Genomic DNA, 98,708 nt, shown 5'->3' with positions numbered 1-98,708 from the left:
GTTGCAGATGATGACGAGTCGGCCGTGTTCGGTGGCGACGCGTTGGAGGCCGCGGGTGATTTCGGCGAAGTAGGGGTCGGAGACGTCGTGGACGACGACGCCGACGGCGGAGCGGTGGTTGCGGGCGAGTAGTTGGGCGTGGGCGTTGGGGACGTACTGGAGTTCCTCGACCGCCGCCAACACCCGCTCCCGCAACTCCGGCGCCACCCGCCGGGCACTGCGACTGACGATCCGGGAGACGGTCGCCGGGGAGACCCCGGCCAGCCGGGCGACGTCGGCGAGTGTGGTCATCGGCGGCCTCCGTCCGGACCAGCCCCGACAGGCGTACGCGTTGACGGTCGTCAACGCCGGAGACTAGCGTCGAACGGGCCGCAGGAAAACCCTTTCCCATGAACGGTGGTCCGCATGACCGGCCAGTCCGAACCGTTTCCCCTGCCCCTGCCCGGTGGCGTCGGCGTCTCCCGGCTCTGCGTCTACGACACGGTCGCACCCGACGGCACCGTCGGCGGTACGCCGCACCTGCACCTCTGCTGCGCCGAGGCGTACGTGGTGGCGGCCGGCACCGGCCAGGTGCAGACCCTCACCCTGTCCGGCTACCGGGAGACCCCGCTGCGCCCGGGTGCGGTGGTCTGGTTCGCCCCGGGCACGATCCACCGCCTGGTCAACCACGGCGGGCTGGAGATCGTCGTGCTGATGCAGAACAGCGGCCTGCCCGAGGCCGGCGACGCGGTGCTCACCCTGCCGCCCGAACTCCTCGCCGACCCGACCCGGTACGCCGCCGCGGTGGCCCTGCCCGGCGGCGGTGCCCCCGGCGGCGACCCGGCCGCCGCGTACGCCCGACGTGACCTTGCCGTACGCGGCTTCGAGCGGCTCCGGGACCGGGCCGTCGACGGCGACCTCGCCCCGTTGCGGGAGTTCCACGCCGCCGCGATCCGACTGGTACGACCGCAACTCGACGCGTGGCGGGACCGGTGGCGCGCGGGCGCGCTGCGGGCGGCCGAGCAGACCGGCGAGCACCTGGACGCGCTCGCCCGGGGCGAGGCGCCGCACCTGGCCGACGCGGCGGTGCGTGAGTTCGCCGAGCCCCGGGAGCGGGCCCGGCAGGGCATGTGCGGGCTGCTGGACACCTACCCCGTGCACTGACGGGCGTGGTTCCCACCCCGCCCTTGCCGGGGAGCGGGGTGGGAACACACGTTCAGGCTGGGCGCCGCCGTCGCGCGGCCAGCGTCGAGGCCGGCACCCAGCCGAAGAAGCGCAGGTCCAGTTCCCGGGTCGAGAGCGCGGGCAGGTCGACCGCGGCCCGGTCCCGGAAGTGCCGCACGTACGTCACCAGCCGCGCGGGTTCGCGCCGGTAGAGCACCAGCAGTCGCCGCCGGGCCACCCGGCACGGCCACTCGGCCAGGCAGTCCACACACCGCCACCGCTCGTCGTTGCGGTGCACCGCGCTCAGGTCGTCGGTGTCGTCGCGGGTACCGGACATGTCCATCGTCGACGCAACGGCCATCTCGCGTCACCTCCTGCCGTACATACCAACACCGCTGTCGCCCGACGGAACGGACCCGTGGTGCGTCGAGGGTGGCGTACCCGTGACCGTGATCGGCGTTGCAGGATCACGCAAAGCCGTCAGCAACCGGGTAAAGGCGCGGATGGTACGTGCAACACTGTGGACAAACCTTCGGAGAAGCTTGAATTGCCTGTTCAAGCGGGGGAAGCGAGCGGGGCGACGGTGGCGGTGGAATTCGGACTGCTGGGAAACGTCGAAGCGCACCTCGCCGGTGACGCGGTCGAACTCGGCCACGCCCGGCAACGCAGCGTGCTGGCGGCACTACTGGTCGACGTCAACAAGGTCGTACAGGTCGAGCAGTTGGTCGAGCGGGTGTGGGCGGACCGGCGGCCACAGCGGGCCCAGAACGCGGTCTACGGATACCTGTCCCGCCTGCGCCGCTGCCTCTCCGGCGCGGACGAGGTCGGCCTCGGACGACGGGCCGGCGGTTACCTCCTGACCGCCGACCCGATGGTGGTGGACCTGCACCGCTTCCACCACCTGGTGTCGAAGGCGCGCGGCGCCGAGCGGGACGACGACGCCCTGCGCCGGTTCGACCAGGCGACCGCGTTGTGGCGCGGCGACCCGTTCGCCGGCCTGGACACCCCGTGGTTCAACAGCCTGCGCGAGTCGCTGGAGCAGGAACGGCTGGCCGTGGCGCACGACCGGGTCGACGCCGCGTTGCGCTGTGGCCAGCACGCCACGCTGCTCCCTCAGCTCACCCACCGCTCCGCCGAGCAGCCACTCGACGAACGCCTCGCCGGGCAACTCATGCTCGCCCTCTACCGCAGCGGCCGGCAGGCCGAGGCGCTCGGTCAGTACCAGCGGGTCCGGCACCAGTTGTCCGAGACGCTGGGCGTCGACCCCGGACCGGACCTGCGGGACCTGCACCTGCGCATACTCAACGCCGACCCCGCTCTCGCCGGCCGTGCCGAGTCGAGGGCGGTTGCCGCACCGGCGGTGGGCCCGGCCATCCGGCAGTTGCCCACCCCGCCGCCGATGTTCAGCGGCCGTACGCGGGAGCTGTCGGCGCTGACCGAGAGCTGCGACGGCCGGGCCGGCGAGCCCAGCGTCACCGTGCTGGCCATCAGCGGACCGGGTGGGGTGGGCAAGACCTGGCTGGCCCTGCGCTGGGCGCACGACAACACCGACCGGTTCCCCGACGGCCAGCTCTACGTCAACCTGCGCGGCTTCGACCCGTCCGCCGCGCCGATGTCGCCGCTGGTCGCGCTCCGCGGTTTCCTCGACGCACTCGGCGTGGCACCCTCGTCCGTGCCGGCCGACCTGGACGCGCAGGCCGGGCTCTACCGCAGCCTGGTCGCGGACCGGCGGCTGCTGGTCGTGCTCGACAACGCGCACGACACCGCGCAGGTGGTGCCGCTGCTGCCGGGCAGCCCGAGCTGCACCGTGCTGCTGACCAGCCGGCGTCGGCTCGCCGGGCTGGTCACCGCCCACGGGGCCCAGCCGCTCGCGCTGGACGTGCTGAGCCGGGACGAGTCGCAGGCGTTGCTCGCCCGGCTGCTCGGCCCGGCCCGGACGACGGCCGAGCCGGCGAGCGTGGACGCGATTCTCGACCGCTGCGCCGGGCTGCCGCTGGCGCTGGGCATCGTGGCGGCGCAGGCGGCGACGCATCCCGGATTCCCGCTCCAGGCCCTGGCCGACGAGCTGACCGAGTCGGGCACCCGGCTCGACGTACTGACCGGCGGGGATCTGAGCACCGACCTGCGTACGGTCTTCGCCGCCTCGTACCGGTCGCTGGGCCCGGAGACGGCGACCGTCTTCGGGTTGCTCGGTCTCGCCTCCGGGCCGGACATCGGTCTGCCGGCCGCGGCCAGCCTGACCGGGCTGCCACTCGGCCGGACCAGGGTCCGGTTGCAGGAGCTGCACGAGGCGCACCTGGTGCAGCAGGACTCCCCCGGCCGTTACCGGCTGCACGACCTGGTTCGCCTGTACGCGGCCGAGGTGGCCGAGCGGGACCACCCCGCCGGCGTACGCGAACAGGCGCTGCACCGGCTGCTCGACCACTACCTGCGCGGGGCCGGGAACGCGGCCCGGCTGCTCGACCCGGACCGGTATCCGGCCCCGGCCGACCCGCCCCCGCCACCGGCCACGGCTCCGGAACGGTTGGGCGGCCGGGCCGAGGCGCTCTCCTGGTTCCAGCGGGAGCACCTGGTGCTGCTGGGGGTGGTCGACTCGGCGGTGGACGCCGGTTTCGACTCCGACGCGTGGGACCTGGCGCGGGCCCTGGAGGGCTTCCTCGACGACCACGGGCACTGGCACGACTGGGCGGGGACCCAGCGGACCGCGCTCGGCGCGGCGCACCGGCTCGCCGACCGCACCCGGCAGGCGCACAGCTACCGCAGCCTCGGTCTGGCCTACACCCTGATGGGCCGGCTCGACGACGCCCACCTGCACCACCGCCAGGCGCTCGAGCTGTACGAGGAGCTCGGTGACCGGGCGCTCCAGGCGCACACCCACCGTGGGCTGGGCTGGGTCTGTGACCAGCAGGACCGGCCGAGGGACGGTCTGGCCCACAACCGGCGGGCGCTGACGCTCTACCGGGAGATCGGGGATCGCGCCGGGGAGGCCGTGACCCTGAACAACCTGGGCTGGTTGCACGTGATGCTGGCCGACTACACGGCGGCGTTGACGTACTGCACCGAGGCGGTGGCGCTGAACCGGGAGATCGGGGACCCGCACGCCGAGGCGGGTGCCTGGGACAGCCTGGGTTACGCCCACCACCACCTCGGCGAGTACGACCAGGCGGTCGACTGCTACCAACGCGCCCTGGACCTGGTCCGCGGCTTCCGCGACCAGTACAACGAGGCGGAGATCCTGGCCCATCTCGGCGAGACGCTGCGCGACCGGGGCGAGATCGAGGCCGCCCGGACGGCCCTGCGGGACGCGTTGGAGATCCTCACCCGGCTCGGGCACCCGAACGCCGAGCAGGTCGGCCTGCGCCTCGCCGCCCTGGGCCAGGGGGCGACCACCGGTTCGTAGTACGGCTCGTCGTGCGGACCACCGGCCGACCGATCCCGGTCATCGATCTCGGTGGTATCGATGATCGTTATGGGAAAGGCCTTGCCCAAAGTGGAGCATTCCTTCTACTGTCCCGAGAAAGCGCTTGCCCGAACCCCGAGCGCTCCACCGCCACCACCCCTGCGGGACTTCCGACCACCGAGGAGGAGACCCCGTGTCCGACCGCACCGACGAGGCCGTCGACCTGGCCACCCCGGTCGCGCCGCCCGATCCCGTGGCCCCGGCCGCCGGTGACCCCGGTTCGCGTACGCCGGTCGGGCGAACCGCCCCACCGACCCGGCCGATTATCGGCGGTCGCCTGGTCCGACTGGCCGAGGCGACCTGGCGCCCGGCGCTGCTGCTCGCCGCGCTGGTCGGCGTCTGGTGGTTCGTCGCGGCCCGCGAGTACGTGCCCAACTACCTGGTGCCGACGCCCGGTCAGGTCTGGACCACGATGGTCGACCAGTGGTCGTTCCTGCTCCGCAACACCTACGTCACGCTCTACGAGACGGTCATCGGCTTTGTCCTCGCCGCCCTGCTCGGCCTCGGTACGGCCATCCTGATCGCCTACTCCCCCACGATGGAGAAGGCGATCTACCCGATCGTGCTCTTCGCCCAGGTGATCCCGAAGATCGCGATCGCCCCGCTGCTGGTCGTCTGGTTCGGGGTCGGCTTCACGCCGAAGATCGTGCTGGCCGTGCTGATCGCGTTCTTCCCCGTGGTCATCTCCGGGGTGGCCGGGCTGCGCTCGACCGACCCGGAGCTGATCGACCTCGCCGCGACCATGGGCGCCGGCCCGTGGAAGACCTTCCGCCGGATCCGCTTCCCCAACGCCCTGCCGCACCTGATGTCCGGCCTCAAGGTGGCCGTGACGCTGGCCGTGGTCGGTGCCGTGGTCGGCGAGTTCGTCGGTGCCGACGAGGGCCTCGGGTACGTGCTGCTGCTGGCCAACGGCAACCTCGACGCCGCGCTGCTCTTCGCCGACCTGTTCCTGATGTCGCTGATCGGCATCGTGCTCTTCGTGGTCGTAGAGGTGGCCGAGGCGCTGCTCATCCCCTGGCACGCGAGCCGTCGCTCGGGCGTACCGCTGACCACGTCCTGAGGCCGACCGGAGCACGAACCGGAAGGCAGCACTTCCCGCCCGTACCGTCCCGACCGCACAGGAGGCGCACCGCCATGAGACGTCTCGCGTTCACCGCCACCACGCTGCTCCTGCTCGCCTCGGTCGCCGCCTGCGGCGGTGCCGAGGAGCAGCCGACCAACGCCGAGGGCCAGAAGAAGGTCACCCTCACCCTGAACTGGGTGCCGTACGGCGAGCACGCGCCGTTCTACTACGGCGTGCAGAAGGGCTACTACGAGGCCGAGGGGATCGAGCTGGAGATCAAGCCGGGCGGCGGCTCGGGCAAGACCATCCAGGCCGTGGCCCAGCAGCAGACCGACTTCGGCTGGGCCGACACCCCGCCGATGCTCAAGGCGATCGCCACCGGCATGAAGGTCAAGAGCGTCGGGGTGTTCCTCCAGAAGGGACCGACGTCGATCGAGTTCCTGGCCGACAAGGGCATCAGCAAGCCCGCCGACCTCAAGGGCAAGACCGTCGGCGGCACCCCCGGTGACGCCATCTACGCCACCTTCCCGGCCTGGTTGAAGGCGAACGGGCTGGCCGAGAGCGACGTCAAGGTGGTCAACCTGGACGCCGCCGGCAAGGTCGCCGCGCTGGCCGAGGGTCGGGTCGACGCGATCCAGGGCTTCTTCCACGACCAGGCGCCGACGATCGAGGCGAAAACCGGCAAGAAGGTCGACTACCTGCTCTACGCCGACTGGGGCATGAACATGCTCGGCACCGGGATCGTGGCCAACGAGGCCACCCTGAGCAAGGACCCCGAGCTGGTCAGGGCGTTCGTCCGGGCGACCCAGAAGTCGTGGGCCGAGGCGGCCAAGGACATCCCCGGGGCCACCGACGCGATGGTCGAGCTGGCCGAGAACGAGCCGGCCAAGGAGGTGCTGGTCAAGCAGCTCACGCTGGCCGTACCACTGCTCGACGTGGCGCCCGGCGCGGCGCCCGGGGTGAACCCGCCGACCAAGTGGACCGAGACCATCGACCTGATGAGCCGGTACGCCGAGCTCAAGGACGCGGGCGGACCGGAGAAGTACTGGGACAGCGCTTACACCAGCCAGGGATGAGTCGACGATGACCAGCGCCACCACCACCGGCACCGCGGTCGACCTGACCGACCTGACCGTACGTTTCCGGTCCAAGCGGTCGCAGACCACGGCGGTCGAGAACGTGACCCTGCGGGCCGAGCCCGGTGAGTTCGTCACCATCGTGGGTCCGTCGGGCTGTGGCAAGTCCACCCTGCTGAAGATCGTGGCGGGGCTGGTCCGGCCGACCAGCGGCTCGGTCTCGCTGCTCGGCCAGCCGGTCACCAGGCCGCAGCGGGAGATCGGCTTCGTGTTCCAGCGGGCCGCGTTGCTGGAGTGGCGTGGCGCCCGCCGCAACATCCTGTTGCAGGCGGAGATGCGCGGGCTGGACCGGAAGCTGGCCGCCCGGCGGGCCGACGAGCTGATCGAACTGACCGGGCTGACCGGTTTCGAGCAGGCGCTGCCGCACGAACTCTCCGGCGGGATGCAGCAGCGGGTGGCGCTCTGCCGGGCGCTGCTGCACCAGCCCCGGGTGCTGCTGATGGACGAGCCGTTCGGCGCGCTCGACGCGCTGACCCGGGAGCAGCTCAACACCGAGCTGAACCGGATCTGGCGGGAGACCGGCACCACCATCCTGCTGGTCACCCACTCCATCGCCGAGGCGGTCTTCCTCGGCACCCGGGTGGAGGTGATGAGCCCCCGACCCGGCCGGATCGTCCGTACGCTGCCGGTCGACCTGCCGCCCGAGCGGGCGTACGCGAAGGTGATGTCCGATCCCCGGTTCGACCGGCTGTCGGCGCAGATCAGGGAGCTGCTCGGGGCCGGGGCCAACCACTGATCGCCCCGCTGGGCGGGCACTCCGCCGACCTCGACCCGCCCCGGCGGTGGACCGCCGCCGCCGGGGCCTGGCTGGGGCTGGGCGCCGCCCCGGCGGCGCTGATCCTGGGCGCTGGCATGGCCGACCGGCACCACGGCGCGGTGCCCGTACTCGCGTTTGCCGGCGGGGCCGCGCTGATGGCGCTGCTCCTGCTCGGCCAGGGTGCGCTCGGGGTCCGCCCGCCGTACGGGGAGGGCGGCACGCTGACCGAGGTGGCGCCCCGCTACCTCGGCCGGAGCGGGCGGGCGGTGCTGAGTGTGGTGCTCGGGGTCGCGATGATCGGCTGGTTCGGTTTCAACGTCGGGCTGGGCGGGGCGTCGCTGGCCAGCGTGACCGGGCTGCCCGGCCCGGCCGGCGCGCTGCTGCTCTCCGGGGCGGTGCTCGCCGTCTCGTACGCCTCGCCCCGGCTCGGCAACCGGATCGCGGTCGGCACCACGCTGGCCGCGCTCGGGTTGGTGGCGGTCTGCGTGGCCCGGTTGCGGCCGGCGACCGCCCCGGTGACCCTGGAGCCGGGCGGCTGGAACACGGCGGCCGACATCGCCGCGATGGCCGGCTACGTCTCGGTGTTCGCGTTGCGCGCCCCGGACTTCAGCCGGGGCCTGGCCAGCCGGCGTGACCTGGGCTGGTGCGTACTGCTGCTGGTCGCACCGGCGGTGGCGGTCGGCGTCGCCGGGGCCGGGGTGTGGCTGCGTACCGGCTCCACCGACGTGGTCGCGGTGCTGGCCGGTACGCCCGGCGTCGCCGCGTACGGCAACCTCTTTGTCGCCGCGGCGGTCTTCGCGCCGGCACTGACCACGACGTACTCCGGGGCGTTGGCGCTGCGCGGCGGCTGGCCGGCGCTCTCGTCGACGGCCGCCATGCTGGTTGTCGCGGTGCCCGGCGCGCTGCTCGCCGTGGCCCGCTTCGACCGGCTGCTGCTGCCCTGGTTGGCGGTGCTCGCCGCGACGTTGCCGCCGCTGATCGTGCCGATGGCCACCGAGGCGTGGCGCCGCCGACGCGGCCGCCCGGCCAGACCGCTTCCGGTCTGGACCTGGCTGCCGGCGGGACTGGTGGCGACCGCGATGACCGCCGCCGGGCTCGCCGTTGCCGCGGTGACCGGGCTGGCCATCGCGACCCTGGCCACCGCCGCCCACATCGGACTCGCCACCCGGGTACGCGACGCCGACCCCACATGATCGATTACGGCAATGTCAGAAAAGCCTTTCCCGCTCTTTCACCGATCCGCGAATACGACTCCGGACCGGCCCCGAGCTTTACATATTGACCATTTCGGATTGGTTACGTAGGCTTGATCCGTCGGCGGCAGGAAAGCGCTTTCCATTTATCCGTCCCTATTACCGGGAGCGCCTGCATGAGACGCTTACGTTCCATCCCGGTCGCCCTGCTGGCGATCGCGGCCCTCGTCCTGACCATCGCCCCGGCGCCGGCCTCCGCATCGGCAGCGGCCCGGTTCCGGGTGCTGGTCTTCTCGAAGACCACGAACTTCTACCACGACTCGATCCCGGCCGGCGTCGCCGCGATCCAACAACTCGGGCTCGACCACGACTTCGAGGTCGAGGCGACCACCGACGCGGCCGCGTTCACCGATGCCAACCTGGCCCGGTTCGACGCCCTGGTCTTCAACAACACCAACTCGATCCCCGGCTCGGGTGACCTGCTCAACGCCGCCCAGCGGACCGCCTTCCAGAACTTCATCAGGCAGGGCGGGGGCTGGGTCGGGCTGCACGCGGCGACCGCCAGCGAACGGGACTGGACCTGGTACGAGGGACTGGTCGGCACGATCTTCGACCACCACCCCGACTTCAGCTCCACCGGCGGCGTCTTCCCGGGACGGATCAAGGTGCTGGACCGGGCCCACCCCTCCACCCAGACGCTGCCGGAGCTCTGGGAGCGCAGCGAGGAGTGGTACAACTGGCGCACCAACCCCACCAACAAGGTGCACACGCTCGCCCAGATCAAGGTCCGTGACGGGATCAACGGGCTGGACGAGGGCGTGGACCACGCGTACTCCTGGTGCCAGAACTTCGAGGGCGGCCGGTCCTGGTACACCGCCGGTGGGCACGCCTCCTCCTCGTTCAGCGAACCGCACTTCCTCAACCACCTGCGCGGCGGCATCGAGTGGGCGGCCGGCGCGGTCCCGGGCGACTGCGGGGCGACCAAGAGCAGCAACTTCCAGCGCGTACCGCTGGTCAGCGCCGACCTGGCCGACCCGTTCGAGCTGGCCGTGGCGCCGGACCGGCGGGTCTTCTACATCCAGCGCACCGGCGCGGTGAAGGTGATCGACCAGAGCAACCTGAGCCTCACCACCCTGGTCGACTTCGCCTACACCCCCGCCCAGACCAGCCAGTCCGACGGGTTGATCGGCATGACGCTGGACAACAACTTCGCCACCAACAACTGGATCTACCTGCTCTGGTCGGACAAGACGCTGAACCAGTTGAACCTCTCCAGGTTCACGGTCACCGGCAACTCCATCGCCCTGACCAGTGAGCGGCGGCTGCTGACCATCCCCACCTATCGCGGCGAGGGTCGGGCGAACTCGCACATGGGCGGCTCGCTCGCCATGGACAAGCAGGGCAACCTGTACGCGGCCATCGGCGACAACACCGACCCGTTCGACTCCAGCGGCTTCACCCCGATCGACGAGCGCAGCGGTCGGCGGGCCTGGGACGCGCAGGCCACCTCGGGCAACACCAACGACCTGCGGGGCAAGATCCTGCGGATCCGGCCACAGAGCGACGGCACCTACACCGTGCCGAGCGGCAACCTGTTCGCCCCCGGCACCGCCCAGACCCGCGCGGAGATCTACGCGATGGGCATGCGCAACCCGTTCCGGATCACCGTCGACCCGATCACCAACGCGGTACTGGTCGCCGACTACGGACCGGACGCGACGGCGGCGAACCCGAACCGGGGTCCGGAGGGAACGGTCGAGTTCAACCGGATCACCAGCGCCGGAAACTACGGCTGGCCGTACTGCATCGGCAACAACATCCCGTTCAACGACTACAACTTCGCCACCTCGACCTCCGGGGCGAAGTTCAACTGCTCGGCGCTGGTCAACAACTCGCCGAACAACACCGGGCTGACCAACCTGCCGGCCGCCCGCTCCGCCCTGGTCTGGTACGCGTACTCGGCCTCGGCCCAGTTCCCCGAGGTGGGCACCGGCGGTGGTGGCCCGATGGGCGGACCCTCGTACGACTTCGACCCGGCCAACCCCCGGCTGACCAAGTTCCCCCAGTACTACGAGGGCAAGTGGCTCGTCTACGAACTGACCCGCAAGTGGTTCAAGACGATCTCCACCCACAGCACCGCGCAGAGCTTCACCACCCCCCGGTTCGGCCCGACCGCCGTCGGTGACCTCCAGTCGATCAACGGTGTGCTCGGTGACTTCTCCTGGATCCAGCCCTTCGAGGCGGAGTTCGGGCCGGACGGCTCGCTCTACGTCATCGACTTCGGCGCCGGCACCGGCAGCGGCCGGGGCGGCACCAACGAGGGCGCCGGCATCTACCGGATCGACTACGTGGCCAACGGTCGACCGCCGGTGGCGAAGGTGGGCGTCAACCGGGACAGCGGCCCGGCGCCGTTGACCGTCAACTTCTCCAGCGCCGGCTCCGCCTCCGGCGACGGCGCCCCGATCAGCTACGCCTGGGACTTCGACGGCAACGGCAGCACCGACTCGACCGCCGTGAACCCGACGTACACCTACACCAACCGGGGCCGGTTCACCGCCCGGCTCACGGTGACCGGCACCGGCGGCGCCAACGCGGTGGCGACCACCGAGATCACCGTCGGCAACACCAGGCCGACGGTGACGCTGAGCGTGCCCAACGGCGGCTTCTTCGAGTTCGGCAACCGGGTGCCGTACACGGTGACGGTGACCGACCCGGAGGAGGGCACGATCGACTGCTCCCGGGTGATCGTGCAGACCCAGCTCGGACACGACTCGCACGCCCACCCGCTGGACAACTACACCGGTTGCTCCGGGGTCGCGGTGACCGACAGCAGCGCCGGTGACGGGCACGGGCCGGGCCAGAACCTCTTCACCCTGCTCACCGCCCAGTACACCGACGGCGGTGGCACCGGCGGCGTACCGGCGCTGGTCGGCTCGACCCTGGTGGAGTTGCAGGTGAAGAACAAGGAGGCCGAGCACTTCGACGGGGCGCACTCCGGCATCCAGGTGCTCGACCGGGCGACCGCCCGCGCCGGCAAGCGGCTCGGCGACATCGACCACAACGAGTGGGTGAGCTACAGCCCGGTCAACCTGCGGAGCATCAGCTCGGTCACGGTCGGGGCGAGTTCGGGCAGCACCGGCGGGAACATCGAGTTCCGGGCCGGCTCGCCGACCGGGCAACTGCTCGGCACCGCCACCATCCCGAGCAGCGGTGGCTGGGACAACGTCATCTCGCCGACGGTCAACCTGACCAATCCCGGCGGCACGTTCACGCTCTACGCCGTCTTCGTCAACCCCGCCCAGGTCGGCGGCACGCCGGACCTGATGTCGCTGGACTGGTTGCGGTTCAACGGCGCCGGCGTCAAACAGGAGAGCGGTACGACGGTGAGCATCACCGCCACCCCGACCTCCGGTACGGCACCACGGGCGGTCAGCTTCACGAGCAACGCGGTCGTCGCCCCCGGCCGGACGATCACCGACTACTCGTGGGACTTCGGCAACAACGCCGCGATCGTGCACGGCGCTTCGACGAGTCACACGTACACCCGGCGGGGCTCGTACACCGCCCGGTTGACCGTCACCGACAGCAGCGGGGCGACCACCTCGGCCCAGGTGGTCATCACGGTCACCTGACCGGCACTCGGTTGCCGTGGTGGCGCCGGATCTCGACGGTTCGCCCCGTCCGCGGTCCGGCGCCACCACGGGCGTACGGATGATCGGGTTCGCGCGCCGGGCATGACTCGCTCATCTCGTACACGAAAGAACGTGTACGTACACGTTCTTTGATGTAGCACCGATCCGAGTGACGGCTTCCCAGCCGGACGCCGATGGCCCGGGTCACAACCACTCCCGCTGGGTTCGAGGGGTTGGCGTCCGGCGACCTAGCCTGAACCGGCAAGTGCCATCAGGACGGGCAAGACGGGTGAGACGCCAATGATCAAGCTGAAGGTGCTCCGCATCCGCCCCGACAAGGTCGGCCGGCTCAGGGCATGGTTGGCCGAGGCCGGCGGTCGCGCGGACGAGATCCGGGAGACCTTCGTCAATGAGGGTGTCACCCACGAGCAGGGATTCATCCTCTCGACGGTGGACGGGCCGGTGCTCGTCTACGCGGTGGAATCGGCCGACTACGAGGCGGCGCTACGAGCCTTCGCGGAGTCGCCCTTCCCGATCGACGCCGAACACAAGACGGTGATGGCCGAGGTGACCGACGGCGAGCTGCCGGTGCCGCTCCTCCTCGACATCCACGTCTGACCCGGCACCGCGGCAGCACGACGCCCCCTGTCCCGGCCTGAACCGGACCGACGACCTGAACCGGACCGACGACCGGGCTACAGCGGTTCGACGCCGGGCGGGAGTGCGCCCTGTTCGGCGGCGGTGCGCACGTAGTTGAGCAGGATCCCGCGCAGCGCCCGGGCGGCGTGCGTCGGTACGGCTTCGCGGCGGCGGGCCAGCGCGATGGTCCGCCGTACGCCGGGCGGGGCCAGTTGGGTGACCCGGATCCTGGGTCGTCGGGCCACCACGATGCCGGGCACCAGGGCCACGCCGAGTCCCGCCTCGACAAAGCTGAGCACGGCGTCCATCTCGCCGCCGTCGACCGCCAGCGCGGGTTCGAAACCGGCGTCCCGGCACGCCGCGAGGGTGACGTCGCGCAGGTCGTACCCTTCGCGGAACATGACCATCGGCTGGTCGCGCAGGTCGACCAGGCGCAGGGTGCCCATCGGGGTGGCCTGCGGCAACGGGTCGAGCGAGGCGACCACCAGGCTCTCCCGGAGGATCGGCTCGACCCGCAGCGCGGGATCGGGGCCGGGCGCCGGCTGGATGATCAGGGCCAGGTCGAGTTCGCCCCGGAGCAGGTCCCGGACCAGGTCTTGTGAGCCGCCCTCCTCCACCCGCAGGTCGACGTTCGGGTGGGCGTCGCGGAACCGGCGCAACACCTGCGGGGCGAGCGAGGTGACCAGGCTCGGCGTGGCGCCGAGCCGAACCCGACCCCGCCGTACGCCGACCAGCTCCTGCACCTCGCCCCGGGCCGCCTCGACGTCGGCGAGGATCCGTTTGGCCAGGGGTAGCAGGACCTCTCCGGCGGCGGTGAGGGTGATGTTTCCCCGGATCCGGTCGAAGAGCGGGGCGCCGAGATCAACTTCCAGGGCGTGAATTTGCTTACTCAGCGAGGGCTGGGTGATGCCGACAATATCGGCCGCCTGGGTGAAATGCCGGTTTTCTGCGACCGCTACGAAGTACCGCAACTGGTGGAGCTGCACTTGTATAGCCTACAGCTATCGACACTGCGGCTTCGATGCATTGGACGACTAATCACAGCTCTCCTAGCGTCGGTCAGGTGGCAGTAGAAACGCGTTCGCCGGTCCGCTCATCGGTCGGCAAGAAGGCAGTGATGGCGGTGACGGGCATCCTGCTGGTGCTCTTCCTCATCGCGCACATGATCGGCAACCTCAAGATCTTCTTCGGCGCGCACTCGTTCGACCACTACGCGCACTGGCTGCGGACCATCGGTACGCCGCTGCTGCCCGAGGTCTGGTACCTCTGGCTCCAGCGCGGCGCGCTCACCATCGCCCTGCTGCTGCACATCTGGGCGGCGACCTCGCTCGCCGTGGCGGCCCGGAAGGCCCGCCCGGTCCGGTACGTCCACCGCAAGCCCGTACAGGCCAGCTACGCGGCCCGGACCATGCGCTGGGGCGGGGTGATCATCCTGCTCTTCGTGGTCTACCACCTGCTCGATCTGACCACCGGAACGCTCAACCCGGTCGGCGACCCGCGCCGCCCGTACGCGAACGTGGTCGCCGACTTCGCCCCGGAACGCTGGTACGTGACCCTGGTCTACACCCTGGCCATCGTCGCGCTCGGCTTCCACCTGCGGCACGGTTTGTTCAGTGCCTTCCGCAGCCTCGGCCAGCAGTCACCGAAGGGCGAGCGCCGGGCCCGTGCCACCGCACTCGCCTTCGCCGTCGTGCTCTGCGGCGGCTACCTGCTGGTTCCCTTCGCCGTACTAGCCGGATGGGTGGCATGACCATGGAGATGTTCAGCATCGGCGAGCCCATCGCCGACACGTTGGCGCCGGACGGGCCGATCGAGACCCGCTGGGAACGTCGTCGCTTCGAGGCCAAGCTGGTCAACCCGGCGAACCGGCGCAAGCTCACGGTGCTGGTCGTCGGCACCGGGCTGGCCGGCGGGTCGGCCGCCGCCACGCTGGCCGAACTCGGCTACCGGGTGAAGTCCTACTGCTACCAGGACAGCCCGCGCCGGGCCCACTCGATCGCCGCCCAGGGCGGCATCAACGCGGCGAAGAACTACCGCAACGACGGTGACTCCGTACACCGGTTGTTCTACGACACGGTCAAGGGCGGCGACTTCCGCGCCCGCGAGTCGAACGTGCACCGGCTCGCCGAGGTCTCGGTGAACATCATCGACCAGGCGGTGGCCCAGGGGGTGCCGTTCGCCCGCGAGTACGGCGGGCTGCTCGACACCCGTTCGTTCGGCGGTGCGCAGGTGCAGCGCACCTTCTACGCCCGGGGCCAGACGGGTCAGCAGCTCCTGCTCGGGGCGTACCAGGCGCTGGAACGGCAGGTGGCGCTCGGCCGGGTCGAGATGCACACCCGGCACGAGATGCTGGAGCTGATCGTGGTCGACGGCCGGGCCCGGGGCATCGTCGTACGCGACCTGCTCACCGGCGAGATCAGCACCGAGTACGCGGACGCCGTGGTGCTCGCCTCCGGCGGGTACGGCAACGTCTTCTACCTCTCCACCAACGCCAAGGGCTGCAACGTCACCGCGACCTGGCGGGCGCACCGCAAGGGCGCGTACTTCGCCAATCCCTGCTACACCCAGATCCACCCGACCTGCATCCCGGTCTCCGGCGACCACCAGTCGAAGCTGACCCTGATGAGCGAGTCACTGCGCAACGACGGCCGGGTCTGGGTGCCGAAGCAGGCGCGCGACGACCGCAACCCGGCCGACATCCCGGAGGACGAGCGGGACTACTTCCTGGAGCGGATGTACCCCGCCTTCGGCAACCTGGTCCCCCGGGACATCGCCTCCCGGGCGGCGAAGAACGTCTGCGACTCGGGGCACGGGGTCGGCCCGACCGGGCTCGGCGTCTACCTCGACTTCGCCGACGCGATCAACCGGCTCGGCCGGCACACCGTCGAGGAGCGGTACGGCAACCTCTTCGAGATGTACGAACGGATCACCGGCGAGAACCCGTACCAGGTGCCGATGCGGATCTATCCCGCCGTGCACTACACCATGGGCGGGCTCTGGGTCGACTACGACCTCCAGGCCACCATCCCCGGCCTGTTCGTCATCGGTGAGGCGAACTTCTCCGACCACGGCGCCAACCGGCTCGGCGCCTCCGCGCTGATGCAGGGCCTGGCCGACGGCTACTTCGTGCTGCCGAACACCATTGCGAACTACCTCTCCGCCGGACCGTTCGAGCCGATCGACGACAACCACCCCGAGGTGGTCGCCGCGCGGGGCGACGTCGAGGACCGGCTGGCCCGGCTGCTCGCGGTCAACGGAGACCGTACGGTCGACTCGTTCCACCGCGAGCTGGGTCAGATCATGTGGGAACACTGCGGGATGGAACGTACCGACGCCGGGCTGCGCAAGGCGATCGAGCAGATCCGGGCCCTGCGCGAGCAGTACTGGCGCCGGGTCAAGGTCTCGGGTGACGCCGAGGGCATCAACCAGTCGCTGGAGAAGGCCGGTCGGGTGGCCGACTTCTTCGAGTTGGCCGAGCTGATGTGCGTCGACGCGCTGCACCGTACCGAGTCCTGCGGCGGGCACTTCCGGGCCGAGAGCCAGACCCCGGAGGGCGAGGCGCAGCGCGACGACGAGCACTTCAGCTACGTCGCGGCCTGGGAGTTCAACGGCGCCGACCGCCCACCGGTGCTGCACCGGGAAGACCTCAACTTCGAGTACGTCCACCCCAGCCAGCGGAGTTACAAGTGAATCTGACCCTGCGCATCTGGCGACAGTCCGGACCGGCCGATCCCGGCCGGATGGTCTCCTACCAGGTCGACGACGTCTCCCCCGACATGTCGTTCCTGGAGATGCTCGACGTGCTCAACGAGCGCCTGATCCTCGACGGGGCGGAACCGGTGGCGTTCGACCACGACTGCCGGGAGGGCATCTGCGGTGCCTGCGGCATGGTGGTCAACGGCGTACCGCACGGTCCGGAGCCGGCGACGACCGTCTGTCAACTGCACATGCGGCACTTCTCCGACGGGCAGACCATCGACATCGAGCCGTGGCGGGCCCGTGCCTTCCCGGTGGTGAAGGACCTGGTGGTCGACCGGAGCGCGTTCGACCGGATCATCGCGGCCGGCGGTTACATCTCGGTGCCGACCGGCAGCGCGCCGGAGGCGCACAGCCAGCCGGTGCCGAAGTCGGACGCCGACGCGGCGTTCGAGTCGGCCGCCTGCATCGGCTGCGGCGCCTGCGTCGCGGCCTGCCCTAACGGCTCCTCGATGCTGTTCACGGCGGCCAAGGTGACCCACCTGAGCCTGCTTCCGCAGGGACAGCCGGAGCGCAACGGCCGGGTGCTCGGCATGGTGACGCAGCAGGATCTGGAGGGCTTCGGCGGCTGCACCAACATGGGCGAGTGCACCGCGGTCTGTCCCAAGGGCATCCCGCTCTCCACCATCGGCCGGCTCAACCGCGACTACCTCAAGGCGGCCAGCCGGCGCGGCGGCGAACCCGGCACCGACTGAGGTGTAAGGAAGGGCCCCTTATTAACGCATAGCGTTAATAAGGGGCCCTTCCTTACGCTCAAACGGCGAGGCCGGACCAGCGTTGTACGAAGACCTCGGGCGGGACCGGGCCGTCCCAGAGCCGCCCCTGGCCGTACAGCACACCCAGGGTCTCCAGCACCTGGCGCTGGGTCGGGGTCTCCACCCCCTCGGCGACCACGCTGAGCCGCAGGGCGCTGCTCATGGCTACCACGGCCCGGACGATCTCCTCGTCCTCCGGGTTGCCGCCGAGCCCGTCGACAAACGCCCGGTCGACCTTGACCCCGGTGACCGGGTGACGTCGCAGGTAGCCGAGCGCGGAGTAGCCGGTGCCGAAGTCGTCGACCACCACCCGTACGCCCATCCGGCGCAGTTGCGCCAGAACCTGGTCGGTCACGGTGGCGGTGTCGACCATCACCGACTCGGTTATCTCCAGCACCACCACCCGGGCCGGCAGATCGTGGCGGGTCAGCGCGTCGGCCAACAGCCTCGGCAGGGCGGCGTCACGCAGTTGCCGGGGCGAGACGTTGACCGAGAGCCAGAACTGGTCGTCCACCACACCGGCGTCGCGCCAGCCGGCGAGTTGCCGCAGCGACTCGTCGAGCACCCAGCCGCCGATCTCGGCGATCAGGCCGGTGTCCTCGGCGATGGAGATGAAGTCGACCGGGGAGACCGCGCCCCGTACCGGGTGGTCCCAGCGGATCAGCGCCTCCGCGCCGACCAGGCGCCCGTCGCTGAGCTCGACGATCGGTTGGTAGACCAGGTGGAGCTGGTGCCTGGCCAGGGCGTGGCGGAGGGCGAACTCGATCTCGACCCGTTCGCGTACCCGGTCGCGCATTGAGGTGTCGAACAGCGCCCAGTTGCCCGGCCCCTCGGCCTTCGCGTGGTACATCGCCACGTCCGCGTCCCGCATCAGCGACTCGGCGGTCACCGGGGCCGCCTCGTGCTGGGCCGGGGTTGCCGCGGTGGGCAGGCCGCCGGTGCTGCCACCCCTGCGTTGGGCCACCCGGCCGGCCGCGCCGCCCGCCGCGCCGACGGTGACGCCGGCCAGGCCGACCGAGGTGTTCACCACCACCTCCACGCCGCCCACCTGGAGCGGTACGGCGAACGAGGCGAGGATCCGTTCGGCCAGCGCGACCGCCTCGTCGCGGTCGGCGCCGAGCACGATCACGAACTCGTCCCCGCCGACCCGGGCCACCGTGGCCGGGGCCGGTACCAGCGCCCGTAGCCGCCGGCCGACCTCGACGATGAGCTGGTCCCCGGTGTCGTGCCCCCACGAGTCGTTGACCATCTTGAAACCGTCGAGGTCGAGGAAATAGACCCAGATCGCGTCGTACGTGGCCGAGGTCCCGCCGAGCAGCCGGCTGACCTTGCGGGAGAGCGCGAGCCGGTTGGGCAGCCCGGTGAGCGGGTCGTGGGTGGCGTGGTGCTCGTACCGGCGCTGGGCGGTGGCGTAGCCCTGCACGGCGGAGACCGCGCGGGTCAGCAGCAACGCCACCATCGCCGCCCCGGCCAGCGCCGGCACCAGCCGTTCGGCCAGCGTCGGCTCGCGCAGCAGCGCGGTCAGCACGAACGGCGCGGCCAGGGCCGGGCAGATCAGCACCAGTCTCGGCCAGGACCAGGCCTGCACCGGCGGCGGCGTGGCCCGGCCGAGGTAGACCACCGAGGGGTGCAACGCGGCGGCACCGGCCAGCGCGAACGCGAGGAGGAAGGGCAGGTCGACGATCGGCGCCGCGGGCAGGGTGGCCACCAGCCCGACGATCGCGTACGCCAGGTCGCCGACGAGCAGCGCGGTCATCATGCCGACCAGCAGCCAGAAGCTGGGCCGCCGGGCGGCCGTGGTGAAGGCCAGGTTGACCAGCAGGAGCAGCAGCACCACGTCGAAGATCGGGTACGCCCCGGCGAGCGCCGACACCATCGCCGGGCGGCCCTGCATCGAGGCGGCCGGCATGCTCAGCAGCAGCACCGAGGCGCAGGCGGCACCGAGACAGACGATCAGACCGTCGATCACGGCGTGACGTTGCAGTCCGCCCCTGGCCCGCAGCAGGCCGCCGATGCCGGCGATCAGGACGAGGTAACCGGGCACGGTGAACGCGTCGGCGGTCAGCACCGACAGGCCGGTCCGGTCGGTGGCCCAGGGGCGGATCAGCACGCCGACCAGGAACAGGACGCTGGCCGCGCTGAGCAGGTGCCAGGGGTGTCGCGGGGCGGCCCGGTGCCAACGCGGCCCCATCACCAGAGCGACGGCCGTACCGCTTCCCACCAGGGCGAGCAGCACGACGGAGAGCCACTCGGCGAGGTCGGCCACGTAGAGCGCGGCGAGGGCGGTCCCGGCGGCGAGGTACGTCAGCGAGCCGAACGCCGGTGTCCGTGCGGAACGGGCACGCGGAGCCGAGCGTCGCATCGAGATCGCCCCCCGCGTGGATCCTTCCGTCGCCTGGTCGACAAGCAGGCGCATCACGCTACCAACCGGATCATCCTAGGTACCGTAGATGATCGACTGGAGTTCGCCAGCCGATCGGACGGCTACTTCCCCTACCGGGAGGTCGACCGGCACCGGCCGCATGCCGCCGGTCACGACAAGCGAGGATGTCCGAGTGACGCGTGGGCGGGGTGGAGACGTACTGGGCCGGGTCGGGACCGGTCGGGTGGCAGCGCGGCGCCGCTGGCGGCGACGGGCCGGGGCGGCGCTCGCCCTGACCGCGGTCGGAGCCGCGGTCTGGGCGGTCCGGGACATCCCGTTGGCGCTCGGCGCCGGCGCCAGCGGCGACCGGGCGGCCCGGCTGCGCGCGTCCCCGCAGTTCGAGGGCGACGGGTTCCGCAACCAGGCGACCACCCGGGCCGTGATGGCCGAATCCGGGCGCAACGTGCTGTTCCAGTTCCTCTTCGGTGGTCACCGGCGCAAGCCCGCCGACCCGGTCCCGCTGGTCGCCGCGGGACCGGCCGACCGGGCTGACGCGTCGCCCGGAGAACTCGGCGTGATCTGGTACGGCCACGCCTCCGCCCTGCTGGAGATCGAGGGGCGGCGGGTGCTGGTCGACCCGATGTGGAGCGAGCGGTGCTCCCCGTCGAGGCTGGTGGGGCCGCGCCGCCTGCACCCCGCCCCGGTCGGCCTGGACACACTACCCACGGTCGACGCCATCCTCATCTCCCACGACCACTACGACCACCTCGACCTGGTCACCGTACGCGGGTTGCTGCGGCTCCAGACGGCCCCGTTCCTGGTCCCGCTCGGCGTCGGTGCCCACCTCGCCCGGTGGGGCGTACCGGACTCGCGGATCATCGAGCTGGACTGGTCGGAGAGCGTCGAACTGGCCGGGCTGCGCTTCACCGCCACGGCGGCCCAGCACTTCTCCGGGCGGGCGTTCACCCGCAACCGGACCCTGTGGGGGTCGTGGGTGGTCGCCGGGCCGACCCGCCGGGTCTTCTACTCCGGCGACTCCGGCTACTTCTCCGGCTACGCCGAGATCGGGCGCCAACACGGTCCGTTCGACGTCACGCTCATCCAGGTCGGCGCGTACGCCCCGGCCTGGCCCGAGATCCACATGTTCCCGGAGGAGGCGGTCACCGCCCACCTGGACCTCCGTGGGGACCTGCTGATCCCGGTGCACTGGGCGACGTTCAACCTGGCCGTGCACTCGTGGGCCGAACCGGTCGACCGGTTGTGGCGGGAGGCGAAGGCGCGGGGCGTCCGGCTGGCCGTGCCTCGCCCCGGCGAGCGGGTGGTGGTCGACCTGCCGCCGCCGGTGGACGGCTGGTGGCAGGAGATCGTCTGAGCCGGCTCGGCGTGGCTCGGGCCGGCTCGGCGCGCGGACCCCCGCTGGCCCGGCGCGACGACCCCGACCGGCTCGGCTCAGAGCACGAACGCGTCGGTCCAGAGCTGCCCCGACCGGCCGGAGAGGGCATCCAGCAACGCCACCGCCTGACCGTCGGTCAGCGAGGCGACGAAGTCGACGATCGCCCGGCCGCGCGCCTTGGCCGCCCGGTCGGCCGTACGCGGGTGCAGCTCGGCCTCGGCCAGCTCGATCAGGTCGTGCAGTCGGCGTGGCAGGCGGGCCACCTCCCGGGGGTCGAGAATCCAGTCGAGCAGGGCCTCCACCAGGGTGTCCAGCAGCCGGGCCTGACCACGCTGGTGCAGCGCGAGGTCGGGCCGGGCGAGCACGAACTGGTGGTGGACGAACTTGAGCACCTGCACCTCGTGCCACTGCGGCCGGGCCAACAGCACGTGTCCGGACCGCATCGGCGGGTCGGGCACCACCGTGATCGCGTCCACCAGCCGTCGGGTCCACCGGGCGGAGAACCGGGAGACGCCCTGCTCGGCCTCGATCGAACCGTCGAAGGGCGCGGAGAGCAGGCCGTCGACCAGTTCCAGGCGTACGTGTTCGACCGCGTCCGCGAAGGCCCGGTCGTCGCTGACCCAGGCGTCCTTGCGGTGCAGTTGCCGGCGCAGCCGTTCGATCGAGGCGCCCGGGCGGCGTGACCCGTGCTCGAGGATCGCGTCGGTCATCGACCGGAACTGGGCGCTTTCCCGCTGCCAGCCGAGCAACTCGGCGGCGACCGCGCCCTGGCGCAGCACGCCCACCCGGTGGAAGTCCTCCACGTCGTGGATCGCGTACGCGATGTCGTCGGCGGTGTCCATCACCGACGCCTCGACGGTCTGCTGCCAGTCGGCGATCCGCCCGGCGAACGGCGCCCGTGCCTGCCGCAGGTCCTCGACCTCGGTGCTGTACGCGCCGAACTTGGCCGAACCGCTCTCCGGCTCCTCCGGTGGCGGGGTCGCCCCGCGCGGCGGCGGGTCGAACTGTCGGGGATGCGGGTCCGGGTAACCCGACCGGGTCCACGGGTATTTCAGGATGGCGGCCCGGACGGCGGCGGTGAGGTCCAGGCCGATGGTCGCCATGCCCCGGATCTCCGTGCTGGTGACGATCCGGTACGACTGCGCGTTGCCCTCGAACCCGTCGGCCAGGCCGAGCCGTTGCCGGGCGACCCGGTCGAGCACCTGTTCGCCCAGGTGCCCGAACGGCGGGTGCCCCAGGTCGTGGGCGAGCGCCGCCGCCTCCACCACGTCCGGGTCACAGCCGCCGAGCTTGTCGAGCAGGTCCCGGTAGCGCTCGTCACCGACCAGCCGCTCGGCGATCGCCCGACCGACCTGGGCGACCTTGAGGCTGTGCGTCAGCCGGTTGTGTACGAGCAGGCCGGAGCCGCCCGGACTGATCACCTGGGTGACCCCGCCGAGCCGGGCGAGGAAGGGCGAGCTGACGATCCGGTCCCGGTCGGCCCGGAACGGGCTGGCGGCGAGGTCGCCCAGTTCGGCGGCGCTGCCCCCGAACAGCCGCCGGGCCCGCGGATCGACCGAAGACTCCATGATCCGACGCTAGCCCAGCCCGGGCCGCGCGGTGTGCGCAGCCCCGACGAAGCCCGTACCGGTCAGGTCGACGCGGCGGCTCGGCGGGTGCCGCCGGCCGGCACCGGGGCCGGGGCCGGTTCGAGCGCACCGCCACCGACCCGGGCGTAGATCTCCGGCTGCGACGACCGGAGCGCGAGCCCCCAGAACAGACCGGCCAACGCGACCAGCGCCACCAGACCGGGCAGCAGACCACGCAGGTAGGCCGGTGTGCCGGGGGCGAGCAACGCCCCGAAGTCGGCCAGCAGCAGGACCAGCAGGACGCTCAGCCCCATGGTGGCGAGCGTCGGCGCGACCAGCCGCTGCCACCGGGCCCGTGCGCTGTCCGGCCGGCTGTTGAAGAAGTGGAGTACGGCCACCGAGGTCAGGGTCAGCAGCAGCAGTACGCCGACCGCGCCCACCCCGCCGAGCCAGGTGAACAGTTCGGTGACCGGATCCCGCCCGGTGACGGCGAAGACGAGCAGCACCACCAGGGCCAGGCCGGTCTGGACCAGCGAGGCGGCGACCGGGGCGCCGGTACGGACGCCGACCCGACCGAGTCGGGCGGGCAGCACCCGCTCGAACCCCAGCCCGTAGAGCTGGCGGGCCACCGCGTGGTGCCCGGCGAGCAGGGCGGCCAGTACGGCGGTGCCGAGCAGGGCCTGGGCGACGACGGCCAGCACCGCCCCACCGTGCCGGGCGAGAATGTCGGCGACCAGTCCCGGCCCGGCGACGGCGGCCACCGTCGAGGTGTTCTCCGGCCCGGTGGCAACGGTGAACGCCCAGGCGCAGAGCGCGTAGCAGGTGCCGGTCGCGACAACCGACAGGTAGGTGGCGCGGGCGACGGTGCGCCTGGGGTCGGTCACCTCGGCGCGGTGGGCCGGCGCCGACTCGACGCCGACGAACGAGATCGTGCCCAGGGCCAGCACCGCGCCGAGACCGGCCACCGAGAGGCTGCCCGGGTCGAGGCCGGTGGCACTCGTCCGGCCACCGGCCGGATTGGCGATCGCGAACACCACGAGGGTGGCCAGCACGAGCAATTCCAGGACCAGGAATACGGTGACAACCGTCCCGGAGAGCTCCCACCGGAGTACGCCGAGCAGACCGACCACCGCCCAGGCCACCAACGCCCAGATCCACCAGTCGAGTACGAGTGAAAATTCCACGCCGGCGAAGTCCGCGAGAATCGCACCGGCGAGTCCGTACAGACCGATCTGGATCGCGTTGTACGCCAGCAGGCCGACAAAAGCGGCGGAGACCGCACCGGCCCGGCCGAGCCCTTTCGCGACGTACGAGGAGAAGGCACCCGGGTTCGGCACGTACCGGCTCATCGCGGTGTAGCCGACGGCGAAGACGGCGAGCACGATCGTCAGCACCAGGAAGCAGAACGCGGCGCCGGTGTTGCCGCTGACCGCGTACATGATGGGCATGACGCCACCGACCGCCGTCAGCGGCGCGGCGGCGGCGGTGGCGTAGGTCGCGAGCCGTCCGGCCCCCAGTCGGCCGGGGCGGGGCGGGTTACCGGGGACGGGCGGCTCGGTTGGCATGTGCGGTCGCTCCTGGCCGGTCAAAACATTGTCGATCGACAATCAGCAGAGGTTATGGCCGTTTTCGCCGGGCGACAAGTTTGTACGGGCATCCGACAGTTTCCGGCCCGCTGGGTCCATTGCCCGACGCAACTACCACGAACGGGTTGAGCGCCGTCATTCCTTGCCGTAGCGTCCTGCATCAACACGCGGAGCTACCGAAGCGTCACGACGGTACCGGGCGGGGCCGGAGACGAGCCATGAACAAGTTCCTGGGCGATACCGAACGACTCGCCGATGAGCTGTTCCTCATCGGACACGACGACTACAACGGGCGTCCTCTGGCCGCCGCGAACCTGCTCGACGCCGCCCTGGCCGGTGCGATCCTCGCCGAACTCGCCCTGGCCGGGCGGATCACCATCACCCGGGGCGAGGTCTTCGTCGCCGACAACCGGGCCTGGCAGGATCCGGTCGCGGACCGGGCGCTGGGCGAGATGGTCCGGTACGGCGACGGATACGACGCCCGGGGCTGGCTGGAGTTCATCCTCCCCCAGGTCCGGGAACAGGTCGGCCTCCGGCTGGTCAGCGCGGGCGCGCTGCGCCGGGAGAGCAGACGCGGCCTGACCCTGCGGATGACCGTACGCTGGCCCGGCCGGGACCCGAACCGGGTGGCCGCGCCCCGGGTCCGGCTCGCCGCCGTGTTGGAGCGCTCGGACCAGCCGTTGGACATCCGCAACGCGACCCTGGCCGCGTTGGTCCGGGCCGGCGGCATGCTCCGGGTGCTGGGCCTGCCCGAGCACGCGGTGGCACAACGGATCTCGGCCGCCCGGCGGCTGCTGCCGCCCGCGCTGGCCGACCTGCTCGCCGCGGTGGACGCGACCGTCGCCACCACCACCCTCCGCCCCCGCCGGTAAGGAAGGGCCCCTTATTAACGCTATAGCGTTAATAAGGGGCCCTTCCTTACCCCTCGGGCGGGTGGTGCGGCGCGGACGGGGGGTGCGCGGCACAATGCGTACGTAACCCACCCGGAGAAGGCGGACCAGGATCGTGACGACGTCTGTTCATCAGCGGATCGCCGAGGAGCTCGGTGTACGTGAGCGGCAGGTAGCCGCCGCCGTCGAGCTACTCGACGGCGGGGCGACCGTGCCCTTCATCGCCCGCTACCGCAAGGAAGTCACCGAGATGCTCGACGACGCGCAGTTGCGCACGCTCGAGGAGCGGCTGCGCTACCTGCGGGAGTTGGAGGAACGGCGGTCGGCCATCCTGGAGTCGATCCGGACCCAGGGCAAGCTGGACGAGGCGCTCGAAGCGCAGATCATGGCGGCCGACTCGAAGGCCCGGCTGGAGGACATCTACCTGCCGTACAAGCCGAAGCGCCGGACCCGGGCCCAGATCGCCCGGGAGGCCGGGCTGGAGCCGCTGGCCGACCAGCTTCTCGCCGACCCGGGACTCGACCCGCGTACCACCGCGACCGCCTTCGTCGACGCCGAGAAGGGCGTGGCCGACCCGACCGCCGCGCTCGACGGCGCGCGGGCGATCCTGGTCGAGCGGTTCGCCGAGGACGCCGACCTGATCGGCTCGCTGCGTGAGCAGATGTGGTCGCGGGGGCGGCTGGCCGCCAAGGTACGCGACGGGCAGCAGGACGCCGGGGCCAAGTTCTCCGACTACTTCGACTTCACCGAGCCGTACACCCGGGTCGCCTCGCACCGGCTGCTGGCTATGTTCCGGGGTGAGAAGGAGGGCGTGCTCGACCTGAGCATGGAGCCCGAGGAGGTTCCGGAGGACGAGACCGCCCCGGTCGGCCCGACCCGGTACGAGTTGGAGATCGGCGCCCGGTTCGGGGTCGCCGACCGGGGTCGCCCGGCCGACCGGTGGCTGACCGACACGGTGCGCTGGGCGTGGCGCACCCGGATCCTCATCCACCTCGGCGCCGACCTGCGGATGCGGCTCTGGCAGGCGGCCGAGGACGAGTCCGTACGCGTCTTCGCCACCAACCTGCGCGACCTGCTGCTCGCCGCGCCGGCCGGCAGCCGTACCACGATGGGCCTGGACCCCGGGGTGCGTACCGGTGTGAAGGTGGCCGTGGTCGACGCGACCGGCAAGGTGCTGGCGACCGACACGGTCTACCCGCACGAGCCGCGCCGCCAGTGGGACCAGTCGATCGACACGCTGGCCCGGCTGGCCCGCGCCCACGCGGTGGAGTTGGTCGCGATCGGCAACGGCACCGCGTCCCGGGAGACGGACAAGCTCGCCGGTGACCTGATCAAGCTGCACCCGGGGCTGAACCTGACCAAGGTGATGGTCTCCGAGGCCGGCGCGTCGGTCTACTCCGCGTCCGCGTACGCCTCGCAGGAACTGCCCGGGTTGGACGTCTCGCTGCGCGGCGCGGTCTCGATCGCCCGCCGGCTCCAGGACCCGTTGGCCGAGCTGGTCAAGATCGAACCGCGCTCGATCGGCGTCGGGCAGTACCAGCACGACCTCTCCGAGGTGAAGCTCTCCCGATCGCTGGACGCGGTGGTGGAGGACTGCGTGAACGGCGTCGGGGTCGACGTGAACACCGCCTCCGCGCCGCTGCTCGCCCGGGTCTCCGGAATCGGCACCGGGCTGGCGGAGAACATCGTGCTGCACCGGGACACCAACGGCCCGTTCCGCACCCGCCGGGCGCTCAAGGAGGTCCCCCGGCTCGGGCCGAAGGCGTTCGAGCAGTGCGCCGGCTTCCTGCGCATCCCCGGCGGCGACGACCCGCTGGACGCCTCGGCGGTGCACCCGGAGTCGTACCCGGTGGTCCGGCGGATCCTGGCCAGCACCGGCGGCGACGTCGGCTCGCTGATCGGCAGGAGCGCGGTGCTGCGGGCGCTCAAGCCGACCGACTTCGTCGACGAGAACTTCGGGCTGCCGACCGTCACCGACATCATCGGCGAGTTGGAGAAGCCCGGTCGCGACCCCCGGCCGGCGTTCCGGACCGCGACCTTCGCCGAGGGGATCGAGAAGATCGGCGACCTGACCCCCGGCCTGCTGCTGGAGGGCGTGGTCACCAACGTCGCCGCGTTCGGCGCCTTTGTCGACATCGGTGTGCACCAGGACGGGCTGGTGCACGTCTCGGCGATGTCGAACACGTTTGTCAAGGACCCCCGGGACGTGGTCAAGTCCGGTGACGTGGTCCGGGTCAAGGTGCTCGACGTGGACGTACCACGCAAGCGGATCTCGCTCACCCTGCGGCTGGAGGACGAGACCACGCCGGGCGCTCCGCGTACCGGTGGCGGTGACCGCCGGGACCGTCCGGCGGGTGACCGCCGGGACCGGGGCGGCGCCGACCGGGGCGGTTCCCGTGGCGGCGGCCAGTCCCGGCAGGGTCGCGGCGGTTCCGCGCCGGCACCCGGTGGTGCGATGGCGGACGCGTTGCGCCGGGCCGGACTCGACAAGGGCCTGGGCGGCTCCGGCCGCTGACCCGCCCGAACCAGTCGAACCCGCCCACCGCGACGCGTCGCGGTGGGCGGGCCTCGTTCCACCCCCTGGCGTACGGTCCGCCAATGGTCGACGGCGGGCGTGCCGCCTGGCGGGCGGAGCACCGCGGCTACGGCGCGGTGAGCGGTTCGGCGCGGTGGGCCTCGTGCAGCAGATCCACGAAGGACGGTGCTTCGGGCAGGGGTACGGCGCCGATCCGGCGTACCGCGACACCCGGCGTCCACGAGTTCATCACCACGGCACCGGCCAACGTCGGCAGTTCGGCGAGCGTGATCTCCGCGACGCGCTGGGGAACGCCGAGCCGGTCGAGTTGCCGCCGTACGATGCCCATCGTGGTCCCGACCAGCATCTCGGCCTCCGGCCAGACCACCGCGCCGCCGTCCCAGAAGGCCAGATTCCAGATCGACCCCTCGCTGAGCCGGCCCCGCCGGTCGACGAACGCGGCATCGTCGAAACCCTCTTCGACGGCCCGCCGGAGGAAGTACGTCTTCGCCACCTCGCCGACGTGTTTCACCTCCGGCAGAACCCGTTCGTGCTCGACCACCGCCAGTGCCAACGGGCCCGCCGGACCGGTCGCCGCCGGGCCGGTACGGACCAGCACCTCGGGTTCGACGGCGGCGCCGTCCGGGGTGAACTCGCCGACCGGCGAGTAGACCGTGGCCAGCAGCGACAGGTCGGCCGGGCCGGACTCGACCGCCGCCCGCAAATAGGAGCGCACCCGGTCGTCGGGCAGCGCCCGACCGAACATCGCCACCGAGGCGACCCGCAACCGGTCGAGGTGCAGGTCGAGCCCTCGGATCCGACCCCCGCGCACCTGCGCGGCGGTGAAGTGGGCGTATCCGGCAAAGGCGAGTGGCGTCAGGTCCGAGACGGTTGCGGCCCGGCCGTTACGTCGGACAACGAAGGAGGTCATGCCTCCAACGTAGGGTCTGATACCGATGTGAACCTCAAGCACGGATGAGAGAGATCACACGAGGAGCTACGAACCCGCCACCTGAAGATCACCCGTCAGACGGCAGGTTCGGACGACAGCGCGTACGCGTCGTCGGGTGTCGCCGAGCGGCGGTCACCGGCGGCCGCCTCGGCCCGACGGACCGCCAGCGTTACCCCGATCCGGCGCCGGGCAGCTCGCCGCCAGCGCTCATCGTGGCTGGTCACGTGGCCTGTGCCAGGGCTGCCCGGTGGCTGAGGTACCGACATGCCGGATACCGTAGGGAGCCGGATGTGAAGAACCGATCAAGAAGCGGTTGTCTCGTCGTGCGTCGAATCGGACGCCGGGTGCCATACGGCTTCCGCATCCCGTCTTCACGAGTACTTAACGGGTCACGGGTTGAATTCCTCCGACCGCTACCCGTCAGGATGAGGAGTCATGGGCGCACGGATCCTGGTCGCCGAGGACGACCGTAAGCAGGCGAACCTCGTTCGGATCTACCTCGAACGGGAGGGACACAGCGTCCTGCTGGTCGGCGACGGCCGGGCGGCGATCGAGCAGGTCCGGGCCCGCCGACCCGACCTGGTCGTGCTCGACGTGATGATGCCGGTGGTCGACGGGCTGGACGTGTGCCGGGTGCTCCGGGCCGAGTCCGACCTGCCGATCCTGCTGCTCACCGCCCGTACCACCGAGGACGACATCCTGCTCGGGCTCGACCTGGGCGCCGACGACTACCTGACCAAGCCGTACAGCCCACGGGAACTCGCCGCCCGGGTACGGGCACTGCTGCGCCGGGCCGGGGTGGTCAGCGCGGGCGGCCAGGCGGTGCTCCGGGTGGGCGGGCTGGAGATCGACGCGGGCCGGTTCGAGGTACGGATCGACGGTCGGCCGGTCACGCTCACCGCCAAGGAGTTCGGCATCCTGGAGGTGTTGGCCAGTGAGCCGGGTCGGGCGTTCACCCGGGCACAGATCATCGACCGGGCCTTTGGTTTCGACCACTACGTACTGGAACGCACGGTTGACGTACACGTGATGAACCTGCGGCGCAAGATCGAAACCGACGCGACCGAACCCCGGTACGTCCAGACCGTCTTCGGCCGTGGCTACCGCCTCTCGGACCAGGAGACAACACCGGCGCCGGCCGCCACGGCGACGGCCGTACCGTGAGCTTCCGGTTCCGGGTGCTGGGACTGGTCATGCTCGTCGCGCTGAGCGCGACCGCCGCGACCGCCTGGCTGACCCTGCGCCAGGCCCGGGAACAGGTGACCGCCTCGGCCAGCGCCGACCAGGTCCAGATCGACACGATCAGCTCCGCGCTCACGGAGTACGCCAGCAAGCAGGGCACCTGGGAGTTGGTGGCCGACCTGGTCGGGCGGTTGCACCGGGACACCGGGCAACGGATCCACCTGGAGTCGGACCTCGGTGTGCTGGTGGACACCGACACCCAACTGAACCCCGACCGGGCCTTCCGGCCGTTGGGACCACTCACCGCCGTGATCAACCCCCGGCCGACCCTCTCCCTCGAAGGTCGGGTGGCCGACCCGGTCGCCGCCACCACGCAGGCGATCGGTACCTACCGTTCCGGTGTGCTGCTCGCCGCCTGCCTGACCCGCAACGGCCTGGGCGTGGCGAGCACCACCGGCCCGTACGGGGTGCCGAACTTCGTGGCGACCCCGGATGCCGCGAAGCTGGGCGGGCCGACGGTGAAGAACTGCTACACCGCCGCCGAGGAGGGCACCCGGAACTTCGAGGTCGACCGGGGGCGGGCCGAGAGCTGCGTGGCCACGGAGGCATCGGGGCTGCCCCGCCTTCCCGACGGCGTCCGTCCGTCGACTCCCATCGATCCCAAGAAGCTCGGTCCGGAGACCGGGGACGGCTCCGGGACGGCCGCGCCCACCATGGTTTCGGAGACCACCCTCACCTGCCTCACCCAGGTCTTCAACCTCCAGATCAACGACGTCGCGCCGCAGCCGGTCCGGCTGTACCTCGGCGCGAAGAGCGACCCGGCGGCGGCGGTGAGCACCGCTCCGATCCTGGCCGGGGTCGCCGGGGTGGCCGGGATCGCGATCCTCTGCACCGCGCTGCTCAGCCACCGGGTGCTCCGCCCGATCGGCCGGCTCACCTCGGCCGCCCAGCGGCTCGGCCGGGGTGACCTCTCCGGCCGGGTGCCGATCGAGGGCCGGGACGAGCTGGCCGAGTTGGGGCGCTCGTTCAACCAGATGGCCGACTCGCTGCAACGCGGTGAGGAACGTCAGCGCCGGCTGGTGGCCGACGTCGCGCACGAACTGCGCAGCCCGCTGGCCAACCTGCGGGGTTACCTGGAGGCGCTCAAGGACGGGGTGATCACACCGGACCCGGAGTTGTTCGCCTCCCTGCACGAGGAGGCGGTGCTGCAACAGCGGATCGTCGACGACCTGCAGGAACTGGCCCTGGCCGAGGCCGGCACGCTGGCGTACCACCGGGTCCACATCGATCTCGCCGACCTGCTGGAGACCTGCCGTACCGCCCACCTGGCGCTGGCCGAGTCGGCCGGGATCAGCCTCCAGGTCTTCGCCGAACCGGTCGTGGTCCACGCCGACCCGGACCGCCTGCGCCAGGTGCTGGGCAATCTCATCACCAACGCGCTGCGGGCCACCGCCGCCGGGGGCCACCTCAACCTGTACGCGGCGCGTTCCGCGTCGGGTGCGCTGGTCCGGGTGGCCGACGACGGGTCGGGGATCGCCGCCGACGCGCTGCCACACGTCTTCGACCGGTTCTGGCGGGCGGACTCGGCCCGGGGGCGCGGCACCGGCGGCAGCGGGCTCGGCCTCGCCATCACCAAGCAGATCGTCACCGACCACGGTGGCACGATCAGCGTGGCCAGCGAACTCGGCGTCGGTACGACGTTCACCATCGTGCTGCCCATCCCGGTCGACAGCACCCCGCGCTGACCTACCGGAGCACCCGCAGGTCGGTTCGCGCGTGCGCACCCCGACCCGGTCGCCGGAAACCCGGGCCGGTCGCCGCCGACCGTTTCACCGCCAGCGCGAGCAGCACCACCGATGCCAGCGGCACGAACCGCCCGAGCAGGAAGACCACGATGTTGTCCAGGTCACTGCTGAGCACCAGTACGGTGGCCACGCCGAGCGCCGGGGCGAGCAGCTTCGGCACCAGGTCCGGTTGGTCCCGGGCCCGCCGGTAGAACCGCCGGGACCAGCGTACGAGCAGCCCGAGCGGGATGAACGACAGCGGCGCGCCGAGCACCCCGAAGTTCAGCATCGCCTCACCGCCGATGCCGTAGATCCGGGTGGCCCACTGGCCGGTGTCCCGGTCGTAACTGCCCGGCCCGAGCAGCACCTCGGTGCCGACCACCAGCTTGCTGTCGGGCCGCTCGGGCAGCAGCCAACCCGGTGCCAGCAGCGTGACCGCGCCGAGGTACGTGACGCCGTAGCCGAGGTCGCCCTCCCCGTGCCGCTTGCGTTCCAGCAGCACCGCCTGCATGTCCGCCCGGGCGAGGTCGTTGAGCAGGACCTTCGGCAGGTCCCGCCCGGTCTCCGAGGAGAGCTCCTCGATGCTGCGGTCACCGCGTACGACGTCGACGACCTCGACCCCGGCGCTCTTGTAGAGGCCGTAGACGTACATGAAGAGCACGAAGATCACGCCGCAGACCAGTAGCGCCCTGCGGGAGATGGCGAAGACAACCAGGTGGACCAGGATCAGCGCGAGCAGGACCGGCCAGACGGTGTTGCTCCGGCTTCCGCGCAAGCCCCCGACCAGGAACTGGACCACGGCGAGGGAGACCAGCAGCCACACCACCAGGGAACGCCGCCGGGCCAGTGTCTCCCGCCACCGGACCAGCACCAGCGCGAAGGCGATCAACGGGAACGACTCGGCGAGCATGAGCAGCCAGCCCATGCCGGTGAGCGCCTCCCGGTCCTGCGTCATCACCGCGAGGAAGCCGCTCAGGCCGCCGAACATGATGATCTCCACCCCGAACGCCAGCACGCCGGCCGCGACGGCGATCGAGCCGACCAGGTAGAACCGGGATACGTTGAGCTGCCCGCCCCAGGCGCTGTGCCGCCCGCGTACGGGAAACGACAGCAACCACCGGTAGACCAGCAGCCCGACCATGTTCATGATGGCCATCACGCCGAGCGCGTCGCGCCACTCCTCGGGCGGGCTGACGAAGAGTCCCCAGTGGTCCAGCGTGACGTGCAGGATCGGGGCCAGGTAGAAGAAGTGCAGCCCGAGCAGGCCGAGCAACGCCTGCGGGTCGAAGATGTCGAACTGCCGGCGGATCCAGCCGACCACGTCGAGCCCGATCAGCACCCCGCAGCCGGCGACCGGGAGCATGAACCAGTGCTGCAACCGGGCGTCGAACACCACCAGCACCAGGCTGACCGCCGCCACGGCGCCACCGGCCAGGGCCCAGGTGAGGGTGTCCGGCCCGATCCGGCCCGCCGCACGGCGGTTGCCCCGCCGGCCCGCGACGGACCGGCTGCCCGGCAGGGCCGGACGGGGGGTCCCCGGCGCCCGCACGGCGTCGACCGTCGGGCTGGCCCGACCGCCCGCTCCCGCCTGTCGCAACCTCATCGCCGGCCCACCGTCCAGAGCGCTCGCCACCGCGCGACGGCGTTGTCCAGCAGGAACGGCGAGTTGCGCAGGCTGGCCCGGATCTCGTCGCGGGCCACCGGTCCGAGTTGGATCTGGGTCACCACCGAGTCGGCCCACCGGTGCGGTCCGTCGGCGAGCGGCAGCAGGGCCAGCCCGCGTACGAGCGGTTCGACCTCGCGCAGGCACGGCAGGTCGGTCGCGACCACCGGAACCCCGGCGGCGAGTGCCTCCAGCACCACTCCCGGCAGTCCCTCGCGCCGGGACGGCAGCAGGAGCACGTCGGTCGCGGCCAGCACCGAGGCGATCTCGTCGGTCTCACCGGCGAGCACCACCAGTGGGTCGTCGACGATCTCCGGGTGTGCCCCGAGCAGGTCGTCGGCACCGCCCGGCCCGACCACGAAGAGCCGGGCGTCCGGCCACCGGGCCCGGACCGCGCGGTGCACCTCGACCAGGAAGGGACGGTTCTTCTCCGGCGACGACCGCCCCAGGTACGCGAGCACCGGTACGTCCGTCGGCAACTGCCAGTGCGACCTGGCCGCCGCCCGCTCCCAGCCACCGACCCGGTTCGGGTTCACACTGTTGTAGAGCACCCGGTAGCGCTCGTCCCCGGACGGCGGGCCGGCGAGCCGCAGCGCGGCGGCGGTCACGCCCACCACGTCCGTGGCGACCCGGCGCAGCAGCCACCGCAGCACCGACCGGCGCAGCCGCCGGGCCCGGCTGTCCCGGCGGCCGTCGCCCTCGCTCCACATCCGGGCTATCCGCACCGGCACCCCGGCGAGCCTGGCCACCAGCAGGATCACCGCGCTGGTCAGGCTGACGTGCGAGACCACCGCGTCCGGGCGCAGCTCGCGCAGCCGACGCCAGAGCCTGGTCCCGAACGTACGCAGCGGAGCGACGGGGCACTGCTCCACCCGGGCCCCGCTGACCCGGAACTCGGCGGCCAGGCTCCCCTCCCGCCCGTTGAGCGTGATGAAGATCTGCTCCACCTCGGTCGGCGGGATCGCCCGGCACAGGTCGAGCGAGACGGTCTCCGCACCGCCCCGGTCGAGCCAGCCGATCACGTGCGCCACCCGTACCGGGTGCTCGGTGGTCGGTTGTGGGCGCTGGTCGGGGACGGGCTTGCCGGCACCGCCACGGGCGTCGTCGCGTCGGGTGGGTGAGCTGGTCACGTGCGACCTCCGACCGGCGTACGGCGGGCGGCGGTGTCCCGGACCGTACGGTAGAACCGATCCCGGCGCGGGCGCAGCGAGTCGACCGAGTAGTCCCGGGCCCGGTCCAGGTTCCGGGCGGACGCGGCGCCCAGCCGCGCCGGGTCGGCGAGGAACCGCCGGATCGCGGCGGCCAGGGCGAACGGGTCGTCCGGCGGCACCAGGTCCTCCCTCACGAGTAGTTCCGGGATGCCACCGACGGTGGTGCCGATCGCGGGCAGACCACGCGCCATGCCCTCGATCAGCACCCGGGGCAGCCCTTCGGTACGCGACGGCACCACCATCAGGTCCGCCGCGTCGAGGCGTCGACGTACGGCCGGGCCGGCGGGGACGGTGCCGGTGAAGGTGACCCGGTCGGCCAGCCCCGCCTCGGCCGCCAGCCGCTCCAGCCGGGGCCGGAAGCGACCGTCGCCGACGTGGAGCAGGCGAGGTGCCTCGCCGTCGGCGGCGAGCCGGGCCAGCGCCTCGATCAGCGTGTCGATGCCCTTGTAGAGCTGGTCCAGCGAGCCGATCGAGATCAACGTGCCGGGTCGGGGCGGCTGGTCGATCCACCGTGGTTCGGGGACAAACGCCTCCTCGGGAAGGTCCACGCTGGAGTACGCGGTGCTGACCGCGCCGGGCCGGCTCGGGTAACGGGCCTGGAGGTGCCGCTCGGTCACGTACGCGACCGCGCCGGCGGAGCGGCACAGGTGGCGCAACCGGGTGGTGCCCCAGTGGCGCAGGAACGGGCGCAACGGGTGCTCCACCACCCCGGGGGCGAAGACGTCGTACGGGTCGCCGACCACCTCGATCGCGTACGGCAGCCGCTGCCGCTCGCGCCAGCCGGCGAGCATCAGACCGGTGGGCGACGGCACCCGCAGGATGACCGCGTCACCGGGCTGGGCGGCGGCGCGTACCGCCTGCCGGATCGAACGCCAGCGGGCGAGGTACTGCCGTGGCCCCACGTAGTGCGGCACCGGCCAGAGTTCGACCCCGGGGCCGTCGACCCGGTACGCACCGGCCGGCGGCTGGTCCACCCGGTGCAGCCGGGCCACCACCCGTACGGTGTCGAACGCGGCCAGGTAACGGCTGAAGAACGGGTACGCCGGACCGTCCGGGGTCCAGACCGAACCGTCGGGGGCGCGGGAGAACCGGGTCTCGGTGGTCACCACCACTCTCATCGCGTACGCACCCCCGCCGCCGTACGCTCCACGATGTCCGCGATCGTCTCGGCCGCCGGCCCGTGGTCGAAGAACTTGACCATGCGGTCCCGGGCTGCCTCGCCCCGCCGGGCCAGCTCACCGGCCTCGAACTCGCGGTACGCCGCCGCCAGCGCCGCCTCCAGTGGCGCCACCTCGCCGGCCGGCACCACCCAACCGCTGGCCGGGTCGACCACCTCGGGCAGCCCACCGGCGTCGCTGACGATGCTCGGCAGTCCCATCGCGCCCGCCTCGACCGGGGCGCCGTGCCCCTCCGACAGCGACGGGCTGACGCTGAGGTCGGCCGCGTTGTAGTACGGGCGTACCTCGGTCACCGACTCCAGCCAGGTCACGCTCGGGTCGGTGTCGACCCCGAACCGGCGGATCAGCTCGCGCCGGTGCGTCTCGCCGACCGGGGAGAACCCGGCGCCGATCAGCAGCAGGTGGGCGCGGGGATGCCGGGCCTGGAACGCCTGCCAGGCCGGCAACAGGACGTCGTGCCCCTTGATCCCCCGCCCGTTGTACGTCAGCCGCTTCGGCGCGTACACGTAGGCGACCATGACCACGAGGAACGTCTCCTGCGCCAGCCCGAGTTCGGTGCGGATCGCGGCGCGCAGCTCGGCCGAGGTCGGCCCCGCCGGTTCGGGCTCGGCCGGGTGGCCGGGCTTCACCCCGGAGCGCTGCCGCGCCGCCTGACGCTGCTGGGCGGCGTAGTGCCGCCGGCTGAAGTGCGCGGTGTCGATGCCGGGGGTGGTCGCCGGCCGGCGCGACGGCGGCACGCCGAGCGCGGCGTACTGCCCGGAGGTGTACTCGGTGCCGCAGATGATCACGTCGTCCGCGCGCCAGAGCCAGCGTTCGACCGTCCGGATCACCCGGGACTCCAGGAACAGCGGTCCGACGACCATGTGCACCCGGCCGAGGCGGAGCCCGACCGAGGCGAACCGGGCGGCGAGCGCCGGGGCGTATAGGTGGTACTTCACGATGTCCAGGCGCAGGTCGCGCAGGAGCCGCCGCAGCCGCCAGAGGTCACGCAGGGTCGCCGGACCGGGCCGGAACCGGAAGTCGAACGGCGACTCGACCACCTCGAAACCTCGTCGGGTGAGTTCGGTCGGAAGCGGTCCCGGTCCCGGCGGGAGCACCACCACCACGTAATGGCCACGGCGGCGGAGCTCCTCCACCTGGGGGAGCATCCACCGGCCGCTCTGGCGGTGTTTGAACAGGATGGCTATGCGCAGTCCTGCCACTGGCTGTCCTCTCTGGGCTGGACCGGGTGGCGGCGTCCACCCGGTCGGTCCGCGCCGCGTCTCGGGCACCGGGTCGAGAAGTCGGTCAGACCCGGGCCGGGTCCAGGTGTCGGGCCGGGTGGTCCTGGGTCGGGTCCAGGTGTCGGGCCGGGTGCTCCCGGATCGGCGGGACCGGAGGTGCCGGGATGGTGCCGCAGACCCGCTCGACGTACTCGGCGGCGTCCGGGCCGGCGTCGAACTCCGGTCGCAGGATCGCCACCCGGATCAGGTCGTGCCACCGGCCGCCACGGAAGACCGCCTCCCGCTCCCGGCCCTCCACCTGCCAGCCACAGCGGCGTACGTAGGCGCCGAGACTGGCCGCGTTGAAGTCGAGGATGCCGCTGTGCAGTCGGCGCAGCCCCACCTCGTAGAAGCTCCACGCCATGGTGAGCATGATCGAGTCGGTGCCGGCGCCCTTGGGCGTACTGCCCGGCATCAGCTTGACCGCGGTGAGGGCCGACTGGTTGTGCCAGTCGATCTCCCAGAGCCCGGTCATGCCCACCGGCTCGCCGGTGACCCGGTCGACCACGGTCAACCGGCGGTTGCGCGGGTCGCGGGACGCCCCGGCGAACCACTCCCGCTGGCCGTCCCGGGCCACCGGCCAGTCCCAGCCGACCACGTGGCTGCGGACCTGTGGCGTGTTGGCCAGGTCCGCCATGAACTCGAGGTCGTCGGCCTGCATCGGGCGCAGGCCGACCAGTCGGCCGGTCAGCATGTTTCTCCTCTCGGGACCAACACCGGTCCGTCGGTCGGCGGTGTGGCGGGCGATGACGATCCGGTGCCGGGGAGCGTGCCGGTCTCCCCGTCGTCGTCGGGCTGCCCGTGGTCTGGGTGCCCGTCGTCGTCGGGGTGCACGTGGTCGGGGTGCCCGTGGTCGGGGTGCAGCGCGCGGACCAGTTCCGCGACCCGGGCCATGTCCGACCCGCCCCAGCGGTGGTCGGTGTGCAGGAAGAGCATCCGGCGCGAATAGTCGACGTGCTCGTCCACGGCGTCGGGAGCGGCCGGGTCGGAGCCGGCCGAATCGGCGGCAGCGCCGGCCGGATCGGAAGCAGCGGAGGCCGGATCGGCGGCGAGCCGCCAGAGCACCGCCGGGTAGACGGAACGCTCGATCAGGCCACGCCGTAACGTCTCGCGCCGCTCGGGCGAGGCGCACTCCAGCACCACCCCCAGCGGGTGTGCCCGGACCTTCAGCCCCGGTACGCCGGCCAGGTCGGCGGCGAGCAGCGCGGCGTTCTCGATCCGACGGTCGCGTAGCCGGTCGACCGGCAGGGCGTGCAGCGTCTCCCGGGAGAACTCCGAGATGCCGCTGATCCCGATGATGCCGTTCACCGGGCGGTGCAGCAGTTCCTCGGCGGCGGCGTACCGGGCCAGGTAACGCTGCTTGTCCAGGGGTGCGCCGGCCAGGTAGGCGGCCTTGAGCGACATCGCGGCCAGCACCCGGTCGACCACGGCCAGGTGCCGGGCGCTCGGTGGACCGGCCGCCGGCAGTGGTCTCCCGGTCAGCGACCAGAGTCCGCCGCCGTCCGGTAGTGGCATCGTCTTGCGCAGCGAGGCGAAGACGTAGTCCGCCCCGAACCCGGGCAGCCAGGGCGCGCGGGGATCGTGGGTGGCGTCGACCACCAGGGTCGCGCCGGCCGGTGCCGGCACCACCGGCGGTTCGCCGAAGTACGAGACCAGCAGCACCACCTCGCCGGGTCCGGCCACCGGTGGCGCCCCACCGGTCGGCCCGGCCGGGTAGCGTCGCACCGGCAGCACGTCGGCCACCGCCTCGACCACCTCGTCGCAGTAGTAGGTGGGCAGGTGCAGGGCGGTCCAGCCGTACTCGCGCCGGCCGAAGCCGACCAGGGCGCGGAGCGCCTGGCGACCCGAGCCGAAGAGTTCGCCGTACGGTGGCGCGGCCGGTGCCGGCACGGCGGTCCGGTCCGGTGTGGTCCGGTGCAGCGCGAAGTTGGAGCCGACCTCCCAGCGGGAGGCGACCGGCGTCGAGGTGGTGTCGATGCGTCCGTCGGCCACCGCTCAGCCCCGCCCCAGCCGGTAACCCGGGAAGTAACCGGAGTCGCGCAGCTCGTCGACGGTGCGGCCGAGCGTACGGGCGTGTGCGGCGAGCAGGCTCGCGTAGCGAGCGTCGTCGAGCACCACGGCGCCGGTCCAGAACGGGGTCCGGATGCCGCCGAAGGAGCGCTTGAACTGGAACAACCCGTCGTCGGCGCGGACCCCGCCGCCGAGGTGCACCACGCTCGCGCCGCTCCGGGCGGCCCAGTCGAGGATGGTCCAGAGCAGCAGGTTGTTCGCCCCGTCGCGGACGGCTCGCTGGTCCGACCCGGCGAGGTGGTAGTGCACCCGGTCCCGGTGGTGCAGGACCAGCGAGGAGGCGACCACCGTGCCGGCGGGGTCGCGTACCTCGGCGATCAGCAACGCCTTGCCCAGCCCGTCGCGCAGCCTGCGGTAGTACCCGTCGGGGAAGTGGTAGCCGGGGGCGCTGCCGACCCGGTTCATCGTCTGCTCGTACAGCTCGCGGAACGGGGAGCCGGCGACCAGGTCGTCCAGGTCGGCGGCGCGGATGCCGCCTTCGAGGCCGGCGTTGCGCGCCTTGCGCACGGCCGTACGCGAGCGCCCCTCCATACCGGCCCAGATCGCCGTGCCGCCCTGGTTGACCGGGACCGTGATGGTGTCCGCGCGACGGGTCAGCTCGACCGTGCCGAGTTGGCGGACGGCGGCCACCGAGGCCGGGTCCAGCGGGGAGAACCGGAGGAAGAGCGTGACCAGGCCCTGGTCGCGCCAGTGGGCGACGGCCCGGTCCCAGAACCGGGCGAGTTCGCCGGGTGCGGTGGCCGGGTCGACGTGGATGCCGGAGTAGCCGTACGGGCTGACCGCGTCGGCCGCCCCGGTGCCGTCATCGAGCCGCCGGACCACGTACGGCAGCAGGATCCGGTCGGCGACGTACGCCAACTGCCAGGTGCCGGGCTCGGTGCTGGCGGCGGCGGTGCCGTACCCGGAGGTGTGGTAGACGTCCGGGCAGTACGGGTCGACCAGTGGTCGGGCGGTGTCCGCGCCGACCACGGCCGGGTCGCCGTTCACCGCTGCGCCAGGAACTGCTCGACGGCGTGGAAGACCCTGCCCGTCTGGGTCTCGTCCAGCGCCGACCCGCTCGGCAGGGTGAGGCCGTTCTCGAACAGCCGCTGGGCCGCGCCGGTGAGCACGGCGTGCGCCTGGCCGAAGACCGGTTGCAGGTGCATCGGCTTCCAGACCGGCCGGGTCTCGATGTTGTCGGTGGCGAGGTGGGCGCCGAGTTCCTCGGCCCGCCAGCCGGCCCGTTCCGGGTCCACCACGATCGTGGTGAGCCAGCAGTTCGAACCCCGGACGCCCGCGAGGTCGGGTGCGATCCGCACCCCGGGGACGCCAGCGTCGGCGCCGGGTCCGTCGTCGGCCTCTCCGAGCAGCCGTACGCCGGGCCGCCCGGTGAAGAGTTTCGCGTAGCGTTCCCGCAGTTCACGGCGGCGGCCGAGCATCTCGTCCAGCCGGCTGAGCTGGGCCCGTCCGAGCGCCGCGAGCAGGTTGCTGAGCCGGTAGTTGTAGCCGATGTCCAGGTGTTCGTAGTGCGGCACCGGCTGCCGGGCCTGGGTGGAGAGGTAGCGGGCGCGGGCGATCAGCCCGGCGTCGTCGGAGACGAGCATGCCGCCACCGGAGGTGGTAATGATCTTGTTGCCGTTGAACGAGAGCGCGGATAGCCGCCCGAACGAGCCGGCCGGACGCCCCCGGTAGGTGGCGCCGAGCGACTCGGCCGCGTCCACCAGCACCGGCACCCGCGCCGCCGCGCAGACCGGCTCGATCTCGTCGTAGTCGGCGCACGCGCCGAACATGTCCACCGGCACCACCGCGGCGACCCGGCGGCCGGCGACGCGCAGCCGGTGCAGCAGGTCGGCCAGGAGGGCGACGTCGATGTTGCCGGTGGTCGGGTCGCAGTCGACAAAGACCGGTTCCGCCCCGGTGTAGACCACCGCGTTGGCGGTGGCGACGAAGGTCAGCGTGGGCACCACCACGACCTGGCCCGGACCGGCGCCGAGGGTGAGCAGGGCCAGGTGCAGCGCGGCGGTGCCGGAGCTGACCGCGAGCGCGTGTGCCACGCCGACCCGCTCGGCGACCTCGCGCTCGAACGCGTCCACCTCGGGCCCGAGCGGTGCCACCCAGCCCGAGCGCAACGCGCGGACCAGGTAGGACTCCTCCAGGCCGCCGACGTCCGGGGGTGAGAGGTAGATCCGGGAGTTGTCAGCACGAAGCTTCACAGGCGCGGCCTCCGACCCCAAACACTCCGAAAGTATCCAAAGGGTTTGTATCAGTTCGAGCCACGCGCGAGGGTGCGTTTTGGCTATTCTGGTCGAATTCAATAATCTGCCCGACCAAGGCGGTACAGCATGGAGAACGCGGGAACGGGCCGGAAGGTCGCGGGTGCACGCCGACGATCTCCGGTGGCTTTCCTGACCGGATCCAGCCTGGCCCAGTCGGCCAGCTACGCGCTGAGCGCGGTGCTGGCCAGCACCCTGCTCGGTCCGCACCAACGGGGACTGATGGTGCTGGGCATCACCACCGGCAGCATCGCCGGACTCCTCTCCGGGCTGGGCACCGGATCCGCACTCCGCTCACGTCTGCCCGGCGTCGCCGGCACCCCGGCCGGGGTGCGCCTGCTTTCGTCGTACACCTGGTGGTCGGTGGTGTCGGTGGTCGCCGGGGGCGGGCTCGCCGTACTGCTGTCGGTCCTCTCCGCGCCACTGATCGACCCGGGGCTGGGCGAGCCGTCGTTCCTCTTCGCGGTCCTGGTCGTCACCACCGGGTACGTGGCCCTGACCCAGTTCCCCGACGTCTGGTACGCCGCCGGGCGGTTCCGCGCCGGCAGCGGCTGGGCCGCCGTGGTCGCCTTCGGCGGCCTGGTCGGCATCCTGATCGGCGCCAGGCTCGACCGCTCCGCGTCGTCGCTGCTGCTGGCCCAGGGACTCGGCATGGTCGCGCTGGCCGTGGTGCAGGGCGTCCGGCTGCACGCGGTCGGGCTGGTGCCGTTCCACTCCCCCGGTGGCCGTGAACTCACCGAACTGCTCCGGCACGGCTGCCGCGCGCTCGGCCTGACCATGGGGCTGGCACTAGCCCTGCGAGCCGACCGGTACGTGCTCGGCGCGGTGGCCGGTGCCGCGACGGTCGGCATCTACTCGGTCGCGGCGACCCTCAGCGAGGGACCGAGGGTGGTGCCGGCCGCCCTGGGGCAGATCGTCAACCGGGAGGTCGCGCTCGGCTGCGGGGTCCCCCGGGTGATCCGGGCCCGACGTACGGCACTGCTGGCCGCGATCGCGATGAGCCTGCTGGTGGCGGTCGGCGGCTGGTTCCTGATCGTCCCGGTGTTCGGCGCGGAGTTCGCCGACGCCCGCCCGCTGCTGCTGGTGCTGCTGCTCGCCGAGATCGCCTTCGCGCCGTTCGCGGTCGCCAGCCGGGGCCTGCTCGGCGGCGGCTGGATGACCACCGCCGGGCTGCTCGGTGCGGGCGGCAGTGTCGCCGCGCTGATCCTCTTCGCGATCGCGATCCCGCTCTGGGGCGGGTACGGCGCCGCCATCGCCTGCGTGCTGACGTACGCCGGACTCTCGGTTGTCTCCTGGCGCCTGCTCCGGCCCAGGCTGATCGGCAACACCGCGCCCCGCCCACGCGAGACGGCCCCACCACCGATCCGGGTCTGAGGCGGCCCGGCACCGACGACCGGCGACGCTGTCGGTGGGTCGGGTTAACCTTCGCGGCGTGACGACGACGGATGGCCGCCGGTTACCGACGGCGGCGGAGGAAGCCCGGTTCTGGTCCATGCTCGAAACGGCGTGGGCGCCGCTCGGCGACGAGGTCAACGAGGCCCGCCGGGCGCTCTCGGCCCGTGAGCCCGGCACCGACGCGGACGTCACGCCGATCGAGCGCGCGTTCGACGAGATGCTGGAGAACCTGGCCCGAGACTGCCACCACCTGTCCGACGTGGAGCTGGTCGACCTCGACCGGGTGGTCGAGCGCAAGCTCCACGACATCGACCGGGCCGACGTGCACGCGGTCACCGACGGCTCCGACGACGGCTTCCTCTACGCCCGGGGCTTCATCGTCGGGATGGGACACGACTTCTACCACTCGGTGCTGCGTGACCCACGGATGGCGATCGAGGACGCCGAGGGCGGGATGCTCTGCTACTTCTTCGCGCGGCTCCACTCCGACCGGCACAACGAGGGGACTTATCCCGCCACTGGTTCGGGGATCAGCCGCGAGGGCGGCAACCTGGCCGGCTGGCCCGGGTAGCCGCGCCCTCGGGGCCGACGTCCTTGACACGGAGTTCGCCACAGCCGGCCGAACTCTCCGCGATCACGGGACTACCCGAGGGCGGTCCGGTCGGGCAGACTCCCGATAGAGGCGAATCTATTGTCGGATCGGGGTGGCGGTCGGGACATGGACTGGGTCGAGGACTTCTACTCGCGTACCGGGCACTGGTGGGGCGGGGCCGAGGCGCGGATCACCGAACGGGACCACCACCGGGTCGCGCTCCTGCACCAGCACTGCGGCGACGGACCGTGGCGGGTGCTGGAACTGGGCGCGGGTTACGGCAGCACCGCCGTGGTGACGGCACGGGCCGGACACGCCGTCACCGCGGTCGACCTCAGCGACCGGCTCGACTACGGCGCCGACCTGGCCCGGGACGTCGCCCCGGGGACGTTGACCGTGTTCCGGGACGACTTCTACACCGTACGGCTGGACGGGTTCTTCGACGTGGTCTGCTACTGGAACGGCTTCGGCGTGGGCTCGGACGCCGACCAGCACCGGTTGCTGGAACGGATCGCGGTCGACTGGTTGCGTCCCGGCGGTGTCGCCCTGGTCGACGTCAGCAACCCGTTTGTCTGGGCCCGCTGGGACGGCGCCGAGGAGCACCTGTTGCCGGACCCGGACCGGGGCTACCACCACGAGTTGTACGAGCGGACCGCCTTCGACCCGCTCGGCTGCGTGGCGAGCGACACCTGGTGGGAGGCGTCGAGGCCGCACGAGCCGATCACCCAGTACCTGCGCTGCTACACCCCGGCCGACCTGGCGCTGCTGCTCACCGGCAGCGGGCTCGGACTGAGCGCGATCACGGTCGGCGCCCGTACCCTGACCGGCGGGCCGGAGCCCGGCCTGCGCGAGTTGCTGCACGACCACCACGAGTATCTGGCGGTACTGCGGCACACCCCGGGCGGCGCGATCGGCCGCCCCTGAGCAGCGGGGGCGGGGCTACCGGCGGGACGCGTACACGTAGTAGCGGACCCAGGGGCGGGGGTCCTGGGGCCGGGTCCGGACGGTGTAGCCGGCGGCCCGCAACAGGTCGCTGACCGGGGCGAAGGTACGTTGCCACGCCCGGTCCGTGCCGTCGGCGTACGGCGGCTCGGCGAGAAAGTCGTGGCAGGAGACGACCAGGTTCTCCACCATCGCGAGCTGGTCGAACGACCGCTCCAGGACCGGCAGTTCGGCGCCCTCGATGTTCATCTTGAGCAGGTCGATCCGGTCCACCCCGAGCGACCAGGTGATTTCGGCGAGGGTACGCCCGGCCACCTCGACCCCGCCGGAGGCATTGGTGGTCAGCCCGTTGCGGATGTGGTCGACCTGGTCGTCGGAGAGGTGGACCGGGCCGGGCTCGCCGACCACCGCGCACTCCAGTGTGGTCACGTTCGGAAGCTGGTTCAACTCGACCGTACGCCGCAGGCAGGCGAACGTACGCGGGTGCGCCTCGATGCTGACCACCCGACCGGCGGCCCCGACCAGGCGGGAGAGCAACCGGACCTCACTGCCCACACCGGCACCGATGTCGAACACGGTGTCGCCGGGTTGGGGCTGGTAGTCGTGGAGGAAGACGTCCTGGGTGGCCTGGTCCTGGGCGCGCGCCGAGAGCCCGCCGAGGGTGGTGTTGACCACGATCCCGGTGGGGTAGCGGTGCACCCAGTGCCCCTCCGCGTACCGCACCCGGCAGCGGGACTGGGACCGGGCGGAGAGGAAGAGCGAGCCCAACCCGGCGACCACCCGCCGGTCGACCCGCTCGTCCAGGGTGTCGAAAAGACGCTTCCGGAGACTCGTCGTCATCGTGGTCCGATCCGATCTCTCGCTCAGCGGGCCGGTTCGCCCTGAGGCGCCGGCTGTCGGGGCAGGTTCTCCGTGCCGTCGGGCTCGGCGGCGACGCCGGGCTCCACGGTGACCCGGGGCTCGGCGGCGACGCCGGGGCGTTCCCGCTCCCAGCGGTCGCGGTACCACTCGAAGGTGCGGCGCACCCCGTCGGCCAGGGTGACGGTGGGCTCGAAGCCGGTCAGCCGGCGCAGCTTGCCCAGGTCGGGGCAGCGTCGGGTGACCGAGCCGGGCGGGGCCGGGAGCCGGAGCAGCGACGGGCTGACCCCGGCCGTCTCCAGCACCAACTCGGCCAGGTCGGCGATGTTGGTCTCGGCCTGGTCGTTGCCGATGTGCACGATCTCGCCGGCCGCCGCCGGGCAGTCCATCAGCCGCAGCATCGCCTCGACCGCGTCGTCTACGTGGCAGAAGGCGCGGTACTGGTCGGCACCCCAGACCCGGAACGGGTCCTCGCCGCCCAGCGCCCGCAGCGACATCTCGGGAATGACGTGGTCGGTGCCCATTCTCGGGCCGTAGACGTTGTGGAACCGGCCGACGACCGCGGTGCACTCCCTGGCCCTGGCGCCGTGCAGGAAGGCCGCCTCGCCGAGCAGTTTGCTGATCGCGTACGCGAACCGGGGCGAGGTCACGTCGGCCACCATCACCGGCACGTCCTCGGCCGTCGGTACGGGCACGATGCCGGCGTCGACGCCTCCGGCGTACACCTCGCTGGTGGAGCTGAAGAAGATCCGCTCGCCCGGGATGAGCCAGTCCAGCAGGTGCAGGGCGGTGAGCGTGTTGACCCGGATCACCCGCGCCGGGTCGGCCTCCACGTTGCGTACCCCGACCACGGCGGCGAGCAGGTAGATCTGGTCGTACCCCCGGGGTAGCTCGGCCCACGCCCGCGGCGTGGTGAGGTCGGCGGAGCGAACGTCGACGGCGGGGTGCGCGCGCAGCGCGTCGACCCGCTCGTCGTCCCGGCCCCGGGAGAAGTCGTCCACGATGGTCACGGTGTGTCCGTCGGCGACCAGCCGGTCGGCGAGGTGCAGCCCGACAAAGCCGGCGCCGCCGAGTATCAGCGCGTGCATCAGGCCCCCACCCTCGATCCGGCCGGCGTACTCGACCCGCCACCGCCGGCCGGCTCGGCACCGTCGAACGGCTGCACGGGCTCCATCTGCTGGGCCGGCACAGTGGTGCCGGGCCGGGGCATGGGCAGGTAGCCGATGCCGGCGTAGCGGATGCCGGCCGCGGTGATCGCCGCCTCGTCCAGGATTCGCCACGAGTCGTAGACCAGGGCCGGCCGGTGGCCGCCGGTGAGCACGGTGTCCAGCGGGATCGCCCGGTAGTCGGGATGGTCGTTGATCACCAGGACCGCGTCGGCCTCACCGAACGCCTTGTCGATGCTGGTCGGCTCGCCGCCGTACCGGTGGATCACCTCGGCCGGGACCATCGGGTCGTGGCCGACCACGGTCAGTCCGGCCGCCCGGAACACCGGCATCATGGTCGCGATCGGGGTGCCGCGCATGTCGTCGGTGGGCGGCCAGCCCTTGTACGCCCAGCCGAGCACCGCCAGCGTCCGCCCGACCGTGCCGCCCCGGGTCTGCCGGAGCAGTTCGACCACCCGGTTGGCGACGTGCACCGGCAGGTACTCGTTGAGTCGGCGGGCCGCGCCGACCAGGAACGGCCCGGGTTCGCCCCCGGCACTGTCGATCATGATGTACGGGTCCTTGGAGAGGCACCCGCCGCCGACGTACCCGGGGCGGCTCAGGTCGGGGCGGGGGTAGTCCAGGTTGGCCGCACCGATCACCTCCAGCGGGTCCAGCCCGTGCCGCTCGGCGATCAGCGCCAGCTCGTTGCCGAACGAGTAGATCAGGTCGGTGTGGCAGTTGTTGGAGAGCTTGACCAGCTCGGCCGCCTCCAGGCTGGAGACCGGCACGACCTGGGTGGCCAGCCCGGCGAAGAACTCCGTGCCGGCCCGGCGGCTCTCCTCGTCCAGCCCGCCGACCACCTGCGGCAGCTCGACCAGCTCCCGCAACGCCTGGCCCTGGATGGTCCGCTCCGGCGCCATCACCAGCTTGGCCCGCCCCCAGGCGGCGAGCAGCGGCGGCAGCACCACCCGGCGGCTGGTGCCGACCGGTACGGTGCTGCGGACCACCACCAGCGTCTCCGGTCCGCACCAGCGCGCGACCTGCTCGGCCGCTGCGGCGAGGTTGGTCAGGTCGGGCTGACGGGTACGGTCGTCGACCGGGGTGGAGACCGAGATGACCGCCACGTCCACCTCGGCCGGAAGGCTGGTGCCGACGAAGACGGACCGGCCGACGGTGTCGGCGAACACCTCCTCGATGCCCGGTTCGAAGATGTGGACCCGGCCCTGGTCGAGCGCGTCCCGTACGGCTGGGGAGGTGTCGACGCCGTACACCTGGTAGCCCTTGCGGGCCAGTGCGGCGGCCAGGGTCAGGCCGACGTAGCCGAGTCCGACGACCCCGATCTTTGCGTACAACTCCGGCCTCCTTGTGAGACGTGTGCGTGGACGTGGAACGTGTGTGTGGATGGGACAGAGATCCGGTGGCGCGGGTCCGTCAGGCGCGTGCCCCACTGGCCAGCGGCGTCCGGGCCGGGACCGGGGCAACCGCCGCGTCCCACAGGTCCCGGACCGAGTCGAGCAGGTCGTAGGCGGGGCTCCAGCCGAGCACCCGCAGCGCGAGGCTGTTGTCGCCGCACATCCAGGGCACGTTCGCGGTCCGGGAAGCCGCCGGGTTGGGGGCCTCCTCGCGTACGTTGCCGGCGAACTCGGCGGCGCGGGCGAGCAACCGGACGGCGTGCCGGGTGGCGACCGCGTGCCCGCTGGAGATGTTGAAGACCAGGTGCGGTGAGTCGGGCGCGTGCAGGACCGCCCGGACCGCGAACGCCACGTCGCGTACGTCGACGAAGTCCCGGTACGCGCCCAGTGGCCCCAACCCGATCTCCGGTACGCCGCTCTCCCGGGCGGCCAGCAGCAGCGCCGCCGCGCGGCCGAGCACGTTCTCGGTGGAGAGTCCGGGGCCGATCGGGTTGAACACCCGCAGCACCACGGCGTCGACCCGCCCGGTGGCGCGGGCCAGTGCGACCAGTTGGGTGGCGGCGAGGTGGCTGAGCCCGTACTCGCTGACCGGCGCGGCGGGTTCGTCCTCGGCGATCGGGACGCCGAACGGAACCGTGCCGTACTCGCCGGCCGAGCCGAGTCGGACCAGCCGGGCCCGCGGTGCGCCGGCCGCGACCGCCTCGACCAGTTTCGCGGTGACCAGGGTGTGCGCGCGGACCATCGCGTACCCGCCGCCGGTGAGCTGACCGGTGCAGTTGACCACCGCGTCCGGTCGGGCCGCGTGGACCAGTTCGGTCAGTTCGGCCACCTCGGTGGTGAGCAGGTCGCAGTCGGCCCGTCCCGGACAGACCAACTCGCTGTCGGGTTCGAGTACGGCGCGTACCCGCGAGCCGACGAAGCCGGACGCGCCGAAGAGCAGCACCCGGCTCACACCGCCTCCCGTACCCCGAGGGGGAGCAGGGTCGGCCGGAGTTCGTCGAACGTACGGTTCGCCTCGTCGTAGTCCTCGGGGCGGCCGATGTCGAGCCAGTAGCCGTCGAACGGGTAGTTGGCCGGCTGCCGCCCCTGGTCGAGCAGGTCGATCATGAGCTGGTCGAAGCCGAACGACAGCCCGTCCGGGTAGGCCGCGACGGTGCTCCGGGACAGCCCGTAGACACCCATGCTGACCTCGTAGTCGAGGGTCGGCTTCTCGGTGAACTCGACCACCCGCTCGCCCCGGGTGACCAGCACCCCAAAATCGATCTTGACGCTGCGGCGGAAGGTCGCCACGGTCAGCGGGGCGCCGGATTCGGTGTGCGCCATCAGCAGGTCGGCGTAGTTGAGGTCGGTGAGAATGTCGCCGTTCATCACCAGGAAGTGCTCGGGCAGCCGGTCCCGCAGCCCGAAGAGCGGGCCGACGGTGGAGAGCGGCACCCGCTCCTCCACGTACTCCACGTGCAGGCCGTAGCGGGAACCGTCACCGACAAAGGCGCGGATCAACGCACCGAGGTGGTTGATCGCGAGCGTCACGTGGGTGAAGCCGTAACTCGCCAACTGGTGCAGGACGATTTCCAGGATGGCGTAGCTGTCGCCGATCGGGACCAACGGTTTCGGCAGCGAGGTGGTGTACGGGCGCAGGCGGACTCCCTTACCGCCAGCCATGATCACCACGTGCATCTCGTCCTCCTCCGCCCCTTCCCACCAGCCGGGACAGGTCCTCTGTCGTCAACGACGGCGGCAGCGGGGAGTCACGCAAAAAGCCTGAGCACACAAATAAAGTGAAACAGTCCACCTAAAGCGAAAAGAGCGACTAAGAGTTGGTTACCTGACAGCAGCCACCCGCTCCCGCGACGCCGGGGCGAGGCCGACGAGAAACGGATCAGGGAGCCATCCCATGCCATTCGCCGCAGCCCCCCCGACGACGCATGCCCGTACGGTCCACCGTCGGCCGGGGGCCCGTCGCCGTACCGCCGCCCTGCTCGCGGTCGACACGATCGCCTGGATCGGCGGGTTCCTCACCGCCGCCTGGACCCGGTTCGAGTTCGAACTCAGCGGCCAGGTACTGGCCCGGGTGCTGGTCGCCGGCCTGATCGCGAGCGCCGTCTTCACCTGCCTGACCGCCGTACACCGGCACTACCAGGGTCGGCACCCGCTCGGCAGCCGGTTGGAGGCACGCGCGCTGACCGTAGCGGTCGCCGGCACCGCCCTCCTGCTGGTGATGGGCGTGCTGCCGCTGGCCACCCACCCCGTCCCGGCCAGTACGCCACCGGTCGGCGGGGCCATCGCGCTGCTGCTGATGGCCGCCGTCCGTTCGGTGCACCGGCACCGGCGCAGCCGCTCGCTGCGGCCGAGCACCGGCTCGGCCGTACCGGTGCTGATCTTCGGACTCGGTTCGGCCGGACAGTCGCTGCTCAAGGCGATGGTCAGCGATCCCCGGGGCAAGTACCTGCCGGTCGGGCTGCTCGACGACGATCCGGAGAAGCGACGCCTGCGCCTGGACGGCGTACCGGTGCTCGGCGGACGCCGGGAGATCGCGGCGGCGCTCGCCCAGACCGGGGCGACCACCCTGATCCTCGCCATCGCCAGCGCCGAACCCGAACTGATCCGCCAGGTGCGCACCGCCACCCTGGAGACCGGCGCCGAGTTCAAGGTCCTCCCCCCGGTACGCGAACTCGTCGACCACCGGATCAGCGTCGCGGACGTACGCGACCTGAAGATCACCGACCTGTTGGGACGCCCGCACGCCGTCGCCGACCTCGGCACCCGGGGCGCCGAGGTGACCGGCCGACGGGTGCTGGTCACCGGTGCCGGCGGTTCGATCGGCTCCGAACTCTGCCGGCAGATCATGCGGGCCAACCCGGGCGAGCTGATGATGCTCGACCGGGACGAGTCGGCGCTGCACGCGTTGCAGCTCTCGCTGACCGGGCGGGCCCTGCTCGACGGGCCGGAGCTCATCCTCGCCGACATCCGCGACGCCGAGGGCATCGCCCGGGTGGTCGCCGACCGCAAGCCGGACATCGTCTTTCACGCCGCCGCGCTCAAGCACCTCACGCTGCTGCAACGCCACCCCGGCGAGGCGATCAAGACCAACGTGTGGGGCACCCTGTCGGTGCTCAGCGCCTGCCGCGACGTGGCCCGGTTCGTCAACATCTCCACCGACAAGGCGGCGAACCCGATCAGCGTGCTCGGCTACTCGAAGCGGATCACCGAACGGCTGACCGCGCACACCGCCGCCGCCACCGACGGCACCTTCCTCAGCGTGCGTTTCGGCAACGTACTGAGCAGTCGGGGGTCGGTGGTGACCGCGTTCCAGGCCCAGATCGACGCCGGACTGCCGATCACCGTCACCGACCCTGAGGTGACCCGCTACCTGATGACCGTGCAGGAGGCGGTGCAACTGGTCCTCCAGGCCGCCGCGATCGGCCGGGACGGGGAGGCGCTGGTGCTGGACATGGGCGACCCGGTACGCATCGACGACATCGCCCGGCAGCTCGCCGCCCAGGCCCCCGGCTCCCACCAGATCGTCTACACCGGTCTGCGACCGGGCGAGAAGCTGCACGAGGACCTGCTCGGCAGCGGGGAACCGGACCTCCGCCCGCTGCACCCGCTGATCTCGCACGTGACCGTACCGGCGCTGGACCCGATCGAGGCGAGCGCGCTGGACCCGTTCGACGACCCGGCCAAGGTGATCGACCGGTTGGCCTGGCTCTGCGAGCAGCCGGCCAGCTTCGATCCACCGGTCCTGTTGGTCCCGAACACCAGGGACGACCACGCGGTCACCATCCCCACGCCACCGAAGTGAAGGCCGTCGGACCACTGGGCGGGCGCTTCGTCAGCGACCCCGACCACCTGGCGCTGACCCGGTTGGTGACCGAAGCCGCCTGGCGGGTCGACCTCGGCAAGGCGGGCACGCTCTACGAGTTGTTCACCCCGGAGGGCGAGCTGAACCTCGGCAGCTCGACGCTGAGCGGGCACGACGCCATCCGGCAGTGGGGAGAGGCGTACGACGCCGACAATCCGCGCCAACGCATCCGTCACGTCTGCGGCAACATGCGCTTCGTCACCGATGGCGACGACCGGGCGGTCGGCGCCACGATCCTCACCGTGTTCATGGACGAGGGCGAGGGGCCGGGCAGGACGCTGCCCTGGACCGTCGGCGAGGACCACGACCGGTTCCGGCGTACGGACGACGGCTGGCGGATCACCTCACGCGAGTGGGTGACCCTCTTTCTCCGGCCGGGGGGCGGCTGAGGCACGCGGCGGACAACGGTCAGGCGGTCCTCTCCGCCGCCCCGAGCCAGGGACGGATCACGGCGAAGGGGTCGGAGTCGTAGTCGACGCTGACGTCGTGCGCGAGGTCGGCGATCGTCACGGCGCGCAGCGCACCGCGCCAGGCGGCGTCGGCGGCGGTCATCGCGCGAGAAATCGCGCACGGTACGACACACGCCTCGGCCGGGACCGCCAGTGGTCCCCGCTGCCGGATCTCGGTGCAGACAAACGCGGGGCGGGTGCCGTCCACCGCCTCGACCACGTCGAGCACGGTGATCAGCTCCGGTGCCCGGGTGAGCAGGTAGCCGCCCGACTGCCCCTGAATGGATTGCACCAGACCGGCGCGGGAAAGCCCCTGTAGCTGCTTGGCCAGGTAACTGGCCGAGACGTCGTGCAGCTCGGCCAGCCGCGCGGCGGGCACCGGCTGGTCGGCGGCGGTCAGCACCACGCAACAGTGCAACGCCCACTCGACCCCGCCTGACATCTTCATCACCCCATCCTACTTGACTCGGACAGAAGTTGTCCGAGTAGTATCTCGGACAGAAGTTATCCGAGTTCCAGACGATCGCCCGCTGGCGGCGGGTGACGAAGGAGAGACCGATCATGAAGATCGTGGTTATCGGCGGCAGCGGACTGATCGGCAGCAGGCTGGTGGAGAACCTGCGGGCACGGGGTCACGAGGCGGTCGCGGCGTCGCCCTCCTCCGGCGTCAACACCCTCACCGGCGAAGGTCTGGCCGAGGTCCTCGACGGCGCCCAGGTCGTCGTCGACGTGGCCAACTCGCCCTCGTTCGAGGACGAGGCGGTGCTGGACTTCTTCCGTACCTCCGGGACAAACCTGCTCGCCGCCGAGGCCGCCGCCGGGGTGGGACACCACGTCGCCCTCTCGGTCGTCGGCGCGGACGAGTTGCCGGAGAGCGGCTACCTCCGGGCGAAGGTGGCCCAGGAGGAGCTGATCAAGGCGAGCCCGGTGCCGTACACGATCGTCCGGGCGACCCAGTTCTTCGAGTTCGTCAAGGCCATCGCTCTGACCAGCATGGACGGCGACACGATCCGGCTGCCGCACGCCCTGTTCCAGCCGATCGCCGCCGAGGACGTCTCCGCCGCGCTGACCGACCTCACCCTCGAACCGCCGACGAACGGCATCGTCGAGATCGCCGGCCCGGAGCAGATCCCGATGGACGACGCCGCCCGCCGGGTGCTGAGCGCGACCGGCGACAGCCACGAGGTGACCACGGACGACAGTGCCCGCTACTTCGGCACCACGATCGACGACCAGTCCCTGAACCCGCGCGGCAAGGCCCACCTCGGTGCCACCCGATTCGAGAACTGGCTGACCCACTCCACCCACCCCTGACCCCCACTGCCTCCCCTCGGGAGATCGTCGCGCTCGCGGCTGTCGTGACAGCGGTCCGTGCGACAGCCAACGGCGCGTGGATCATCACCGCCTCACCTGCCGCCCGCTCCCTGGGTTCCCCGCTCACACTCGGGCGCCCATGTGCGTCGCCAGGTCGGCGACCAGCGCGGGCGCCGCCCCCTTCGTACGCCGCAGGATGTCGGCCATCAACTCGTGCGCCACCGGTCGTCCCCGGATCTCCCAGGGCGCCACCCGGTCGGCCTCGACCAACGCTTCCCCGGCCGAGCCGGTCTCACCGACGAGCAGGTAACCCCGGGCGATGTCGAGCAGGTGGTGCGCCCGCCGCTCGGGCAGCAGTCCGGCGAGCCGGCGGTGGTCGAGCTGGTGCTCGTGGATGGCGACCGCCTCCCGCCCCTCCCCCAGCTCGATCGCCGCCGCGGCCCGGTGCAACTGCACGTTGGTGGGACCGAAACTGGTCCAGTACTCGTTCCGGTCCGCCCCGAGGGCGGTCGCCGCCACCTCGGCCTCGCGCAGCAACTCGCGTACGCCGGGGTTGTCGCCGAGCCGGGCGGCTGCCATCGCGGCCTGCAACAGCATCGATCCGTACACCGAGAGCCGGGCCGGGTCGGTGGTGGTCGGGTCGCTCGGGGCGAGCCGCTGCGCCATCACCATGTTCGCCTCGAACGCGGCCCGTGCCCGACCGGTCGCCAACAGGGCGTTCGCCATCCTGCTCGTCGCCACGCCGGCCAACAGCTCGTCCTCGGCGCGCAGCGCGACCGCGATCGAGCGGTCCGCGGCGAGCCGGGCCGACTCGTGGTCGCCGAGCTTGCGCAGCGCCGACGAGGCGATCTGGAGCACCTGCCCGAGCAGGTTGGCGGCCTGCCGTCCGGCGTCCCCCCGGTGGAACGCGTCCGCCGTCTGCGCGTCCCGCAGCAGGCCGGGCAACGCCCTGGTCAGTACGCCGTAGCGGGCGTACTGGTAGGTCAACCAGGCGTGGTTGATCGACCGGGCCAACTCGGGCAACGCCGGGCCGGCGCCACTGGCGCGGCCCAGATAGGCAGCCGGTGCGCAGCGCTCCAGGGCGGCACGGAGATCGTCCAGCTCGCGCTGGTCATAACTGCCGGTCGGGCTCGACCCCCGCTCCGGATCGCGATTGAGCAGCATCGCCACGTCGATCTGGAGCACGACCGCGATCTGGTAGAGCAGCGAGAACTTGTCCAGCCGTCGGTCACCCCGCTCGATCTTGTCGACCCAGCTCTTGGAACGGCCGATCCGGTCGGCGAACACCTGCTGCGACATCTTCCGCTGGCCCCGCCAGTACGCCACCCGGCGGCCGATCGGCAGCTCGTCCATCAGGCGGTGGGGTTGCGCCGGATGCGGCCCGACACTCCGATCGAGAAGAATTCCAGCGGCGCGGGAGCTGACGGGTCGTCGAATCGGCCACCGTTTCGAGCCCGTTTGCGATTATCCGGCACGGAAGGCAGGTCCGGCGTCGTCTCCACCGGTGCGACCGACGGGGCATCCGAATCCATCGTTGTCTCCGGTTCGCGTTCTCCGTTGGACATCGCACTCTCCCTCTCGTCGTTGGCGGGGGCCGCCCCGCACGCCGGGCGGGGAAGCCGGAGCGGCGCCGCGGTCACGCCCGGTCGGGTTCGCCTGCCGACGAATCCGAGCGCTTCCGCTAGTGACACTCTGCTGTGGAAACCCCTACCGTCTGAAGCGGTTACGCCCGGCGGTGGTGAGGAAACAAAATCGACGCTCTGGCCGACGCACGCAGGGCCCGCTGACCCGACCCGTACGACCGCCCGCTTCCGTACGTCCCGCCGCGCCCGTTAGGATCAGGGCATGACTGCCGGGTCGGCCACGCGCCGCGCACAGGACGGTTACCCGGCTGTCGCTTGACCACCGCGCGGGCGAGAGGCCCGCCCTTCGTTACGAGCAGTGCCCCAGCACGGCCACTCGTGACGGAAGGGAGGTGACAACTATGAGCTGGCAGGAATTTCTCGCCCGGCACCAGGTCGGTGACGTGGTCGAGGGTGTGGTGACCCAGCAGGTGCCGTTCGGTTCGTTCGTCGAGTCCGACGGCTTCACGGGTCTCGCGTACCAGGAGTCCTGGCCGGTCGGGACCCGCGTCTCGGTCCGGATCCTCGCGATCGACCCGGAGAAGCAGCGGTTCAGCCTGGCCTCGGCCTGAGTGAACGTTGATCCGGGGGAATGACGCTCCCCCGGATCAACGCCACCCACGAAGGTACGCGCCACACCGGGGTCGCCGACGAGTCCGGTCGCCACGACCGCAGCGGTTGGTCAGGCGACCCGGTCAGGCGCTCGGTCAGGCGACCGGTCAGGCGGTCGGCCTGCGCCGGGTGCGACCGGAGACGCCGATCGCGAAGTTCTTGGACGACCCGCCCCTGCCGCTGCCGAGCACGGAGGCTGCTCGCGTCGTGGTCGGGGCCGGCTCGGGTGTCGCCGACTCTGCCGCGCTCGTCGAGGTCGCCGGTACGGACTCGACCGTCGAAGCGCGGTCCTTTGTGGACATCATTGTCCTTCCCTTGCACGAATGGAGACGGGTCTATCGTACGAACCTACGAGACCCTATGCCCAATCGAGGGCGGCCCACTCCCACCCGACGGGATCTTGAAGAAGACTTGAGCCACCACCGTCGCCGCTCCCGCCAGCGGATGTGGTCCAGCTCTCGAAAATCCCATAGGCCCAGGTCACGTCGCTCGGCTAACGTTGCGCCGGTCGTCGACGCTGCCGAGCCGGACTCACCGGTACGGCACACCAGGTCGGCGGGAGAAACAACGGGGATGGGGCTCATGCCGGATCAACACGACATCTCGGACAACCCGTTCTGGACCGCCCTGGCCGGTCGCCACGCCCGCTTCGCGATCTCGCACGGCCGGGCGGCCCGCTTCCAGCCCGAGGTGTCGCCGTTCGCGGCGGTCTCCGACTGGACCGACGAGCGGGCCTGGGCCGATCTTGCCCGGCTGGCCGGACCGGGCGAGCAGGTCGTCAGCGCCGGTGTCGGCCTCGTCCTGCCCGAGGGCTGGGAGATGGTCTGGCACGCCGACGGCGTGCAGATGGTCGACGTGGCGATGGACGCCGCGCACGACGACGAGGCCGTACGGCTCACCGCCGAGGACGTACCGGAGATGCTCGACCTGGTGGCGCGGACCGAGCCGGGACCGTTCGCCGCACGCACCATCGAACTCGGCACGTACCTGGGGATTCGCCGTGACGGCGCGCTCGTCGCGATGGCGGGCGAACGGCTGCGGGTGCCCGGCCTGACCGAGATCAGCGCGGTCTGCACCGACCCGGCTCATCGCGGCCAGGGGCTCGGCAGCCGCCTGGTCAAGGCGGTGGCGGCCGGCATCCGCGATCGGGGCGAGACGCCGTTCCTGCATGCGGCGGCGAGCAACGTCAACGCCATCCGGCTGTACGAGTCGATGGGTTTCAAGGTCCGTACCGCGATCACCTTCGCCGCCGTCCGTACGCCCGCGACCCCCGCCTGAGACGCGCTCGGTAGGCGCGTTCAGTTCGTCCCCGACCGGGCGGCCAGCCGGGCCCTCAGGGAGTCGAGGATCAGGCCGAGGCCGAAGTCGAAACGCTGGTCGAAGTCGCCGGGGCCGATGTGCGCGAGCGTCGCGGCCAACGTCGGGTACCGCTCGGCCGGAACCTGGTCGGCGGTGATCACCGCACCGGTCGAATCCCTGGACACCTGCTGTTCCTGCGCGATGCCGAGGGTCAGGTAGAAGATCGTCCAGTGCGCCCAGGAGGCGGTCCGGCCGTCGAAGCCGGCCCCGATCAGCGTGGAGACCACCGCCTCGGCGTAACGCAACGAGTGCGGGTCGGGGCCACAGGCGACGGTGATCATCCTGGCCCCGTCGCGACGCGAGAGCAGCGCCGCCCGGAGCCGCTGGCTCAACTCCCAGATCCGCTCGTCCCACGGCCGCGGCAGCGGCTCGTCGGCACAGTGCGCGAGCAGTTCGTCGGAGGCCAGTTCCAGCAGGCGCCCCTTGCTCGCGGCGTGCCACCGTACGGTGTTGTGCTGCACGCCCAGCCGCTCGGCGACCGCGCGCATGGTGAGTCCGTCCAGGCCCCGCTCGTCGAGGATCTGCAACGCGGCCGAGACAACCTCGCCCCGGGTTGTGCCCACCGCCACCTCCCTCGCCGGCCCTGCCGTCCGTGACCGGGTTCGCTACCCGTGACCGGTTTGCGGCCCGCGCGACCCGCTGCCGCTGACGCTGGTCACCCGGCGGGCAACTCTACGTGAGACGGGTACCCGAGCAGCCGTACGGCCGATTCTGATCCGTCGGTTACTCTTGTCCACTGGACAAGGTTGTCCACCGGACAACGTCCTGAGCAGGAAGGATAGCAGCGATGGCGGTCAACGCCACTGAAGCCGATATACCAGACAACGTGGCATGGGCGGCCCTGACCGGTCCGCACGCCCAATTCGCCGACACCCTCGGACGGGCGGCCCGCTACCGTTCCGGGGTCGCGCCACTGGCCGCCGTCGCCGACTGGGCCGACGACCGGGCCTGGCACGACCTGCGGCAACTGGCCGGGGCGGGGACGCCGGTGACGGTGGCCGGAGTCGGGCTCGCGCTGCCCGACGGCTGGGAGACCATGTGGCGCGGCGACGGGCTGCAACTGGTCGACGTGGCCGTCGAGGGCGCCGAGGAGAGCGAGGCGGTGACGCTCACCGCCGCCGACGTACCGGAGATGTCCGACCTGGTGGCGCGTACCGGGCTGGGACAGTTCACCGCGCGTGCGGTCGAACTGGGCACGCACCTCGGCATCCGCCGGGACGGTGTCCTCGTCGCGATGGCCGGCGTACGCCTGCGGGTGCCCGGCTGGACCGAGATCAGCACCGTCGGCACCGATCCCGGGCACCGGGGCCGGGGACTGGCCAGCCGCCTGGTACGGGCGCTGGTGGCGCAGATCCGGCAACAACGCGGCGAGGCGGCGTTCCTGCACGTCTCGACGGAGAACGCCGACGCGCTCCGGCTGTACGAGAAGCTCGGCTTCGAGGTTCGCACCCCGACCGCGTTCGCCGTCCTGCGTACGCCAGCCGAGCACGACCGGGACACGAAGGGGCGCGACGGTGGAGAAGCCTGAGACGACCGCCGGTCGGTTGCCCGGGGTGGACGTACCCCTTTCCGTGTTCGACCTGACCACCGTGCGGGAGGACGGGACCGCCGCCGACGCCCTGCGCGAGGCGGTCACCCTCGCCCGGCGGGTCGACCAGCTCGGTTACCACCGCTACTGGGTGGCCGAGCACCACAACGCCCCGACCGTGGCCAGCTCCGCGCCGGCCGTGTTGATCGCCCGACTCGCCGCCGCCACCGAGCGGATCCGGGTCGGCTCCGGCGCGGTCATCCTGCCGAACCATCCACCGCTGGTGGTCGCGGAGCAGTTCGACATGTTGGAGGCGTTCCACCCCGGCCGGATCGACCTGGGACTGGGGCGGGGGCCGGGCACCGACCCGGCCACCGCCGCCCTGCTGCGCCGGGGCGTGCCGCTCGAACCCGAATCGTACGAGCGGGACCTCGACACCCTGCTCGAACTGCTCGCCGACCGGCAGCCGGAGGTCTGGCTGCTCGGGTCGAGCGCCGGTGGCGCGATGCTGGCGGCACGGCTCGGGCTGCCGTTCGCCTTCGCCCAGCACATCCGGCCGGACAACCTCACCGAGGCCGTCACCGCCTACCGGGAGAACTTCCGGCCGTCGGGCCGGCTGGACCGTCCGTACCTGATGGTCGCGCTCGCCGCGATCTGCGCCGAGACCGACGAGCGGGCCGAACGCCTGGCCCAGCCCAGTCTGCTGACCCGGTTGCGGATCCGCGACCGCAAGGTGCTGCCGCTGCCGAGCGGGGACACGGCGGCGGGCTACCCGTACACGGCGGACGAGTGGCGGACGGTCCGGCAGATCCGCGACAGCTACGCACTGGGCTCGCCGGAGACGGTCCGGGCACAGCTCACCGACCTGGTACAACGGACCGGTGCGGACGAGCTGATGCTGGAGACGATGGTCTACGACCCGCACGACCGGATCCGCTCCTTCGAACTGATCGCGGGCTGACAACCTCGGTGCTACCCCTGCCCGCCGAGGTCGTCCAGCAGGGCGGGCAGCGCGGCGAGATCCGCGATCTCGTACGCGACCGGCACGTCCGGGGGCAGCTCGCCGCCCCGGCGGTTGACCCAGACCGCGCGGATGCCGGCGGCGGCTGCTCCCCGGACGTCGTGGGCGAGCGAGTCGCCGACGTGCAGCACCTCGTCCGTCGCCAACCCCAGTTCGGTCAGCGCCCGGGTGAACATCAACCGGTCCGGCTTGTACGCGCCCACGTCCTCGCTGCTCACCACGGCGTCGAAGGTCAGGCCGTGGTGAGCCGTCGCCGCCCGAAGGTCGGCCCGGTCGGCATCGGACACCAGACAGATCGGCACCGTGACCCGGGACAGGAACTCGCCGGTCCCGGGTCGCAGCGGCGGCGACCGCCAGTACGCGAACTGCGGCGCGCAGAGCACCTCGACCGGGTCACCGGCGTAACCGACCTGCGCCATCACCGTGGCTAGACCGCCTCGCGCGCTCTGCCGCAGGGTTCGGAACGGGGTCAGGTCGGCTTCCGCCTCGTACTCCCGATTCCACGCCGCCGCCACCTCGCGGGCGGTGACGGGCGCCGACGCACCGGCCGCCACCCGACCCGCGATCGTGTCCATGATGGTCTCGTCGTCCTCGACCACGGTGCCGTAGAAGTCGAGCAGCAGTCCCCGGATCACGACCGCAGTCCAGGTTCGCCGGGGCGTGGCCGGCGCCGGCCGTGCCCCGGCTCGTGACGGCGGTCGTACCCCCGGATTTTCGCGCCGATGACTCGGGCCTAACCGGCGGCGCGGTCGGCCAGGGGTCGCCGTCGGCGGGCCGGGTCGGTCAGCGTCGGCGGACGCCAGGCACCGTCGGGCTGGTAGACGTTGGTGCCGGGCGGCACGATCTGGTCGATCCGGTCGAGGGTGTGGTCGTCCAGGGCGAGCGCGGCGCCCTTGAGTGCGGCGTCGAGCTGTTCCATCGTCCGGGGGCCGATGATCGCCGAGGTTACGGCGGGGTGCGCCACGGTGAAGGCGAGGGCCAGCTCGGGCAGGGTGGCGCCGATGCCGTCGGCCACCTCGACCAGTTGCTCGACGATCTCCAGCTTGGTGACGTTGACCGGGATGGACGGGTCGAAGCGGGCCGGCATGATCGACGGGCGGCCGGTGCTGAGGTCGACCGGCTGCCCCTTGCGGTAGCGACCGGTGAGGAAGCCCGAGGCGAGCGGACTCCAGACCAGCACGCCCATGCCGTACCGCTGGCAGACCGGGAGAACCGACGTCTCGATCCCCCGGGCCAGGATGGAGTACGGCGGCTGCTCGGTCCGGAACCGTCCGAGGGAGCGCCGCTCGGAGACGTGCCACGCCTCGACAATCTCCTCCGCCGGGAAGGTCGAGCAGCCGAAGGCGCGGATCTTTCCCTGACTGACCAGGTCGGTCAGGACCGACAGGGTCTCCTCGACGTCGGTGCTGTGGTCGGGTCGGTGGACCTGGTAGAGGTCGATCCAGTCGGTGCGCAGCCGGCGCAGGCTCTGCTCCACCTCGTGCAGGATCCAGCGTCGCGAGTTGCCGCCCCGGTTGCGCCCCTCCCCCATCGGGAAGTGCACCTTCGTGGCGAGCACCGCCTCGTCGCGCCGCCCCCGCAGGGCCTTGCCCACGATCTCCTCGGACTCGCCGGCCGAGTACATGTCGGCGGTGTCGACAAAGTTGACGCCCTGGTCGAGTGCGGCGTGGATGATCCGGATGCTCTCCTCGTGGTCCGGGTTGCCGACCGAGCCGAACATCATCGCGCCGAGACAGTGGACGGAGACTTCGATGCCGGTGCCACCGAGATATCGATAACGCATGGAACGTACGCTATGAGCTAGAGCCGACTCTAGGTCAAGCCCACGGGTCGCTCGTACCCTTGACCCGGTGGAGAATCCCGGTCTGACCATCGGACAGGTCGCCGAACGCACCGGCCTGAGCGCGCACACGCTCCGCTTCTACGAGCGCGAGGGCATCCTGACCAAGCCGGTACGCCGCGACGGCGCCGGCCGGCGGGTCTACGCCGAGTACGACGTGGACTGGCTGCGGGTCTGCATCATCCTGCGCGCCTCCGGCATGCCGCTGCCGACGATCCGTCGCTACACCGAACTGGTCCGGCAGGGCACCGGCAACGAGGAGGAGCGGCTCACCCTCATGCGCCAGCACCGCGACGTGGTGTCCGGACAGATCGCGGAGCTGACCCGCTGCCTCGATCTGATCAGCCACAAGGTCGGCCTGTACGAGGACATCCTGGCCGCACGGAACACCACGTCGCCGCAGCCATCTCCGGCCCGCTGACCCGGCTCCGTACAACAGCCGATCGAATCATTGACACGTTTGAGCTGGCGCAGCAGGCTCGCGCGTAGAGATCCTTCGAACGAGGGGGCGCAATGCGCAAAACACGGCTGGCGATAGCCGGCGTGTTCACATTGGTCGGCGTGATGGTAATGACCACGCCGGTCGTCGCGGCCCCACCGGCCGCGCCGTCCGGTGGACAGGGCAACCTGGAGGTGTACGTCGGCTCGGCCGACGCCAAGCAGATCGACGTGCTCCGGAACAACGGTGTGGACGTCGGCCACGCGATCGGCGAGGTCGACCAGGCCGGCAGGTCCGCCGTACAGGTGGTGCTCACCAGGGAGCAGGCCGCCAAGCTGGCCGCCAAGGGCGTTCCGCTCTCGGTGAAGAAGGTACGCGGCAAGGAGGCTTCCCGGGCACTGCGGGAGCAGACGTCGAAGGGCTGGACGGCGTACCGGTCGTACAGCGAGCCGGGCGGCATCCGGGACGAGATCACCTCGACCGCGGCCCGGTTCCCGAAGCTGACCAAGGTCGAGACGATCGGCAGGTCCGTCCAGGGCAAGCCGATCCTCGCGGTCAAGGTGACCAAGAACGCCAAGAACGTCGAGGACGGCAAGCGCCCGGCCGTGCTCTACGGCGGCAACCAGCACGCCCGTGAGTGGATCACGCCGGAGATGGTCCGCCGGCTGATGCACCACGTGCTGGACAACTACGGCACCGACCCGGAGATCACCCGGCTGGTCGACACCACCGAGCTGTGGTTCCTCCCGGTGTCGAACCCGGACGGCTACGACTTCACCTTCACCCCGGACAACCGGTTGTGGCGCAAGAACCTGCGTGACAACAACGGCGACGGCAAGATCACCGCTGGCGACGGGGTGGACCTGAACCGCAACTTCTCCTACAAGTGGGGTTACGACAACGAGGGCTCCTCGCCGGACCCGTCCAGCGAGACCTACCGAGGCTCGGGGCCGAACTCCGAGCCGGAGACCAAGGCGCTGGACGGACTGTTCCGCCGGGTCGGCTTCGAGTACTACATCAACTACCACTCCGCCGCCGAGCTGCTGCTCTACGGCGTGGGCTGGCAGGTCGAGACCCCGACCCCGGACGACCTGATCTACGAGGCGCTGGCCGGCGACGACGCCCACCCGGCGATCCCGGGCTACGACCCGGACATCTCGGCCGAGCTGTACCCGACCAACGGCGACACCGACACGCACGCCACGGTCCGCTACGGCACGCTCGGGTTCACCCCGGAGATGAGCACCTGCGAGACCGTGTCGGACTCGGACCCGAACGACGAGTGGCTGGCCGAGGACTGCGCCAGCGTCTTCAACTTCCCGGACGACGAGGACCTGATCGCCGCCGAGGTGGCGAAGAACATCCCGTTCGCGCTCGCGGTCGGCAAGTCCGCCGCCAGCCCGGACAACCCGGTCTCCGTGGTCGGCCGCAGCACCCCGGACTTCGAGATCGACAAGTTCGACACCTCGTACGGCACCCGGCAGCCGGTGGCCACGATCGCCCGTCGGTCGCTGAAGAACGTACAGATGCACTACGTCGTCAACGGTGGCCGTCCGAAGACCGTCGAGGTCAAGGAGTGGCGTGGCGGCGAGCGGTACGGCGACACCCACGACGACTACTACGCCGAACTGCGTGGCACGGTGACCGGCACCAAGCCCGGTGACCGGGTGGAGGTCTGGTTCACCGGCACCCGGGCCAAGGGTGGCGGTCCCACCGCGAGTGAGCACTTCACGTACCAGGTGAGCACCGACATCGGCGGCGACGTGCTGGTGCTGGCGGTCGAGGATGTCACCGGCCTCAGCCCGGTGCAGACCGGCACCTCCGCCAAGTACGCCGACGAGGTGGCCGCCGCGCTGACCGCCGCCGGCAAGACCAGCGACCTGTACGACTTCGACACCCGGGGTCGTAAGGCACCGCACCCGCTCGGCGTGCTGTCGCACTACGACGCGGTGGTCTGGGAGACCGGCGACGACGTGATCCTGCGGGAGCCGGGCCAGGTGGCCGGCACCACGGCGAAGGCCGCGTTCGAGACCGAACTCGCCGTCCGGGACTACCTCAACGAGGGGGGCAAGGTCCTGGTCAGCGGCAAGAACGCGCTCTTCGCGCAGTCGGTGAACGGCAGCTACTACTACCTGCCGGGTCCGGGGCCGGAGTGTGCCGCACCGGGCGGCGCGTGCCTGCCGATCCTGAACGACTTCCAGCAGTACTACCTGGGCGCGCACACCTACGTCAGCGGCGGTGGCCAGGACGGTGACGGGAACCCGTACCCGCTCGACGGCCGCAGCGGCAGCCCGTTCGAAGGGTTCAACGGCATCCTCAACGCGCCCGGTTCGGCCCAGAACCAGGACCACACCGCGTCGCTGCTGAGCACGTCGAGCTTCCTGCCGCCGGACCAGTTCCCGCAGTTCACCAGCTCGGTGCCGGTCGGCTGGGGTCGCCCCGGCGCCGCCCCGTTCGACCCACGCACGGGTAGCTGGTACGTGTTCAGCGGCCAGTCGGACGTGGCGTACAAGCGGCTGACCCGTACCGTCGACCTGACCGGGGCGACCAGCGGCCAGCTACGTTTCTACGTCTCGCACGACACCGAGGCCGACTGGGACTTCACCTTCGTCGAGGCGCACGAGGTGGGCACCGACAACTGGACCACGTTGCCGGAGGCCAACGGACAGACCAACGGCAACACGGGCGCGAGCTGCCCGGAGGGCCTGGTGGACGAACTGCACCCGCACCTCGCCCACTACATCGGCGCGGACTGCTCGCCGACCGGCAGCACCGGCTCCTGGAGCGCCGCGTCCGGTCCGTCCAACGGTTGGAAGGAGTGGGTGGTCGACCTGACGGCGTACGCCGGCAAGCAGGTCGAACTCTCCATCTCGTACGTCTCCGACTGGTCGACCCAGGGTCTGGGCGTCTTTGTCGACGACACCAAGGTGGTGCGGGACGGCGTCACCGTCGCGGAGACGTCCTTCGAGACCGACCTCGGTGGCTGGACCGTCGCCGGCCCGCCGGCCGGTTCGGTGCCCGCTTCGAGTGACTGGGCGCGTACCCAGAAGGCGTTCGAGGAGGGTTCCGTGGTGACCACCCCGGACACCGTCTTCCTCGGCTTCGGGTTGGAGGGGCTGGCCCCTCCGGTCCGGAACGACCTGGTCGCCCGCTCCGTCGACCACCTGCTCGGCGCCGGCTCCACCCGCACCCGCCCCTAGCGCAAGGAAGGGCCCTTTGTTAACGCTATAGCGTTAACAAAGGGCCCTTCCTTGCACCGCGATCAGAGCTGGATGGACTTGGTTTCGAGGAACTCCTCCAGACCCATCCGGCCGAACTCGCGGCCGTTGCCGGACTGCTTGTAGCCGCCGAACGGGGCAAGCGGGTTCCACTGGCCGCCGTTGACGTCCACCTGGCCCACGCGCAGCCGTCGGGCGACCGCCAGGGCGTGCTCACGCTCGCCGAAGACGCCGGAGGTGAGCCCGTACTGGGTGCTGTTGGCGATCTCGACGGCCTGGTCCTCGTCCGCGTACGGAATGATCGTCAGCACCGGGCCGAAGATCTCCTCCTGGGCGATCGTCGAGTACGGGTCGACGTCGGCGAAGACGGTCGGCCGGACGTACGCGCCCTTCTCCAGACCCTCCGGTCGCCCCGGTCCGCCGTACACCAGCGTCGCGCCGTCCGCGATGCCACGCTCGATGTAACCGTCGACCTTGCGTCGGTGCTCCTCCGAGGCCATCGGGCCGATCCGGGTGGCCTCGTCCGTCGGCTCGCCCACGGTGTACGCGGCGGCGGCGGCCACCACGAGCCGCACGATCTCGTCGTGACGGGCCGCCGGGACCAGCATCCGGGGCCAGGCACCGCAGACCTGCCCACCGTTGGTGAAGGCCATCATCACCCCCTTCTCGGCCGCCTCGGCCAGGTCGGCGCCGTCGAGGATCAGGTTCGCCCCCTTGCCGCCCAGTTCGAGGGTGACCCGCTTGACCGTCCGCGCGGCGACCGAGGAGATCCGCCTACCGGCCCGGGTGGAGCCGGTGAACGACACCATGTCGATGTCCGGGTGGGCGGAGATCGCCTCACCGACCACCGCGCCCTCGCCGTACACGACGTTGAGGACCCCCGGTGGCAGCCCGGCGTCGGCGGTGACCTCGGCGAGGATCCGCGCGGTCAGCGGTGCCACCTCGGACGGTTTGAGGACGATGGTGTTGCCGGCCAGCAGGGCGGGTGCGAGCTTGGAGACGATCTGCTGGAGCGGGAAGTTCCACGGCGTGATCGCGCCGACGACGCCGATCGGCTCGCGTACGACCAGTGAGTTGCCGACCTGCTCGGTCCAGGCGAAGTCGGCCGCGAGGGCGGTGAACGACCGCGCGACCGCGACCGGGAAGAAAACCTGGGCGGTACGGGACATGCCGATCGGCGAGCCCATCTCGGCGGTGAGCGTGGTGGCGATCTCCTCCACCCGGGCCTCCAGCCCCTCGGCGACGCGGTGAAGGACGGCGGCGCGCTCTGCCGGAGAGGTCGCGGCCCAGCCGGGGAAGGCCGCGCGGGCGGCGGCGACGGCGAGGTCGACGTCGGCGGCGGAGCCGGCCGACACCTCCGCGACGATGTCGCCGTTCGCCGGGTTTGTGACTGTGAGGGGGTTTTGGTCGGTTCCGGCGACGGTCTCGCCGTTGATCCAGTGGCCGGTCACGACCCGGGTAGACGTGTTCATGACTCGACTCTGGGACGCCCTGACCGGCCGATCCAGGTACTACCGGTCCCCGGACGACCCGCACCTGGTTCCCCACCGACGCGGCCGGCAGGGTCGAGGTCAGCGGGAAACACTTCCGGCCGGAGGGCTGTTGTGCCAGACGTGGTGCCGCCGGGAAAGAGGAGAGCAACCCGACGCGGGCCCGGTCCGAGCGAGGCACCCACGGTGCACCCGACCCGGGCCCGAGTACGGAAGGAGACAGGTCGATGGATCGCGCGAGGCTCGCCGAGTTCCTCCGTACCCGGCGGGAGGCGCTGCAACCCGAGGACGTCGGGTTGCCCCGGGGGTCGCGGCGCCGTACCGGCGGGCTGCGCCGGGAGGAGGTGGCCGCACTGAGCGACATGTCCACCGACTACTACAGCCGGATCGAGCAGCAACGCGGCCCGCACCCGTCGGAGCAGATGCTCGCCGCGATCTCCCGTGGGCTACGCCTCTCGATCGAGGAGCGGGACCACCTGTTCCGTCTCGGTGGTTATCCGACCCCGCGTCGGGTCCGGCGTACCGACCACATCAACCCGGGCATGATGCGCATCTTCGACGGGCTGGACGACGTGGCCGCCCAGGTGGTCAGCGACCTCGGCGAGACGCTGAAGCAGACCAGGCTCTCGGTCGCGCTGCTCGGTGACGAGAGCGTCCACCAGGGCCTGGCCCGCAGTTGGCACTACCGGTGGTTCAACGACCCGGCCGCGCGGCTGATCTACCCCGCCGAGGACCACGAGGCACAGGGCCGGCTCATCGCGTCCGACCTGCATCGCGCGTACACCGGCCAGGGTGCCGGCTCCGGGGCGGCGACCATCGTCGAAGCGCTGCTCGCCGCCAGTGGCGAGTTCGCCGAGATCTGGCGTGAACATCCGGTCGGCGGCCCGTACTGTGCGCCGAAGCGCATCCAACACCCACGGCTCGGCCTGCTCGAACTGCACTGCCAGGTGCTGGTCGACCCCGACCAGTCCCAGTCGCTGGTGGTCTACACCGCCACCCCGGGCAGTGAGAGCTACGACAAGCTGCGCCTGCTCTCGGTTGTCGCCGGTCAGGGCATCTGACGCCGGGGACCGCGCCCGCCTACCGCTTGTTCCGGTAGAGGTGCATGGTGAGCGGGCCGAAGATCCCGATCAGGACCAGGCAGGCCAGCAGCACGGCGCCGACCTGACCGGCGGTCGCCGTGCCGGCCATCAGGCCGCGCACCGCGGTCGCGGTGTGACTGATCGGGTTGGCCCGCACGACCCCCTCCAGCCAGCCCGGCATGGTGCTCGGGTTGACAAAGATGTTGCTGCCGAAGGTGAGCGGGAAGAGCACCATCATGCTCACCCCCATCACCGAGTTCTGGGTCCGCAGCAGCAGGCCGAACATGGTCCAGACCCAGGTCAGGCTGAACGAGAAGAGCAGCACCAGGAGCACCCCGAGCAGCACGCCGAGCGGGCCGCCACCGGGCCGGAAGCCCAGCGCCAGCCCGAGGCCGAGGACCACGACCGAGGCCAGGGCGTACCGGAGGGCGTCGCCGAGCAGCGCGCCGACGATCGCCGACGGCCGCCAGATCGGCAGCGTACGGAATCGGTCGAAGATCCCCTTGGTGATGTCGTTGTTCAACGTCATCCCGGTGTACATGGTGATCATTACGACGGTCTGGAGCAGGATTCCGGGGAGCAGGTACTGCAAATAGTCGCGGGGTGAGCCGGCCAGTGCGCCACCGAGCAGATAAGTGAAGATCAGCGTCAGCATGACCGGGAAGATCGTGACGTCGAAAAGCTGCTCCGGGACATGACGGATCTTGCGCATCGCCCGCCAGCCGAAGGTCACCGACGCGGAGAGTGCGCTCGGTCGCGGTGGCCGGGCCCGGGTCGCGAGCACCGCGCGCAGGGCGTCCTCGCTCACCGGTCGAACATTCGTGGTCGGCGCGCTGGTGGTCATGCCGGCACCTCCGCCGTGGTCTCGTCCGCGCTCTCCCGCGCGGGATGGCCGGTCAACGCCAGGAAGACCTCGTCGAGGCTCGGTTGCCCGAGCGAGAAGTCGGTGACCGCGAGCCCGGCCCGGTTCAGCTCGACCAGGGCGGTCGCCACCCGCTCCGGGTCCGCGACCCGGGCGGTGAGGGCGAGCGGGTCGGACTCCGACACCACCGGTACGCCGAGCGCCTCGGTGAGCACCAGCTCCGCCGCGGGACGCTGCTCGGCCTCGCGCAGTCGGACCCGTACGGCACCGGCGCCGACCGAGGACTTCAGCTCGCCGCTGGTCCCCTCGGCGATCACCCGCCCGTGGTCGATCACCGCGATCCGGTCGGCGAGCTGGTCCGCCTCCTCCAGGTACTGCGTGGTGAGCAGGACGGTGGTGCCCGAGTCGACCAGCGCCCGGACGATGTCCCAGACCTGGTTGCGGCTGCGCGGGTCGAGCCCGGTGGTCGGCTCGTCCAGGAACAGCAGGTCCGGGGTGACCACGATGCTGGCCGCGATGTCGAGCCGCCGTCGCATGCCGCCGGAGTAGGTCTTCACCAGCCGCCCGGCCGCCTCGTCGAGCCCGAACGCGGCCAGCAGTTCGTCGGTCCGGCGTGCCGCCGGAGCCCACCCGAAGCCGAGCAGCCGGGCCAGCATGACCAGGTTCTCCCGGCCGGTCAGTTCGTCGTCGACCGAGGCGTACTGCCCGGTCAGGCCGACCCGGGCGCGCACCGCGTCGGCCTCGCGGACGATGTCGTGCCCGAACACCCGCCCGCTGCCGCCGTCCGGTCGCAGCAGGGTCGCGAGCATCCGGATGGTGGTCGTCTTGCCCGCGCCGTTCGGCCCGAGGAAGCCGTAGACACGACCGGCCGGTACGGCGAGATCGACCCCGTCGACCGCACGATTGGTGCCGAACATCTTCACCAGGCCGGAAGTCTCGATTGCGAGATCAACACCTGAACCCAAGGAACCGTCCCCCAACCGGGTGAAATCTCATTCGGGCTCGACAAAGCGTCGCGCGACCCGTTCACAGTCGCCCGACGCTATACCGACCCACCACAAGATCGCCGGGATTTATCCACGAACAAGGGTCCCTTTCTCGACGGAGAAGAGACCCTTGTCCGGACGGTTCCACCTGATCGGCGGATCAGACCTTTTCCAGCACCTCGGAGACGAGTGCGCGGGCCTCGTCCTGGATCCGGGCCAGGTGCTCCGGTCCCCGGAACGACTCGGCGTAGATCTTGTAGACGTCCTCGGTGCCGGACGGGCGGGCGGCGAACCAGCCCGACTCGGTGGTCACCTTCAGGCCGCCGATCGGTGCCCCGTTGCCCGGCGCGCTGGTCAGCGTGGCGGTGATCGGCTCGCCGGCCAACTCCGTCGCGGTCACCCGCTCCGGCGAGAGCTTGCCCAGCGCGGCCTTCTCCGCCCGGTTGGCCGGGGCGTCGATCCGGGCGTACGCCGGGTCGCCGAAGCGGGCCACCAGGTCGGCGTAGTGCTCACTCGCCGACCGGCCGGTGCTCGCCTGGATCTCGGCGGCGAGCAGGCAGAGCAGGAGCCCGTCCTTGTCGGTGGTCCAGACCGAGCCGTCCCGGCGCAGGAAGGAGGCGCCCGCGCTCTCCTCACCGCCGAACCCGACCGAGCCGTCGAGCAGCCCCGGCACGAACCACTTGAAGCCCACCGGCACCTCGACCAACGTACGGCCGAGGTCGGCGGCGACCCGGTCGATCATCGAGGAGGAGACCAGGGTCTTGCCGATCGCGGCCTGCGGCGACCAGTCCGACCGGGTCCGGAACAGGTGCGCGATGGCGACCGTCAGGTAGTGGTTGGGGTTCATCAGGCCGGCGTCCGGCGTGACGATGCCGTGCCGGTCCGCGTCGGCGTCGTTACCGGTGGCGATCTGGTAGTCGCCGCGCGCGGCGATCAGCGAGGCCATCGCGTACGGCGACGAGCAGTCCATCCGGATCTTGCCGTCCCAGTCCAGGGTCATGAACCGCCAGGCCGGGTCGACCGCCGGGTTGACCACTGTCAGGTCGAGCTTGTGCCGTTCGGCGATCTCGCCCCAGTAGTGCACGCTCGCCCCGCCGAGCGGGTCGGCACCGATCCGCACCCCGGCCGCCCGGACCGCCGCCAGGTCGACCACCGAGGGCAGGTCGTCGACGTACGCGGCGAGGAAGTCGTACCGTCCGGTGGTGTCGGCGGCGCGCGCCCTCGCGTACGGGATCCGCCGGACCCCGGCGAGCCCGTCGGTGAGGAGCTGGTTTGCCCGGTCCTGGATCCACCTGGTCGCGTCGGTGTCCGCCGGCCCGCCGTGGGTGGGGTTGTACTTGAACCCGCCGTCGGTCGGCGGGTTGTGCGACGGGGTGACCACGATGCCGTCGGCCAGGCCGTCGGTCCGGCCCCGGTTGTGGGTCAGGATCGCGTGCGACAGCGCCGGGGTCGGGGTGTAGCCGTCCCGGCTGTCGATCAGCACGGTGACCTCGTTCGCCGCCAGCACCTCGAGCGCGGTGACCATCGCCGGCTCGGAGAGCGCGTGCGTGTCCCGGGCCAGGAAGAGCGGGCCGTCGACCCCCTGGTCCCGCCGGTATTCGCAGGTCGCCTGAGTGATCGCGGCGATGTGGTCGGCGTTGAAGGCGTTGTTCAGGCTCGATCCCCGGTGGCCGGACGTGCCGAAGGCGACCTGTTGGCCGGGATCGGCCGGGTCGGGGTGCTCCGCGTAGTACGCGGTGACGAGGTGCGGTACGTCGATCAGGTCAGCGGGGGACGCGGGCTGACCGGCACGGGCGTGGACCGACATCGGCGGATTCTCCTCCTGGCTCTGACGCGGAGCCTGTCTGTGCTGCGGCGCCCGTCTCTGCGCTGACGCCGGGTGTACGAACTGACCTTACGGCTCGACCCGGTGGCCCTTTCCGATGACGACGATCCCGGCCTCGGAGACGGTGTAGCGGGCACGGTCGCGTTCCAGGTCCACGCCGATCTCGGCGCCCTCCGGGACCACCACGTTCTTGTCCAGGATCGCGTTCCGCACCACCGCGTGCCGGCCGATGTCCACGCCCTCCATCAGCACCGAGCCCTCGACGTGGGCCCACGAGTTGACCCGGACGTTCGGCGAGACCACCGAGTTCTCCACCAGCGACCCGGAGACCACCACCCCGGGCGAGATCATCGAGCCGACCGCCCGGCCGACCCGCTCCTGCCAGCCGTGCACGAACTTGGCCGGCGGCCACGGCGGGTGGTCGGTGTAGATCGGCCAGGCCGAGTTGTAGAGGTTGAAGATCGGATGGATCGCGATCAGGTCCATGTGCGCCTCGTAGAACGAGTCGAGCGTCCCGACGTCGCGCCAGTATCCCTGGTCCCGCTCGGTGCTGCCGGGCACCTCGTTGTCGCGGAAGTCGTAGACGTTCGCCTCGCCCCGGTCGACCAGCATCGGGATGATGCTGCCGCCCATGTCGTGCCGGCTGGCCTTGTCCGCCGCGTCGCGTTCGACCGCCTCGCAGAGCACCTCGGTGGTGAAGACGTAGTTGCCCATCGAGGCGTAGATCTCGTCCGGCGAGTCGGGCAGCCCGCGCGCGTCGCTGGGCTTCTCCCGGAACGCCTGGATCCGACGGCCGTCCGGGCCGACCTCGATCACGCCGAACTGGTCGGCCTGGCTCAGCGGCTGGCGGATACCGGCGACGGTGACACCGGCGCCGGAGTTGATGTGGTCGGCGACCATCTGCCGGGGGTCCATCCGGTAGATGTGGTCCGCGCCGAAGACGATCACGTAGTCCGGCTTCTCGTCGTTGATCAGGTTGAAGCTCTGGTAGATCGCGTCGGCCGAGCCGGCGAACCACCAGGGGCCGCGCCGCTGCTGGGCCGGGACCGGAGCGACGTAGTTGCCGAGCAGGTTCGACATCCGCCAGGTCTTGGTGACGTGCCGGTCCAGCGAGTGCGACTTGTACTGGGTCAACACGACGATCTTGAGGTAGCCGCCGTTGGCCAGGTTGGACAGGACGAAATCGATCATGCGGTACATGCCGCCGAACGGCACGGCCGGCTTGGCGCGGTCGGTGGTCAGCGGCATCAGGCGCTTGCCCTCGCCGCCGGCCAGCACGATGGCGAGGACCTTGGGCGACATGTACCGACGCTAACCACGCCCGGCCGTTCGCACCAGTCGTACCGGGCAACCCGCTGGGCTAGTGTGCGGAACGTGGCCGAACCCGCACCGTACGACGGACGACTCCGGATCGACCTGCTGACCCGCGAGTACCCACCGGAGGTGTACGGCGGGGCCGGCGTACACGTCGAGTACCTCGCCCGGGAACTGCGGGCGCTGGCCGACCTGCGGGTGCGCTGCTTCGGCGCGCCGCGTACCGGGCCGGACGACCCGCCGGGGGTGTTCGCCTACCCGGAGCCGGTGGAGCTGACCGGGGCCAACCCGGCGCTGCGCACCATGGGCGTCGACCTGGCCATGGCCGCCGGGTGCGCCGGCGCCGACCTGGTGCACAGCCACACCTGGTACGCCAACCTCGCCGGCCACGTCGCCAAGCTCCTGTACGGCGTACCGCACGTAATGACCGCGCACAGCCTGGAGCCGCTACGACCGTGGAAGGCGGAGCAGCTCGGTGGCGGCTACGCCCTCTCCTCGTGGTGCGAACGGACCTCGGTGACCGCCGCCGACGCGGTGATCGCCGTCTCCGCCGGCATGCGGCGGGACCTGCTCGCCGCCTATCCCGAGGTGTCACCGGACCGGGTGCGGGTGGTGCACAACGGCATCGACACCCGGCAGTACGCCCCGGACCCGCGTACCGACGTGCTGCGCCGGTTGGGGGTGGACCCGGACCGGCCGAGTGTGACGTACGTCGGCCGGGTGACCCGGCAGAAGGGGCTGCCGTACCTGCTCCGGGCGGCCCGGTCGCTGCCACCGGAGGCCCAGCTCGTGCTGCTGGCCGGCGCACCGGACACCCCCGAGATCGGGTACGAGGTGGAGTCGCTCGTGTCCGAACTGCGGGCGGGCCGTGACGGCGTGGTCTGGGTGGCCGAGATGCTGCCCAAGCACGAGGTGGTGCAGGTGCTCAGCCACAGCACGGTCTTTGTCTGCCCGTCGGTCTACGAACCGATGGGGATCGTCAACCTGGAGGCGATGGCCTGCGAGACGGCGGTCGTCGCCACCGCCACCGGCGGCATTCCCGAGGTGGTCGCGGACGGGGAGACCGGGCTGCTGGTCGGGATCGACCAGGCCGACGACGGGACCGGCACCCCGCTGCACCCGGAGCGCTTCGTGGCCGACCTGGCGGCGGCGATCAACACCCTGCTGGCCGACCCGGACCGCACCGCCGAGTTCGGCCGGGCCGGGCGACGCCGGGCGGTGGCGCACTTCTCCTGGGACGCCGTCGCGCAACGGACCATGGACGTCTACCGGTCGGTGCTGCCGGCCGCCTGACCCGTGGCGCGGCGCCCGATCGGCAAGGACGGCCTGGGCTGCGGCGCAGTGGGGTGATCGGATTTCGACCGGGCACCGGGGCGACGGGGGCAGTAGGTTGGCAACCGTGACGGGACGGTTTCCGATCGAAGAGATCACCCCCTCGGTGGCGTGCGGTCGCTATCCGGCCAAGGCGGTGGTGGGCGAGCTGGTGCCGGTCACCGCGCTGGCGTACCGGGAGGGTCACCGGGCGCTGGGCTGCAACGTGGTCTGGTCCGGCCCGGACGGCGGGCCGAGGCCGTTCACCCGGATGCGCCCCGGCTGGGACGACCGGTGGTACGCCACCATCACCCCGGACGCGGTCGGTGCCTGGACCTTCGCCGTGGAGGCGTTCGAGGACCCGTACCTGACCTGGCGCGACGCCGTCGGCAAGAAGACCGCCGCCGGGCAGGACGCGACTGAACTCGGCAACGACCTCGCCGAGGGGGCCGCGCTGCTGGACGAGGCGGCGGCCCTGGTGCCGACCGACGAGCGGGCCGGGGTGGAGGCCGCCGCCGCCGCGCTGCGTGACCCGGGGCTGCCGCTCGGGCAGCGCCTGGCCCCCGCCCTGGGCCTGGCCGACCTGCTCTGGACCCATCCGGTACGGCGCCTGGTCACCCGGAGCGACGACCATCCGATCTGGACCGACCGGACACGTGCCCTCTTCTCCGCCTGGTACGAGTTCTTCCCCCGCTCGGAGGGGGTGGCCCCGCCGTCGGAGGGCAAACCGGCCGAGCACGGCACCTTCGCCACCGCCGCCAGCCGGCTGCCCGGTGTCGCGGCGATGGGCTTCGACGTGCTCTACCTGCCGCCGATCCACCCGATCGGCCGGGTCAACCGCAAGGGCCGCGACAACGCCCTCGCCGCCGGCCCGGACGACGTCGGCTCGCCGTGGGCGATCGGCGCCGAGGAAGGTGGCCACGACACGATCCACCCCGACCTCGGCACCCTCGACGACTTCCGCCGGTTTGTCGCCGCCGCGAACGACGTCGGCCTGGAGATCGCGATGGACCTGGCCCTCCAGGTCGCCCCCGACCACCCCTGGGTGACCGAACACCCGGAGTGGTTCACCACCCTCGCCGACGGCTCGATCGCGTACGCGGAGAATCCGCCGAAGAAGTACCAGGACATCTATCCGCTCGACTTCGACCGGGACCCGGACGGAATCCGGGCCGAGATCCTCCGGGTGGTCACCCACTGGGTCGCGCAGGGCGTACGGATCTTCCGGGTGGACAACCCGCACACCAAGCCGTTCGACTTCTGGGAGTGGCTGATCCGCGAGGTCAAGCGGCTCGACCCGGACGTGCTCTTCCTCGCCGAGGCGTTCACCCGCCCGACCGTCATGCACGGCCTCGGCAAAATCGGCTTCACCCAGTCGTACACGTACTTCAGTTGGCGGTACAGCGCGGACGAGCTGCGCGACTACTGCGCCGAGCTGCTGGCGGCGGCCGACTACATGCGCCCCAACTTCTGGCCGAACACCCCGGACATCCTGCCCGAGCCGCTCCAGCAGGGGGTGCCGTCGATCTTCAAGATCCGTACGGTGCTGGCCAGCCTGCTCTCCCCCTCCTGGGGCATCTACGCCGGCTTCGAACTCCTCGAACACGAGGCGCTGCCCGGCGGCGAGGAGTACCTGAACAGCGAGAAGTACGAGCTGCGCCCCCGGGACTGGACGGCACAGGAGGCGGCGGGCCACTCCCTGGCGCCGTTCATCGCCCGGCTCAACGCCGTACGCCGAAAGAACCCGGCGCTGCACTGGCTGCGCAACCTGCGGTTCCACCACAGCGACAACGGACAACTGCTCTGCTGGTCCAAACGGGACGAGGTGACCGGCAACACCGTGCTGGTGGTCTGCTCGCTCGACCCCTACCACGCCCAGTGGGGCAACCTCAGCCTCGACCTGCCCGCGCTCGGCCTCGACTGGTCCGACCGGTTCACCGTCTACGACCAGCTCAGCGGCGCCCGGTACGACTGGGGCCAGTACAACGTGGTCGGGCTCGACCCGAACCAACCCGCCCACGTCTTCACCGTGCACCACCCCGCCGCCCCGACCCCGCCCGCCACCCCCGGGTACGCACCCGTCGTCGAAACCGAGACCTCGAAATGACGCCGCTGATGGACGAAACCCTCGACGCCCTGGTCTCCGGGGTGGCGCACGACCCGCACGCCGTGCTCGGCGCGCACCCGCGCGACGGCCAGACCCTGATCCGCACCTGGCGGCGGGGCGGCGAGCGGGTCGAGCTGCTGGCCGGCGACGAGCGCCACCCGATGCGCCGGATCCACCAGGAGGGCATCTTCGAGGCGACCGTCCCCGGCACGGTGCTCGACTACCGGATCGAGGTCGACGGCACGGTCCACGACGACCCGTACCGCTACCCGCCGAGCCTCGGCGAGGTCGACCTGCACCTGATCGGCGAGGGGCGGCACGAACGGCTCTGGACCGCGCTCGGCGCCCGGCCCCGCCCCGACGGCGGGGTCGCCTTCGCCGTGTGGGCGCCGAACGCCCGGGGCGTACGGGTGGTCGGCGAGTTCACCGGCTGGGGCGCGCACGAGGGCTGGCCGATGCGGTCACTGGGCGGCAGCGGCGTCTGGGAGATCGTGGTGCCGGAGGCGCGGCCCGGTCAGACGTACAAGTACCGGGTCCTCGGCCGCGACGGCGTCTGGCGGGACAAGGCCGACCCGATGGCCGCGCACACCGAGGTGCCGCCGCGCACCGCCTCGGTGATCTACCGGTCGACGTACCGGTGGTCCGACGGGGAGTGGCTGGCCCGGCGGGCGCACCGGCACCCGCACCAGGAGCCGATGAGCGTCTACGAGGTGCACCTCGGCTCCTGGCGCCCCGGCCTCGACTACCGGGAACTGGCCGAACAGCTCACCGCGTACGTGGTCGACCTGGGCTTCACCCACGTCGAGTTCATGCCGGTGGCGGAGCACCCGTTCGGCGGCTCCTGGGGCTACCAGGTCAGCGGCTACTACGCCCCGACCTCCCGCTTCGGTACGCCGGACGACTTCCGCCACCTGATCGACCGGCTGCACGCCGTCGGTGTCGGGGTGCTGCTCGACTGGGTGCCGGCGCACTTCCCGAAGGACGAGTGGGCGCTGGCCCGGTTCGACGGCACCCCGCTCTACGAGCACCCCGACCCCCGGCGCGGCGAGCACCCCGACTGGGGCACGTACGTCTTCGACTTCGGCCGGCGCGAGGTGCGCAACTTCCTGGTCGCGAACGCGCTCTACTGGTGCGCCGAGTTCCACGTCGACGGGCTCCGGGTGGACGCGGTCGCCTCGATGCTCTACCTGGACTACTCCCGCGAGGACGGGCAGTGGCAGCCGAACCAGTACGGCGGCCGGGAGAACCTGGAGGCGATCGGCCTGCTCCAGGAGACCAACGCCACCGTCTACCGGGAGCACCCCGGGGTGGTGATGATCGCCGAGGAGTCGACCGCCTGGCCGGGCGTGACCCAGCCGACCCATGCCGGCGGGCTCGGCTTCGGCTTCAAGTGGAACATGGGCTGGATGCACGACACCCTGAACTACCTGGCCAAGGAGCCGGTCCACCGGCAGTGGCACCACAACGAGCTGACCTTCTCCCTGGTCTACGCGTGGAGCGAGAACTACCTGCTGCCGATCAGCCACGACGAGGTCGTGCACGGCAAGGGCTCGCTGGCCGGCAAGATGCCCGGTGACACCTGGCAGCGGCTGGCCAACACCCGGGCGCTGCTGGCGTACATGTGGGCCCATCCGGGCAAGCAGTTGCTCTTCATGGGCAGCGAACTCGCCGACGACCAGGAGTGGAGCGTCGACCGGGGGCTGGACTGGAACCTGCGCCACGACCCGGCACGGGCCGGGGTGCAGCGGCTGGTCCGGGACCTGAACGCGGCGTACCGGGCCGCCCCGGCGCTCTGGTCCCAGGACACCAGCCCGGACGGGTTCCGCTGGATCGTGGGGAACGACGCCGGCAACAACACCGTGGCGTTCGTCCGGATCGCCGCCGACGGCACGCCACTGGTCTGCGTGGCGAACTTCTCCGCCGTACCGCACGAGAACTACCGCCTCGGCATGCCGGTCGCCGGGGTCTGGCGGGAGACGATCAACACCGACGCGGACAGCTACGGCGGCTCCGGGGTCGGCAACCTCGGCTCGGTCCGCGCCGAACCGGTGCCCTGGCACGGCCAACCGGCGTCGGCCACCCTCCGCCTCCCACCACTGGGCGTGCTCTGGCTCCGCCCCGCCCACTGAGGGGTAAGGAAGGGCCCCTTATTAACGCATGGCGTTAATAAGGGGCCCTTCCTTACCCGGTTGGCGGGGTGAGCAGGGCGGCGAGGGCCGACCCGCTGACGTCGACGCCGCTGTCGAAGTCGGTGGAGCGGCTGACCTCCGCCCACCGGGACGTCTCCTGGGCCCGCGCCAGTGCCGACTCCTCGGCCAGGTGCAGGGCGTCGGAGCCGAGCAGCAGGCGCAACGGCGGGTCGGGGAGCCCGACCATGCCGACGATGACCTGGGCGGCCCGCCCCGGATCACCCGGCTGCCGGCCGTCGACCTCCCGGCGGTACGCGTGGATCCGCCCGACGGTCTCGGCGTACTCCTCCCCCACCTCGGCGAGACTCATCGAGGCACCGCCCCAGTCGGTGCGGAACGCGCCCGGTTCGACCATCGTCACCTTGATGCCGAACGGCCGCAGCTCGTTGGCCAGCACCTCGGAGAAGCCCTCGACGCCGAACTTCGCGGTCTGGTAGGAGGCCAGTCCGGGCGTACCGCCGACCCGGCCACCGACCGAGGAGAACTGGAGGAAGTGCCCGCGACGCTGGCGCCGCATCACCGGCAGCGCGGCCCTGGTGACGTTGACCAAACCGAACAGGTTCGTCTCGACCTGCGCGCGGAACTCCTCGTCCGGGGTGTGCTCGATCGGCCCGCTGTTGGCCTGGCCGGCGTTGTTCGCCACCACGTCGAGTGTGCCGAAGGTGTCGACGGCCATCCGTACGGCCGCGCGGGCGGCGGCCGGATCGGTCACGTCGAGCGCCATCGCGCGGACCTGGTCGCCGAACTCGTTGACAAGCTCGTCGAGCTGCTCGGGGCGGCGTGCGGTGGCGACGAGGTTGTCGCCGTTGACCAGCACCGCACGGCTCAACTCCCACCCGAGACCCCGCGAGCTGCCGGTGACAAGCCAGGTCCTGGCCATGGTCGAACCCCCTCCGTACGTCCACCCGAGCTTCGCAGAGCACCCGCGTCCGATGGGCCGACCCGACCAAACGGAGGGCCCCTCCGGAACACCCGAAGCGTGCTTCCTTGTACGGAAGTCGGTACGGGAGGCGGTACGGAGTCGGTACGGGAGGCGTAGGCGGACGCGTACCGGGGAAAGGATTTTCACCACCTGGCCGTCCGAACGGGCCGAGAAGGGGTGGTGGCGTGGAGCCGATTGACCTGGCGTTCGCTCTGGTCGGGCTCGGCGCGCTGCTGGCCGGCATCCTGCCCCGGATACTGGAACACCGACCGCTCTCGATGCCGATCGCCTTCCTCGGCCTGGGCATGCTGGTCTTCCTGTTGCCGACCGGGCTGCCCAGCCCCGACCCGCTGGCCCACCCGTCGGTGACCACCCACCTGACCGAGATCGGCGTGATCGTCGCCCTGATGGGCGCCGGTCTGAAGATCGACCGCCGGATCGGCTGGCGCCGCTGGTCGTCCACCTGGCGGCTGCTGGCGATCGGCATGCCGGTCTGCATCGCCTGCGTCGCCCTGCTCGGCTGGTGGTGGGCCGGTCTGGTACCGGCCGCCGCGCTGCTGCTCGCCGCCGCGCTGGCGCCGACCGATCCGGTGCTCGCCGCCGACGTCCAGGTCGGTGAGCCGACCGACGTCGAGGACGGGGAGGACGAGGTACGGTTCGCCCTCACCTCGGAGGCCGGGCTCAACGACGGACTGGCGTTCCCGTTCGTGTACGCCGCGATGGCGATCGCCACCACCGGGGCGGCCAGCGCCTTCGGGCCGGTGGACTGGCTCGCCCGCTGGATCACCGTCGACGTCGCCTACAAGACCGGGGTCGGGATCGGCGGCGGCCTGCTGATCGGCTGGCTGCTCGGCAAGCTCTTCTTCCGTGCCCCCTCACACCTGCGGCTCGCCCGCCACGCCGAGGGCTTCGTGGCCATCGCCGCCACCTTCCTCGCGTACGGGCTGATCGAGGTGATCGGCGGCTACGGTTTCCTCGCCGTCTTCTTCGCCGCCCGGGCGATCCGGGCGGCGGAACGGACCCACGAGTTCCACGGGGTGCTGCACGACTTCGCCGAACAGATCGAGCGGCTGCTCACCGTACTGCTGCTGCTCTTCCTCGGCGGCGCGGTGGTCGACGGTCTGCTGGCACCGCTGACCTGGCCCGCCGCCCTGGTCGGGCTGGCGCTGATCGTCGTGATCCGCCCGCTGGTCGGCTGGCTCTCGCTGCGCGGCGCACCCGGGCGACCCGCCGAACACTGGGTCATCGCGTTCTTCGGCATCCGGGGCGTCGGCTCGTTCTACTACCTCGCGTACGCCACCGCCCACTCCGACATCCCGCAACTCGACCTGCTCTGGGCCACCGTCGGCCTGGTGGTGATCGTGTCGGTGGTGCTGCACGGAGTCGCCGCCACACCGGTCATGCGCCTGCTCGACCGCACCGGCGAACGTATCCCGGAAGACGCGGACCGGGAGTCGACGCTCGACCCCGCCGGCACGGCTACCACCTCCGGTTGATCGGCCGGCGTGGCGGGCCGGAAGGCCAGCCGGGAGGGACCGGTAGATTGCCGGCATGACGGACCAGCCGACCGAGACGGTCGTAGTGATCTACACCGACGGCGCGTGCAGCGGTAACCCCGGGCCGGGCGGCTGGGGCGCGGTGCTGCGCTACGGCGAGCACGAGCGCGAACTGTACGGCGGCGAGTCGGCACCGACCACGAACAACCGGATGGAGCTGATGGCCGCCATCCAGGCACTGGAGAGCCTCACCCGCCCGGTGACCGTACGCCTGCACACCGACAGCACGTACGTCCGCAGCGGCATCACGAGTTGGATGGCGAACTGGAAGCGCAACGGCTGGCAGACCTCGGCGAAGCAGCCGGTGAAGAACGCCGATCTTTGGCAGCGGCTGGAAGAGGCGGTCAAGTCGCACCGGGTGGAGTGGCTCTGGGTCAAGGGACACAACGGCGACCCCGGCAACGAGCGCGCCGACGCCCTGGCCAACCGTGGGGTGACCGACGCGCGCGGCGCGCTGGCCGCCCGCTGACCCCCGCAAGACGCGCACGCGACGAGCGAGAGGTCGACCGGCACGTCGCGCGTTGGCTCGGTGTGAGTCCGCACGACCGGGCGTCCTCAATCTGCGATCGTCAGGGCCAGCAAGCCCTGATCCAGACCGACGAGCAGGGTGTCACCAACCGTGCAACAGGCGAGCGCCGGATGGTAGACGGGGATTCTGAGCACCATCCGGCCGGTCATCGGATCCCAGATCCGCACCGTACGGTCCCGGCTGGTGGAGGCGAGTAGATCCCGACCACCGATACGCACCAGGCTCAGTCCGGTCACCGCCGCAGAATGTCCGATGAACCACCGGACCGGTTGGCCCTGTTCGACATCCCACATGCGGATCGTGTTGTCCGCGCTGGCCGAGACAAGCGTCGGACGGCCAGCCACGGTCACACCACAGAGCGCGTTGACGGCATCCTGGTGGCCCTGTTGAGTCCAGAGCAAGGTCTCGCCGCCACCCCAGAGCATCACGGTGCCGCTCTTGTCCGCCGAAGCGAGCGCCTCGGAACCCTGCCAGCGGACCGTGGCCAACGCGGTGACCCAAGCGCGGGTGACGTGCCCGAGCAGAACCGAGCGGATAACGCCCGTGTGCGGGTGCCACAGCCGAATGGCCTGGTCGTCGCCGGCAGAGGCGACCCATGTCTCACCGTTCACGACAATCGAACAGACCGCCGCGACCCGATCGTGGTGTTCGCTCATCTCCCGCACCAGCGAGCCGTCCCGGGCGTCCCAGGACTCGATTATGTTGTCGTCGCGGGCCGTGAGGATCAGCGGCTCCTCCTCGTCCGCCACCGCACACATCGCGTTGACGGAACCACCTGGTGTCTCGAACTCCAGCAGCCGCTCGCCGGCAACGATGTCCCAGAACCGCACCTGACCATCAACGTCCCCGGAGGCGACCACTGCCGAGGGTTCGCCGGGGATCCGGCAGACCGCGCTCACCGGCCCGAACCGGTCCTTGTCGGCAACCATGTCCGGCTGGCCGCCGGCCGGATCCCACAGTCGGACCGTACCGTCGTCCCCGGCTGTGGCCAACATCCGGTCCTTTGCCGTCCGCAGCTCGCAGACCGCGCGGATCCAGCTCGCGTGTCCTCGCAGGCTCGGGCGCTCGGTCCAGGTCGGCACCTCCCACAACCGGATGAGCCCATCCTCACCGGTGGACACCAGCAGGCAGCCGTCATCGATGTCGACCGTACAGAGGTCGGTTATCGGTCCACCGGTCTCGAGGACGTGAACCCGCTGACCGGTCAGCGGGTTCCACAGGCACACCGTGCCGTCGTAACCCGCCGAGGCGAGCAGGGTGCCTCCGGCCGTGCGGACCGCGCAGAGGGTCGTAACCCATCCGGTGTGGCCGACGAGAACCTGCGAGGGCTCGCCATCTGCCGTCGGCTCCCAGATCCGGACCACGCCGTCATAGCCGGCTGACGCCAGCAGGTGCCGATCACCAGCCGGCACATAGGTCACAGCCGTTACCCAACCCGGGTGCCCGGTCAACTCGTAGCGCTGGGTTCCGGTAACCGGATCCCACACCCGCACCGTCCGGTCGTCACCAGCCGAGGCGAGTAGGTCGCCATCAGGAAGAGGAATGGCGCAGATGTTGCGTACCCAGTCGCCGTGCCCACGCAGCTCGTGTCGGCGGTGACCACTACGCGGATCCCACAGGCCGACCGTGCCGTCGTGGCTGGCGGTGGCGATCAGCACCTCGCCCCGACTCGTCCGAACCGCGCACACCCCACGGATCGTGTCGTCGTGGCAGTTGAAAACCTGCTCGGACTGATTGGTCAGCGGATCCCAGAGCCGGACGGTCCCGTCGTCCCCGACGGAGGCGAGCAACCGTCGACTGTCGACCTCGATGGCGGCGACGTCATAGACGGCCTGCGAGTGCCCGTCCAGCACACTGCGTTCCTGTCTGGGCGGAGTGTGCGCCCAGCGTGCGCGGTACGGCGCGGTGTCGGCCACGATCCCACTGCCGAGGCGGTCGAGACTGTCGACGACCGAGAAGAGCGCGGCACGCTCGGCCGGTTCCGCCGCCACCGCCAGGGGGGTGCGCTGCAGCAGCCTTGCTCGGGCGGCTGGCAGCGGCGCCATCGGTGCCTGCTCCGCGTCCACGACCGTGAGCAGCCGGTCGAGGTGCGCGTGCAACAGGTAGCCCTCATCGAGGAGCAACCGTTCGATGAGCCCGGCCCGGGCGGCGTGCTGCGGTAACGACCGCAGCAGATAGTCGGGGGCATCAGCCCAACCGGTAGCCTCGGCCGCATCAGCCCAGACGGACACGAGCCGGCGCTGATCGTCGCGGCGGGATGCCCGTGCATCACGGTCTGCGAGCAACGCGTCGTTGAGGGCCTGGTGGAACAGCCTGTACGCCGGTTGCGCTCCGCCACCCGTTTCCACCAGGAAGTTCGCCGCAGAGGTACGGGCGAACCCGCTCAGTTCCGCCTCGGTGACTTCTCCTCCAAGGGCCGCGATCGCGGTCTGCCACAGGGAGAGCGGCAGCCCTGGTGTCTCGGCGTACGCCAGGACGGTCAGCGCCAGCCGAGCGGAGGTCGAGCCCGCCGCCGGAAGGCCGGCGAGGTAGGCGTCAAGTGCGTGGGCCACGGTCGCGGTGAACGAGACTGAAGCTGGATCGACCGGCTCGGTGTCACGGAAGGCGTGCGCCCGCGCGACGAGACCGGCGACGAGGAAGTTTCCCTTCGCCAGGGCGGCGATGCGGCGGGCAAGGGGGGCGGCGGTGGTGGCGTCGCTGTAGGGGTTCGCTGGCCGCTCGGCGCCGAGTAGTTGCAAGGTCGCCTGGGCGTAGTTCGCGAGATCGGACTCGGCGAAGTACTCCGGGGCATCCAGGTCGATCAGCTCGATGTCGTCACCGAAGCAGGCGATCAGATCACCTCGATCGTCGGATCGGCGGGTGCCAACCACAACCCGGACCCCGTACCGGCCGCAGTCGCGAACCAACGGCAACAAGATGTCGTCGATGACCGCCCGCGCGTCGCGCGGGTCCGCCGTCTCGTCGAGCGCGTCGATGATGAGGGTGAACCGGGTAGGCCGACGCTCCAGCCGCTCGCGTACCGCCGACATCAGGTCGGCTGGTGCACCGGGCAGGTCGACAGCGACCGCGCGGGCGATCTCCTTAGCTACTTCGAGGGCGTTCTTGCCCTTGGCGTGTACCGCACAGGAGACCGAGCCGATCGAGGCCCGGACGGCGACGTCGCTGTCCGGAAGCGTCGCACGGATCTCTCGGTCGGCGGTGGTGACGATCCGACCGAGGGCGGCAGACTTGCCTACGCCGGGCGAACCGGTAACGACCAATGGTTGGGTGACAGGCGTTGAGCGGTCGATCCAGTCGACGATGCTCCGCAGGGCTACGGTTCGCCCGCGGAATCGCGCACCGCCCTCGGTGTCGACCGCTACGCCACGGGACCGGGGCAGCCAGTGCCGCCCGGCCTCGCCGTCGCTGCTGAGCGTCCACCCCCAAGCGGAGAGAGCCGTGTCGTCGGCGTCCTCGGCCCGCCACGCGGACAGTGTTCCCAGCTTCATCTCGGGTAGCTGCTCATCGGCGTAGTGCAGGGTCACGGCTTGACCCTTGCCCTGCGTGTCGGCAGACACCACGACGCCCACCACAGCCTGATAGTCCGGCGACCAGACGGCACCGCCACTGAACCCCTTGCCCAGCGCGCCACCGACGCCGCTATTGATCATAATATGTCCCCAACCGCCGATCTCGCTGAACGTGCCGGTGACGGGGGTTCCGCCGATGATTCCAAGCGGATAGCCAAACGCCCAGAAGGGACGGCCGGTTAGTGCCTTGGGTTGCAGGCAGCGCAGCCTCGCCGGCGTGACGGATGCCGGCACCGGCTCGACCAGTTCAAGGATCACCAGATCGACGTACGCGGCCCGCTTGCCGTCGTGCAGGCACTGACGGACCTCACGTCGCTCAAAGTAGTTCACCTTCGATGCGAGGGGGAAAGTGACCCGGAGATCGTCGTGGAGAGTGCCGTCGGCGGCGAATGCCACGTGGTGGCAGGTGAGAACAAGGTTCGTGTCGATGACGATGCCGGTGCCGACCGGCACGTCCTGGTTTTCTCCCCGGTGGAGTGCGACCGCCCAGGGGCTGTCGTCGAGGACTGCTGTCACCCGCCACTCCGTTCGTCAGAGCCGCAGCCCGGCGCCGCTATCCGCGGACCCACCCGGATGCCAGCGGAGAGTGACTTCGAAATTTCCTTCGGTGGTGGCCTTGGCGACCACCCAACTTGCCGTTCCGGTCGCCTTGATCCCGAACTTCACCTCGACGTCATCCGGAGACACGGCCTTCACTTGCTCCAGCAACTCCTTCGCGGCGGCGATCGCTGGCGCGGCCGATTCCCGCACCCGACCGGCGACATCGCCGACGCCAGCGGGCCGGAAACCGGCGAGCGGTTCGACCTCGACCAGCACGACCGTATCGTCATCGACCTGGTAGCGAATCACCTCAGACTGCACCAGGCACCTCCGTGACTGTTTCCCGGAAAAGATAAACGAGAGGTTTCGGCGCACCGGGATTGTCGACCGACCTCTCGTCGACTAGCCATGCTGCCTCCTACCGCCGATATTTGGCAACGGTCGGAAACATGACCAGGCACCCCCGTCCCGAACAGGTGTTTCAGTAGCATCATCTAGGCTGCGTTTTTGAAGATCCGTTCGGTTGGCCCTGTCGGTTATTTGCGGCCACGTACTTGACCTTGCGCTTGGCGGGCGTCGTCGGCAGAATCGGCCCGTGCGCGGGCCCACCCCGTTGCCAGACCTGGATCACCGGACCCCCGAGTTTCCGATCATCACCGTGAACGTGGTGACGCTCGCGCCACAGAGGAGCATCCATATGCCAGAAAAGGAACTTTCGCTCGTTGACCGGTGCATTCTCATCACGCTCATGATCAAGGCAACCCCGCTGCCACAGACGTACTTCACCAATATCGCCGGGATCGGCCTGAAAGCTGACCATCGCCGCAGGCTGCTCTCCCTCGATCTGATCGAGGTCACCGAGAAACCGATTACCCTCACGCTGACCGACGAAGGGTGGCGTCGGGCAGCAGAGGAACTGGGAGCGGAGACACCGAAGGGCGCAGGCAGCCTCGGCGGGACGCTCTACGTGGCACTGGACTTCCTGCGTCGGCTGAGCGATCACTCGGGCACCCGTACCGACGATCTGTTCCGGTTGCAGGTCGACAGGGGTGACGTCATCTCGGCGCCTGCCGTCGCGTCAGCAACGGTCCTCAGCACGGCAGTCGGCCAGAATGCCGATGCGGCCACCCTGGTCCGCCGGGCGTACCAGGGGTTGGCCGCCAAGCCCGGTGACTACGTCATGCTCTCCGACCTGCGTTCCGCACTCGACGACCTGTCCCGCGCGGTTGTTGACGCCGCCCTGATCCGACTCAACCGCGAGCGGGACGTTCACCTGGTTCCGGAGTCCAACCAGAAGGTACTCAGGCCGGAGGAGCGGGCCGCCGCAGTGAGCATTGGCAACCAGGACAAGCACCTCATCGCCATCTCGTGATGATGACCGACGAGGAGCGGCGAGCGCTGGCCGCGCTGCGATTCAACTGGGCTCCGACTCCGGACGACGTCTGGAAACCGACACCGTTCCACGTCGAAGGTCTACACCGCGACATTGTCAGGACGGTGCTGGACAGCGTCGTGGAGGCGGACCGCAGCGCCGACTCGAGTCCCGTGGGTGTCGCCATCCTCGGTCAACGTGGCACCGGCAAGACACATCTCCTCGGCGCGGTACGTCAAGAGGTACAGCTACGCGGCGGCTTCTTCTTCCTGGTCAGTCTGCTCGAGGCAAGCGCGTTCTGGCGCAGCACCGCGTTGTCCATCCTGGCAGGCTTCGCCAGGCCGATGCCGGACGGGACGACGCAACTGCGTGCGTTCCTGCGTCGCCTGGCCGACTCCGTCGACGCCCAACGGGCGATACGCCGGGCGGTCACCGGGGACACCGAACTCAGCCGACCCGCGCTCGACGCCTTCGTCGACCTGATTCGTAAGGCGAACCGTCAGATCGGCACCGAATGTCAGGACACCGTACGGGCGCTGGTGCTCTACGCCGCCGAATCCTCCGCCTTGCAGGACATCGGTTACGACTTCCTCTGCTCCAGTGATGAGGAGGAGCCGGGCATGCGGGCAGCGTGGGGCGTACGGCGCAACAAGCGGGCACCCCAGGAGGTGGTGCGCGACACCTCCCGGTTGCTGGCCATGGTCGGCCCGACGGTCATCGCGGTCGATCAGATCGACCTGATGGTTGCCCAGTCGGTCAAGTCGACCAACCATGATGTCAGGGGTGAGACCGACTGGCAGACGTCGTTGCTGTTGGAGCAGATCGCCAGCGGCCTGATGTCGTTGCGGGAGACCACCAGACGATCGCTCTCCATCGTCTCCTGCCTGCCGCAAACCTGGCAGGACGTCAAGGAGCAGGCCACCGACACGGTGCAGGACCGGTTCCGGGAGGCAGTCCGGCTCAAGGACATCCCCTCGGTCGAGGTGGGGTGGGAGCTGGTCGAGAAGCGGTTCGCGATGGTCTTCGACGAGCTCAATTTCCGACCCGCGTACCCAACCTGGCCAATCCATCCCTCCGCGTTCGACGAAGTCGCCGGTTTCACGCCCCGCGAGCTGCTACGCCGGATCGACGCCCACGTCCGAGCCTGTTTGGCGGCCGACGAGGTACAGGAGCTCACCCACCTGCTGTACTCCTCCGGCGACGAAGCAGACATCGACACCGGGCCGACCCCGGCGGCCCCGACGCCGCCGTCGAAGAATCACGTGGACGAGTTCGGCAAAATCGACACCCGGTACGCGGAGTTGATCAGCGCAGCCGATCCCGAACCCGCGACACTCCAACAGTCGGAGGACGCCCGGGTCCCCGTACTACTCCAGGCCGGGCTGACCGCGTGGATAGCCGAGCAGGGCGATGCCGCTGACGAATTCAGCCTCGACTCGCTCTCTGTCGGCGGGAAACCGGCCCTGCACGCCCGGTTACGACACAGCCTCGACGAGGAGAGCGAGGACGAGGAGCACTGGTCGTTCCGGGCGATTGCCGCACCGCACCACATCGCCGCGCTCAATCGGATCCGTAACGCCGTCACCACCGCCGGGCTCACTGAGGGGATCGCCAAGCGGAGGCTTTTCCTGCTGCGCGCAACCCCATGGTCGGCAGGCGCCCGTACCCGTGAGGTGCTGGATGCATTCGAGCGAGCGGGCGGGCGCACGATCTCCTTCCCCGCCGCGGACATCAGCCGTCTGGTGGCTCTGGAGCAGCTCATCCAGAACTATGGGCTGGAGACCCTGCGGCCGTGGTTCGCCGACCGGCGACCGGCGTCGGACATCACCTGCCTGAGGGAGGCGTTGAGCAGCCGGCACGGTGGATCGGCGGTGCGACCGCAACCACCGGTTGCGCCGTCGGACCCAGGTCCGCGACCAGCGCTGGAGCCGGCGCCACCACCAACAGCCGAGCCCACGCTACTTCCGTCGGCCCGGGCGGTCGGGCGGGCGTCGGTCCCGGGGCCGTCGCAACCCGCCGGCCCCGCGTCCCGGTCGGCGGAGCCGCCGCCCGGATCGCCGAACTCGACCCCCGGTGCCCGGTCGGCCGCCGGGACCGAGCCTTGGTACGTGGCGCTCGGCACGGTCGCCGGGCGACCTGAGCCGGTGGGGATCGACCTCGAATCGCTGCGCCGCCACACGGTCATCTTCGCCGGATCCGGCTCCGGCAAGACCGTCCTGATCCGCCGGCTGGTGGAGGAGTGCGCCCTACGTGGCGTCTCGTCCATCGTCCTGGACCCGAACAACGACTTGGCGAGGCTTGGCGATGCCTGGCCGTCACCGCCGGATGGGTGGGGGCCGGACGATGCGGACCGCGCAGCGGCATACCTGTCGGGAACGGACGTCGTGATCTGGACACCAGGACGGCAGGGTGGTCGGCCGCTGGCCTTTCAGCCGCTGCCCAGGTTTGCTGACGTACTTGACGACCCGGACGGGTTCACCGCGGCGGTGAACGCCGCCGTCGCAACGCTTGCCCCACACGCTCGGGTGGACAGCGGCACGGACAAGGCACGGCTCGGCCGGGCTGTGCTACGCGAGGCATTGATCAGCTACGCCCGGACCGGCGCCTACGATCTGCGCGAGTTCGTCGACGTACTCAATGACTTACCGGACGGGGTGAGTCAGCTTGACGGCGCCCCGAAGTTGGCCGCGAGCATGGCGCAGCTGCTCAAGGCCGCGCTGATCAACGACCCCCTCTTCGGCGGCGCCGGCACGCCCGTCGATCCTGGTGAGCTACTCACCCCGCGGCCAGGCCGACGTGCCCGGGTATCGGTGATCAGTTTCGTCGGGTTGCCCGACGATCAGCGGCAGAGCTTTGTCAACCAGCTACAACTCGCCCTGTTCACCTGGATAAAGCGTCACCCCGCCGGTGACCGGGCACTTGGCGGACTGTTCGTGATGGACGAGGCCCAGACCCTGGCCCCCTCCGGCGCTGTCACCGCCTGCACTCAAAGCACGCTGGCGCTGACCTCGCAGGCCCGCAAGTACGGGCTGGGCTTGGTCTTCGCCACCCAGGCGCCCAAGGCGCTGCACAACCAGATTCCCGGAAACGCGGCCACCCAATTCTTCGGCCTGCTGACCGCGCCTGTGCAGATCGAGGCGGCCAGGGATGTGGCCAGGGCCAAGGGAACCGATATTCCCGACGTCGGCAAGATGCGGACGGGGCAGTTCTACGCCGGGGTTGAAGGGGCCCGGTTCGTCAAGATGCAGGCGCCGATGTGCTTGAGCCATCATCCACGAAGCCCGCTGACGACCGAGGAGGTCGTCCACCGCGCGGCCGACCCGCTGCCTGGGGGGTAGCCGGGTCGGTTCGCTGCCCACACCCCTTCAGCCCCTCAGCGGGCCGGCAGGAAGCCGCCCTCAGTGGCGGGCGTGGCCGGCCCGTCCGGGAAGCTCCACCTCCGGTCAGGGCTTCCCCTCGGTGGTCCCGGCGTGGGTCAGGGAGCGCTCTTGGTGAGTTCGGTGTCGCGGAGCAGGCGCCAGAGGCCGGCGCCGTCGGGGGCGTACAGCCAGGGCTGCCCGGCCAGGCCGGAGGCGCGCGGGTCGCCGTTGTGGTGACCGGGCAGGCCACCGGCGAGCACCGACTGGGTCGGCGAGAGCCGGCGGATCGCCACCGCCGCCACGTTCTCCGGGTGGGCGCCGGCGAACTCCGCGTAGATCTCCTGGTCGTGCTGGCCGTCGTCGCCGACCAGCAGCCAGCGGACCTTGGGGAAGTCGCGGGCGAGCTGGGCCAGGGTGGCCCGCTTGTGCTCCCGGCCGCTGCGGAACCACCGGTCGACCGTCGGTCCCCACTGGGTGAGCAGCAGTGGACCGGCCGGGTAGAGGTGCCGGGAGAGGAACCGGGTCAGCGTCGGGGCGACGTTCCAGGCGCCGGTGGAGAGGTAGAAGACCGGTGCCCCGGGGTGTGCGGTGACCAGGCGCTCGTAGAGCACGGCCATGCCGGGCACGGCCATCCGGGCGTGCTCGTCGAGGACGAAGGTGTTCCAGGCGGCGAGCAGCGGCCGGGGCAGGGCGGTGACCATGACCGTGTCATCGATGTCGGAGAGGATGCCGAACCGGGCCTCGGGATCGACCACACGTACGGGCGCCTCCACCGGTTCCGCTCCGGGGCTGGTCAGTCGGGCGGTGCCCCAACCGGGTGGCAGGTCGGCCTTGATCACGGCGTCGACAAAGCCGCTCCGGTCCGTACGCGCCTCGTGCCGGCCGCCGCCCGCCTCGATCAGCACCGGGGCGTCCTTGACCGGAAGGGTGACGAAGCTGCGCCAGCCGCGTACCTTCTCGGCCCGGCGGGGCTCGCGCGGATCGACCCGGGTGAGCAAGATTCGTCCCATTACCCGGGCCCAGCCTGGACCACCGTAGCCGGCGTACGCGACGATGGTGGGCGGCCACCCCCGCTGCCGGAGCCGGCGGGCGAGCAGCTCGTGTACCGCGTCCTCGACCCGGGCGGCCCGGTGTGGGCGGCGGGCTACCTCAGGCGTACGGGCTGGTACCAGCGACACCCCTGACACCCTGCCATAGACGGCCCCCGCCGGCCACGGGAGTGCCCGCCCCCGATGATCAAAATTCGTGGACCGCTGACCGCTTTGCCAAGATGAACCACTTTCGCCTCTTTCGTCGTGCGACACTGCCTGCGGGACGACGACGGGGGCGTTGGTCGTGTCAGTGGCAGCGCAGCAGACCGCACGGCGGCGTCGACGGCTCGACCCGCCGGGCCTGGTGGCCCTCGTGCTCGGACTGCTCGGGCTCGGCTACCGGCTCGTCCTGGTGCTGCTCACGGTGCCCGGCTCGAACAGCGACGAGGCGACCTTCGGGCTCGCGGCGGCCCACATCGCCACCGGCCGGGAATGGCCGATCTTCCTCTACGGCCAGCACTACATGGGAGTCGTCGAATCGTACCTGGCGGCACCGCTCTTCGCCGCGTTCGAGCCGAGCTGGGTGCTGCTCCGGGTGCCCCTGCTCCTGCTCTACGCGGCCTTTGTCTACCTGATGTACCGGCTCACCCGTCGCCTCTACTCGGCCTGGCTGGCCACCCTGGTCGTCGGGCTGCTCGCGCTCGGCTCCGAACGGGTGATCCGGGACCAACTCACCGCCGTCGGCGGGCGTCCCGAGGTCAAACCGGCGGTGGCCCTGCTGCTGCTCCTCGCGCTGGCGCTCGGCGAGCACCGACACGGCCGCCACCGGTGGCTCACCTTCGGCCTCTTCGGCCTGCTCACCGGGCTCTGCGTCTGGGACGACTGGCTGATCCTGCCGTACCTGGCGGTCGCCGTGATCGTGCTCCTGGTCGGATCCGCCCGGGACCTGCTCGGTTGGGCCGGACTGCTGCTGGTCGGGGGTTTTGTCGTCGGCGTACTGCCACTGGTCGTGGACAATCTGACCGCCCCGCCGGGGCAGGACTCGCTCTCCGTACTGTCCCAGGTGAGCGCGGGCGAGGGCGGCGACACCTCGGCCGTGGACCAGTTGCACGGCAGCGTTCTGGTCGGCGTACCGCTGGCGACCGGGATCTGTCTGCCGACCGCCTGCACGGGGTGGCAGATGGCCTGGGGAGCCCTCTACCCGCTGCTGCTGGTGGCGGGCGCGGTGCTCGCCGTACGGTGTCTGCTCCGCCCGCCCCCGCTCGCCGCCGGTTCGACCACCGCCGGGCCGTCGCCGGTCACTCGTCGACTGCGGTACGTCACCCAGCTCGCCCTGCTCGTCGGTGCCGCCCTCACCCTGGCCGGGTACGCGCGCAGCTCGCTCGCGGCCACCGCTCCCCTGGCCAGCGCGCGTTACCTGTCCATCCTGCAACTCTCCCTACCAGCCGTCCTCTGGCCCCTCTGGCTCACCGCCCGCTGGGCGTTAAGGAAGGGCCCCTTGTTATCGGATTCCGTTGTACTGGGGGCCCTTCCTAACGCTCGGAGGGTGGGCGGGGCGCTGGCCGGGGCGGTGCTGGTGGCGCTGGCCGGGACGATGCTCTACACCACGGTCGCGCTGATCGACGAGGTGCCCACCATCCGGGCCGAGGAGCGTCGCTCGCGGGAGTTGGTCACGGTGCTACGCCAGGCCGGCATCAGCCGGGTGTACGGCGACTACTGGACCTGCAACCGGCTGATTTTCAGCAGCCGGGAGCAGGTGCTCTGTGCCGTACTCGGGGACCGTCTGCACCCCGGGCAGAATCGTTATCCCGCCTATGTTCGGCAGGTGGAGGCGGCCGAGCGGCCGGCGTTCGTGTTCACCGTGCACGAACCGGCTGACCGGTTGATCCGGGACCTTCTCCGCGAGCGCGGCGTCGACACCCGCGTCGTCGAGTTCGGCGAATACCGGATCTACCAGCCCTCGGTGACCGTACGCCCACCGGCCTGAACCGGCGGCCCGAAGGGCACGGGTACGCCTCAGCCGTAGAGCTTGTCGGCGTACGTCGGGCCGTAGTAGCGCTCCAGATCGGCGAGGGCTTCCTCCGGCTGTTCGAGCGTCTTGGCGATCTGGGCCCGGGACGGTACGGCCTCCGGCTGCCAGCTCTCGGGTCGCCACAGGTCGGACCGGAGGAACGCCTTGGAGCAGTGGTAGAAGACCTCCTCGATCTCCACCAGCAGGGCCAGGGTCGGCACCCGGCCCTTGACCGCCAGCCGGGGGAAGAACGGGGCGTCGCGGACCAGCCGGGCCCGGCCGTTGATCCGCAGGGTGTCACCCCGGCCGGGGATCAGGTAGACCAGGCCCACGTGCGGGTTGTCGAGCACGTTGTGGAAACCGTCGGCGCGTCGGTTGCCCAGCCGGTCCGGGATCACGATCGTGCGGTCGTCGAGGACCAGGGTGAAACCGGCCGGGTCGCCCTTGGGCGAGACGTCGCAGGTGCCGTCCGCATCGGCGGTCCCCATCAGCAGGAACGGCGACGCGGCCAGCCACTGCCGGTCGAGCTCGTGCAGGTGGGTACGGGTCTTCTCGGCCACCCGGCGCAGCGGCTCACCGAGCAGTTCCACCAACTCGTCGTGCGTGGTCACCTCGACCAGCCCGTGATCCTCCGTCATGGCCCCTCCCCCGTGTGGCCGGTCCGGACGTCCCGCCGGCCCCTACACCACCCTACTCAGCCACGCAACACCGTCAGCCGGCCACGAGCCCGTCCCGGCCGAGCGCGCCGTCGTAACGCCGGACGATCCCCAGTGGATTTCCGTCGCGCAGCGCCGGGGGGAGCAGATGTTGTGGCAGCCCCTGGTACGCGACCGGCCGGAGGAAGCGGCGGGCGGCCGTCTGTCCGACCGAGGTGTGCAGGGAACCGGTCGTCGCCGGCCAGGGACCGCCGTGCTGCATCGCCCAGGTGACCGCCACCCCGGTCGGCCAACCGTTCCAGATCACCCGTCCGGCACCGGCGGCGGCGAGGGTGACCAGGCGTCGGGCGAGTTCGTCGTCGGCCGGCAGTTCGGCGTGCACGGTCGCGGTCAGGCTGCCCGGCAGCACCGCCAGCGCGGCGAGCAGCTCGGTCTCGTCGGCGTACTCCACCAGCAGCGCCGCCGGGCCGAAGCATTCCGCCAGCAACTCCTGCGGCCGGGCCAACAAATCGGGTACGGCAACCGCCAGCAGCCGGGCCGGCACCCGGTAGCCCGGCTGTGGCGGCTGACCGGTGGGGGTGAGTGACCGCACGCCCGGTACGGCGGCCAGCGCGTCGGAGATCTCGGTGTAGCCGTCCCGGATCCGTGCGTTGAGCAGCGGCCCGACCGGGGTGGCCCGGAGCGCGTCGAGCAACGCCGGGGTCAGGCCGTGTTCCCTGGGCACGAAGAGGAGCCCGGGTTTGGTGCAGAACTGACCGGCGCCCATGGTGAGCGAGGCGACAAAGCCGGCGGCGATCTCGGCTCCCCGGGCGGCGATCGCGGCCGGGGTCACCACGGTCGGGTTCAGCGAGCCCAGCTCGCCGTAGAACGGGATCGGGTCGGGCCGACCGTTGGCCAAATCCAGCAGGGCCCGTCCACCGGCCTCCGATCCGGTGAAGCCGACCGCCCTGATCGCCGGGTGAGTGACGAGCGCCCGCCCTGCCTCGGTGCCGTGCACGACGGCGAACGAGCCGTCGGGGGCTCCGGCGGCGGTGAGCGCCGCGCTCACGATCTCGCCGGTCCGTACGGAAAGTCGCGGGTGACCGGGGTGGGCCTTGACCACCACCGGGCAGCCGGCGGCAAGCGCGCTGGCCGTGTCGCCCCCGGCGACCGAGAACGCGAACGGGAAGTTGCTGGCCGCGAAGACCGCCACCGGGCCGATCGGCACCAGCATCCGGCGCAGGTCCGGCCGGGGAGCCGGCAGCGCGGCCGGATCGGCCGGGTCGACCACGGCCTCCAGCAGCGATCCCTCCTCGACCGCGTCGGCGAAGAACTCCAGTTGGACCCGGGTCCGGGTCAGCTCACCGCCGAGCCGGGCCGGTCCGAGCCCGGACTCGGCGTCGGCGAGTGCGACCAGTTCGTCCCGGGACCGGTCGAGCGCGTCGGCGATCCCGCGCAGCAGCCCGGCCCGCTCGGACAGGGAGAGCGCGGCCAGTTCGGCCGCGGCCGTGGCGGCGGCCCACCCGATCCGGTCCACCCGCTCGCCCGGGGTGTGTGCCACCGCCGGGCCGACCGGCTCACCGGTCTGCGGATCCATACCCTGGTCGAAACCGGTCGACTCCACCGCGATCCCTCTCCCTGCTCCTGCGTGCTATTGATTTGCCCGGCGCGCAACGTGCCGGGTCAGCCGGCGACAACCAGCGACGTCCCGGGTCAGCCGGCGACAACCATTGGCGTGCCGGGTCAGCCGGCGACAACCATTGGTGTGCCGGGTCATTCGGCGATGACCAGCTCGCGCAGCCTGGCGTCGAGCGTCGGCGCGTCGATCCCGCCCGGCCAGCCGCGTAGCAGGGCGCCGCCCTTGGCCACGATGGCGACGGCGGGTGGTTCCCGGACCGCGTACGACTGCCAGATGGTCTGGTCCCGGTCGAAGACCACCGGGAACTCGACCCGGTGCCCGCGCAGGTACGTCTCCAACTCGGCGGGCTCGTCCTCGCTGGCCACGCCGACGAAGACCACCCGGTCCCGGTAGCTGCGGGCCAGTTCGCTGAGCGCGTCCTGGCGTTGGGCGCAGGTGGTGCACCAGGAGCTGAAGAAGAGCAGCACCACCGGACGGTCGGCCCAGATACTGGCGGCGGTCAGCGGGGTGCCGTCGGTGAGCGTACCGGTGAAGGCGGGTGCGCCCGGCGACCCGGACGGCGCCGGTCGCAGCGCGAGTCCGGCGGGCACCGGGCCGGGCAGGTTGGCGGCGCCACCGGCGGCGGGGGCGGATGTCGAACCGGCGTCCGGTTCGTCGGCCGGGCCGGAACAGGCACCGAGCGCCAGGGTCGCCGCGAGCAGCGACACGACGAGACGGAGACGTCCCCTCACGACGGAACCACGGCGACCAGCGCCGGTCCCTCGTCGTTGTTGGCGGTGAGGTCGATCGGGCTGCGATCGTCGACCACCAGCCGGTAGCGGTCCCGCTCGGGCACCGAGACCGGGATCGCGAACTCGCAGTAGGTGGGGATACGCGCCACTTCGAGGTCCTCCTGGAAGGTGCGGACCGAGGTGCCCGGCGGCAGCTTGCCGTCGGCCAGTGTCTCGCCGTCGCCGTCGAGGATCCGGTACGGCGCCCGGTTGTGGATGAACAGGTAGGGCCCGGTGCCGGCGCAGTCGACACCCTCCTCGCGGATGTTGATGTCACGCACCAGGACCCGCACGGTCAGCTCCGAGGTCGCCTCGGGCTCGTCCGTGCAACCGGTGAGCGTCAGCCCGGCCAGGAGGGAGCCGAGCAGCAACGGCGCCAGCGCCGCCGGCCGGGCGTACCCGTTGGTCGGTCGCCGCATCGCCACTCCTCGTGGTTCGGCCCCGGCGGGCGGGGGTTGCCCGGACGGGAGATCGTCGGGTCGGGATCGGCGGCCCGACCCGACGACCTGTCCGGTGGTCAGTTCCGGTGATCAGTCTTGACGATCGGTCAGGACTTCTCGACCCGGCACTGCTTGGTGACGGTCTTGCTCGGGTCGCTGACCGACGTCGCGGTGAGCTTCACGAATCCGGTCGCGGCGGCGTCGCTGGCGGCACCGACCGAGACCTTGACCTTGGTGGACTTGCCGAACTGGGCGGTAGCGAGTGCGTTCGGCAGATCCGACCGCCACCCCTTACCGGCGACCTCGGTGGAGAGCCGGTAGACATCGGACTTGAGGTACGCCGTGACGTCCTCCGGGTGCTGCTGACCACCGGCCGAGTAGGTCCCGGTGTTGGTCAGGTCGAACGAGCAGGTCACGCCCTTCCTGGTAGGCGTGCTGCCACCGGTCACCTCGCCCTTGCCGAGCGCGACGCCACGGGCGCTGGGCCCGCCGTTGCCGTCGAGCGACTGCACGGCGACCGTGTACGACAGGATGCCCTGCGCGTCGCGCTTCACGTCGAGAACGTAGAAGCGCAGGCGGTTCGGTGCGTCGACGTACTCATACTCACTGCCGGAGTTGGTGCCGGCGTGGAACAGCGCGTCCGAGAGCTGCCGGTAGTCACCCATGGTGATCTTTTGCGGGGTGCCGTTCGGCTGGTAGAAGTCGATCATGTCGATGTCCTGCGGGTTGGCGTCCACGACCCACTGGAACGGCGCGCTGTCCGCGTTCTTGGTCTTGCTGACCAGCACGCCGCTGTCCGGGGTGAACGAGTCCGCGCCCATCCGGTCGACGACCTCGACCGTGTAGTTGTTGAAGTTGCCACCGTCGCAGAGCGGGTCGGTGGTGGTGTTGCAGGTCGGCTGGAGGTCCTTGTTCAGCGCGATGTTGATGCCGGTCACGCCCTTCGGGCCGGCGTCGACCGCACGGGCCTTGATCTCGGCGACCACCAGGCCGGACGAGGCGAGCGCCTCACGCGAGAGCCGTACCACGTGCTCCTCGCCGAGCAGACCGATCTTCAGCTTGTCCCGCACGGTGTGCAGGGAGCCCATCGAACCGCCGTTGACCGGCGGGATCTGCCAGCGGGTGTGCGGACCGCCCGGGCCGTTGAACGACCCACGCGACATCATGCTCCAGATGCCGGTGTACGCGCGACGCAACGGGGTGCCGTACGGGTTGTTGTAGTTGTCCCCGATGCTGAGCAGGTGGGTCAGCTCGTGGGCGTACACGCCCATGCCCGAGCTCTCCGCCTGGGTGGAGGAGCCGCCACCGGCGTTCGGCCAGATGGTCGCGGCCGACTTCCAGGAGGTCCACTCGACGTACCGGGTACGCGCGTAGTTCGGCATCGCCGGGTCCGGCGGGCCCCACGCGTCCGGCACGTCCTCCTTGTTCTGGAACATCATCTGGCCGAATTCCTGCCAGGTCGACGACTCGTCCTGACCCGCGCCGAGGATGAAGACCAGCTCGAACGAGTTCGCGACCTCGTCACCGACGGCCGCGCGCCAGGCGCCCAGACCATCGGTACGGATGTTCCGGTTGCAGGTCTCGCCACCGGGGCACATGCCCGGGTTCATATCGTTGGTGATGCCGTACTGGTAGGACTTCGCCGGCATCTCGTACGGGCCGAACCCGGTCAGGTCGACGCCGTACCGGCCGTTGGAGTCCTGCATCCAGTACTCGTGCAGGGTGTGGCCCTTGTTCAGGTCGTTCGGCTTGTTGAGGAAATCCTGGTAGAACTGCGGCACCTGGGCGCGCGGGATGTTCTGCGCGGTCGCCTGGGGGTTGCCGAAGACCGTCGAGCGCGCCCGCTGGGTCACCACAAACGGCTGGTCGACGTAGTCGAGCGTGACCAGGGCGATCTTGAAGTTCCGGACCGAGCCGCGCACGGTCGGGTCGGCCCAGTCCTTGTTCGGGACCGGCTTGTAGTCGTCCCAGGTCATCGTGTCCGGGTTCTGCCAGTGCTGGGGGTCGAGCACCTGGAACGGGCCGGTCCCACCCTGGGAGTTGGCGGGGGCGGCCGAGACCGGGCCGGTCGACACCGAGACAACCAGCGCCGACGCGACCGCGGCGACCAGTATGGACCGCCGTGCCGTTCGTCTTGTGAACTGAAGGTGCATCTA

At 71.0% G+C, this 98,708-nt stretch carries 79 protein-coding genes; 37 read left to right on the top strand and 42 right to left on the bottom strand.

The window, feature by feature from the left end:
• The coding region (locus ACI2K4_RS11005) for a LacI family DNA-binding transcriptional regulator (protein WP_404510275.1) at window positions 1-291 on the bottom strand (291 nt) is incomplete at its 3' end.
• 114 nt (window positions 292-405) lie between these two features.
• On the opposite strand from ACI2K4_RS11005, the gene ACI2K4_RS11000 reads away from it, so the two are divergent.
• Complete coding sequence (locus ACI2K4_RS11000; RefSeq protein ID WP_404510274.1) at window positions 406-1,143, top strand: cupin domain-containing protein; 738 nt, start codon at window positions 406-408, stop codon at window positions 1,141-1,143.
• Window positions 1,144-1,195: 52 nt separating this feature from the next.
• Here the strand turns inward: ACI2K4_RS11000 and ACI2K4_RS10995 are convergent, their stop codons facing one another.
• Window positions 1,196-1,504: a hypothetical protein gene (locus tag ACI2K4_RS10995; RefSeq protein ID WP_404510273.1), complete on the bottom strand. Its 309-nt coding sequence runs from the start codon at window positions 1,502-1,504 to the stop codon at window positions 1,196-1,198.
• Between the two features lie 222 nt (window positions 1,505-1,726).
• Between ACI2K4_RS10995 and ACI2K4_RS10990 the strand changes: the two genes are divergently transcribed.
• The 7 genes from ACI2K4_RS10990 to ACI2K4_RS10960 all read left to right on the top strand — a co-directional run bounded on the left by ACI2K4_RS10990 (window position 1,727) and on the right by ACI2K4_RS10960 (window position 13,002).
• The gene (locus ACI2K4_RS10990) at window positions 1,727-4,543 is read left to right on the top strand and encodes a BTAD domain-containing putative transcriptional regulator (RefSeq protein ID WP_404510272.1); all 2,817 of its coding nucleotides are present in this window, start codon (window positions 1,727-1,729) and stop codon (window positions 4,541-4,543) included.
• Between the two features lie 193 nt (window positions 4,544-4,736).
• On the top strand, window positions 4,737-5,663 hold the full coding sequence (locus ACI2K4_RS10985; RefSeq protein ID WP_404510271.1) for an ABC transporter permease: 927 nt from the start codon (window positions 4,737-4,739) through the stop codon (window positions 5,661-5,663).
• A gap of 74 nt (window positions 5,664-5,737) precedes the next feature.
• Entirely contained in the window at window positions 5,738-6,742 is a 1,005-nt protein-coding gene (locus ACI2K4_RS10980) for an ABC transporter substrate-binding protein (RefSeq protein ID WP_404510270.1), read from the top strand.
• A gap of 7 nt (window positions 6,743-6,749) precedes the next feature.
• Window positions 6,750-7,538: an ABC transporter ATP-binding protein gene (locus ACI2K4_RS10975; protein ID WP_404510269.1), complete on the top strand. Its 789-nt coding sequence runs from the start codon at window positions 6,750-6,752 to the stop codon at window positions 7,536-7,538.
• A 116-nt stretch (window positions 7,539-7,654) separates the two neighbouring features.
• Window positions 7,655-8,752, top strand: coding sequence for a hypothetical protein (locus ACI2K4_RS10970; protein ID WP_404510268.1), 1,098 nt, complete (start codon window positions 7,655-7,657; stop codon window positions 8,750-8,752).
• A gap of 176 nt (window positions 8,753-8,928) precedes the next feature.
• Entirely contained in the window at window positions 8,929-12,384 is a 3,456-nt protein-coding gene (locus tag ACI2K4_RS10965; protein WP_404510267.1) for a ThuA domain-containing protein, read from the top strand.
• 300 nt (window positions 12,385-12,684) lie between these two features.
• Window positions 12,685-13,002, top strand: coding sequence for a DUF6176 family protein (locus ACI2K4_RS10960; protein ID WP_404510266.1), 318 nt, complete (start codon window positions 12,685-12,687; stop codon window positions 13,000-13,002).
• A 77-nt stretch (window positions 13,003-13,079) separates the two neighbouring features.
• Here ACI2K4_RS10960 and ACI2K4_RS10955 read toward each other — a convergent pair whose 3' ends face one another.
• Window positions 13,080-14,015: a LysR family transcriptional regulator gene (locus ACI2K4_RS10955; protein WP_404510324.1), complete on the bottom strand. Its 936-nt coding sequence runs from the start codon at window positions 14,013-14,015 to the stop codon at window positions 13,080-13,082.
• A 71-nt stretch (window positions 14,016-14,086) separates the two neighbouring features.
• Between ACI2K4_RS10955 and ACI2K4_RS10950 the strand changes: the two genes are divergently transcribed.
• From ACI2K4_RS10950 to ACI2K4_RS10940, 3 genes are read left to right on the top strand one after another with little or no spacing between them, the layout of a single operon-like run.
• Window positions 14,087-14,773, top strand: coding sequence for a succinate dehydrogenase cytochrome b subunit (locus ACI2K4_RS10950; RefSeq protein ID WP_404510265.1), 687 nt, complete (start codon window positions 14,087-14,089; stop codon window positions 14,771-14,773).
• A gap of 2 nt (window positions 14,774-14,775) precedes the next feature.
• The gene (locus ACI2K4_RS10945; protein ID WP_404510323.1) at window positions 14,776-16,713 is read left to right on the top strand and encodes a fumarate reductase/succinate dehydrogenase flavoprotein subunit; all 1,938 of its coding nucleotides are present in this window, start codon (window positions 14,776-14,778) and stop codon (window positions 16,711-16,713) included.
• A complete protein-coding gene (locus ACI2K4_RS10940; RefSeq protein ID WP_404510264.1) occupies window positions 16,710-17,474 on the top strand; it encodes a succinate dehydrogenase/fumarate reductase iron-sulfur subunit in 765 nt (254 codons plus the stop codon). The genes ACI2K4_RS10945 and ACI2K4_RS10940 overlap by 4 nt, the downstream gene beginning before the upstream one ends.
• Before the next feature lie 58 nt (window positions 17,475-17,532).
• Here the strand turns inward: ACI2K4_RS10940 and ACI2K4_RS10935 are convergent, their stop codons facing one another.
• Window positions 17,533-19,896 (bottom strand): putative bifunctional diguanylate cyclase/phosphodiesterase, encoded by a 2,364-nt coding sequence (locus ACI2K4_RS10935; RefSeq protein ID WP_404510263.1) that lies wholly within the window; start codon window positions 19,894-19,896, stop codon window positions 17,533-17,535.
• Window positions 19,897-20,188: 292 nt separating this feature from the next.
• Between ACI2K4_RS10935 and ACI2K4_RS10930 the strand changes: the two genes are divergently transcribed.
• Complete coding sequence (locus tag ACI2K4_RS10930; protein WP_404510322.1) at window positions 20,189-21,268, top strand: MBL fold metallo-hydrolase; 1,080 nt, start codon at window positions 20,189-20,191, stop codon at window positions 21,266-21,268.
• Between the two features lie 77 nt (window positions 21,269-21,345).
• On the opposite strand, the gene ACI2K4_RS10925 is transcribed toward ACI2K4_RS10930, so the two are convergent.
• Both ACI2K4_RS10925 and ACI2K4_RS10920 read right to left on the bottom strand, forming a co-directional pair.
• Window positions 21,346-22,857: a deoxyguanosinetriphosphate triphosphohydrolase family protein gene (locus tag ACI2K4_RS10925; protein ID WP_404510262.1), complete on the bottom strand. Its 1,512-nt coding sequence runs from the start codon at window positions 22,855-22,857 to the stop codon at window positions 21,346-21,348.
• Window positions 22,858-22,919: 62 nt separating this feature from the next.
• Complete coding sequence (locus tag ACI2K4_RS10920) at window positions 22,920-24,422, bottom strand: APC family permease (RefSeq protein WP_404510261.1); 1,503 nt, start codon at window positions 24,420-24,422, stop codon at window positions 22,920-22,922.
• A 239-nt stretch (window positions 24,423-24,661) separates the two neighbouring features.
• Between ACI2K4_RS10920 and ACI2K4_RS10915 the strand changes: the two genes are divergently transcribed.
• Together ACI2K4_RS10915 and ACI2K4_RS10910 are read left to right on the top strand one after the other, a co-directional pair.
• Window positions 24,662-25,315, top strand: coding sequence for a GPP34 family phosphoprotein (locus ACI2K4_RS10915; protein WP_404510260.1), 654 nt, complete (start codon window positions 24,662-24,664; stop codon window positions 25,313-25,315).
• A 133-nt stretch (window positions 25,316-25,448) separates the two neighbouring features.
• Entirely contained in the window at window positions 25,449-27,848 is a 2,400-nt protein-coding gene (locus ACI2K4_RS10910; RefSeq protein WP_404510259.1) for a Tex family protein, read from the top strand.
• Window positions 27,849-27,975: 127 nt separating this feature from the next.
• Here the strand turns inward: ACI2K4_RS10910 and ACI2K4_RS10905 are convergent, their stop codons facing one another.
• On the bottom strand, window positions 27,976-28,779 hold the full coding sequence (locus tag ACI2K4_RS10905; protein ID WP_404510258.1) for an aminotransferase class IV family protein: 804 nt from the start codon (window positions 28,777-28,779) through the stop codon (window positions 27,976-27,978).
• A gap of 95 nt (window positions 28,780-28,874) precedes the next feature.
• The gene (locus ACI2K4_RS10900; RefSeq protein WP_404510257.1) at window positions 28,875-29,066 is read right to left on the bottom strand and encodes a hypothetical protein; all 192 of its coding nucleotides are present in this window, start codon (window positions 29,064-29,066) and stop codon (window positions 28,875-28,877) included.
• A gap of 169 nt (window positions 29,067-29,235) precedes the next feature.
• Here ACI2K4_RS10900 and ACI2K4_RS10895 point away from each other — a divergent pair, with 169 nt between their 5' ends.
• Window positions 29,236-29,964, top strand: coding sequence for a response regulator transcription factor (locus ACI2K4_RS10895; RefSeq protein ID WP_404510256.1), 729 nt, complete (start codon window positions 29,236-29,238; stop codon window positions 29,962-29,964).
• Window positions 29,961-31,727 (top strand): sensor histidine kinase, encoded by a 1,767-nt coding sequence (locus ACI2K4_RS10890; RefSeq protein WP_404510255.1) that lies wholly within the window; start codon window positions 29,961-29,963, stop codon window positions 31,725-31,727. Before ACI2K4_RS10895 ends, ACI2K4_RS10890 begins: the two co-directional genes overlap by 4 nt.
• Window position 31,728: 1 nt before the next feature.
• Here ACI2K4_RS10890 and ACI2K4_RS10885 read toward each other — a convergent pair whose 3' ends face one another.
• The 8 genes from ACI2K4_RS10885 to ACI2K4_RS10850 form a co-directional block, all read right to left on the bottom strand.
• Window positions 31,729-33,369, bottom strand: a complete 1,641-nt coding sequence (locus tag ACI2K4_RS10885; protein WP_404510254.1) for a hypothetical protein — start codon at window positions 33,367-33,369, stop codon at window positions 31,729-31,731.
• Window positions 33,366-34,559, bottom strand: a complete 1,194-nt coding sequence (locus tag ACI2K4_RS10880) for a glycosyltransferase family 4 protein (protein WP_404510253.1) — start codon at window positions 34,557-34,559, stop codon at window positions 33,366-33,368. The genes ACI2K4_RS10885 and ACI2K4_RS10880 overlap by 4 nt, the downstream gene beginning before the upstream one ends.
• Window positions 34,556-35,758 carry a glycosyltransferase gene (locus tag ACI2K4_RS10875; protein WP_404510252.1) on the bottom strand — a complete coding sequence of 401 codons (1,203 nt, stop codon included), beginning with the start codon at window positions 35,756-35,758 and terminating at the stop codon, window positions 34,556-34,558. The genes ACI2K4_RS10880 and ACI2K4_RS10875 overlap by 4 nt, the downstream gene beginning before the upstream one ends.
• Entirely contained in the window at window positions 35,755-37,020 is a 1,266-nt protein-coding gene (locus ACI2K4_RS10870; RefSeq protein WP_404510251.1) for a glycosyltransferase, read from the bottom strand. Before ACI2K4_RS10870 ends, ACI2K4_RS10875 begins: the two co-directional genes overlap by 4 nt.
• 85 nt (window positions 37,021-37,105) lie before the next feature.
• Complete coding sequence (locus tag ACI2K4_RS10865; protein ID WP_404510250.1) at window positions 37,106-37,774, bottom strand: GNAT family N-acetyltransferase; 669 nt, start codon at window positions 37,772-37,774, stop codon at window positions 37,106-37,108.
• Window positions 37,768-39,072: a hypothetical protein gene (locus ACI2K4_RS10860; protein WP_404510249.1), complete on the bottom strand. Its 1,305-nt coding sequence runs from the start codon at window positions 39,070-39,072 to the stop codon at window positions 37,768-37,770. The genes ACI2K4_RS10865 and ACI2K4_RS10860 overlap by 7 nt, the downstream gene beginning before the upstream one ends.
• Window positions 39,073-39,075: 3 nt before the next feature.
• Window positions 39,076-40,137 (bottom strand): GNAT family N-acetyltransferase, encoded by a 1,062-nt coding sequence (locus ACI2K4_RS10855; RefSeq protein ID WP_404510248.1) that lies wholly within the window; start codon window positions 40,135-40,137, stop codon window positions 39,076-39,078.
• Window positions 40,134-41,342 (bottom strand): aminotransferase class I/II-fold pyridoxal phosphate-dependent enzyme, encoded by a 1,209-nt coding sequence (locus ACI2K4_RS10850; protein ID WP_404510247.1) that lies wholly within the window; start codon window positions 41,340-41,342, stop codon window positions 40,134-40,136. Before ACI2K4_RS10850 ends, ACI2K4_RS10855 begins: the two co-directional genes overlap by 4 nt.
• Window positions 41,343-41,525: 183 nt before the next feature.
• Here ACI2K4_RS10850 and ACI2K4_RS10845 point away from each other — a divergent pair, with 183 nt between their 5' ends.
• The 3 genes from ACI2K4_RS10845 to ACI2K4_RS10835 all read left to right on the top strand — a co-directional run bounded on the left by ACI2K4_RS10845 (window position 41,526) and on the right by ACI2K4_RS10835 (window position 44,313).
• Entirely contained in the window at window positions 41,526-42,776 is a 1,251-nt protein-coding gene (locus ACI2K4_RS10845; RefSeq protein WP_404510246.1) for a lipopolysaccharide biosynthesis protein, read from the top strand.
• A gap of 58 nt (window positions 42,777-42,834) precedes the next feature.
• Window positions 42,835-43,368 carry a DUF4240 domain-containing protein gene (locus tag ACI2K4_RS10840; protein WP_404510245.1) on the top strand — a complete coding sequence of 178 codons (534 nt, stop codon included), beginning with the start codon at window positions 42,835-42,837 and terminating at the stop codon, window positions 43,366-43,368.
• 147 nt (window positions 43,369-43,515) lie between these two features.
• Complete coding sequence (locus ACI2K4_RS10835) at window positions 43,516-44,313, top strand: class I SAM-dependent methyltransferase (protein WP_404510244.1); 798 nt, start codon at window positions 43,516-43,518, stop codon at window positions 44,311-44,313.
• Between the two features lie 15 nt (window positions 44,314-44,328).
• Here the strand turns inward: ACI2K4_RS10835 and ACI2K4_RS10830 are convergent, their stop codons facing one another.
• The 5 genes from ACI2K4_RS10830 to ACI2K4_RS10810 form a co-directional block, all read right to left on the bottom strand.
• Window positions 44,329-45,171 (bottom strand): FkbM family methyltransferase, encoded by an 843-nt coding sequence (locus ACI2K4_RS10830; RefSeq protein WP_404510243.1) that lies wholly within the window; start codon window positions 45,169-45,171, stop codon window positions 44,329-44,331.
• A 23-nt stretch (window positions 45,172-45,194) separates the two neighbouring features.
• Window positions 45,195-46,277 (bottom strand): NAD-dependent epimerase/dehydratase family protein, encoded by a 1,083-nt coding sequence (locus ACI2K4_RS10825; protein WP_404510242.1) that lies wholly within the window; start codon window positions 46,275-46,277, stop codon window positions 45,195-45,197.
• Window positions 46,277-47,689, bottom strand: coding sequence for a nucleotide sugar dehydrogenase (locus tag ACI2K4_RS10820; protein WP_404510241.1), 1,413 nt, complete (start codon window positions 47,687-47,689; stop codon window positions 46,277-46,279). The genes ACI2K4_RS10825 and ACI2K4_RS10820 overlap by 1 nt, the downstream gene beginning before the upstream one ends.
• 79 nt (window positions 47,690-47,768) lie before the next feature.
• Window positions 47,769-48,701, bottom strand: a complete 933-nt coding sequence (locus tag ACI2K4_RS10815) for an NAD-dependent epimerase/dehydratase family protein (RefSeq protein ID WP_404510240.1) — start codon at window positions 48,699-48,701, stop codon at window positions 47,769-47,771.
• Window positions 48,698-49,426 (bottom strand): sugar phosphate nucleotidyltransferase, encoded by a 729-nt coding sequence (locus tag ACI2K4_RS10810; protein ID WP_404510239.1) that lies wholly within the window; start codon window positions 49,424-49,426, stop codon window positions 48,698-48,700. The genes ACI2K4_RS10815 and ACI2K4_RS10810 overlap by 4 nt, the downstream gene beginning before the upstream one ends.
• A gap of 217 nt (window positions 49,427-49,643) precedes the next feature.
• Between ACI2K4_RS10810 and ACI2K4_RS10805 the strand changes: the two genes are divergently transcribed.
• Both ACI2K4_RS10805 and ACI2K4_RS10800 read left to right on the top strand, forming a co-directional pair.
• On the top strand, window positions 49,644-51,551 hold the full coding sequence (locus ACI2K4_RS10805; RefSeq protein WP_404510238.1) for a polysaccharide biosynthesis protein: 1,908 nt from the start codon (window positions 49,644-49,646) through the stop codon (window positions 51,549-51,551).
• The gene (locus ACI2K4_RS10800) at window positions 51,548-52,000 is read left to right on the top strand and encodes a nuclear transport factor 2 family protein (protein WP_404510237.1); all 453 of its coding nucleotides are present in this window, start codon (window positions 51,548-51,550) and stop codon (window positions 51,998-52,000) included. Before ACI2K4_RS10805 ends, ACI2K4_RS10800 begins: the two co-directional genes overlap by 4 nt.
• A gap of 19 nt (window positions 52,001-52,019) precedes the next feature.
• Here the strand turns inward: ACI2K4_RS10800 and ACI2K4_RS10795 are convergent, their stop codons facing one another.
• The gene (locus ACI2K4_RS10795) at window positions 52,020-52,508 is read right to left on the bottom strand and encodes an RrF2 family transcriptional regulator (protein ID WP_404510236.1); all 489 of its coding nucleotides are present in this window, start codon (window positions 52,506-52,508) and stop codon (window positions 52,020-52,022) included.
• Window positions 52,509-52,621: 113 nt separating this feature from the next.
• Between ACI2K4_RS10795 and ACI2K4_RS10790 the strand changes: the two genes are divergently transcribed.
• A complete protein-coding gene (locus tag ACI2K4_RS10790; RefSeq protein WP_404510235.1) occupies window positions 52,622-53,374 on the top strand; it encodes an SDR family oxidoreductase in 753 nt (250 codons plus the stop codon).
• A gap of 123 nt (window positions 53,375-53,497) precedes the next feature.
• Here ACI2K4_RS10790 and ACI2K4_RS10785 read toward each other — a convergent pair whose 3' ends face one another.
• Together ACI2K4_RS10785 and ACI2K4_RS10780 are read right to left on the bottom strand one after the other, a co-directional pair.
• The gene (locus ACI2K4_RS10785; RefSeq protein WP_404510234.1) at window positions 53,498-54,727 is read right to left on the bottom strand and encodes a helix-turn-helix domain-containing protein; all 1,230 of its coding nucleotides are present in this window, start codon (window positions 54,725-54,727) and stop codon (window positions 53,498-53,500) included.
• On the bottom strand, window positions 54,727-54,939 hold the full coding sequence (locus ACI2K4_RS10780; RefSeq protein WP_404510233.1) for a hypothetical protein: 213 nt from the start codon (window positions 54,937-54,939) through the stop codon (window positions 54,727-54,729). The genes ACI2K4_RS10785 and ACI2K4_RS10780 overlap by 1 nt, the downstream gene beginning before the upstream one ends.
• A gap of 419 nt (window positions 54,940-55,358) precedes the next feature.
• Between ACI2K4_RS10780 and ACI2K4_RS10775 the strand changes: the two genes are divergently transcribed.
• On the top strand, window positions 55,359-55,568 hold the full coding sequence (locus ACI2K4_RS10775) for a S1 RNA-binding domain-containing protein (protein ID WP_404510232.1): 210 nt from the start codon (window positions 55,359-55,361) through the stop codon (window positions 55,566-55,568).
• 147 nt (window positions 55,569-55,715) lie between these two features.
• On the opposite strand, the gene ACI2K4_RS10770 is transcribed toward ACI2K4_RS10775, so the two are convergent.
• Window positions 55,716-55,913, bottom strand: a complete 198-nt coding sequence (locus tag ACI2K4_RS10770; protein WP_404510231.1) for a hypothetical protein — start codon at window positions 55,911-55,913, stop codon at window positions 55,716-55,718.
• 277 nt (window positions 55,914-56,190) lie between these two features.
• Between ACI2K4_RS10770 and ACI2K4_RS10765 the strand changes: the two genes are divergently transcribed.
• Entirely contained in the window at window positions 56,191-56,886 is a 696-nt protein-coding gene (locus ACI2K4_RS10765; RefSeq protein ID WP_404510230.1) for a GNAT family N-acetyltransferase, read from the top strand.
• A gap of 20 nt (window positions 56,887-56,906) precedes the next feature.
• Here the strand turns inward: ACI2K4_RS10765 and ACI2K4_RS10760 are convergent, their stop codons facing one another.
• A complete protein-coding gene (locus tag ACI2K4_RS10760; RefSeq protein WP_404510229.1) occupies window positions 56,907-57,530 on the bottom strand; it encodes a TetR/AcrR family transcriptional regulator C-terminal domain-containing protein in 624 nt (207 codons plus the stop codon).
• Between the two features lie 263 nt (window positions 57,531-57,793).
• Between ACI2K4_RS10760 and ACI2K4_RS10755 the strand changes: the two genes are divergently transcribed.
• Complete coding sequence (locus ACI2K4_RS10755) at window positions 57,794-58,495, top strand: GNAT family N-acetyltransferase (RefSeq protein WP_404510228.1); 702 nt, start codon at window positions 57,794-57,796, stop codon at window positions 58,493-58,495.
• Window positions 58,482-59,456: an LLM class flavin-dependent oxidoreductase gene (locus ACI2K4_RS10750; RefSeq protein ID WP_404510227.1), complete on the top strand. Its 975-nt coding sequence runs from the start codon at window positions 58,482-58,484 to the stop codon at window positions 59,454-59,456. Before ACI2K4_RS10755 ends, ACI2K4_RS10750 begins: the two co-directional genes overlap by 14 nt.
• 11 nt (window positions 59,457-59,467) lie before the next feature.
• Here ACI2K4_RS10750 and ACI2K4_RS10745 read toward each other — a convergent pair whose 3' ends face one another.
• Both ACI2K4_RS10745 and ACI2K4_RS10740 read right to left on the bottom strand, forming a co-directional pair.
• Window positions 59,468-60,151 carry an HAD family hydrolase gene (locus tag ACI2K4_RS10745; RefSeq protein ID WP_404510226.1) on the bottom strand — a complete coding sequence of 228 codons (684 nt, stop codon included), beginning with the start codon at window positions 60,149-60,151 and terminating at the stop codon, window positions 59,468-59,470.
• 98 nt (window positions 60,152-60,249) lie between these two features.
• Window positions 60,250-61,299 (bottom strand): aldo/keto reductase, encoded by a 1,050-nt coding sequence (locus ACI2K4_RS10740; protein ID WP_404510225.1) that lies wholly within the window; start codon window positions 61,297-61,299, stop codon window positions 60,250-60,252.
• Window positions 61,300-61,366: 67 nt separating this feature from the next.
• Here ACI2K4_RS10740 and ACI2K4_RS10735 point away from each other — a divergent pair, with 67 nt between their 5' ends.
• Window positions 61,367-61,777: a MerR family transcriptional regulator gene (locus ACI2K4_RS10735; RefSeq protein ID WP_404510224.1), complete on the top strand. Its 411-nt coding sequence runs from the start codon at window positions 61,367-61,369 to the stop codon at window positions 61,775-61,777.
• A 92-nt stretch (window positions 61,778-61,869) separates the two neighbouring features.
• Window positions 61,870-64,995 carry a M14 family zinc carboxypeptidase gene (locus ACI2K4_RS10730; protein WP_404510223.1) on the top strand — a complete coding sequence of 1,042 codons (3,126 nt, stop codon included), beginning with the start codon at window positions 61,870-61,872 and terminating at the stop codon, window positions 64,993-64,995.
• Window positions 64,996-65,057: 62 nt separating this feature from the next.
• Here the strand turns inward: ACI2K4_RS10730 and ACI2K4_RS10725 are convergent, their stop codons facing one another.
• Window positions 65,058-66,485, bottom strand: a complete 1,428-nt coding sequence (locus ACI2K4_RS10725; protein ID WP_404510222.1) for an aldehyde dehydrogenase family protein — start codon at window positions 66,483-66,485, stop codon at window positions 65,058-65,060.
• A 245-nt stretch (window positions 66,486-66,730) separates the two neighbouring features.
• On the opposite strand from ACI2K4_RS10725, the gene ACI2K4_RS10720 reads away from it, so the two are divergent.
• Window positions 66,731-67,564 (top strand): helix-turn-helix transcriptional regulator, encoded by an 834-nt coding sequence (locus ACI2K4_RS10720; protein ID WP_404510221.1) that lies wholly within the window; start codon window positions 66,731-66,733, stop codon window positions 67,562-67,564.
• A gap of 19 nt (window positions 67,565-67,583) precedes the next feature.
• On the opposite strand, the gene ACI2K4_RS10715 is transcribed toward ACI2K4_RS10720, so the two are convergent.
• From ACI2K4_RS10715 to glgC, 4 genes are all read right to left on the bottom strand, one after another.
• A complete protein-coding gene (locus ACI2K4_RS10715) occupies window positions 67,584-68,429 on the bottom strand; it encodes an ABC transporter permease (protein WP_404510220.1) in 846 nt (281 codons plus the stop codon).
• Entirely contained in the window at window positions 68,426-69,364 is a 939-nt protein-coding gene (locus ACI2K4_RS10710; RefSeq protein ID WP_404510219.1) for an ATP-binding cassette domain-containing protein, read from the bottom strand. The genes ACI2K4_RS10715 and ACI2K4_RS10710 overlap by 4 nt, the downstream gene beginning before the upstream one ends.
• A 229-nt stretch (window positions 69,365-69,593) precedes the next feature.
• A complete protein-coding gene (pgm, locus tag ACI2K4_RS10705; RefSeq protein ID WP_404510218.1) occupies window positions 69,594-71,240 on the bottom strand; it encodes a phosphoglucomutase (alpha-D-glucose-1,6-bisphosphate-dependent) in 1,647 nt (548 codons plus the stop codon).
• 87 nt (window positions 71,241-71,327) lie between these two features.
• Complete coding sequence (glgC, locus tag ACI2K4_RS10700) at window positions 71,328-72,560, bottom strand: glucose-1-phosphate adenylyltransferase (protein ID WP_404510217.1); 1,233 nt, start codon at window positions 72,558-72,560, stop codon at window positions 71,328-71,330.
• Window positions 72,561-72,632: 72 nt separating this feature from the next.
• Here glgC and glgA point away from each other — a divergent pair, with 72 nt between their 5' ends.
• The 3 genes from glgA to glgB all read left to right on the top strand — a co-directional run bounded on the left by glgA (window position 72,633) and on the right by glgB (window position 78,119).
• Entirely contained in the window at window positions 72,633-73,865 is a 1,233-nt protein-coding gene (gene glgA, locus ACI2K4_RS10695) for a glycogen synthase (RefSeq protein WP_404510216.1), read from the top strand.
• Window positions 73,866-73,971: 106 nt separating this feature from the next.
• Entirely contained in the window at window positions 73,972-75,990 is a 2,019-nt protein-coding gene (locus ACI2K4_RS10690) for an alpha-1,4-glucan--maltose-1-phosphate maltosyltransferase (protein ID WP_404510215.1), read from the top strand.
• An 8-nt stretch (window positions 75,991-75,998) separates the two neighbouring features.
• Window positions 75,999-78,119: a 1,4-alpha-glucan branching protein GlgB gene (gene glgB / locus ACI2K4_RS10685; RefSeq protein ID WP_404510214.1), complete on the top strand. Its 2,121-nt coding sequence runs from the start codon at window positions 75,999-76,001 to the stop codon at window positions 78,117-78,119.
• 52 nt (window positions 78,120-78,171) lie between these two features.
• Here glgB and ACI2K4_RS10680 read toward each other — a convergent pair whose 3' ends face one another.
• Window positions 78,172-79,059 (bottom strand): oxidoreductase, encoded by an 888-nt coding sequence (locus ACI2K4_RS10680; RefSeq protein ID WP_404510213.1) that lies wholly within the window; start codon window positions 79,057-79,059, stop codon window positions 78,172-78,174.
• Between the two features lie 227 nt (window positions 79,060-79,286).
• On the opposite strand from ACI2K4_RS10680, the gene ACI2K4_RS10675 reads away from it, so the two are divergent.
• Window positions 79,287-80,597: a cation:proton antiporter gene (locus ACI2K4_RS10675; RefSeq protein ID WP_404510212.1), complete on the top strand. Its 1,311-nt coding sequence runs from the start codon at window positions 79,287-79,289 to the stop codon at window positions 80,595-80,597.
• A 55-nt stretch (window positions 80,598-80,652) separates the two neighbouring features.
• Window positions 80,653-81,126, top strand: a complete 474-nt coding sequence (rnhA, locus tag ACI2K4_RS10670; protein WP_404510211.1) for a ribonuclease HI — start codon at window positions 80,653-80,655, stop codon at window positions 81,124-81,126.
• 86 nt (window positions 81,127-81,212) lie between these two features.
• Here rnhA and ACI2K4_RS10665 read toward each other — a convergent pair whose 3' ends face one another.
• Window positions 81,213-85,271, bottom strand: a complete 4,059-nt coding sequence (locus tag ACI2K4_RS10665; protein WP_404510210.1) for a trypsin-like peptidase domain-containing protein — start codon at window positions 85,269-85,271, stop codon at window positions 81,213-81,215.
• 15 nt (window positions 85,272-85,286) lie between these two features.
• A complete protein-coding gene (locus ACI2K4_RS10660; protein ID WP_404510209.1) occupies window positions 85,287-85,616 on the bottom strand; it encodes a CU044_2847 family protein in 330 nt (109 codons plus the stop codon).
• 274 nt (window positions 85,617-85,890) lie between these two features.
• Here ACI2K4_RS10660 and ACI2K4_RS10655 point away from each other — a divergent pair, with 274 nt between their 5' ends.
• Together ACI2K4_RS10655 and ACI2K4_RS10650 are read left to right on the top strand one after the other, a co-directional pair.
• Window positions 85,891-86,667, top strand: coding sequence for a hypothetical protein (locus ACI2K4_RS10655; protein ID WP_404510208.1), 777 nt, complete (start codon window positions 85,891-85,893; stop codon window positions 86,665-86,667).
• On the top strand, window positions 86,667-90,005 hold the full coding sequence (locus ACI2K4_RS10650; protein WP_404510207.1) for a helicase HerA domain-containing protein: 3,339 nt from the start codon (window positions 86,667-86,669) through the stop codon (window positions 90,003-90,005). The genes ACI2K4_RS10655 and ACI2K4_RS10650 overlap by 1 nt, the downstream gene beginning before the upstream one ends.
• A gap of 137 nt (window positions 90,006-90,142) precedes the next feature.
• Here the strand turns inward: ACI2K4_RS10650 and ACI2K4_RS10645 are convergent, their stop codons facing one another.
• Entirely contained in the window at window positions 90,143-91,198 is a 1,056-nt protein-coding gene (locus ACI2K4_RS10645) for an App1 family protein (protein ID WP_404510321.1), read from the bottom strand.
• A gap of 157 nt (window positions 91,199-91,355) precedes the next feature.
• Between ACI2K4_RS10645 and ACI2K4_RS10640 the strand changes: the two genes are divergently transcribed.
• On the top strand, window positions 91,356-93,044 hold the full coding sequence (locus ACI2K4_RS10640; RefSeq protein WP_404510206.1) for a hypothetical protein: 1,689 nt from the start codon (window positions 91,356-91,358) through the stop codon (window positions 93,042-93,044).
• Between the two features lie 29 nt (window positions 93,045-93,073).
• Here the strand turns inward: ACI2K4_RS10640 and ACI2K4_RS10635 are convergent, their stop codons facing one another.
• The 5 genes from ACI2K4_RS10635 to ACI2K4_RS10615 form a co-directional block, all read right to left on the bottom strand.
• Window positions 93,074-93,706 (bottom strand): pyridoxamine 5'-phosphate oxidase family protein, encoded by a 633-nt coding sequence (locus ACI2K4_RS10635; RefSeq protein ID WP_404510205.1) that lies wholly within the window; start codon window positions 93,704-93,706, stop codon window positions 93,074-93,076.
• A 73-nt stretch (window positions 93,707-93,779) separates the two neighbouring features.
• Window positions 93,780-95,327, bottom strand: coding sequence for an aldehyde dehydrogenase (NADP(+)) (locus tag ACI2K4_RS10630; protein WP_404510204.1), 1,548 nt, complete (start codon window positions 95,325-95,327; stop codon window positions 93,780-93,782).
• A 149-nt stretch (window positions 95,328-95,476) separates the two neighbouring features.
• The gene (locus tag ACI2K4_RS10625) at window positions 95,477-96,073 is read right to left on the bottom strand and encodes a TlpA family protein disulfide reductase (RefSeq protein WP_404510203.1); all 597 of its coding nucleotides are present in this window, start codon (window positions 96,071-96,073) and stop codon (window positions 95,477-95,479) included.
• Window positions 96,070-96,531 (bottom strand): hypothetical protein, encoded by a 462-nt coding sequence (locus tag ACI2K4_RS10620; RefSeq protein WP_404510202.1) that lies wholly within the window; start codon window positions 96,529-96,531, stop codon window positions 96,070-96,072. The genes ACI2K4_RS10625 and ACI2K4_RS10620 overlap by 4 nt, the downstream gene beginning before the upstream one ends.
• A gap of 128 nt (window positions 96,532-96,659) precedes the next feature.
• On the bottom strand, window positions 96,660-98,627 hold the full coding sequence (locus tag ACI2K4_RS10615) for a M6 family metalloprotease domain-containing protein (protein ID WP_404510201.1): 1,968 nt from the start codon (window positions 98,625-98,627) through the stop codon (window positions 96,660-96,662).
• Window positions 98,628-98,708: the final 81 nt, after the last annotated feature.

This window comes from Micromonospora sp. NPDC050397 (genome assembly GCF_044901685.1).
Lineage (GTDB): Bacteria > Actinomycetota > Actinomycetes > Mycobacteriales > Micromonosporaceae > Micromonospora_G.
The sequence above is the reverse complement of the archived record's forward strand: the minus strand, read 5'-3'. Positions and strand labels throughout refer to the sequence as shown.

Coding starts and splice junctions, on each gene's coding strand:
- ACI2K4_RS10895 (WP_404510256.1), top strand. CDS start 29,236: ATGGGCGCACGGATCCTGGTCGCCGAGGACGACCGTAAGCAGGCGAAC.
- ACI2K4_RS10925 (WP_404510262.1), bottom strand. CDS start 22,857: ATGGAGTCTTCGGTCGATCCGCGGGCCCGGCGGCTGTTCGGGGGCAGC.
- glgB (WP_404510214.1), top strand. CDS start 75,999: ATGGACGAAACCCTCGACGCCCTGGTCTCCGGGGTGGCGCACGACCCG.
- ACI2K4_RS10770 (WP_404510231.1), bottom strand. CDS start 55,913: ATGATGTCCACAAAGGACCGCGCTTCGACGGTCGAGTCCGTACCGGCG.
- ACI2K4_RS10960 (WP_404510266.1), top strand. CDS start 12,685: ATGATCAAGCTGAAGGTGCTCCGCATCCGCCCCGACAAGGTCGGCCGG.
- ACI2K4_RS10975 (WP_404510269.1), top strand. CDS start 6,750: ATGACCAGCGCCACCACCACCGGCACCGCGGTCGACCTGACCGACCTG.
- ACI2K4_RS10980 (WP_404510270.1), top strand. CDS start 5,738: ATGAGACGTCTCGCGTTCACCGCCACCACGCTGCTCCTGCTCGCCTCG.
- ACI2K4_RS10965 (WP_404510267.1), top strand. CDS start 8,929: ATGAGACGCTTACGTTCCATCCCGGTCGCCCTGCTGGCGATCGCGGCC.
- ACI2K4_RS10780 (WP_404510233.1), bottom strand. CDS start 54,939: ATGTCCAACGGAGAACGCGAACCGGAGACAACGATGGATTCGGATGCC.
- ACI2K4_RS10765 (WP_404510230.1), top strand. CDS start 56,191: ATGCCGGATCAACACGACATCTCGGACAACCCGTTCTGGACCGCCCTG.
- ACI2K4_RS10885 (WP_404510254.1), bottom strand. CDS start 33,369: ATGAGGTTGCGACAGGCGGGAGCGGGCGGTCGGGCCAGCCCGACGGTC.
- ACI2K4_RS10825 (WP_404510242.1), bottom strand. CDS start 46,277: ATGCACGCGCTGATACTCGGCGGCGCCGGCTTTGTCGGGCTGCACCTC.
- pgm (WP_404510218.1), bottom strand. CDS start 71,240: ATGTCGGTCCACGCCCGTGCCGGTCAGCCCGCGTCCCCCGCTGACCTG.
- ACI2K4_RS10785 (WP_404510234.1), bottom strand. CDS start 54,727: ATGGACGAGCTGCCGATCGGCCGCCGGGTGGCGTACTGGCGGGGCCAG.
- ACI2K4_RS10810 (WP_404510239.1), bottom strand. CDS start 49,426: ATGCACGTGGTGATCATGGCTGGCGGTAAGGGAGTCCGCCTGCGCCCG.
- ACI2K4_RS11000 (WP_404510274.1), top strand. CDS start 406: ATGACCGGCCAGTCCGAACCGTTTCCCCTGCCCCTGCCCGGTGGCGTC.
- ACI2K4_RS10900 (WP_404510257.1), bottom strand. CDS start 29,066: ATGTCGGTACCTCAGCCACCGGGCAGCCCTGGCACAGGCCACGTGACC.
- ACI2K4_RS10970 (WP_404510268.1), top strand. CDS start 7,655: ATGGCCGACCGGCACCACGGCGCGGTGCCCGTACTCGCGTTTGCCGGC.
- ACI2K4_RS10680 (WP_404510213.1), bottom strand. CDS start 79,059: ATGGCCAGGACCTGGCTTGTCACCGGCAGCTCGCGGGGTCTCGGGTGG.
- ACI2K4_RS10740 (WP_404510225.1), bottom strand. CDS start 61,299: ATGCGTTATCGATATCTCGGTGGCACCGGCATCGAAGTCTCCGTCCAC.
- ACI2K4_RS10795 (WP_404510236.1), bottom strand. CDS start 52,508: ATGAAGATGTCAGGCGGGGTCGAGTGGGCGTTGCACTGTTGCGTGGTG.
- ACI2K4_RS10805 (WP_404510238.1), top strand. CDS start 49,644: ATGCCATTCGCCGCAGCCCCCCCGACGACGCATGCCCGTACGGTCCAC.
- ACI2K4_RS10875 (WP_404510252.1), bottom strand. CDS start 35,758: ATGAGAGTGGTGGTGACCACCGAGACCCGGTTCTCCCGCGCCCCCGAC.
- ACI2K4_RS10725 (WP_404510222.1), bottom strand. CDS start 66,485: ATGAACACGTCTACCCGGGTCGTGACCGGCCACTGGATCAACGGCGAG.
- ACI2K4_RS10935 (WP_404510263.1), bottom strand. CDS start 19,896: ATGCGACGCTCGGCTCCGCGTGCCCGTTCCGCACGGACACCGGCGTTC.
- ACI2K4_RS10920 (WP_404510261.1), bottom strand. CDS start 24,422: ATGCCAACCGAGCCGCCCGTCCCCGGTAACCCGCCCCGCCCCGGCCGA.
- ACI2K4_RS10720 (WP_404510221.1), top strand. CDS start 66,731: ATGGATCGCGCGAGGCTCGCCGAGTTCCTCCGTACCCGGCGGGAGGCG.
- ACI2K4_RS10790 (WP_404510235.1), top strand. CDS start 52,622: ATGAAGATCGTGGTTATCGGCGGCAGCGGACTGATCGGCAGCAGGCTG.
- rnhA (WP_404510211.1), top strand. CDS start 80,653: ATGACGGACCAGCCGACCGAGACGGTCGTAGTGATCTACACCGACGGC.
- glgC (WP_404510217.1), bottom strand. CDS start 72,560: ATGTCGCCCAAGGTCCTCGCCATCGTGCTGGCCGGCGGCGAGGGCAAG.
- ACI2K4_RS10710 (WP_404510219.1), bottom strand. CDS start 69,364: ATGTTCGGCACCAATCGTGCGGTCGACGGGGTCGATCTCGCCGTACCG.
- ACI2K4_RS10945 (WP_404510323.1), top strand. CDS start 14,776: ATGGAGATGTTCAGCATCGGCGAGCCCATCGCCGACACGTTGGCGCCG.
- ACI2K4_RS10650 (WP_404510207.1), top strand. CDS start 86,667: ATGATGACCGACGAGGAGCGGCGAGCGCTGGCCGCGCTGCGATTCAAC.
- ACI2K4_RS10730 (WP_404510223.1), top strand. CDS start 61,870: ATGCGCAAAACACGGCTGGCGATAGCCGGCGTGTTCACATTGGTCGGC.
- ACI2K4_RS10865 (WP_404510250.1), bottom strand. CDS start 37,774: ATGCTGACCGGCCGACTGGTCGGCCTGCGCCCGATGCAGGCCGACGAC.
- ACI2K4_RS10635 (WP_404510205.1), bottom strand. CDS start 93,706: ATGACGGAGGATCACGGGCTGGTCGAGGTGACCACGCACGACGAGTTG.
- ACI2K4_RS10915 (WP_404510260.1), top strand. CDS start 24,662: ATGAACAAGTTCCTGGGCGATACCGAACGACTCGCCGATGAGCTGTTC.
- ACI2K4_RS10620 (WP_404510202.1), bottom strand. CDS start 96,531: ATGCGGCGACCGACCAACGGGTACGCCCGGCCGGCGGCGCTGGCGCCG.
- ACI2K4_RS10835 (WP_404510244.1), top strand. CDS start 43,516: ATGGACTGGGTCGAGGACTTCTACTCGCGTACCGGGCACTGGTGGGGC.
- ACI2K4_RS10830 (WP_404510243.1), bottom strand. CDS start 45,171: ATGACGACGAGTCTCCGGAAGCGTCTTTTCGACACCCTGGACGAGCGG.
- ACI2K4_RS10905 (WP_404510258.1), bottom strand. CDS start 28,779: ATGACCTCCTTCGTTGTCCGACGTAACGGCCGGGCCGCAACCGTCTCG.
- ACI2K4_RS10995 (WP_404510273.1), bottom strand. CDS start 1,504: ATGGCCGTTGCGTCGACGATGGACATGTCCGGTACCCGCGACGACACC.
- ACI2K4_RS10775 (WP_404510232.1), top strand. CDS start 55,359: ATGAGCTGGCAGGAATTTCTCGCCCGGCACCAGGTCGGTGACGTGGTC.
- ACI2K4_RS10715 (WP_404510220.1), bottom strand. CDS start 68,429: ATGACCACCAGCGCGCCGACCACGAATGTTCGACCGGTGAGCGAGGAC.